The sequence below is a fragment of the Cognatundibacterium luofuense genome, from assembly GCF_018139685.1.
Taxonomy (GTDB): Bacteria; Pseudomonadota; Gammaproteobacteria; order Burkholderiales; family Burkholderiaceae_D; genus Undibacterium; species Undibacterium luofuense.
In genome coordinates, this window is sequence record NZ_JAGSPN010000004.1 from 115343 (window position 1) to 230685 (window position 115343).

The 115343-nt window shown below is 50.9% G+C and carries 100 protein-coding genes and 2 tRNA genes (2 of these 102 running past the window's edge); 63 read left to right on the forward strand and 39 right to left on the reverse strand.

Going from position 1 to position 115343, the window contains the following annotated elements; translation table 11 throughout:
* The 4 genes from KDM89_RS07305 to KDM89_RS07320 all read right to left on the reverse strand — a co-directional run.
* Nucleotides 1-682, reverse strand: partial view of a tetratricopeptide repeat-containing diguanylate cyclase gene (locus KDM89_RS07305; RefSeq protein ID WP_212687291.1) — the start only. Its footprint begins 1367 nt before the window's first position; only the first 682 of its 2049 coding nucleotides appear in the window; it begins with the start codon at nucleotides 680-682; its stop codon lies off the left edge, out of view.
* Nucleotides 683-808: 126 nt separating this feature from the next.
* Entirely contained in the window at nucleotides 809-2437 is a 1629-nt protein-coding gene (locus KDM89_RS07310) for a sensor domain-containing diguanylate cyclase (RefSeq protein WP_212687292.1), read from the reverse strand.
* On the reverse strand, nucleotides 2438-2875 hold the full coding sequence (locus tag KDM89_RS07315; protein ID WP_212687293.1) for a hypothetical protein: 438 nt from the start codon (nucleotides 2873-2875) through the stop codon (nucleotides 2438-2440). It lies immediately after the preceding gene.
* 6 nt (nucleotides 2876-2881) lie between these two features.
* Nucleotides 2882-4069 carry a porin family protein gene (locus KDM89_RS07320; protein WP_212687294.1) on the reverse strand — a complete coding sequence of 396 codons (1188 nt, stop codon included), beginning with the start codon at nucleotides 4067-4069 and terminating at the stop codon, nucleotides 2882-2884.
* Between the two features lie 423 nt (nucleotides 4070-4492).
* On the opposite strand from KDM89_RS07320, the gene KDM89_RS07325 reads away from it, so the two are divergent.
* From KDM89_RS07325 to KDM89_RS07350, 6 genes are all read left to right on the forward strand, one after another.
* Nucleotides 4493-4972 carry an FKBP-type peptidyl-prolyl cis-trans isomerase gene (locus KDM89_RS07325; protein WP_212687295.1) on the forward strand — a complete coding sequence of 160 codons (480 nt, stop codon included), beginning with the start codon at nucleotides 4493-4495 and terminating at the stop codon, nucleotides 4970-4972.
* A gap of 55 nt (nucleotides 4973-5027) precedes the next feature.
* Nucleotides 5028-5306, forward strand: coding sequence for a DnaJ domain-containing protein (locus tag KDM89_RS07330; protein WP_212687437.1), 279 nt, complete (start codon nucleotides 5028-5030; stop codon nucleotides 5304-5306).
* Complete coding sequence (locus tag KDM89_RS07335) at nucleotides 5303-5884, forward strand: hypothetical protein (protein WP_212687296.1); 582 nt, start codon at nucleotides 5303-5305, stop codon at nucleotides 5882-5884. The genes KDM89_RS07330 and KDM89_RS07335 overlap by 4 nt, the downstream gene beginning before the upstream one ends.
* A 7-nt stretch (nucleotides 5885-5891) precedes the next feature.
* Nucleotides 5892-6650, forward strand: coding sequence for a hypothetical protein (locus KDM89_RS07340; protein ID WP_212687297.1), 759 nt, complete (start codon nucleotides 5892-5894; stop codon nucleotides 6648-6650).
* 60 nt (nucleotides 6651-6710) lie between these two features.
* Nucleotides 6711-7928 (forward strand): hypothetical protein, encoded by a 1218-nt coding sequence (locus tag KDM89_RS07345; protein ID WP_212687298.1) that lies wholly within the window; start codon nucleotides 6711-6713, stop codon nucleotides 7926-7928.
* Between the two features lie 914 nt (nucleotides 7929-8842).
* Nucleotides 8843-9601 carry a substrate-binding periplasmic protein gene (locus KDM89_RS07350; RefSeq protein WP_212687299.1) on the forward strand — a complete coding sequence of 253 codons (759 nt, stop codon included), beginning with the start codon at nucleotides 8843-8845 and terminating at the stop codon, nucleotides 9599-9601.
* Here KDM89_RS07350 and KDM89_RS07355 read toward each other — a convergent pair whose 3' ends face one another.
* From KDM89_RS07355 to KDM89_RS07365, 3 genes are all read right to left on the reverse strand, one after another.
* Nucleotides 9602-10762 (reverse strand): iron-containing alcohol dehydrogenase, encoded by a 1161-nt coding sequence (locus tag KDM89_RS07355; RefSeq protein WP_212687300.1) that lies wholly within the window; start codon nucleotides 10760-10762, stop codon nucleotides 9602-9604.
* Between the two features lie 93 nt (nucleotides 10763-10855).
* On the reverse strand, nucleotides 10856-11611 hold the full coding sequence (locus KDM89_RS07360) for an SAM-dependent methyltransferase (protein ID WP_212687301.1): 756 nt from the start codon (nucleotides 11609-11611) through the stop codon (nucleotides 10856-10858).
* Between the two features lie 15 nt (nucleotides 11612-11626).
* Complete coding sequence (locus tag KDM89_RS07365) at nucleotides 11627-12265, reverse strand: Maf-like protein (RefSeq protein WP_212687302.1); 639 nt, start codon at nucleotides 12263-12265, stop codon at nucleotides 11627-11629.
* Nucleotides 12266-12387: 122 nt separating this feature from the next.
* Between KDM89_RS07365 and KDM89_RS07370 the strand changes: the two genes are divergently transcribed.
* The 17 genes from KDM89_RS07370 to KDM89_RS07445 all read left to right on the forward strand — a co-directional run bounded on the left by KDM89_RS07370 (nucleotide 12388) and on the right by KDM89_RS07445 (nucleotide 24893).
* A complete protein-coding gene (locus tag KDM89_RS07370; protein ID WP_329604630.1) occupies nucleotides 12388-12900 on the forward strand; it encodes a YceD family protein in 513 nt (170 codons plus the stop codon).
* 125 nt (nucleotides 12901-13025) lie between these two features.
* On the forward strand, nucleotides 13026-13208 hold the full coding sequence (gene rpmF / locus KDM89_RS07375) for a 50S ribosomal protein L32 (protein ID WP_189355218.1): 183 nt from the start codon (nucleotides 13026-13028) through the stop codon (nucleotides 13206-13208).
* Nucleotides 13209-13447: 239 nt separating this feature from the next.
* Nucleotides 13448-14524 carry a phosphate acyltransferase PlsX gene (gene plsX, locus KDM89_RS07380; protein ID WP_212687304.1) on the forward strand — a complete coding sequence of 359 codons (1077 nt, stop codon included), beginning with the start codon at nucleotides 13448-13450 and terminating at the stop codon, nucleotides 14522-14524.
* Nucleotides 14521-15507 carry a beta-ketoacyl-ACP synthase III gene (locus KDM89_RS07385; RefSeq protein ID WP_212687305.1) on the forward strand — a complete coding sequence of 329 codons (987 nt, stop codon included), beginning with the start codon at nucleotides 14521-14523 and terminating at the stop codon, nucleotides 15505-15507. Before plsX ends, KDM89_RS07385 begins: the two co-directional genes overlap by 4 nt.
* Before the next feature lie 30 nt (nucleotides 15508-15537).
* The gene (gene fabD / locus KDM89_RS07390; RefSeq protein ID WP_212687306.1) at nucleotides 15538-16470 is read left to right on the forward strand and encodes an ACP S-malonyltransferase; all 933 of its coding nucleotides are present in this window, start codon (nucleotides 15538-15540) and stop codon (nucleotides 16468-16470) included.
* A 2-nt stretch (nucleotides 16471-16472) separates the two neighbouring features.
* Nucleotides 16473-17216 carry a 3-oxoacyl-ACP reductase FabG gene (gene fabG, locus KDM89_RS07395; RefSeq protein ID WP_212687307.1) on the forward strand — a complete coding sequence of 248 codons (744 nt, stop codon included), beginning with the start codon at nucleotides 16473-16475 and terminating at the stop codon, nucleotides 17214-17216.
* A gap of 146 nt (nucleotides 17217-17362) precedes the next feature.
* Complete coding sequence (gene acpP / locus KDM89_RS07400) at nucleotides 17363-17602, forward strand: acyl carrier protein (protein WP_212687308.1); 240 nt, start codon at nucleotides 17363-17365, stop codon at nucleotides 17600-17602.
* A 32-nt stretch (nucleotides 17603-17634) separates the two neighbouring features.
* Nucleotides 17635-18876, forward strand: coding sequence for a beta-ketoacyl-ACP synthase II (gene fabF / locus KDM89_RS07405; protein WP_212687309.1), 1242 nt, complete (start codon nucleotides 17635-17637; stop codon nucleotides 18874-18876).
* 34 nt (nucleotides 18877-18910) lie between these two features.
* Entirely contained in the window at nucleotides 18911-19138 is a 228-nt protein-coding gene (locus tag KDM89_RS07410) for a hypothetical protein (protein WP_212687310.1), read from the forward strand.
* Nucleotides 19050-19361 carry a protein YgfX gene (locus tag KDM89_RS22960; RefSeq protein ID WP_369123589.1) on the forward strand — a complete coding sequence of 104 codons (312 nt, stop codon included), beginning with the start codon at nucleotides 19050-19052 and terminating at the stop codon, nucleotides 19359-19361. Before KDM89_RS07410 ends, KDM89_RS22960 begins: the two co-directional genes overlap by 89 nt.
* A gap of 111 nt (nucleotides 19362-19472) precedes the next feature.
* A complete protein-coding gene (gene rpoE, locus KDM89_RS07415; RefSeq protein WP_212687311.1) occupies nucleotides 19473-20075 on the forward strand; it encodes an RNA polymerase sigma factor RpoE in 603 nt (200 codons plus the stop codon).
* 30 nt (nucleotides 20076-20105) lie between these two features.
* A complete protein-coding gene (locus KDM89_RS07420; RefSeq protein ID WP_212687312.1) occupies nucleotides 20106-20717 on the forward strand; it encodes a sigma-E factor negative regulatory protein in 612 nt (203 codons plus the stop codon).
* Between the two features lie 11 nt (nucleotides 20718-20728).
* Nucleotides 20729-21706 carry a MucB/RseB C-terminal domain-containing protein gene (locus KDM89_RS07425; RefSeq protein WP_230427728.1) on the forward strand — a complete coding sequence of 326 codons (978 nt, stop codon included), beginning with the start codon at nucleotides 20729-20731 and terminating at the stop codon, nucleotides 21704-21706.
* Nucleotides 21707-21723: 17 nt separating this feature from the next.
* Nucleotides 21724-23184, forward strand: coding sequence for a DegQ family serine endoprotease (locus KDM89_RS07430; RefSeq protein ID WP_212687313.1), 1461 nt, complete (start codon nucleotides 21724-21726; stop codon nucleotides 23182-23184).
* Nucleotides 23185-23252: 68 nt separating this feature from the next.
* On the forward strand, nucleotides 23253-23510 hold the full coding sequence (locus tag KDM89_RS07435) for a glutaredoxin family protein (protein ID WP_212687314.1): 258 nt from the start codon (nucleotides 23253-23255) through the stop codon (nucleotides 23508-23510).
* The gene (gene rnhB / locus KDM89_RS07440; RefSeq protein WP_212687315.1) at nucleotides 23507-24106 is read left to right on the forward strand and encodes a ribonuclease HII; all 600 of its coding nucleotides are present in this window, start codon (nucleotides 23507-23509) and stop codon (nucleotides 24104-24106) included. Before KDM89_RS07435 ends, rnhB begins: the two co-directional genes overlap by 4 nt.
* 1 nt (nucleotide 24107) lies before the next feature.
* A complete protein-coding gene (locus KDM89_RS07445; RefSeq protein ID WP_212687316.1) occupies nucleotides 24108-24893 on the forward strand; it encodes a TrmH family RNA methyltransferase in 786 nt (261 codons plus the stop codon).
* A gap of 399 nt (nucleotides 24894-25292) precedes the next feature.
* Here KDM89_RS07445 and ppsR read toward each other — a convergent pair whose 3' ends face one another.
* A complete protein-coding gene (ppsR, locus tag KDM89_RS07450; RefSeq protein ID WP_212687317.1) occupies nucleotides 25293-26141 on the reverse strand; it encodes a posphoenolpyruvate synthetase regulatory kinase/phosphorylase PpsR in 849 nt (282 codons plus the stop codon).
* Nucleotides 26142-26351: 210 nt separating this feature from the next.
* Here ppsR and ppsA point away from each other — a divergent pair, with 210 nt between their 5' ends.
* The 3 genes from ppsA (at nucleotide 26352) to KDM89_RS07465 (ending at nucleotide 30289) form a co-directional block, all read left to right on the forward strand.
* A complete protein-coding gene (gene ppsA, locus KDM89_RS07455; RefSeq protein WP_212687318.1) occupies nucleotides 26352-28760 on the forward strand; it encodes a phosphoenolpyruvate synthase in 2409 nt (802 codons plus the stop codon).
* Between the two features lie 146 nt (nucleotides 28761-28906).
* On the forward strand, nucleotides 28907-29329 hold the full coding sequence (locus KDM89_RS07460; RefSeq protein ID WP_212687319.1) for an NfeD family protein: 423 nt from the start codon (nucleotides 28907-28909) through the stop codon (nucleotides 29327-29329).
* Between the two features lie 33 nt (nucleotides 29330-29362).
* Complete coding sequence (locus tag KDM89_RS07465) at nucleotides 29363-30289, forward strand: SPFH domain-containing protein (RefSeq protein ID WP_212687320.1); 927 nt, start codon at nucleotides 29363-29365, stop codon at nucleotides 30287-30289.
* Between the two features lie 370 nt (nucleotides 30290-30659).
* Here the strand turns inward: KDM89_RS07465 and KDM89_RS07470 are convergent, their stop codons facing one another.
* The 5 genes from KDM89_RS07470 to wrbA all read right to left on the reverse strand — a co-directional run bounded on the left by KDM89_RS07470 (nucleotide 30660) and on the right by wrbA (nucleotide 34795).
* Nucleotides 30660-31760, reverse strand: a complete 1101-nt coding sequence (locus KDM89_RS07470) for an NADH:flavin oxidoreductase/NADH oxidase (RefSeq protein WP_212687321.1) — start codon at nucleotides 31758-31760, stop codon at nucleotides 30660-30662.
* A 114-nt stretch (nucleotides 31761-31874) separates the two neighbouring features.
* Entirely contained in the window at nucleotides 31875-32342 is a 468-nt protein-coding gene (locus tag KDM89_RS07475; protein WP_212687322.1) for a DUF4124 domain-containing protein, read from the reverse strand.
* Nucleotides 32343-32357: 15 nt separating this feature from the next.
* Entirely contained in the window at nucleotides 32358-33791 is a 1434-nt protein-coding gene (locus KDM89_RS07480; protein WP_212687323.1) for an FAD-binding oxidoreductase, read from the reverse strand.
* 3 nt (nucleotides 33792-33794) lie between these two features.
* Nucleotides 33795-34190, reverse strand: coding sequence for a DUF2069 domain-containing protein (locus KDM89_RS07485; RefSeq protein ID WP_212687324.1), 396 nt, complete (start codon nucleotides 34188-34190; stop codon nucleotides 33795-33797).
* On the reverse strand, nucleotides 34187-34795 hold the full coding sequence (gene wrbA, locus KDM89_RS07490) for an NAD(P)H:quinone oxidoreductase (protein ID WP_212687325.1): 609 nt from the start codon (nucleotides 34793-34795) through the stop codon (nucleotides 34187-34189). Before wrbA ends, KDM89_RS07485 begins: the two co-directional genes overlap by 4 nt.
* Before the next feature lie 69 nt (nucleotides 34796-34864).
* Between wrbA and KDM89_RS07495 the strand changes: the two genes are divergently transcribed.
* Together KDM89_RS07495 and KDM89_RS07500 are read left to right on the forward strand one after the other, a co-directional pair.
* Complete coding sequence (locus KDM89_RS07495; RefSeq protein WP_230427730.1) at nucleotides 34865-36148, forward strand: YihY family inner membrane protein; 1284 nt, start codon at nucleotides 34865-34867, stop codon at nucleotides 36146-36148.
* The gene (locus KDM89_RS07500; protein WP_212687327.1) at nucleotides 36120-37172 is read left to right on the forward strand and encodes a GNAT family N-acetyltransferase; all 1053 of its coding nucleotides are present in this window, start codon (nucleotides 36120-36122) and stop codon (nucleotides 37170-37172) included. Before KDM89_RS07495 ends, KDM89_RS07500 begins: the two co-directional genes overlap by 29 nt.
* 62 nt (nucleotides 37173-37234) lie before the next feature.
* Here the strand turns inward: KDM89_RS07500 and KDM89_RS07505 are convergent, their stop codons facing one another.
* Together KDM89_RS07505 and KDM89_RS07510 are read right to left on the reverse strand one after the other, a co-directional pair.
* Complete coding sequence (locus KDM89_RS07505) at nucleotides 37235-38650, reverse strand: undecaprenyl-phosphate glucose phosphotransferase (RefSeq protein WP_212687328.1); 1416 nt, start codon at nucleotides 38648-38650, stop codon at nucleotides 37235-37237.
* A 30-nt stretch (nucleotides 38651-38680) separates the two neighbouring features.
* Nucleotides 38681-39571: a glycosyltransferase family 2 protein gene (locus KDM89_RS07510; RefSeq protein WP_230427731.1), complete on the reverse strand. Its 891-nt coding sequence runs from the start codon at nucleotides 39569-39571 to the stop codon at nucleotides 38681-38683.
* Between the two features lie 234 nt (nucleotides 39572-39805).
* Here KDM89_RS07510 and KDM89_RS07515 point away from each other — a divergent pair, with 234 nt between their 5' ends.
* From KDM89_RS07515 to KDM89_RS07535, 5 genes are read left to right on the forward strand one after another with little or no spacing between them, the layout of a single operon-like run.
* Nucleotides 39806-40783, forward strand: coding sequence for an SLBB domain-containing protein (locus KDM89_RS07515; RefSeq protein WP_212687330.1), 978 nt, complete (start codon nucleotides 39806-39808; stop codon nucleotides 40781-40783).
* Between the two features lie 8 nt (nucleotides 40784-40791).
* A complete protein-coding gene (locus KDM89_RS07520) occupies nucleotides 40792-42201 on the forward strand; it encodes a GumC family protein (protein WP_212687331.1) in 1410 nt (469 codons plus the stop codon).
* A 23-nt stretch (nucleotides 42202-42224) separates the two neighbouring features.
* The gene (locus tag KDM89_RS07525) at nucleotides 42225-43139 is read left to right on the forward strand and encodes a polysaccharide biosynthesis tyrosine autokinase (RefSeq protein ID WP_212687332.1); all 915 of its coding nucleotides are present in this window, start codon (nucleotides 42225-42227) and stop codon (nucleotides 43137-43139) included.
* A gap of 4 nt (nucleotides 43140-43143) precedes the next feature.
* On the forward strand, nucleotides 43144-44082 hold the full coding sequence (locus KDM89_RS07530; RefSeq protein WP_212687333.1) for a glycosyltransferase family 2 protein: 939 nt from the start codon (nucleotides 43144-43146) through the stop codon (nucleotides 44080-44082).
* A complete protein-coding gene (locus KDM89_RS07535; RefSeq protein ID WP_212687334.1) occupies nucleotides 44082-45131 on the forward strand; it encodes an acyltransferase family protein in 1050 nt (349 codons plus the stop codon). Before KDM89_RS07530 ends, KDM89_RS07535 begins: the two co-directional genes overlap by 1 nt.
* On the opposite strand, the gene KDM89_RS07540 is transcribed toward KDM89_RS07535, so the two are convergent.
* Nucleotides 45074-46435: an O-antigen ligase family protein gene (locus tag KDM89_RS07540; RefSeq protein WP_212687335.1), complete on the reverse strand. Its 1362-nt coding sequence runs from the start codon at nucleotides 46433-46435 to the stop codon at nucleotides 45074-45076. The genes KDM89_RS07535 and KDM89_RS07540 overlap by 58 nt on opposite strands.
* 90 nt (nucleotides 46436-46525) lie before the next feature.
* Here KDM89_RS07540 and KDM89_RS07545 point away from each other — a divergent pair, with 90 nt between their 5' ends.
* Nucleotides 46526-48853, forward strand: a complete 2328-nt coding sequence (locus KDM89_RS07545) for a glycoside hydrolase family 5 protein (protein ID WP_212687336.1) — start codon at nucleotides 46526-46528, stop codon at nucleotides 48851-48853.
* An 88-nt stretch (nucleotides 48854-48941) separates the two neighbouring features.
* Here the strand turns inward: KDM89_RS07545 and KDM89_RS07550 are convergent, their stop codons facing one another.
* From KDM89_RS07550 to KDM89_RS07580, 7 genes are all read right to left on the reverse strand, one after another.
* Nucleotides 48942-49790 (reverse strand): peptidylprolyl isomerase, encoded by an 849-nt coding sequence (locus tag KDM89_RS07550; protein ID WP_212687337.1) that lies wholly within the window; start codon nucleotides 49788-49790, stop codon nucleotides 48942-48944.
* 305 nt (nucleotides 49791-50095) lie between these two features.
* Nucleotides 50096-50716 carry a molybdenum cofactor guanylyltransferase MobA gene (mobA, locus tag KDM89_RS07555; protein WP_212687338.1) on the reverse strand — a complete coding sequence of 207 codons (621 nt, stop codon included), beginning with the start codon at nucleotides 50714-50716 and terminating at the stop codon, nucleotides 50096-50098.
* A gap of 2 nt (nucleotides 50717-50718) precedes the next feature.
* A complete protein-coding gene (gene moaA, locus KDM89_RS07560; RefSeq protein WP_212687339.1) occupies nucleotides 50719-51822 on the reverse strand; it encodes a GTP 3',8-cyclase MoaA in 1104 nt (367 codons plus the stop codon).
* Between the two features lie 35 nt (nucleotides 51823-51857).
* On the reverse strand, nucleotides 51858-54116 hold the full coding sequence (locus tag KDM89_RS07565) for a RelA/SpoT family protein (RefSeq protein WP_230427732.1): 2259 nt from the start codon (nucleotides 54114-54116) through the stop codon (nucleotides 51858-51860).
* Between the two features lie 59 nt (nucleotides 54117-54175).
* Entirely contained in the window at nucleotides 54176-54379 is a 204-nt protein-coding gene (rpoZ, locus tag KDM89_RS07570) for a DNA-directed RNA polymerase subunit omega (RefSeq protein WP_212687341.1), read from the reverse strand.
* An 18-nt stretch (nucleotides 54380-54397) separates the two neighbouring features.
* Nucleotides 54398-55042 carry a guanylate kinase gene (gene gmk / locus KDM89_RS07575; RefSeq protein WP_212687342.1) on the reverse strand — a complete coding sequence of 215 codons (645 nt, stop codon included), beginning with the start codon at nucleotides 55040-55042 and terminating at the stop codon, nucleotides 54398-54400.
* An 86-nt stretch (nucleotides 55043-55128) separates the two neighbouring features.
* Nucleotides 55129-56043 (reverse strand): YicC/YloC family endoribonuclease, encoded by a 915-nt coding sequence (locus tag KDM89_RS07580; RefSeq protein WP_230427733.1) that lies wholly within the window; start codon nucleotides 56041-56043, stop codon nucleotides 55129-55131.
* Nucleotides 56044-56165: 122 nt separating this feature from the next.
* Here KDM89_RS07580 and KDM89_RS07585 point away from each other — a divergent pair, with 122 nt between their 5' ends.
* The 9 genes from KDM89_RS07585 (at nucleotide 56166) to KDM89_RS07625 (ending at nucleotide 65315) form a co-directional block, all read left to right on the forward strand.
* Nucleotides 56166-57179: a serine/threonine protein kinase gene (locus tag KDM89_RS07585; protein WP_212687343.1), complete on the forward strand. Its 1014-nt coding sequence runs from the start codon at nucleotides 56166-56168 to the stop codon at nucleotides 57177-57179.
* A gap of 49 nt (nucleotides 57180-57228) precedes the next feature.
* The gene (locus KDM89_RS07590; RefSeq protein WP_212687344.1) at nucleotides 57229-58170 is read left to right on the forward strand and encodes a PP2C family protein-serine/threonine phosphatase; all 942 of its coding nucleotides are present in this window, start codon (nucleotides 57229-57231) and stop codon (nucleotides 58168-58170) included.
* A gap of 1 nt (nucleotide 58171) precedes the next feature.
* Entirely contained in the window at nucleotides 58172-58906 is a 735-nt protein-coding gene (gene rph, locus KDM89_RS07595; protein ID WP_212687345.1) for a ribonuclease PH, read from the forward strand.
* On the forward strand, nucleotides 58903-59487 hold the full coding sequence (gene rdgB, locus KDM89_RS07600; protein ID WP_212687346.1) for an RdgB/HAM1 family non-canonical purine NTP pyrophosphatase: 585 nt from the start codon (nucleotides 58903-58905) through the stop codon (nucleotides 59485-59487). The genes rph and rdgB overlap by 4 nt, the downstream gene beginning before the upstream one ends.
* Nucleotides 59487-60734, forward strand: a complete 1248-nt coding sequence (hemW, locus tag KDM89_RS07605; RefSeq protein ID WP_212687347.1) for a radical SAM family heme chaperone HemW — start codon at nucleotides 59487-59489, stop codon at nucleotides 60732-60734. Before rdgB ends, hemW begins: the two co-directional genes overlap by 1 nt.
* Before the next feature lie 310 nt (nucleotides 60735-61044).
* On the forward strand, nucleotides 61045-62229 hold the full coding sequence (locus KDM89_RS07610) for an EAL and HDOD domain-containing protein (RefSeq protein ID WP_212687348.1): 1185 nt from the start codon (nucleotides 61045-61047) through the stop codon (nucleotides 62227-62229).
* Between the two features lies 1 nt (nucleotide 62230).
* Nucleotides 62231-64231, forward strand: a complete 2001-nt coding sequence (locus KDM89_RS07615) for a putative bifunctional diguanylate cyclase/phosphodiesterase (protein ID WP_212687349.1) — start codon at nucleotides 62231-62233, stop codon at nucleotides 64229-64231.
* Between the two features lie 64 nt (nucleotides 64232-64295).
* A tRNA-Ser gene (locus KDM89_RS07620) sits at nucleotides 64296-64386 on the forward strand.
* A gap of 527 nt (nucleotides 64387-64913) precedes the next feature.
* Nucleotides 64914-65315: a hypothetical protein gene (locus KDM89_RS07625; RefSeq protein WP_212687350.1), complete on the forward strand. Its 402-nt coding sequence runs from the start codon at nucleotides 64914-64916 to the stop codon at nucleotides 65313-65315.
* Between the two features lie 231 nt (nucleotides 65316-65546).
* On the opposite strand, the gene KDM89_RS07630 is transcribed toward KDM89_RS07625, so the two are convergent.
* Together KDM89_RS07630 and KDM89_RS07635 are read right to left on the reverse strand one after the other, a co-directional pair.
* Nucleotides 65547-66281, reverse strand: coding sequence for a tetratricopeptide repeat protein (locus KDM89_RS07630; RefSeq protein WP_212687351.1), 735 nt, complete (start codon nucleotides 66279-66281; stop codon nucleotides 65547-65549).
* 67 nt (nucleotides 66282-66348) lie between these two features.
* Nucleotides 66349-68445, reverse strand: coding sequence for a bifunctional 2',3'-cyclic-nucleotide 2'-phosphodiesterase/3'-nucleotidase (locus tag KDM89_RS07635; protein ID WP_230427734.1), 2097 nt, complete (start codon nucleotides 68443-68445; stop codon nucleotides 66349-66351).
* A gap of 263 nt (nucleotides 68446-68708) precedes the next feature.
* On the opposite strand from KDM89_RS07635, the gene KDM89_RS07640 reads away from it, so the two are divergent.
* A complete protein-coding gene (locus KDM89_RS07640) occupies nucleotides 68709-69674 on the forward strand; it encodes a patatin-like phospholipase family protein (protein ID WP_438947507.1) in 966 nt (321 codons plus the stop codon).
* Between the two features lie 101 nt (nucleotides 69675-69775).
* Here the strand turns inward: KDM89_RS07640 and KDM89_RS07645 are convergent, their stop codons facing one another.
* The gene (locus tag KDM89_RS07645; protein ID WP_212687353.1) at nucleotides 69776-70321 is read right to left on the reverse strand and encodes a C40 family peptidase; all 546 of its coding nucleotides are present in this window, start codon (nucleotides 70319-70321) and stop codon (nucleotides 69776-69778) included.
* A 256-nt stretch (nucleotides 70322-70577) separates the two neighbouring features.
* Between KDM89_RS07645 and KDM89_RS07650 the strand changes: the two genes are divergently transcribed.
* The 4 genes from KDM89_RS07650 to greA all read left to right on the forward strand — a co-directional run bounded on the left by KDM89_RS07650 (nucleotide 70578) and on the right by greA (nucleotide 76249).
* Nucleotides 70578-70994, forward strand: coding sequence for a GlcG/HbpS family heme-binding protein (locus tag KDM89_RS07650; RefSeq protein WP_212687441.1), 417 nt, complete (start codon nucleotides 70578-70580; stop codon nucleotides 70992-70994).
* A 267-nt stretch (nucleotides 70995-71261) separates the two neighbouring features.
* Nucleotides 71262-72416 carry a glutamine-hydrolyzing carbamoyl-phosphate synthase small subunit gene (carA, locus tag KDM89_RS07655; RefSeq protein WP_212687442.1) on the forward strand — a complete coding sequence of 385 codons (1155 nt, stop codon included), beginning with the start codon at nucleotides 71262-71264 and terminating at the stop codon, nucleotides 72414-72416.
* A 16-nt stretch (nucleotides 72417-72432) separates the two neighbouring features.
* On the forward strand, nucleotides 72433-75651 hold the full coding sequence (gene carB / locus KDM89_RS07660; RefSeq protein WP_212687354.1) for a carbamoyl-phosphate synthase large subunit: 3219 nt from the start codon (nucleotides 72433-72435) through the stop codon (nucleotides 75649-75651).
* A gap of 121 nt (nucleotides 75652-75772) precedes the next feature.
* Nucleotides 75773-76249, forward strand: coding sequence for a transcription elongation factor GreA (gene greA / locus KDM89_RS07665; protein ID WP_189355169.1), 477 nt, complete (start codon nucleotides 75773-75775; stop codon nucleotides 76247-76249).
* Between the two features lie 46 nt (nucleotides 76250-76295).
* Here greA and yhbY read toward each other — a convergent pair whose 3' ends face one another.
* Nucleotides 76296-76766, reverse strand: a complete 471-nt coding sequence (gene yhbY / locus KDM89_RS07670) for a ribosome assembly RNA-binding protein YhbY (RefSeq protein WP_212687443.1) — start codon at nucleotides 76764-76766, stop codon at nucleotides 76296-76298.
* Between the two features lie 32 nt (nucleotides 76767-76798).
* Between yhbY and KDM89_RS07675 the strand changes: the two genes are divergently transcribed.
* The 7 genes from KDM89_RS07675 (at nucleotide 76799) to KDM89_RS07705 (ending at nucleotide 84236) form a co-directional block, all read left to right on the forward strand.
* Nucleotides 76799-77443: an RlmE family RNA methyltransferase gene (locus tag KDM89_RS07675; protein WP_212687355.1), complete on the forward strand. Its 645-nt coding sequence runs from the start codon at nucleotides 76799-76801 to the stop codon at nucleotides 77441-77443.
* Between the two features lie 112 nt (nucleotides 77444-77555).
* Nucleotides 77556-79433 carry an ATP-dependent zinc metalloprotease FtsH gene (gene ftsH, locus KDM89_RS07680; protein ID WP_212687356.1) on the forward strand — a complete coding sequence of 626 codons (1878 nt, stop codon included), beginning with the start codon at nucleotides 77556-77558 and terminating at the stop codon, nucleotides 79431-79433.
* A 48-nt stretch (nucleotides 79434-79481) separates the two neighbouring features.
* Nucleotides 79482-80321: a dihydropteroate synthase gene (gene folP / locus KDM89_RS07685; protein ID WP_212687357.1), complete on the forward strand. Its 840-nt coding sequence runs from the start codon at nucleotides 79482-79484 to the stop codon at nucleotides 80319-80321.
* Between the two features lie 16 nt (nucleotides 80322-80337).
* Nucleotides 80338-81678, forward strand: a complete 1341-nt coding sequence (glmM, locus tag KDM89_RS07690; protein WP_212687358.1) for a phosphoglucosamine mutase — start codon at nucleotides 80338-80340, stop codon at nucleotides 81676-81678.
* Nucleotides 81679-81761: 83 nt separating this feature from the next.
* Nucleotides 81762-81838 (forward strand) — tRNA-Arg (locus KDM89_RS07695).
* Between the two features lie 54 nt (nucleotides 81839-81892).
* Nucleotides 81893-82570 (forward strand): GAF domain-containing protein, encoded by a 678-nt coding sequence (locus KDM89_RS07700; RefSeq protein WP_212687359.1) that lies wholly within the window; start codon nucleotides 81893-81895, stop codon nucleotides 82568-82570.
* Nucleotides 82571-82634: 64 nt separating this feature from the next.
* On the forward strand, nucleotides 82635-84236 hold the full coding sequence (locus tag KDM89_RS07705) for an ABC-F family ATPase (RefSeq protein WP_212687360.1): 1602 nt from the start codon (nucleotides 82635-82637) through the stop codon (nucleotides 84234-84236).
* 391 nt (nucleotides 84237-84627) lie between these two features.
* On the opposite strand, the gene KDM89_RS07710 is transcribed toward KDM89_RS07705, so the two are convergent.
* From KDM89_RS07710 to KDM89_RS07725, 4 genes are all read right to left on the reverse strand, one after another.
* Nucleotides 84628-85215, reverse strand: coding sequence for a hypothetical protein (locus tag KDM89_RS07710; RefSeq protein ID WP_212687361.1), 588 nt, complete (start codon nucleotides 85213-85215; stop codon nucleotides 84628-84630).
* 390 nt (nucleotides 85216-85605) lie between these two features.
* Nucleotides 85606-87489 carry a ferrous iron transporter B gene (feoB, locus tag KDM89_RS07715; RefSeq protein ID WP_212687362.1) on the reverse strand — a complete coding sequence of 628 codons (1884 nt, stop codon included), beginning with the start codon at nucleotides 87487-87489 and terminating at the stop codon, nucleotides 85606-85608.
* A gap of 20 nt (nucleotides 87490-87509) precedes the next feature.
* Nucleotides 87510-87797, reverse strand: a complete 288-nt coding sequence (locus tag KDM89_RS07720; RefSeq protein ID WP_212687363.1) for a FeoA family protein — start codon at nucleotides 87795-87797, stop codon at nucleotides 87510-87512.
* A 236-nt stretch (nucleotides 87798-88033) separates the two neighbouring features.
* Nucleotides 88034-89122: a DNA-binding protein gene (locus tag KDM89_RS07725; RefSeq protein WP_212687364.1), complete on the reverse strand. Its 1089-nt coding sequence runs from the start codon at nucleotides 89120-89122 to the stop codon at nucleotides 88034-88036.
* Between the two features lie 139 nt (nucleotides 89123-89261).
* Here KDM89_RS07725 and KDM89_RS07730 point away from each other — a divergent pair, with 139 nt between their 5' ends.
* The gene (locus tag KDM89_RS07730) at nucleotides 89262-90275 is read left to right on the forward strand and encodes a site-specific integrase (RefSeq protein WP_212687365.1); all 1014 of its coding nucleotides are present in this window, start codon (nucleotides 89262-89264) and stop codon (nucleotides 90273-90275) included.
* 325 nt (nucleotides 90276-90600) lie between these two features.
* Here KDM89_RS07730 and KDM89_RS07735 read toward each other — a convergent pair whose 3' ends face one another.
* From KDM89_RS07735 to KDM89_RS07745, 3 genes are all read right to left on the reverse strand, one after another.
* The gene (locus KDM89_RS07735; protein ID WP_212687366.1) at nucleotides 90601-92634 is read right to left on the reverse strand and encodes a M13 family metallopeptidase; all 2034 of its coding nucleotides are present in this window, start codon (nucleotides 92632-92634) and stop codon (nucleotides 90601-90603) included.
* 112 nt (nucleotides 92635-92746) lie between these two features.
* Nucleotides 92747-94441: a single-stranded-DNA-specific exonuclease RecJ gene (recJ, locus tag KDM89_RS07740; protein WP_212687367.1), complete on the reverse strand. Its 1695-nt coding sequence runs from the start codon at nucleotides 94439-94441 to the stop codon at nucleotides 92747-92749.
* Nucleotides 94438-95412 carry a hypothetical protein gene (locus KDM89_RS07745; protein WP_212687368.1) on the reverse strand — a complete coding sequence of 325 codons (975 nt, stop codon included), beginning with the start codon at nucleotides 95410-95412 and terminating at the stop codon, nucleotides 94438-94440. The genes recJ and KDM89_RS07745 overlap by 4 nt, the downstream gene beginning before the upstream one ends.
* Nucleotides 95413-95452: 40 nt before the next feature.
* On the opposite strand from KDM89_RS07745, the gene KDM89_RS07750 reads away from it, so the two are divergent.
* The 7 genes from KDM89_RS07750 to pbpC all read left to right on the forward strand — a co-directional run bounded on the left by KDM89_RS07750 (nucleotide 95453) and on the right by pbpC (nucleotide 109481).
* Entirely contained in the window at nucleotides 95453-96724 is a 1272-nt protein-coding gene (locus tag KDM89_RS07750) for a lipoprotein-releasing ABC transporter permease subunit (RefSeq protein WP_329604633.1), read from the forward strand.
* On the forward strand, nucleotides 96717-97421 hold the full coding sequence (gene lolD, locus KDM89_RS07755) for a lipoprotein-releasing ABC transporter ATP-binding protein LolD (RefSeq protein ID WP_212687370.1): 705 nt from the start codon (nucleotides 96717-96719) through the stop codon (nucleotides 97419-97421). The genes KDM89_RS07750 and lolD overlap by 8 nt, the downstream gene beginning before the upstream one ends.
* Nucleotides 97418-98722: a hypothetical protein gene (locus KDM89_RS07760; protein WP_212687371.1), complete on the forward strand. Its 1305-nt coding sequence runs from the start codon at nucleotides 97418-97420 to the stop codon at nucleotides 98720-98722. Before lolD ends, KDM89_RS07760 begins: the two co-directional genes overlap by 4 nt.
* Nucleotide 98723: 1 nt before the next feature.
* Entirely contained in the window at nucleotides 98724-99470 is a 747-nt protein-coding gene (locus KDM89_RS07765; RefSeq protein WP_212687372.1) for a polysaccharide deacetylase family protein, read from the forward strand.
* 190 nt (nucleotides 99471-99660) lie between these two features.
* Nucleotides 99661-101547 carry an MFS transporter gene (locus tag KDM89_RS07770; protein WP_212687373.1) on the forward strand — a complete coding sequence of 629 codons (1887 nt, stop codon included), beginning with the start codon at nucleotides 99661-99663 and terminating at the stop codon, nucleotides 101545-101547.
* A gap of 3 nt (nucleotides 101548-101550) precedes the next feature.
* Nucleotides 101551-107271 (forward strand): alpha-2-macroglobulin family protein, encoded by a 5721-nt coding sequence (locus KDM89_RS07775; protein ID WP_212687374.1) that lies wholly within the window; start codon nucleotides 101551-101553, stop codon nucleotides 107269-107271.
* Nucleotides 107271-109481 carry a penicillin-binding protein 1C gene (gene pbpC, locus KDM89_RS07780; protein WP_212687375.1) on the forward strand — a complete coding sequence of 737 codons (2211 nt, stop codon included), beginning with the start codon at nucleotides 107271-107273 and terminating at the stop codon, nucleotides 109479-109481. The genes KDM89_RS07775 and pbpC overlap by 1 nt, the downstream gene beginning before the upstream one ends.
* 229 nt (nucleotides 109482-109710) lie before the next feature.
* Here the strand turns inward: pbpC and KDM89_RS07785 are convergent, their stop codons facing one another.
* From KDM89_RS07785 to KDM89_RS07805, 5 genes are all read right to left on the reverse strand, one after another.
* A complete protein-coding gene (locus KDM89_RS07785; protein WP_212687376.1) occupies nucleotides 109711-111264 on the reverse strand; it encodes a DHA2 family efflux MFS transporter permease subunit in 1554 nt (517 codons plus the stop codon).
* Complete coding sequence (locus KDM89_RS07790; RefSeq protein ID WP_212687377.1) at nucleotides 111261-112439, reverse strand: HlyD family secretion protein; 1179 nt, start codon at nucleotides 112437-112439, stop codon at nucleotides 111261-111263. Before KDM89_RS07790 ends, KDM89_RS07785 begins: the two co-directional genes overlap by 4 nt.
* Nucleotides 112440-112498: 59 nt before the next feature.
* Nucleotides 112499-113923 (reverse strand): efflux transporter outer membrane subunit, encoded by a 1425-nt coding sequence (locus KDM89_RS07795; protein ID WP_212687378.1) that lies wholly within the window; start codon nucleotides 113921-113923, stop codon nucleotides 112499-112501.
* A 7-nt stretch (nucleotides 113924-113930) separates the two neighbouring features.
* Nucleotides 113931-114440, reverse strand: a complete 510-nt coding sequence (locus KDM89_RS07800; protein ID WP_212687379.1) for a MarR family winged helix-turn-helix transcriptional regulator — start codon at nucleotides 114438-114440, stop codon at nucleotides 113931-113933.
* 644 nt (nucleotides 114441-115084) lie between these two features.
* On the reverse strand, nucleotides 115085-115343 hold the 3' end of the coding sequence (locus KDM89_RS07805; protein WP_212687380.1) for a PhoH family protein. 1481 nt of this gene lie beyond the right edge of the window; 259 of the gene's 1740 nt are visible here — the last part of the coding sequence; its start codon lies off the right edge, out of view; its stop codon occupies nucleotides 115085-115087.

Genomic DNA, 115343 nt, shown 5'->3' on the forward strand with positions numbered 1-115343 from the left:
GAGCAAGCCGGATTGCCTCGTTTATATGTGCGAGCGCATCTTCCTTATTGCCGAAATCGACTTCAATCAACGCGAGATCACGCAGAGCAGTACTCTGGCGTCGTGCATCATTATTGGATCTGGCGACATTTAAGGCGATCTTTGCAGCTTCCATTGCGTCACGTGCCCGGCCTTGCCTTGATGTCATTTCTACATACATGGTACTGATCCAGTACCTGAGTGTCGGTGCCTGAGTGGATTTAATGAAATGAAAAGCAGCAGCAACCAGACTATCGTATTTATTCCGTTCGTTATCGCCAAGTGCATACAGCTTACACAGCTCCATAGCCGCCAGCTTTACCTGACGCTGGCTGCCATCAGCGGCAAGCGCGTCAAGCTCGCTGAGAACACCAGCAATTTCCTTATTTTTGCGCATGCCGGACAGAAGACCGCAGCGATAGGCAAGGGCGGTTGATATTTCCGTGGGATTGGCTGTCTTTGCTTTTAAATCAGCCAGATGTTTCAGTGCAAGCTCTGGTTTGTCACCGTAACGATTCGCCAGTTGATCCATTTCAGTTTCGAATGGTGAAAACACTTCTATGCCGAGATGTTCGAGTTGGCGTGCCTGTGCAGTAAGCGGAGGAATCCATGAGAATGCCAGAGCAATGCAACAGAATTTTCTTAAATTCTCTGCGAGTCGCATTGGCAATCCTCCGGGGGAAAAGGAGTAATAATATATTTGATGTATTGTTCTTGTATACTACTGTGCGGCTTCAATTTCCAGGGGGACAGGATCAGCCTGATCACTGTCTTTAATATGCATCTTTCGTCATTTTGGAACGGATGCCACGGTTTTCAGAAACCGGATGTGGTACCCGTTTCGTCCGGATTGTTTGACGGCATACATCGCATCGTCCGCAGCATTCATCAATTCCTGAACGTCAAACCCTGTCTGATCTGCAAAGCAGATACCAATACTTGCTCCTATGCAGGCTTGACTTCCGTCTTCCAGCAGAACAGGTTCCGCAACCAGATTCAGGATTTTTTCGGCTACTTTCTGAGCGGTCATACTTTCTTTTACATCCCGGAGTAAAGCAACGAACTCATCTCCACCTAAACGTGCAGTGAAATCGGTTTTGCGCAGTACAGAACTGAGCAGGGTTGCAAAGTGACGCAGGACCTGATCCCCCGCATAATGTCCAAGCGTGTCATTCACTTGTTTGAAACGGTCAAGGTCAATCATCATGATGACAAATGACTGACCATTTCCGGCAAGATGTTCTTTATGCAGACGCTGAATTTCGCGCTCGAAACCCAGCCGGTTGTGTAAGCCGGTCAGGTGATCGGTGATCGCGAGGCGGTGAGCCTGTTCTTCCTGACGTTTTCGTTCCGTGACATCGTTAATCAGGCCTTGCAAAACACCTTCACTGGCGGAGTGGACAACGAGATGTATCCATTTTTTTTGTCCGCCACTATGTTCCGGTTCGATGCAGAAATCTTCTGCCATGGTCTGCTGTTGATGGATTGCCTGATAAATCATCAAATGCAGCCGCAGTTCCTGACCTTCGAGCAGACGTAACAAGGCGTCAGGAGCCTGAGAGAGTTGCTCCGGTAATCCAAGCATGCGCCGGAACGCAGGATTGGAGGCCAGCACTTCACCGGAATCATTTAACTGAAAAATGCCGGTTTCTGCTTTCTCAAAAATTGTCCGCAGTTTTAATTCACCTTTTTCGTGCTCTGTTTTCAGATCCCGCTCTTTACTGATCAGCGCAACGAGTTTGATAATTAATAAATTAATATCGTCAATGAGTGTTCCCAGCTCGTCCTGGCGATGGCGGGAAAGTGCCGGTAATTGCTGTCCCTGTTCTGCATTCAGTTTATGCAGGCCGCGTGAAATTTTCTGAATGGGTCTGATGACCTTCAACAGAATCATACTTCCGGCAACAACGGATAAAACAATCATTTCCAGTAACAGTAAGGCCGCAATAAATCCTGCATTCCGGTTGCTGTGGTTACGGATTTCGGGCTGACTCAGTTCGATAGTTGCCTGACACACAGGTTCGTGTAAATTAAACGGGGAATATATCGTCTTGTGAATCTGACCTGTGCCGGGCACCAGCCAGTCGGGTAATGCTGTGACAGTTGCATTACTTTTCCGGTTAAATTCTGCCAGAACAGCTTTGCTGTTACTGATACGGATAGTTTTAACTTCTCTGCGTTTCCCAATACCATCCACGACATCTTTTGCCAGATTTTTGTCTGACAAATAGCAGGCAATCTGCATCGTATCTTCTACCGTATCCAGTAAGCCTGCGGTATAGCTGACTGCGCGTTCCTGTTCAGCCTGCAAAAAATAAATATATGCCAGACCAGAAAACAGACTTCCCACCAGAAAACTGATGCCGAGTACCATCACTGTGGTGCGTGCAAGCAGACTGTTGGCGAAGATTTTTTTCATTCAGGGCGTGGCTTGGCTAAGGATATAAACGGGCTTCAACCGGCGATCCAGTTTTTTGCGCTCAATGTAGCCGATTGCACTTTTATTGTCAGCAATTAAGCGAATCAGCTCATCTGAATTTTCCGCTTGTATCGGCGGCATTCCCTGACCGGAAAAACGCAGGCGGGCCCAGTACGAGTTGACTTCTGCCAGTTCGCGTCCGATCAGTTGCTGATAGAACATCGCTTTTTCAGGATTAGCATTGGACAGGTCTACAGTAATTGCTAACGCGCCGTTCGGTAATTTACGGGTACGTCCCATAAACAAATCTACCACCTCGTCGCGACTCAGTTTTTCAATCCCGGAACCAGCACTGACGACCACGACGAGCTCAGCGCTGGCGGTCTGGAAAACCGTCAGTAAGCTTGCGAGCATCAGAAGCAGAAAGTAGCGGCGCATGGCTAATCAGAAAATGAAATTGTAAGTGGCACTTAGCAGCGTTGCATTTCTGTTCCAGTCCGGTTGTACCCGCCGGTGCAACAGGTTATTCCTGCTGCGCACGTAATCAATCTGAAACTTCAGATTTGATTGTGCGTTTAAGTCATAGCGAACTCCTGCAGTCAGTGATGTTTGCCACGCACGCTGATTCAGCATTTGGGTGTTCAGTGCATTTACACCTGTAACCAATTCTGGCGGTGCGCCCGGGTTGATCATCGCGGTTTCTGTTTCGGCGAGAGGGCGAATGGCGGAAACAACACCGTAGTGTGTCCATTTGCTCTTGCGGTAACTGACGCTGATAAATCCGGCTTTGTAATCCGGAATAAAGGTATTTCCCGTCAGCGTTGTTCCTATCATCGCTTCACTGAGCCATGGGCCACGCTCATAAGTTGCGCTGATTGCGCTGAAGCGGAATACTTTTCCGCGCATTTGTAATTTGTCTGCGACGGATGCTGCATTCTGAATCAGAAAGCTGATGCCGGGAGAACGTAACTGGTCAAGTGAACTTTGTAACGCCGGATTTTCATTTGCCATATGCAATTCTGCATACGATGCGCGGAATGACAATGGGTCGTGCCGGAATTCGATATGGCCGCCGTGCAGGCGTGAGTGATTCAGTAAAAAGAATGGGGTCGTTGGTGTGACTTCCACTTTTTCGTTGGTAATACCGGAATAAATTTTAAATCGCCACTCACCTGCGTTACTGCGATGACGGAATTGCAGATCAGCACCGTCAAAATGAGAAAAGATCAATGGTCCGAAAAATTCGACTGGCGGTCTTTGCCAGACATAGGAGTAGCCGATCAGACGAGAATCGGCGTTCGGATAGACATCAAAACCGACACGACCAGCGCGCATTGCCCAGTCGTCGCCTGCATACCGAATAAATGCCAGCGTCAGATCGGGCGTGATGCCGGCGTGATCTCTTTTGGCGACGACCTGTACTGCGCCACTGATAACACTGGACACAGACCGCATATCCAGTTGGAGACCAAGATTTGAATCGAGTCCGAAATCGATCTTGCGGCTGTACCCGACACCTTTAGTCTGCGACAAGTCTCGCAGCAGATCGACCTTGTCAGATGTGTTATATGCAGCACCAATCGTGCCAAATCCAGTCAGTTCAGCACCTGGTAACTCTTCGGCACTGACCACAAATGGTGCGGTAAGTGCAGAGAAAATCAGTGAGCTGCAAAGTCGCCGGAAGGGCTTACTTTTCCGGCTATCGCGACGTGCTCGTGGTATCGGAATCAAGGTTCGCATTGTTGGCGTATTGAAGGTGTCGGTATGGTTGCAGTATAGGCAGAAAGCTTGCTGCCGCTATAACAACTGAGGTTTTTTCAAGATTTTTGACTATCGGGTGTGGTTTTGACCTGACTGCTATTGAATTAAGCTGTTCGGCACCAATCTTTGTGGTGATTATTGCCTTTTATCGGGTAAGCTGAGACAGCATCCTCAGCAATCAGCCAGTCAGGATTTACAGGCTTTATCTGCTACAATACCGCCCCTTGTCCCGGTGGCACCAAATCATCTGCGCTGCCGGAAATCATTCTCCCGCTGTCAATTCAATTAAAAATCATGCAAATTCAACAAAACTCAGTTGTCACTCTGAACTACAAAATGTTTAACGCGGATGGTCAGCTGATCGATCAGAACGCAGCGCCGATCGTGTATTTGCATGGCGGCTATGACAATATCCTGCCAGCTGTGGAAGCTGCGCTGGAAAATAAAAAAGCCGGTGATCAGGTGGTCGTTGAACTGTCGCCGGAAGATGGCTTCGGTGAATACGATGCGGAATATATGCGTGAAGAAGAAGTCAGCGCATTCCCGCCGGATATCGAAATCGGTATGCAGTTTGAAACACTGGATGAAACCACTGGCGAACATCTGCTGTTCACCGTGCGTGCAATTGAAGACGGCAAAGTAACGCTGGATGGCAATCATCCGCTGGCGGGTATGCATATCCGCTTTGAAACGGAAGTACTGGAAGTACGCGCAGCGACCGACGAAGAAGTGTCGCATGGTCATGTGCATGGCGAAGGTGGTCATCACCACTGATGCCTGAACGGCGCCGGATCGGGACAGTTTGTCAGAAATCACGCTTAACAGACAGATGAAAGACTATTACATCATTCTTGGTCTCGCACCAACAGCGACGCTGGCGGATATCAAAAAAGCGTTCCGGGTAAAAGCGGCGGAATTTCATCCGGACCGTAACAGCTCGGAACTGGCACCTCAGAAGTTTCATGAGGTGAAAGTAGCCTATGACATTTTGTCAGATGATGAAAAACGGGCTGCTTATGATGATAACCGGCGTCGTAATTTGCTGGATTCGCCGCTGGAAACAGCCGGCGAAATCTGGCAGAACTATATTGCAGGAGTAACACAGTGAAGTTGTCACGCTTTTTTGATGACCTGATGGCGGTGTATCAGGCGGAAATTGAAGATCTGAAATCGGATTCCGAAGGTAAGAATGTGCTTAAAGCACGTCTGCGTGAAAAAGCGCAGCAATTACCTTTACTGTTACCGATGATGGACAGTAATCCTGAAATGCTGGCACCGGCATTCCATCAGGCATTTATTTTTATGAATCCGCTGGCTCTGGAAGGCGTTATCAGTAAAGAAGCACATCAGTTGCCGGCATGGTCTGCGCTGACGAAATCTGTGCGTCTGGAGCCCTGGGCGGAAGCACTGGCGAAGCTGGTGCTGAAAGAAGAGGGTGGAGATCGCTTTCTGGTGATCGCCGCTGCGCTGGAATATTTGCTGCGCGGTCATCGTGGTGCGCAGACTACGACGCCTCAGAGTGAGCAGGATGAGGACGATGAAAATTGCAGCGATGATGATTACGATGGCGATGATGGCAACGTAGGCCGTTACGGTCGTGATGATGGCGATGATGGTGATGACCGTGATCTTGATGAGGCCGGTGCTGACTGGCTGGTGGAACAAGGCTTTGACCGTAAGGAGTAAGCGATAAATGACTTTGCCTGCAATTATTGAAGCACAAAATCTGATTATGGCCGGTGATATTGCCGGTGCGGAACACGCGCTGGTGTCGATTGCGGACACACAGGGCGACCGTGCTCTGGTGCGCGCGCTCGACGATTTGCCATCCAAAGATTTGCTGGCAGTGATTCGTGAATACGATGCTTCGCGTGAATCGGTCATCAACCTGCTGGTGACACCGGAACAGTTTGCGCAAGCGGTGGTGCTGGAGCGTCGTTACGGCGATCAGACCCATGAGCAACTGCGCGGCATGATCAATTCTGTGATTTTCCGTGAAGGCGCTGATGCCGCGGAATTTTTGTATGAAATCGGTGAAGTTGACGGTGGTTACGATGCGCTGGCGGATTATCTGCTGGACCGTGCGCCGATGGTTGAGCATTTCTACAAGTACGCTACCTTTGATCTGCATGAGTATGGCGACAGCCGCACTGAAGCCCGTGAAGACGATCTGATGAATCTGGATCGGGATGCGGAAGGTCTGGCATCGCCGCTGGATATGGCGAATCTGGAAGATCACGACTGGATGCAGGTCACGCATATTCTGCGCAATGAATTGCCGGAAATTTTCCGCGAAGTGCTGATGAAGCTGCGTGCCCGTTATCGCGCGTATCTGGCGAAAATGCAGCAGGAAGAGCTGGAAGAGAGTGGCGGCGTTGCGGAAGATGATGGTCATGAGCCGCTGCGCAAAGAGGAAGATAAAGACGACGATGACGAAGAGTCCGCGCTCTGAGGCATTGCGCTGGCTGACATTTCGTTTTTTTCTTACTTCCCTTTTTGCTGAAGGTATTCCATGACAGGAACCGGATTACATATTGCAGTGGTCGATAACCGGCCATTTTTTGAAACCGCGCTGCGGCACGGTCTGCAGCGTGCCATTCTGACTTCTGCCCGTATGGAAACGCTGGGCACCGAAGCGGCGAAAGGTATTGTGCAGATTGCCGACGCTTTCGGCAGTAAATATTTGCGTCCTGAGCTGGAGCTGGCGCGCAAGCGTATCGTCAATCTGGTCAGTTTGTATTTGCGTGATGCGTCGGAGGGTGATGTTGATGCAGCTGCCCGGTTGATTCGCGACAATACCTTTCTGACCTTGTCCCGTGGTGGTTCGGGTTTGCTGAAAGCCTTATTCGCCATGCCGGAATTTCCTATGTTCGGTGAAGTGGCAAAAGGCAAGGTCGAAGATTTTCTCGACGCCTGGTCGTTGAAAGAAGATTACGACGCTTACCTGAAGGCGCTGGCTTACCGCAGGCAAAATCAGGAAGAGCTGGATGCGGCGGTCTGGTTTGCCGGTTATCTGGGGCTGGGGGCAGCGGATCTGAAAGAAGAGCATGTCGAAGCAGCCAGTGTGGTGCGGACAGCATTGTTGCTGATTGCATTTGGCGACAATGAAACTGAACTGCAGAATCAGGTGGATTTTGCACGGATGGCTGAATCGGTACGGAAGCTGACGGCTGCAAAGCGTTTGCAGGCGCTGGAACAGATCGATTTATCGGAAGTGCCGGAAAAATGGCTGCCCGTGGCTGAACGGGTGCGGGCAGAAATCATTGCGCAGGATGTACCGGTCTTTGCAGATAAAAAGCAGTCGCTCGACCGTCTTGTGTTCACTCTGAAAGACCGTTATTTCCTGCGCGATATCGAGATCGAAGATACTTCTGCCTACGATGCACTGGTATCGAAAGAGTGGACGCGGATCACACAGGGTAAAACCGATGTCGATTCACTCATGACCTTGTTCCTGTGTATTGCCGCCGGTGTCACGCCAAAAACTGAATTGCCGGTAAAAACCGCGAAGGCGCTGGTTAAACAGTTCCGTGAGCAAGGTTTTGCGCATGAAAAAGCTGTGACATGGATTCGTCAGCATGCACCGCATGAAAAGCAGGAAGGTTTGCTGGAAGACTGGCAAATCTTCGTGGAAGAAGCGGAGAATTACATGATGGATGAGTGGGACGATACCTTTACAGGCGCATTACGCTTTTTGGCGATGCACTGCCATATCCAGCAAAACCGCTGATTGCAGTACGTTATTGCTTCACCAGCAGCCCCGTTCGCGGGGCTGTTTGCTTTTCTGAGGTAGTTTGCGGGTGCCAGTATGCACCCCGTATCTGCTCCGCATCTCTATCGCACGCTGGCTTTTTGTGCCGCACTCCCGCCGCTCATTACTTGTTGTGTGCAGATATCGGCATTTTGAATTCCCGCAAGTCCGGACTTTCTGCCGACAACCGCGATATCAGTGAGCAGATTTCCGCATTTCGATCTTTTTTTGTCATTTTTTAGCCAATCTTTTCTGATTCCGGGAATCTCAGGCGCTTACTGACAGTGTTGTTGCACGATGTCCCGGAGGCTCGCATCAGGGAATGTCAGTGAAACCTTGCGGTGACTGTTGTCCCCTGGCCGGCTATACGGATTGTGCGGATATCAGCATTTGATAATGACGGAGAACCACTGTTTTCGCCGACGATAAGCAGATAGCTATGCAGGAATCCGCATTTTGGGCTTTGTAAAGGAATTTTGGGGCTTTTGCGGACATCTTTGACGGACGGTTTAGCGATTCAGTCACGATAGTCGAAAGTGGTCTTATCGAAAGTCTCCGATGTCGATCATCTGATATTTCCAAATTGAAAACGAAAATACGTGAATTGCCGTAAAATATGCGGCTTTGCTTGTGAAAAATCGTGAAATAAGCTGTTGTTTGTCGGTTTGGTATTGGTTAGCCGTGCTTTGTTCAGTAACACTGGTATCCGGAGTCAGGGGCATCGTTGAGCAAAATGGACGCGGTGGTCTGTATGGGGTCAGATAAAAACGAGAAAAGAGTGCTGTAAGGTGGTGAGTTTGATCGAGTTGATTAAAAGATGTTTTTCCGCAGCTTCTGAGCGGACAGGGCGCATTGCCATCGCATGCGTTTTTGCGTCGGCATGTGCGCCTGCAATGGCTTGCGGCCCGTATCAGGTTGCATTTTATGAATTCGGGGCGCTGTATTATCAAACTGAAAATGGTGGCGCCGGCATCGACAAAGATTTGATCGATGAGCTGGTGCGTCGCACCGGTTGCAAGCTGGAGAGCGGCGTGGACTCGCGCGTTCGCATATGGAATCGTATGGAAACAGGAGCGCTAGACATGACGGTGTCCGGGATTGCAACTCCGGAACGTGAAAAATTTGCCGTATTTCTGCCTTACATCACGACCAGGAATTATGTGCTGATGCAACCGGAAATTGCATCACTGGTGACAACGCAGGATGCGTTTATGAAAGATAGCACCTTACTGCTTGGCGTCGTGAAAAGCTTTCGTCATGGTAAATATTATGATGAAGTCGTTGAAACTTTACGCAAACAAGGCAGAGTTGTTGAGGCCGCAGACTATCCGTCACTGGTGCGTATATTTCAGGCGAAGCGGGTCAGCGCGATTCTTGGTTTGCCAACCAGCCTGGCACCCTTGCTGGGCGTGGTAAAAGGCATTTCTGTACAGCAGGTAGCCGATTGGGCGATGACTGATGATGTAACGGGTTCGCTGGTGCTTTCGCGTCAGCGGATGGCTGCAAAAGATATTGAAGCCTTCCGCCTGGCTTTGCAGGCTGCCAGAGAGGACGGAACGCTGGATCAGATTCTGCACCGGCATTTGCAACCGGAATTTGCCCGATTTGTACGTATGGGGCAGCATCCGGTTGCACGTGTGGCAATCCGTTGATCAGATGGCCAGTTCCAGCACCTGACGACTGATGTCAGGCGTGACGTCGCGGCGCTCGCCGAGTTTGGTCATCCGGTGCGCTTCCAGCGAAGCGATCAGCGCCGGAATATGTTCCGCGCCCAGTCCATAGTCCTGCAGACGTGTTTTAACGCCCATCGTTTCAAAGAATGCCTGCATCCGGCTGATGGCAGATTCAATGCGCGATGCTTCGTCACCGTCGCGCAAACCCCAGACCCGATCAGCAAACTGCAGCAGCTTTTCACGTTTCGCTTCTTTGCGCACGCGCAGCATGGCCGGCAGGATGATCGCCAGCGTCTGAGCATGGTCAAGGCCGTGCAGTGCGGTCAGTTCATGACCTATCATGTGGGTCGCCCAGTCTTGCGGCACGCCTGTTGAAATAACACCGTTCAGTGCCATCGTTGCCGCCCACATCAGATTGGCGCGTACTTCGTAGTTTTCGGGCGTTTCCAGTGCTTTCGGACCTTCTTCGATCAGCGTCAGCAATATGCCCTCTGCAAAACGATCCTGCACCGGCGCATTGACCGGGTAGGTCAGATATTGCTCCATCACGTGAACAAACGCGTCCACAACTCCGTTGCCGACCTGACGAACCGGCAGCGTATACGTTTTGACCGGATCAAGTACCGAAAATTGCGGGAAGCAGTGACGGCTGCCGAATGCCAGTTTTGCGTGAATCGAAGTCCGTGTAATGACCGCGCCGGAATTCATTTCTGAACCGGTGGCAGGTAATGTCAGAACGCTGCCGAAAGGCAGGGCGCTATTCACGTTATTGCCGCGTTTTTCCAGAATTTCCCACGGATCATCGCCTTCAAAAACGGCGGCAGCTGCGACGAATTTGGTGCCGTCGATGACGGAACCACCGCCAACGGCGAGCAGAAAATCAATCTGATGCGCCTTCACTTCAGCGACAGCCTTCATCAGTGTTTCATAGGTCGGGTTAGGCTCAATACCTGAAAACTCGGCAACTAAGCGACTTCCCAGTGCGAGCTTAACTTCGTCGTAGACGCCGTTTTTGTGGATGCTGCCGCCACCGTACAGCATCAGTACGCGCGCATTGTGCGGCACAAGTGTGTTCAGATCGGCTATTTTGCCTTCACCGAAGGCGATGTGGGTTGGATTGTAGAAATCGAAATTCAGCATAAAGACTCCGCTGTGCAAGAAAGTGGCTCATCTTAGCGGAAAAAAGAAAAGCCGGTCGGCGACCGGCTTTTTTGGGCGAACCCGGTATTTTGCTTACGCAGCCAGAAACAGAAAGACAGTTGGTTTTTTATGAAAATCCGGCTGGCCGGTGTTCGCAATATGCTTTTTCCATTCAGCTGCCGTGCGTGTTTGCAGTGATTCAGTGTCCAATGTCAGATCTGTCGCGATGCAAACGGACGTGGATGGATTGCAGTGCTGCAGCAGCGCTTCTAAAAAAGCGGCATTGCGGTATGGTGTCTCGATAAATAATTGTGTTTGCTTTTCTTTGCGGGAACGCTCTTCCAGTTCCTTGATGCGTTTTGCCCGCTGCGCAGCATCCGTTGGCAAATAACCGTGAAAAGCAAAGCTTTGTCCGTTCAGGCCGCTTCCCATCACTGCCAGCAGCAGCGAGGACGGCCCGACCAGCGGGCGTACCGTGATGCTGCGCTGATGTGCAAGCCGTACCAGCGCAGCACCCGGATCAGCAACGGCCGGAACACCTGCTTCGGAAATCAGACCAGCATCTTCACCATTCAGCAAGGGTTCCAGCAAAGCGTCCAGCGCATTGGCAGGCGTATTAATGTTTAACTCGCTGATCCGGATTTCCTGCAAAGTGGTTTGCAGCGGATGACGGTTTGCGACCAGTTTCAGATGAGCGCGGGCGGTTTTGGCATTTTCTGCGATCAGATAACGCAAACCGGTGGTGCGCTGTTGTACTTGCTCCGGAATAATATGTTGCAGAATATCTGAGGTATCACTGTGATTGCCGAGTGTATTCGGGAGTAAAAAAAGCGTGCCTTTTTGTGTCATGTCCTGATATCCGGTTTATAGGGATGGGGTTGCAGTTTGGAAAAACGGGATGCCGCATCGACGCAGCATGCCGGTCAGCGCAATCATCGGCAATCCGGTCAGTGCGGTCGGATCATTGCTGGTGACAGATTCCAGCAAAGCGATGCCAAGTCCTTCGTTCTTTGCGGAGCCGGCGCAATCGTATGGCTGTTCAATCCGCAGATAGGCATCCAGTTCGTGTTCTGGCAGGTTGCGCATAATAACGCGGGTTTGCACATTCACTGACTGAACGGGGTGGTTCGCGCCTGTGCGGCTGTCGATGACGCACAGTGCGGTATGAAAAATAACTTCGCGCCCGCGCATCAGCATTAGTTGCTCAAGCGCGCGCTGATGATTGCCGGGTTTGCCGATCTGCAACTGATCGAGAGTTGCAACCTGATCGGATCCGATCACGATACTGCCGGGATGCTGGCTGGCAATGTGCTGCGCTTTTTGCTGTGCCAGTCGTAACGCAGTTTCCTGTGGTAACTCGCCGGCTGCCGGTGTTTCGTCGATATCCGGGCTAATGCAGGAAAACGGTATTTGCAATCGCTGCAATAATTCCCGCCGGTAAACGGATCCTGAAGCAAGAATCAGGGGAGGTGAAGCAGAAAAGGGTGTATCTGATGAAGGCATATTGGTACAATTCGGGCTTTGCCGCACTCTGGTAAAAAAGTCAGCGAAGCCTTTGACTAGGCGGGCTGAATGCTGTTATTATCGCAGGTTTTCTGGGTTCAAATAATCCTATGCAAGATTTTGTGATTGATGCTTTCGCTTTCTGCCGTAACAATGAACAGTCAAGCGGAAGTCTGCAAGTCGCAGAGTTGCTGCGTTTGTCAGAAGACTGTGCCAATTCTGAGGGTGTGCTGGAATGGTCGCTGACAGGTGGCCAGAATCAGTACGGTCACCCCGAACTGAAGCTCACCGTCAACGGTGCAGTAAATCTGGTTTGTCAGCGTTGCCTGACGCCGTTTGCATATGAATTAGACTCGGAATCTGTATTGGTCCTCGCGAAGTCCGAAGAGGATGCGGATGAAATTGAAGCATTGCTTGAAGACGACGAGGTCGATGTTGTAGTGGGCAGCAAATCATTGAATGTCAGGGATCTGATTGAAGATGAAGCGTTGCTGGCAATACCCCAATCGCCCAGACATGCAGTATGCCCGGATACTTCCGGTAATTCAGTTCCGAAAGCGGAGACTGCTCTTGCTGACGGCAGCAAAAAAGAATCGCCGTTTGCTGTGCTGAAGAATTGGAACGGGCGTACCTAGTGGCATTATTCTGAAAAAGCACTTAGGTTGAAGTATTGTTTAAGTATTCTTGGTTGGCGATGTGTCTACTCTTCAACCAGGTGTGTAAATTTTTAGAAACCTTTCTTGAAGTATTAGGAGTTATCATGGCAGTTCAGCAAAATAAAAAATCCCCATCCAAACGTGGTATGCACCGTTCTCACGATTTTCTGACTGCACCACAGTTGGCAATCGAACCAACAACTGGTGAAACTCACCTGCGTCACCACATCAGCCCTAACGGCTTCTACCGTGGTCGTAAAGTATTGAAAACCAAAAACGACGAATAATTGTTTTCGGATCTGAAGAAGCGGCGGTTCAAGTCTCGCACTTGACGCCGCTTTTTTATTTGGTCTGTCTGGCGCGAATTCGGGGATGGATTCGCATTTTTTAACCCAGTCTGGTGCATCATGGCGGGCGGTTTTTGAAAAAAACTATGTTTTTGTTATCTTTGAGGTAATCAAAATAACTGAAATAGTCCTCTAATTTGATACACTAGCTGTTTCGCATTGAAGTTCTGTAACACTACATGACAATAAAAATTTCCATTGACTGCATGGGGGGAGACCATGGGCCAGCGGTAACAGTTGCAGCAGCAGTCGCTTTTGCAAACCGTGAACCTGATGTTGAATTCCTGCTGGTTGGACTGGAATCGGATATTCAGATGGAGCTGAAAAAGCTAAATGCTCAGCAACATCCGCGTCTGAAAATCGTTCATGCCTCCGAAGTGGTGGCAATGGACGATCCGGTGGAAGTGGCATTACGTCGCAAAAAAGATTCATCAATGCGTGTGGCGGTTACTCAGGTGAAAGACGGTCTGGCGCACGCATGTGTGTCGGCTGGTAACACCGGAGCACTGATGGCAGTTTCGCGTTACGTACTCAAAACAATGCAAGGTGTGGATCGTCCTGCGATCTGCAGCATGCTGCCAAATCAGACTAACCGTCCGACTTATATGCTCGATCTCGGCGCAAACGTCGACTGCGAACCACAACATCTGCACCAGTTTGCCATTATGGGCTCTGCACTGGTATCTGCTCTCGAAGGTAAAGAGCGTCCGACTATCGGCTTGCTGAATGTTGGTGAAGAAGATATCAAAGGTAACGATGTCGTCAAAAAGACGGCTCAGTTACTGCGTGCGGATCATGAGCGCGGATTGCTGAACTTTTACGGCAATGTAGAAGGTAATGACATTTTCAAAGGCACGACAGATATTGTTGTCTGCGATGGCTTTGTCGGAAATGTTACGCTGAAAGCCGTTGAAGGTTTAGGGCGATTTGTTAAAACCACGCTGACCAGCTCTTTCAAGAGCAGCATTCTGAATATGCTTGGCGCTGTAATTGCCCGTGGAGCGCTCAAGTCTATTTCCCGTACGATGAATCCGTCTAACTATAACGGCGGAAGCCTGCTTGGTTTGCGTGGACTGGTTTTTAAAAGCCATGGCAGCGCAGACAAATATAGCTACGAGTGGGCGATTCAGCGTGCGTTTGATGCGGCGAAAAATGATGTTCTGAGCCGGATTTCGAGTTCAATGGCAAAGCTGATGCCTGTGCAGGATCAGCCTTTAGCCGCAGATCAAGAACCACTTAACCAGAAAACCGCATGACATTTTTCAGCAAAATTGTTGGAACGGGAAGCTATTTGCCGCCCCGCAAAGTGACGAATCAGGAACTTGCCGAAGAGCTCGCTGCAAAGGGGATAGAAACATCCCATGACTGGATTGTCAGTCGCAGCGGTATTGAGGCGCGTCATTATGCAGAGAAGGGCGCGCTGGCCAGTGATATGGCTGTCGTTGCTGCGCAAAAAGCGCTGGAAGCTGCAAAAATGCAAGCCAGCGACATCGATCTGATTATTATGGCGACATCCACGCCTGATTTTCTCGGTGGTTTTCCATCGACTGCATGTGTGGTTCAGCGTAAGCTGGGTATTCAGAATGGTGCAGCAGCGATGGATGTGCAGGCGGTATGCACAGGTTTTGTTTATGCGCTGACACTGGCGGATAGTCTGATCAAAACCGGTGCTCATAAAAATGCGCTGATTATCGGTGCAGAAGTTTTTTCCCGTATCCTCAATTTTGAAGACCGCACGACTTGTGTTCTGTTTGGTGATGGTGCCGGCGCAGTTGTGCTTTCCCGCTCCGAAACACCCGGCGTGCTGGCGACAAAATTGCATGCCGATGGTAGTTATACCGATATTTTATGTGTTCCTGGCCAGGTTGGTCAGGGCGCAGTTGAGGGTAGCGCTTATCTCCATATGGATGGGCAGGCAGTGTTTAAGCTGGCCGTAACCGCACTCGATAAAGTCGCAAATGAAGTATTGGATATGGCTGGCTTGAAAGCAACTGATATCGACTGGCTGGTTCCGCATCAGGCCAACATCCGGATCATGCACGGAACTGCAAAGAAAATGCAGCTTCCACTCGAGAAGCTGATTGTGACTGTAGATCAGCACGGCAATACGTCGGCGGCTTCTATCCCACTGGCGCTGGATCTGGCGGTGCGGGATGGGCGCATTCAGGCTGGACATAAAGTGTTGCTGGAAGGCGTGGGTGGCGGATTTACCTGGGGTGCCGCCATCGTTCAGATCTGACGATATTTTTACACGAGGAAGAAAATTACTATGACGCAATTTGCATTCGTCTTTCCCGGTCAGGGATCGCAGGCAATTGGTATGCTTAACGGGTTTGGTGAAAACCCGGTTGTTGCAGAAACCATAGCTGAAGCCTCTGATGCAATTGGTATGGATCTTGCAAAACTGATTGCTGAAGGCCCGAAAGAAGAACTGGATCTGACGACGAATACGCAGCCTGTCATGCTGACGGCGGCTGTTGCCACGTATCGTGCATGGATTGCTGCTGGTGGAAAATTGCCGCGCCTGGTTGCCGGACATAGTCTCGGCGAATACTCTGCATTGGTTGCCGCAGGTGTTATTGCATTTAAAGATGCAGTTCCTCTGGTGCGCTTCCGTGCAAAAGTGATGCAGGAAGCAGTTCCGGTCGGACAGGGCGGTATGGCAGCAATCCTCGGTTTGTCCGATGAAGATGTGCGTGCCGCATGTAATGAGGCTGCGCAGGGTGATGTAGTTGAAGCGGTTAATTTCAATGCGCCAGCCCAGGTAGTCATTGCGGGCACTAAGGCTGCAGTGGAGCGTGCTTGCGAGATTGCAAAGGCAAAAGGTGCCAAACGTGCGCTGCCATTGCCGGTTTCAGCACCGTTTCATTCATCTTTGTTAAAGCCTGCATCTGACCGTTTGCGTGAATATCTTGCAGACGTTAGCTTTTCTGCTCCGTCAATTCCGCTAATTAATAACGTCGATGTTGCAATTATTACCGACCCTCAGTCTATTAAGGATGCATTGGTTCGACAGGCTGCGAGTCCAGTGCGCTGGGTTGAGAGTGTTCAGGCTATGCAGCAGAGTGGTATTACGCACATTATCGAGTGCGGACCCGGTAAAGTACTTGCAGGGCTGACGAAGCGAATTCATGCCGATTTGATCGGCGATGCGATTTACGATCAGGTAACACTCGAAAAAGTACTGGAAACACTGAAATGAACATGTCTTTAGAAAATGAAGTTGCACTGGTCACCGGCGCATCGCGTGGTATTGGTAAGGCAATTGCGCTTGCGCTGGCAAAATCCGGCGCTAAAGTTGTGGGAACTGCCACTTCAGAGTCCGGAGCTGCAGCAATTACGGCTTATTTTGCTGAGGCTGGCGTGAACGGGAAGGGCGTTGTATTCAATGTAAATGACATTGAGCGGACGTCGGTACTGGTAGATGAAATCCAGAAAGAATACGGCGCATTATCGGTTTTGATAAATAACGCCGGAATTACTCAGGATCAATTGGCGATGCGCATGAAAGAAGAAGAGTGGGATAACGTGATTTCCACAAATCTTTCGGCGGTAGCACGTTTATCGCGCGCTGTACTGCGTGGCATGATGAAAGCAAAGCATGGCCGTATCATTAATATTACTTCTGTTGTGGGTTCTTCCGGTAATCCCGGACAAATGAACTATGCTGCTGCAAAAGCAGGTGTTGCCGGCATGAGTCGTGCACTCGCACGGGAAATTGGCAGTCGCAATATTACTGTCAATTGCATCGCTCCCGGTTTTATTGATACCGACATGACGCAGGCGCTGACGGATGATCAGAAAGCTGCAATTTTGTCGCAAATCCCGATGGCTAAACTTGGTCGCCCTGAGGATATTGCTGCTGCGACAGTATTCCTTGCTTCGCGTGATGCAGGTTACATTACGGGTACAACGCTGCACGTAAATGGTGGTATGTATCTGGCTTAATTGCTGGATTTTAATGGTGATTTTGCTGAAAATAACAGCAAATGTCGCTAATTAACCCGGGGCTTGCTTTTTTGGCGTATAAACCTGATAAAATGCGCGCACCTTAAACGGGCCCCTTATTTTTGATTTTTTCACTGGAGATACACATGTCCGATATCGAACAACGCGTTAAGAAAATCGTCGCAGAACAACTGGGCGTCGCAGAAGCTGACATCAAAATTGAATCCTCTTTTGTTGACGATCTGGGTGCAGACTCTCTGGACACCGTTGAGCTGGTAATGGCGCTGGAAGATGAATTCGAAATGGAAATTCCTGACGAAGAAGCTGAAAAAATCACTACCGTACAACAAGCTATCGACTACGCGACAAAGCACGTTAGCGCGTAATCAGCACGATTATCAACATTCAGGAGAAGCGCTTGAGTCGTACGCATAAACGTCGTGTTGTCGTCACCGGCCTGGGTTGTATTTCCCCGATTGGTAACTCGGTTACCAGCGCATGGGATGCCGCGAAAGCGGGTCAGTCCGGTATCGCTACGATCACTAAATTTGATGCCACTCCTTTCTCTACGCATTTTGCCGGAGAAGTGAAGGGCTTCAACGTTGAAGAGTACATTCCTGCGAAAGAAGCACGTTCGATGGATACCTTTATTCATTTTGGTATCGCAGCGGGCGTGCAGGCGTTTCAGGATTCAGGTCTGGTCGTCACCGAAGAAAATGCCGAGCGTATCGGCGTTATCGTTGGTTCCGGTATCGGGGGCTTGCCGATGATTGAGGAGACAAAAGAAGTGCTGACTGAGCGCGGTCCGCGCCGTATCAGCCCGTTCTTTGTGCCTGCTTCGATCATCAATATGATTTCCGGCCATTTGTCGATCAGATATGGTCTCAAGGGGCCAAACCTGTCGCTGGTGACAGCATGTACAACGGGTTTGCACTGCATTGGTTCTGCAGCACGTATGATTGAATACGGTGATGCTGATGTGGTGGTTGCCGGTGGTGCTGAGTCGACCATTTCACCTCTGGGTGTTGGTGGCTTTGCGGCTGCTCGTGCTTTGTCATCCCGTAACGATGACCCAGCAACCGCTTCGCGTCCATGGGATAAAGACCGTGATGGTTTTGTTCTTGGCGAAGGTGCTGGTGTAATGGTGTTGGAAGAATACGAGCATGCAAAGGCACGTGGCGCCAAAATCTACGCAGAAGTGCTTGGATTCGGCATGAGCGGCGACGCCTACCATATCACTTCACCAAGTATGGATGGTCCTCGTCGCAGTATGATCAACGCATTGAAGGATGCGGATCTGAAAGCTTCTGATATTCAGTATCTGAATGCGCACGGCACATCTACGCCGCTGGGTGATAAGAACGAAACGGATGCGATCAAGGCAGCGTTTGGTGATCATGCAGCAAAGCTTGCAATTAGCTCGACGAAGTCGATGACTGGTCACTTGCTGGGTGGTGCCGGCGGTCTGGAATCTGTGTTTACAGTCCTCGCTGTACATCATCAGATTGCACCGCCAACGATCAATTTGCACAACCCTGATCCTGAGTGCGATTTGGACTACGTTCCGAATGTTGCTCGCGAGATGAAAATTGACTATGCAATGAAAAACTCTTTCGGTTTTGGCGGCACTAACGGTACGCTGATTTTCGGAAAAGTCTGATTTCTTTCAATTGAAATCTGAGCGCCTTGTTCATATGAATAAGGCGCTTTTTTTATGGGAAAATTATTTTGATCCCGTTAAAAAATTCGAGTCTGTTGTCGCTGATAGGTGGCTTTCAGATGATTTTATGTCTAGCAGGCATTTCTCTGATGGTTTCTTATTGGTCCAGGGGACTGGTTCTTCCGGTTGTGATAGTAGTGCTGATTTTTTGGTTGCACTACTGGCATACCAGAGTGGAATGCCGGAAGACAATTCTGCTTAAACCCGATGGAAGCTTGGGTCTTTTATTGTATGCCGGGAACGGATTGGCCGAGTTTAATTGCCTTGCATCCGACCTTAACTTGCCTTGGTTGATCTCGCTCAGGGCTGTCGATGAGCAGTCTCGGGATTATCAGTGCCTGATAACTATGGATATGATGACAAGTGAAGAATGGCGGAGACTCCGGGTCTTTGTGGCGGGTATGAAGACGGAAAAAACGCATTGAAACGAAATTTTACGATTTACGCGGGAACTTACCGGGAAGACTGTTGTTCTATATAACGTAAGCGATGAGATGCTTACCGGATTAGAGCCGGAAAATAATAAGGATAATTGAGTGACAACAGAACGCGAAATAGACCAGATACTGGTTGAACGCGTCCAGCGTGGTGATAAAAAGGCTTTCGAGCTTCTGGTTTCCAAATACCAGCGGAAACTGATGCGGCTCGTGTCGCGGCTCGTCTACGATCAGGCTGAGGCTGAAGATGTTGTGCAGGAGGCATTTATTAAGGCGTACCGCGCGTTGCCAAACTTTCGCGGGGAATCTGCGTTTTATACATGGCTTTACAGGATAGGTATTAATACAGCAAAGAACCACCTTGTGACTCAGGGACGAAAAGCGCCAACTTCGACCGACGCTGATGTTGATGAGGCCGAGGGATTTGCTGATGCAGATGGTTTGAAAGATATTAATACACCGGAATCTCTGTTGCTTAGTAAGCAAATTGCTCAGACGGTTAATGCAGCAATGCATGCATTGCCCGAAGAGCTGAGAAATGCAATTACGTTGCGCGAAATTGAAGGTTTAAGTTACGACGAAATCGCAGAAGTCATGCTTTGTCCGATTGGAACAGTTCGTAGCCGGATATTCAGAGCCCGTGAAGCGATTGCAGAAAAGTTGCGGCCCTTGCTTGGAACCAATATTGATCAGCGCTGGTAAGCGTTGTACGGAAAGAAGTGCAGGAAAATTATGAACCATATTGATCGCGAAAAAGAAGCTGTGTCAGCCCTGATGGATGGCGAAGCAGATCATGCAGAGTTAGATGCCTTGATTCGTCAGTTAGGACAGTCCGATCGTAAAGACGACTGGAACCTTTACCACCAGATTGGTGATGCACTGCGCTCAGATGATCTGAATGTGCCGATGAGTTCGTCCTTTAACGAGAAATTTGCTGAGCGGTTTGCATCAGAGCCTGTCATTCTTTCGGCTCCGTTACGCAACGCACAGGAAACGGGTGCGGTGCACAAGAACTATGCACCTTATAAATGGGGCTTTGCCGGTGCAATTGCTGCCGGTCTGATGGCCTTTGTTTTGCTGCCTCAGACAGGCGGAACGGGCAGAATGCCGGCACAGGGTGACAGCGAGATGGTTGCAGCGAAAAGAGGCTTTCAGTTGGCGTCCGCGAAACCGGAAGTACGGTCTGCACAAGCTTCTGCAAGTGAAGAGGTGGCGGTAGTCAAGTCGAATCAGCTTGAAATGCTGCGTGATCCGCGCATTGACAGTTATCTGGTCGCACATCAGCGGTTTTCTCCGACAATCAGTAAAGCAGCCGTGGTTACTCAGCCTGCTCAGGAAAAGTGAAGACGTAAACGATGCTGTATAAAAAAATTTACCTCGGAATGTTGTTGCTGGCCGGAAGTGCTTTTGCATTTGCGGCGGGCACCGGGGAAAAAAATGATCCTCAGAAAGTTCTGAAAAGTATCCAGCTTGCTGCACAAAAGCTTAACTATTCGGGCACGTTTGTTTATCAGCAAGCGAGCCAGATTCGCACGTCCCGCATCACACACGTGAACGACGGCGGTAACGAAATCGAGAAGCTGGAAATTCTGGACGGAAAGCCGCGTGAATATATCCGCCGTAACGATGAAGTTTCTTGCTATCTGCCGGAGCAAAAGCTGGTTCAGGTAGAAAAAGACGTCAACCCGGAATCTTTTCCGGCGCTGCTGACACAAAACGCGCAGGCACTTGCAGAGATTTATCATATCCGTAAAGGCGAGTCCGCCCGTGTTGCGGGTCTTGATTGCCAGACTTACCTGTTGGATCCAAAGGATGGATTCAGATACGGCTACAAATTATGCGCTGACAAAAACAGCAATTTGCTTTTGCGTGCACAGACCGTAAATACCCGTAATGAAGTAATTGAACAGATTGCATTTACCCAGTTGCAAGTCGGTGATATTGACCGTGCAAAGCTGAAGCCAGGATTTAACGGCGTCGCGAACTGGCGTATTGAAAATCTGACGGTGCAATCCAATATAAGTTCGGGATGGATCGTCAAGCAGTTACCAGCCGGCTATAAAAAGACAAAAGAAATTAAACGTCTGATTTCCGGTGGTGTTGGCGGTAAGACCCATCCGGTCATACAAATGACTTTCTCTGACGGTTTAGGTGCTTTTTCTGTGTTCGTTGAGCCGGATTCCGAGGGACGTACAGAGGGCAGTATTCAGCAGGGAGCAATGAATATCACTGCACGCAGGGTCGGCGATGCATGGATAACAGTAGTCGGTGAGGTGCCTGCCTCAGTAGTGCGCCAGGTTGTCAGCTCACTGGAATTCCGGCCAGTTAAATAATCATCGAGAACGAGTCTATGAAAGAGAATAAACTTTTTCCTTTGAAAAAAACGATCGTCGCATTTGCAGTGCTGAGCGGACTGGCGGGCGCCTTCCCGCTGGCCAGTCATCTGATGCCACAAACTCATGCAGCCAGCTCTGCCGTTGCAGGGCTGCCGGACTTTACTGAGCTCGTGGATAAAGTTGGGCCTGCAGTGGTAAATATCCGCACAACCGAAAAAATACAGGCCGGTAACGGCTTTGCAGAAGAAGATCCTGCGCTGGAGTTCTTCCGTCGTTTCTGGGGTATGCCGGTACCGAAGGCGGCGCCGAAAAAGCGCTCAACGCCGCAGCATGAAGAAGAAATCCCGCGCGGCGTGGGTTCTGGTTTTATCGTTTCTGCTGACGGCTACGTGCTGACTAATGCGCATGTGATTGAAGGCGCGTCGGAAGTGTATGTGAAGCTGACCGATAAGCGCGAATTCAAGGCTAAGGTAGTTGGCCGTGATGCGAAGACCGATGTTGCGGTGCTGAAAATTGAGGCAAAAAATCTGCCGAAAGTGAATGTCGGTGATTCGTCTAAAGTGCGTGCCGGCGAATGGGTGATTGCAATCGGTTCACCATTTGATCTGGAAAATACTGTGACCGCAGGGATTGTGTCAGCCAAAGCCCGTGACACCGGTGATTTTGTGCCTTTAATCCAGACTGACGTTGCAGTGAATCCGGGTAATTCGGGTGGGCCGCTGATCAATATGCGCGGTGAAGTCATTGGTATTAACTCGCAGATTTACAGCCGCTCCGGTGGTTATATGGGTATTTCGTTTGCGATCCCGATCGATGAAGCGATTCGCGTTTCTGAACAAATCAAAGCTGGCGGTAAGGTGTCGCGTGGCCGTCTGGGTGTACGGATCGCTGAGTTGTCGAAAGACATCGCTGAGCAAATTGGCTTGCCAAAAGTGCAGGGCGTGGTGATTGCGCAAGTTGAACCGGGTTCTCCGGCAGAAAAAGCAGGCTTGCGTGACGGTGATGTAGTCCTGAAATTCAACGGACAAGTCATCGAAAAACCGGTGGATCTGACCCGTGCAGTCGGCGCGCTGAAACCCGATACGAAAGCGAATATTTCCGTCTGGCGCAATGGCGCACAGCGTGAAGTGGCGCTGGTGATTGGTGAGGCAGAAACTGATAAAACTGCGCAAAAAGCTGATAAAAAGTCCAAGAAAGAAATCGCCAATTCGCTGGGTTTAACAGTAACGGACCTCAGCGATGCGCAAAAACGCGATTTGCAATCCGGCGGTGTCGTGGTGGAAGCGGTTGATGGCGCTGCAGCGGCGGCTGGCATTATGCCGGGCGACTATATCCTGTCGCTGAATCAGCTCGAAGTGAAAGATGCTAAACAGTTTGCTGCCATTGTGGCGAAGCTGGATCCGAAGAAGGCAGCAGTCGTGCTGGTACGTCGCGATCGTGTTTCTCAGTTCGTATTGCTTAAACCGCAGCAATAAGCATAAAATCACTCTGTTGGGAGCCAGCCCGTGCGGGCTGGCTCTTTTTTTATCCGGAAAAAACGCTCATGCTGAAATTTATCCTGTATTCCCGTAGTTACTGTCATTTATGCGAAGACATGGAAGTGGCGTTGCGCGCTTTGCTTGGTGATTTGCCGTATCAACTGGAAATCGCTGATGTGGACGCCGATCCGGCGCTGACTGAGCAATACGATGAACTGGTACCGGTGCTGACTGCTTATTCTGTAAAAGGCGACTGGCAGCAATTGTGTCACTATCATCTGGATACCCACGCGGTCAGCGCGTTTGTGCAGGAGTTCAAATGAGTACTACGCTGGATTTATTTGCGATAGAAGAAGATATTCTGCGCTGTGGTGTGGACGAGGCAGGGCGTGGTCCGTTGGCCGGTTCCGTAGTTGCCGCAGCGGTGATTCTGAATCCCGATAAACCAATCACCGGTTTGCGTGATTCCAAAAAGTTAAGTGAAGCCCAGCGTGATGCGCTGGCAGAAGAAATCAAGGCAAAAGCGCTGGCGTGGCATATCGCTGAAGCCAGTGTTGAAGAAATCGATGAACTGAATATTCTGCAGGCAACGATGCTGGCCATGCGCAGGGCGGTGGAGGGATTGGCAATTGTTCCCGAACTGGCGCTGATTGATGGCAATCGCTGTCCTGTGATGAAAATTCGTTCCGAGGCGATTGTGAAAGGCGACGATAAAGTTGCGGAAATTTCAGCCGCGTCGATTCTGGCCAAAACTGCGCGGGACGCGCAACTGATGGTGTTGCATCAGCAATATCCGGATTACGCTTTCGATCAGCACAAAGGTTACCCGACCGCACTGCATCTGGCGCGTCTGGCACAGCACGGCGTGACGCCGGTGCACCGGAAATCTTTCGGGCCGGTTAAAAAATTATTAGGTTGATATGAAACACATTACTTCTCGCGACAATCCACGCTACAAAGAGATGCGGCAACTGGCGTCGAGCGCACAAGCCCGCAAAAAAGCCGGAAAAACGATACTCGACGGCGTTCACCTGTGCGATGCCTACTTTGACCACATCAGCGCAAAAGCCATCATGATCGTCTCGGAAAGCGGCATGCGCATGTCCGAAGTGGTACCGCTGGTGGCACGTGCAGAAGACCGCGGTTCAGAAGTAATCTGTCTGCCGGATGCCTTATATGCGGCGCTGAGTCAGGTGGAAAACGGCGTGCCGGTGGCTTTGCTGATCGATACACCGGTTTGCGCTGTGCCTGACGGCCTGCACGACACCGTTGTGCTGCTGGACGGCGTACAGGATCCGGGTAATCTGGGTTCTATTTTGCGCAGCGCCGCAGCGGCAGAAATTCAGCATGTGATTTGTGGGCAAGGCACGGTGGCAGCATGGTCGCCAAAGGTATTACGTGCCGGCATGGGCGCGCATTTTGCACTGAATATTTACGAAGGACTGGAACTGTCTGCCATTACAGACAAGCTGCAGATGCCACTGTGTGCGACCAGTTCGCATACTGAAACCACGATTTATGCAGCTAATCTGGCGCGTCCGGTTGCCTGGCTGTTTGGTCACGAAGGCAGCGGTGTGTCTGCGGAGCTGATGCAGCGTGCCGATCTGACTGTGACGATTCCGCAATCCCCGAAAATTGAATCTATGAATGTGGCGGCGAGTGCTGCCGTATGTTTCTTTGAACAAAGGCGGCAATTGCTGGCCTGATCGCTCTGCAAAGCTGCTCGCTGTACTGTTATCGCAGTTCGGTGGAGCTGTTAGCGTCCGCGAACGCATAGAGTCAGCGGCGATTTGTTCCGAGTGCTGAATGACAGATTGTGCAAATATCGTCATTTGGCATTTTGTGAGAGCAGGACTTTCTGCCGACGACCGCCAGATTGCTGTGCCAGAATCCGCATTTGAGGCATTTTCAGGCCTTTGAAGCGCTGTTTCGGGCGGTTAAGCTGACTTATCCGGCAAGATCGTTTCATTCGCCGGAATTTTTATCTCAGGTAAGGCTGGCTGATGTTTTCCGGCAAAACAAAAAAGCACCGGTTCCTTTCTGGATACCGGTGCTTTTTTGTCTCTCAGATTTTGCTACAGGCAACACTTGCCTTTAGCAGCGCATCAGTAGATGCGGACGTCAGCTTTAATTTCCTGCAGGATAGTCGTTGAAATCTCTTCTATCGACTTTGCCGTCGATGACAGCCAGCGTATGCCTTCTTTACGCATCAGTGCTTCCGCTTCGTTGACTTCGTAACGGCAGTTTTCCAGTGACGCATATTTGCTGCCAGGGCGGCGTTCGTTACGGATTTCCGATAAGCGCTCCGGCAAAATACTCAGACCGAATAACTTGTGTTTATAAGCCGGAAGGCAGGATGGCAACTTGCCGCGTTCGAAATCTTCCGGAATCAGCGGGTAATTGGCGGCTTTAATGCCGTATTGCATCGCCAGATACAGGCTTGTTGGTGTTTTACCACTACGCGAAACGCCGACCAGAATCACATCGGCAGTCGACAGATTTTTGTCGGACTGACCATCATCATGCGCCAGCGAAAAATTGATTGCTTCGATACGGTTTTTATATTCTTCCGTGTCTGCAACATTGTGACTGCGACCGATGGTATGGGTGGATTTCACGCCCAGTTCCTGTTCCAGCGGGGAAACAAAAGTCTGGATCAAATCCATATGCATGCCTTTGGAGGCAAAAATCACTTTTGCCAGATCGGTTTTGACCAGTGTGGAAAAGACGATAGGGCGGGCGCCTTCTTTTTCAAAGGCTTCATTGATCTTGCGCACCGCTTCGTGTGCCTTATCCAGCGTATCGATGAAAGGCAGGCGCACTTGTTTGAATTTCATATCAAACTGGGTCAGTACTGAGTGGCCAAAAGTTTCCGCTGTGATACCGGTACCGTCAGAAACGAAAAACACGGTACGGTTGGCGATGGGCATTGTGCTGTTAGCGGATGAGTTCATACAGAATCAGGTCAAAAATAATGAAAGTGTTCGGTGAAAACAATTACTCGAATATATTTTCTAGGCTAGATCAATTTTGCAGTACAGCATGTAAAATGGAGCAACAGTAGTGCATTTTATCGTTCCCCGTGCAAAGAAGAATAAAAATATTCCGGGTGCATGATGTAAATCGCGCTGCGACAGATTTCTTATCATCAAAATGGGGTTGTTATGTCTGACGCAGTAAAAGAAGCCGTGTACGTTGCTTCGTTTGAAGAGTTAAGGATGACCGATGTGGAGTCGGTTGGCGGTAAAAATGCTTCGCTGGGTGAAATGATCAGCCAGCTGGCAACTGCCGGCGTCCGCGTCCCGGGTGGCTTTGCCACCACAGCGCAAGCTTTCCGTGACTTCTTGGAATACAGCAAAGACGGCGAAAGCTCTCTGGCAACAAAAATCGAACAACGTCTGGCATCGCTGGATATCGATGATGTCAAAGAACTGGCGAAAGCCGGTGCGGAAATCCGCGAATGGATCGTGGAAACGCCATTCCAGCCACGTTTGCTGGCGGAGATCGAAGCGTTTTATCACCGTCTGGTAGCTGACTCTGAAAGCGAAGTGTCGTTTGCGGTACGTTCTTCTGCGACTGCGGAAGACTTGCCGGACGCCTCCTTTGCAGGTCAGCAGGAAACTTTCCTGAACGTGGTCGGTATTGAAAACGTGCTGGAAGCTATCAAACACGTATTCGCTTCGCTGTATAACGATCGCGCGATTTCTTACCGTGTTCACAAAGGCTTTACGCACTCGGAAGTTGCGCTGTCCGCTGGTATTCAGCGCATGGTGCGTTCTGATACCGGCGCTGCCGGCGTGATGTTCACCATCGATACAGAATCCGGTTTCAAAGACGTGGTCTTCATCACTTCCAGTTATGGTCTGGGTGAAACCGTGGTGCAGGGGGCGGTTAATCCTGACGAATTCTATGTACACAAACCAATGCTGGAACTGGGCAAGCTGCCGGTGATCCGCAAAAATATCGGTTCCAAACTGATCAAAATGGAATTCACCGGCGAAGCCAAAGCTGGCCGTTCGGTGAAAACTGTGGATGTACCAATCGAACTGCGTAACCGCTATTCGCTGGAAGACCGTGAAATCGTTGAACTGGCGAAATATGCCGTGATCATCGAGAAGCACTACGGTCGTCCTATGGATATCGAGTGGGGTAAAGATGGCCGCGACGGCAAACTGTACATTCTGCAGGCTCGTCCTGAAACTGTGAAGTCGCAGGAAAAAGCGCATGATGCGCAGCAAAAATTCCGTCTGAAAGGCAGCGGTACAGTGCTGACTTCCGGTCGTGCGATTGGCCAGAAAATCGGCGCAGGCCCTGTCCGCGTGATTAATGACCCATCCGAAATGGAACGCGTACAACCGGGCGACGTACTGGTTGCCGATATGACAGACCCGAACTGGGAACCCGTCATGAAACGCGCTTCCGCGATTGTAACTAACCGTGGTGGCCGTACCTGCCATGCGGCGATTATTGCGCGTGAACTGGGTGTTCCGGCTGTGGTGGGTTGCGGTGATGCAACTGAAGCACTTAAAGACGGCACACTGGTGACTGTGTCCTGTGCAGAGGGCGACGAAGGTAAGATTTACGACGGTTTGCTGGAAACAGAAATCACCGAAGAAGTTCGCGGTGAACTGCCTGAACTGCCGGTCAAAATCATGCTGAACGTTGGCAATCCGCAACTGGCTTTTGACTTCCAGTCGGTACCGAATCAAGGTGTTGGTCTGGCACGTCTGGAATTCATCATCAATAACAATATTGGTGTTCATCCGAAAGCGATTCTGGAATACCCGAACATCGACCCTGCGCTGAAAAAAGCGGTTGAGTCGGTAGCGCGTGGTCATGCTTCGCCGAAAGCATTCTACGTCGACAAACTGGCAGAAGGCGTTGCAACGATTGCTGCTGCGTTCTGGCCGAAAAAAGTCATCGTGCGTTTGTCTGACTTCAAATCCAATGAGTACAAAAAACTCATCGGCGGTTCCCGTTATGAACCGGATGAAGAGAATCCGATGCTGGGCTTCCGTGGCGCAGCGCGTTACATCGCGCAAGACTTCGGCGCTGCATTTGAAATGGAATGCCAGGCAATGCGCCGCGTCCGTGACGAAATGGGCCTGACCAATGTTGAGCTGATGGTGCCGTTTGTACGTACACTGCCACAAGCAGCACGCGTCATCGATCTGCTGGCAAAAAATGGCCTGAAACGCGGCGAAAATGGTCTGCGCGTCATTATGATGTGCGAAGTACCATCGAATGCGATTCTGGCTGAACAGTTCCTCGAATACTTCGATGGTTTCTCTATCGGTTCTAACGATCTGACGCAACTGACGCTGGGTCTGGATCGTGATTCCGGTATGGAATTGCTGGCAGCTGACTTTGATGAGCGTGACCCTGCAGTACGCGCACTGTTATCGAAAGCGATTGCGGCCTGCCGTGCAGCGGGTAAATATGTCGGTATTTGCGGTCAGGGTCCTTCGGATCACCCAGATTTCGCAGAGTGGCTGATGCAGGAAGGCATAGAATCGATTTCTCTGAATCCGGATTCCGTTGTGGAAACATGGAAAAAACTGGCAGCGAAGTGATTTGTTGTAAAGTTGAACAGAAAAGAGGCTCGTAAGGGCCTCTTTTTTTATGCGCGTAAGCAATGCAGGTGAAATAGGATCAAAATTACCGGTGCAGAAATGTACACAATAACCAAGAATGGTAAGACTTCGACAAGGAGAAAATCATGGCTGACTGGATGTGGTGGGGCGTACTGACCGGCATTCTGCTGATTGCAGAAATACTGACCGGTACATTTTATTTACTGATGGTCGCAATCGGCTTTGTTGCGGGGGGTATTGCTGCGTATGCGGGTGCCGGACTGGCGCCGCAGATCATCGTATCCGCGTTTGTCGCTGCTTCTGCCGTCACCATGCTGAATAAAATCCGGCCGCAGAGCAAGGCAACATCGGCGGATAACGAAAACTCGCTGGATATCGGACAGGTAATCCGTGTCGATGAATGGCGCGATATCGGTAATGGTCGCTTTGTCACCCGTGCCAGCCATCGCGGATGCCAGTGGGATGTCGAACTTTTGGCCGGACATCCGGTGGCAGGCAATTTTCTGATTGAAGAAGTGCGTGGTAATACCCTGGTCGTCCGTTCGTAATCAGGGCCTAACAATCGTTATACGGAGGTTTTCATGGAAGGTTTTGGGATAGTTGCGCTGATCCTGTTGTTTGTTGTGATCGTGTTTGCAATGAAAACAGTGAATGTCGTTCCTCAGCAACATGCCTGGGTCGTAGAGCGGCTGGGTAAATACCATTCCACGCTGGGGCCGGGACTGAATATTGTCGTGCCGTTTATTGATCGTATCGCCTATAAACACGTGCTGAAGGAAATTCCGCTGGATGTGCCGCCGCAGGTCTGTATCACCAAAGACAATACCCAGCTGCAGGTTGACGGTATTCTGTATTTTCAGGTGACGGACCCGATGCGGGCGTCTTACGGTTCCTCCAACTATATCGCCGCGATCACGCAACTGGCGCAGACAACCCTGCGTTCTATCGTTGGCCGGATGGAGCTGGATAAAACCTTCGAGGAACGTGACCACATCAACACGACCGTGGTGAATGCAATTGATGAGTCGGCGGCGAACTGGGGTGTGAAGGTTTTGCGCTATGAAATCAAAGACTTAACACCACCGAAAGAAATTCTGCACGCAATGCAGGCGCAGATCACTGCCGAACGTGAAAAGCGCGCGCTGATTGCTGCTTCCGAAGGTCGTAAGCAGGAGCAGATCAATCTGGCGAGCGGTGAGCGCGAAGCAGCGATTGCCAAGTCTGAAGGTGATAAGCAGGCTGCAATTAACCGTGCAGAAGGTGAAGCGGCTGCGATTCTGGCGATTGCTCAGGCCAGTGCCGAAGCTTTGCGCGTCACAGCATCCGCGATTCAGCAACCAGGCGGCAGCGATGCGATGAATCTGAAAGTCGCGGAACAATATGTAGAAGCCTTCGGTAAACTGGCCAAAACCAATAACAGTCTGATCGTTCCCGGCAATTTTGGTGACATGAGCAGTCTGCTGGCAAGCGCAATGCAAGTGCTGAAGCAGAACGGTAAAGCGCAGTAATGCTAACCTCGATGCGCTGGACACATTGTTCCTTACCAGTCATCATCCCAAACAGCAAACAGCAAACAGCAAACAGCAAACAGCAAGCGGCCATCAGCAAAGATGGCCGTTTTTCTTTATGACAGTATTGCAAACGCAGGCGGGTAGGGACGTCGCGCCGGTTATCGCGGATGACGGTCAGGCATTGTGCGAAAATCCGCATTCGTGATTTCCGGAGAGCCGGACTTTCTGCCGACGACCGTCAGATCGCTATGCTGAACTGCGCATTTCAGGCAGTTTCGGGTGCTGCGGAGCACTTTCAGGTAGTTTCTGATGACGACGACGGTCCTGAGCCTGACCCTGTAGCCGGATCAGGCTCAGTGTTTTTTACTTACATGCCGATAAACAGGTTTTTGACTTCCCGTGGCTGCGAGCGCCAGTACTGGCGTGGCGCATGGATTCCTGCACCCAGTTCAGCCGCTGCGTGCCATGGCCAGTGTGGGTTGTATAACATCACACGGGCTACACCGATCAGATCGGCTTCCTGCTCCTGCAGAATTTGTTCCGCCTGCTTAGCTTCGGTAATCAGACCGACTGCAATCACCGGCATCGTCGTGATGGCTTTGATCGCTTTGGCAAACGGTACCTGATAACCCGGCTCCAGCGGGATGTTCTGATGCGCAGCCAGTCCGCCACTGGAGACGTGAATGAAAGCACATCCGCGTTTTTCCAGTTCACGGGTCAGCGCCAGACTACTGTCCAGATCCCAGCCGCCTTCGGCCCAGTCACTGGCGGAAATGCGAATACCCAGCGGGTAGTTTGCTGGCAGCACCTGCTTCATATCATCGAAAATTTCCAGTGTTAAGCGCAGACGGTTTTCCAGACTGCCGCCGTACTGATCTGTGCGCTGGTTCGATAACGGCGACATGAACTGATGCAGCAGGTAGCCGTGCGCCGCGTGCAGTTCTATGCTGTCGAAACCGGCTTCCAGTGCGCGGCGTGCACCTTGCGTAAATGCCTGGCGGACTTCCTGAATGTCGTCCAGCGTCAGTGCATCTGGAGCGGCATCGTGCGCGTAGTGCGGAATCGCCGAAGGTGCCACAGTTTGCCAGCCACCTTGTTCGGCGCTGAGTAACTGGCCACCATTCCACGGCGCCGCGCTTGAGGCTTTGCGGCCTGCATGGGCAAGCTGAATCGCCAGCGGCATGGAAGAGTACTGGCGCAGACGCTGCACCAGATCTTTTAGCGCATCACGGTGAGCATCCGACCAGATACCCAGATCAAGCGGAGAAATGCGGCCGCGGGCTTCGACGGCAGTGGCTTCGAGGATCAGCAGACCGGCGCCGGAATGCGACATCGCACCCAGATGCATCAGATGCCAGTCCGACGGCATGCCATCCTGCGCCGAGTACTGGCACATCGGGGCGATTACAATCCGGTTTGGCAGGGTTAATTGACCAATTTGAAAAGGCGAAAACAGCTGGCTTTGCATAAGAATTCCATTCTTGATAAAGACAGAATGATTATGCGCCAGCTGATAATATATTTCAGGGATACGAACGGCGGCTTGATGTGGATGCAGCCGGTGCACGCAAGTAAGTGGGAATCAGCGTGAATTTTTGCAGCTGAGCTCAGCTTTTTCTTTCTCGCGACGCAGTTTCTGGCGCGCCTTATTTTCCTGTTTCGGTCCTGCACCACGGGCATCTTCTTCAGCCCACTTTACGCGCAGCTTCGCTTTATCGCATAAAACGCGGGCTTTTTCGGAGCTGGCAATCGCACGTTTAGCTTCACGTTCACTTTTCTCTTCGCGTTTCAAACGCTGACCGCGCATCTGGTCAGCCTGTTTTTTGTCCTGATCTGCGTGCCGGCGCGCTTCTTTCTTTTGCTTTTCGGATGGTGCAGGCAAGGGCTTCAGCTGGCCCAGCGAATTCGTTCCTTTCGGGCAGGCATCGTGCTGATAGATCACTTGTCCGTTTTTTTCACAGCGCATGATATCGGCTTGTGCAGACAGGGGCGGCAGCGCAAACAATAAGCTGAGTGCCAGACTATGCGATAACAGGGAGTGTACTTTCATGGAAACTTTATTGAATTACAAGATTTTGCCCGGATTCATGATACCAGCGGGGTCTAAGGCTTGCTTGACTGCACGCATCATTGAAAGCTCAGTTTCAGACTTATAGCGCAGCATATCGTCACGCTTCATCGCGCCGACACCATGCTCGGCGGAGAATGATCCGCCAAACCGGTGAACCTGATCATGAATGAGCCGACTGACGGCAGTATCATCCAGTGCCTCCGGATTTACCTGACGGTCGACTTGCTGGGTATTGACGTTGAAGTGAAGATTGCCATCGCCCATATGCCCGAAGCACACGACTTGCGCTCCCGGACAGGCTGCAGCGAGTAGGGCGCCTGTTTCCGCAATAAATGCGGGGATGCGTCCCACAGGAACAGAAATATCATGCTTCAGATTGCGCCCAGCTTTTGCCTGCGCTTCGGAAATCGATTCGCGCAGCTTCCAGAAATCGTTGGCCTGCGCCACCGAACCGGCTAACGCACCGTCGAGTATCAGGTCAGCCTGCATTAATTCCTGCTCGAAGTTTTCCCATAATGCGAGCGTGTGACTGGCCGGATGAAAATCAGACACTTCCAGCAATATCTGGTAGGGATGCTGCTGCGGGAAAACTTGCCTGGTTCCCGGAATATGTTGCAGTACCAGTTCGGTACAAACGCCGGAAATCAGTTCAAACGTCGTGAGCGCAGGCCCGAAGCACGTGCCGGCGAGTCGCAAAATTTGCAGTGCATTTTCCGGCGAGCTGACAGCCAGTAATGCAGTGCAGCGTGTGCGCGGTTGCGGATGCAGCTTCAGCACCGCTGCAGTGATAATGCCCAGCGTCCCTTCCGCACCGATGAACCATTGTTTCAGGTCGTAGCCGGTGTTGTCTTTGCGCAGGCCGTGTAACTGCGAGATGACCTCACCGTCAGCCGTGACGACTTCCAGTCCCAGACAAAGATCGCGTGTATTGCCATAACGTAAAACAGCAGTGCCACCGGCATTGGTGGACAGATTGCCGCCTATCGTGCAACTGCCTTCCGATGCCAGCGACAGCGGAAATAATCGGTCAACATCCGTTGCAGCTTGTTGTACCGCTGCCAGCGTGCAGCCGGCTTCCGCAATCATGGTATTGCTGTCGGCATCAACTGCACGAATACGGTTCAGTCTGCGTGTCGATAAAATAATCGCAGTTTGTGGTGCGGTTGGAATGCTGCCAAGCACCAGTCCGGTGTTACCGCCTTGCGGAACAATCGCAATGTTTGCCTTGCGACATAATTTGACGATGGCGGCGACTTGCGCTGTATCGGAGGGTAAAACAACCGCCAGCGCATCGCCGCGCATACGGCCACGCCATTCAGACTCAAAGACTTGCTTGTCTTCGGCAGCCGACAAAACATATTGCTCACCGGTGATCGCTTTGCAGGCATGCAGAAAATCAGCAACAGACAGATGTGGTGCAGACAGCATTTCTTACTCCGCAGGCACGGAAGCCGCTTTTTTCGCACGTTTAGCAGCTTTTTTCATGGGATACAGATAGACCGCGATGCCGGTAAATAAACTCAGTGATAAGGCCAGTTCCGTGATTGCCAGCCACGCGGACAGCTGATTTGTATCACTGAAGCCGCGCACTATGCCTTCGGTAAAATACAACCACACCAGCATTGAGCCCCATTGCAGGGTGTAATTATCTTTTCTGAGCATGCCCTTCGCCAGAAACAGTAATGGCAGTGCCTTCAGTGCAAGCCAGGAGCCGCCCGTGCGTAACGGGGCAAGCCACATTTCCCAGACGATGCACAAAAGGATCAGCAGAATCCAGCTAACCAGCGCCAGCTGATGTCCGCGAATTTGCTTAGGCGACAGTATCATGTGCGACCCCGTTCGAGCGCAAGCGCAGTACTTGCCAGACGCTTACCGACGGCAATTGCCAGTTTGCGGGTTTCTTCGGTGATTTTTTGCTTGCCGTCCAGGCCAGACCAATGGGTTGCACCGTAAGGTGAGCCACCGCTGGACGTCAGCATCAGATCCGGTTCCGAATAAGGAATACCAAGGATCATCATGCCGTGATGCATCAGCGGCAGCATCATACTCAGTAAGGTGGATTCCTGACCGCCGTGCATGCTGCCGGTAGAGGTGAATACACAAGCCGGTTTGCCCGCCAGCGATCCTGACAGCCATTCGGCACTGGTCGAATCAAGAAAATATTTCAGCGGTGCTGCCATATTGCCAAAACGTGTCGGTGAACCAAGTGCCAGCGCAGCACATTCGCGTAAATCTTCCACTTCGACGTAAGGTGGCCCGTCATCCGGAATCGCAGGCGCAGTCGCTTCACAATTCGCAGATACGGGTGGAACGGTACGAAGACGTGCTTCACATCCGGCGACACTTTCCACGCCCTGCGCAATCAGTTCTGCCAGTGCATGTGTTGCGCCATGACGTGAATAATAGAGAATGAGGATAGAGATCGTATTCATGGCGCGTATTATATGAGCCTTTAGCTACGAAACTTATTAAAATAGCGCAGTGTATGAATGAAAAAGAATATGATGCGCTTGATTAGCTGGCGACAAACTCAAAACTTACTGAAGTTCGGATTACGCCGGCTGCGCGAAGGCAGGCTGACGCAGGTGGCAGGCAGTCTCACCATGACATCTGTGCTGGCAATCGTACCGATTATCACCGTTGCGCTGGCGATCTTCACTGCGTTTCCTCTGTTTAATACCTTCCGCACATCGCTGGAAGCGTATTTTGTACAAAACCTGATGCCAAAGGCATTTGCGAATACGATTCTCGGCTATTTAACGCAGTTCGCAACGAAGGCAACACGCTTGTCCGCGGTCAGTGGTGTGATGCTGATGTTCACCGCCATTGCCACCATGGCAATGATTGATAAAGCCTTTAACCAGATCTGGCAGGTGAAACGTCCTCGTCCTTTCTTTCAGAGTCTGCTGGTGTACTGGGCCATTGTGACGCTGGGGCCGTTGCTGATCGGCGCGTCGATCTCGGTAACTTCTTATTTGTTTACTGCAACAAGCGGCGTGGTCGGAACACTGCCGTTTATCGGCGGCGTCGCGTACACCGCCATTTCCATCCTGTTCACGATGGGCGCATACACCTTGCTGTACACCACCGTACCGAATCGCAGTGTGGACTGGCGTGATGCGGCCTGGGGTGGTTTTGTGGCATCGTGCGCATTTGAAATCGCTAAGCGCGGCTTTGCTTTATTCGTTACGCACTTTCCGACCTACACCATGGTGTACGGAGCGCTGGCGGCGATTCCGATTTTTCTGGTCTGGATTTACCTTTCGTGGATGATCACACTGATAGGCGCGGTGATCGCGGCGTCACTGCCGGTGGTACGCTTTGAACGCTGGTGGCATGTTCCTGCACCCGGCAGCGAATTCGATGACGCAATGCAATTGCTGGGCTTGCTGGTGCGTGCGCGAGAGCAGGATCAGCAAGCAATGATGAGTCTGATGCAGTTGAGGGCTGCTACCCGCTTTGGTCTGGATGAAATTGAAAATCTGCTGGAACGGATGGCTGAAAAGAAATGGGTGGCAAGGGTCGTGCCGGAAGTTTCTGCAGCCAGTGCTGCAGCGTGGCTGAAATTATCGGAAGGGCCACAGGAGTTCTGGATGCTGACGCGCAATCCGAAAGAACTCAATATGGCAGATGTGTACCGTTTATTTGTCTATGAACCTATGCACGGCAGTCATTTTTCCGCTTTCATCGAACAGCGTATCGAATCCGGTTTGCTGATCAATTTGCATGATTATTTTGTAAAGTCGCAGGACAGCAATGAAATACACACGAATCCACAGCAGTGAACTTGATCAGGCTGTGATCGCTCAATGGCTGGTCTTGCTGCAATCTGATCCGCTGTATCAAAGTCCTTATTACCATCCCGCCTATACGCAGGTGATGGCCAGCGTCCGTAAGGACGTGTACCTGCTGCTGGCGGAACAGAACGGCAGTATTACTGGCATTCTGCCTTTTCATCAGAACAATGGAAAAACCACTGTTGTTGGCGAGGGGCTGACTGATTATCAGGGCTGGATCAGAAATGGCGTTTGTGAGCCGGATTGCACGAAAGGATTACGCGCAGCAGAGAGTTCACGATTAGATTTTAATCACGTCCCGACGGCATTCAGTGAGTTCGCACCGTTCACATGGAAAACTTCGCGCAGTCTGACAATGAATCTGAGTGGTGGTTATGCTGCCTATCAGCAGAGGTTGCAGACGGGCAGGGAAGCTGGCTTATTTAAGAAAATTGAAACCAGTGTTCGCAAGCTGGGTAATAAGATCGGGCCCGTCAGGTTCGTCTGGCACAGTGCATCCGTCAGCGACTTGCAGGCGCTGCTTGCCGGAAAATCTGACCAGTTTGTCCGTACTCTCGGGCCGCAGGCCGATATTTTCCAAACCGCGTGGATTCGTCAGAGCATGGAAATGCTGCATTCAGCACAGGCCCCTCTGTTTGCCGGCGTATTGTCCGGGCTTTACGCCGGTGATGTGATGATCGCCGCACATTTCGGAATCCGTTCTGCGCACACTTTGCACTACTGGTTCCCATGGTATGACACTCGTTATTCAGAATACTCACCGGGGCTGATCTTGCTGGCACGCTGTGCTGAAGCTGCAGCACAGCAAGGCTTAGGCATGATTGATCTGGGCAGGGGAGAGCAGGCGTATAAGCAACGATTTTCAACGGGTCACATCTCACTCAGCGAAGGTGTGCTGACTGCGCCTGCGTGGCGTGGCGGGTTGCTGAGAGCATTCTGGAAAGGGCGTGAGCAATTCAAATCCTCCGCTTTCGGTGAACAACTGCGGTCCCTGAAAAAACGTCTGCGCTGATTTGCAATCAAAAAACGGCGGACATCGTAAGCTGTCCGCCGTTTTTATTCGTGTTGAATTTGTCAGTAAGCGTTTTTGTCGCCAAACAGCACTTTGATGGTACGCCAGATGATCACAATATCCAGCCAGAACGACCAGTGCTGTACATAGTACAAATCGTAATCAACGCGTTTCTGCATCTTTTCCAGTGTTTCGGTCTCACCGCGCAAACCGTTTACCTGAGCCCAGCCGGTAATGCCGGGTTTCACTTTATGGCGGAACATATAGCCACTCACTAGCTTACGATAGAGCTCATTGTGGGACACGGCATGCGGCCGTGGACCGACCAGACTCATATCGCCGGACAAAACATTGAATAATTGCGGCAACTCATCCAGAGAAGTGCGGCGAATGAAACTGCCGAATGCAGTAACGCGGGGATCGTTGACCGTCGCCTGAATTACCGGTGCATCGCGGCTCGCAACCCGCATCGAACGGAATTTATAGACGCCGATGGGTTTTCCGGCAATCCCATAGCGCACCTGACGGAACAGGACGGGACCCGGTGAACTCAGCTTCACGCCGATTGCTACAGCAGTCATGACTGGCGACAATAATAAAATGCCAACCAGAGAACCGAAAAAGTCCAGTAGGCGCTTTGGTAATGCAGCGAGGCCAAAAAATGGCGGTTCAACGGAGGCGAGTACAGGTCTTCCTGCCAGTTCGCGCAGCTGAATTCCTGGCATGCCGAAAATAAGTGCTTCCGGCACAAAATAAGTAGTGACTGTACTGTCGAACAGAATTTCAATGACTTCACCGAGTTCCGGTGGCTCATTGTTATTCAGCCCGACGAAAACAACGTCCACCCGCATTTTTCCGGTTTCAGGATCAATCAGCCATTCAATAGCATCTTCCAGTGTCCCCATCCATTTGAGGTCGGCATGCGGTCTTGTTTCTGTGCGATTGTCGAAAAAACCAATCAGATCAATGGCCGCAAGCGGAGAGCTGCGCAGTGCAGTGGTCAGGTCTGCTGTTGCCGAATTTGACCAGATCATCACTGCTTTGCGCCGGCTATCAGGGTTGGAGTAATAGACTTTAGCAGCGTAGCGGATTGCAAGTGCGCATAAAAACAGTGCGAAAGGTGTACTGCCCAGCCAGATCAGCATGACCTTACGCGATAACTGTTCGGCAGCTTTGTCAGCATAAGCAGTCAGCAATACCACCATGAAAACAGTCAGCCAGCGCCAGGTGAGGCGTGGAAAAAGTGTGATTGCACGACGGCTTTGCAGCGCGTTCAGTAAACTGTGACTGGAAAATACAATCAGACTGGTCAGACCTGCAATCAGAAAACTGGCTGCAAATATCCGGGTTTCAGTGTTATCCAGAAAGTGAATAATAAAAAACAGATTGCCGCAAACAACGCTGCTCAGGGAAATGCCGACCAGAACAGAAAATATCTGTCCGGCCAGAGATTGATGTGATTGGCTTGTACCTAGCATTATGAAATCAGCCCCGTGATTCGAAGCGGATTAGCGCCGCAACAGCAATTTTTTCAACTGGCCCAACTGCCAGTTTTGCAAATACTGACGAAAGCCCGGATAGTTATATCGCGGATCAGAACGGAATGCCGCACCCAGATATCCTGCAATAATCAGCAGGCCACCGATCACGAATGGTTTTTCACGCATGCGAAAACAGCCTGACGCAATGGCATACAATGGATGGTAGCCCATGAACCAGATTCCTCGTCCCCAGCGCAATCTTCCTTTGTAAACATTTTTATCGGAAGAACCCATTAGCCGGTGGTGGTGCAGAACAGCATCTTTGTCGTAAAAGCTTTTAGTCTCCCAACCCTTCATTCGCGACATGTGAACATCAATTCCGTCCCACATCACTTCCTCAACGAATCCGCCAATTTCTTCAAAGGCTTCGCGCCGGTAAAGTTTGAACTGACCAGCGACGTGCTCGTCAATGATCTGCTCTTCGATCAGTTCATCGCCTTCCGGGCGAAACACTTTGCCTGAAACACAGGCCAGCCGAGGGTTGCCGGAAAATTGCGCAAACATCTTTTCGAGATATTTCGGGCCGAACGACATATCGCCATCCAGCTTCGCGATATAGGCGTATTCCTGATGCTGAATCTGACTGACACCAAACTTAAAAGCTGCAACGACACCACCGCCAACTTTGCGGAAGCCACGGTCTCCCCGTTTTACAACGCGGATAAAAGGATATTGTGCAGAATACGACTGAATGATGTCATAGGTATCGTCCGTCGAACCGTCATCTACAAAAAGACACTCAACTGGTTGAACGGTTTGCCGGACAAGAGAGTCCAGCGTCAGGCGAATCAGCTTTGCTTCATCGCGTACCGGAGCCACAATCGCAAGCGGAACAACAGTTAAAGATGGATTTTGCATGGAAGTCTGATCAGACATAAATAGTGGCGGGGCTTAGGATTTTTCTTTTTTACAATGTTATCTCAGCTTAGGATATGTAACAATTGCAAACAGTTAATTATTGTTAGTCAGCTGCCGATATCGTCATCGAAATTTGCAGATTTACTTTGTTTTTATGACAAAATGCTGGCTCTGAACTAACCCGCCACGATAAAATATTTGTTCTACTTGCCTTCGCTTTCTTCAATGAATCCTGTGTTACTTAAGTCTGCATCTTCATGGCGACGCTTTCTCAGGTTGGGAATGGCTGCCGGCGCAGCATTCGGTCTGTCAGGTAACACGCTTGCACAAGAGACTGAACCGCTTCGATTGAAGCTGGATTATTGGCTGACTGCGCCAGTCCAGTCTGATTTACCCGTCATGCCTGCAGTAGTTGCTGAGGTGAATAGCCCGATGAAAGCTGCGCTGCAAAATCTCAGTAACGAAGAATCCACTGAAACTGTGACGGATTTTGCCGGAGAGGGTGACCAGATTCTGATTACCGTATTTGGTCAGCCTGACCTGAGTGCCGATGTGGTGGTTGGCAGCTCCGGACTGATTACGCTTCCTTTGATCGGTACCCTGGAAGTGAAAGGGAAGTCAGCAATCGAAATCGCACAAATGTACGCCCGAAAGCTTGAACAGGGGCAGTACTTACTGAATCCAAAAGTCGCCGCCCGTATCGGGCAGCAAGTCAGTCGGGCATTCTCCGTGATGGGGGAAGTCAGTCGTCCGGGTAAGTTCCCGATTCAGGGGCAGATATCTCTGCTTGACGCGATCAGTATTGCAGGTGGCTTTACTCAGCGAGCAGATAAGCAAATTCGTATTCTCCGTAAACATCACGATACAGACGCTGAAGGCAGCGTTGAAACGCTGAGTCTGAATTTTGATGACAGTAAAAATGCAGAACGCCTGATGCAGCGGATTCGTCCGAATGACGTGATTGTCGTTGGTCAGCAAAAGAACTTTTACGTTTATGGCGAAGTCCGGAAGCCTGGCATGTATCCGGTTGAAGAAGATCTGAATGTGATGCGTGTTCTTGCAATTGGCGGCGGTGTGAGTGAACGGGGATCATCTTCCCGGATACGTATTTTGCGGAAAAATGATAAGGGTGAAATTCAAGAGATTTCGGCCAGCATCCGGGATATTGTTTTGCCCGGAGACGTTGTATTCGTCAATGAACGTATTTTCTGAGGATCAGCATGCAAAGATCTCCAGCTGATTTTGTGCTGTCTTTCGTTCAGATAGGCGCAATGCTGAAAGCACGCCGCACATTAATGGCAACGGTAACCGCGGGCTCTGTGTTTCTGGCCGGTGGTGTCACTGTGATGCTGCCGAAAACGTATCAGGCGAGCGCGGACATTTTCATTGACTACCGCGTTAACGATCCGATTGCAGGAAAACAGTTTCATCCTATGCAGGATGAAAGCTATCTGCAGACGCAGTTTGATGTGATCAAGAGCGTTCAGGTTGCAAAGCGGGTTATTCGCGATCTTGGACTGATGGACACAATTGAAGCGCGTAAGCTGACTGAAAAATACGGCAGCCAGCGTGCTTTGCGTGATATGGCTGAAGCGGTAGCAAAGAATATCGATGTTGCGCCGAGGAAAAATAGTCGCGTAATTGAAATTTTATATTCATCAGGCAATCCGCAAACAGCGCGGGATGTTGTGAATGCAGCAATCAGGGCATATATCGATTTGTCACTCGAAATGATGAATGCGCCTGCCAGGGCACGTAAAGATCAGTACAACGCGCAGCTTGAGACATTGTCAAAACAAATCGACGATATTCAGAAAAAGCTGACGGCATATCAGGAAGAGTATCAGATTGTTGATGTTGATGAACGTGCAGATCTCGAGTCCAAGCAAATGGGCGCACTGAGCGCACGCTTAATCGAGTTGCAAATGGCCAGGGTTGAAGCGCAGTCAAAACGTCAGACGTTTGAACAGTTGATCCGACAGGGTAATCCAGGGTCTGACTTGCCGGAAGTGGCTGGTGTGGGACATATTTCCGGTATTAAAGCAGCATTGACAGCACTGGATGCGCAAATCGCAAATGCCAAAACTACGCTGGGCCCTAAGCACCCTAAATTTATTGCATTACAGGATGAGCGCCAGAATCTGGTAGATAAGCTTCAGCGTGAATCTTCCACGGCCATTGCATCCCTGAATTCTTCTGAAAGTCGTTTGCGTCAGCAGGAAAAAGAAATTGAGAATGAGCTTGCAGCTTATCAAAAGAAGACTTTTGATAATAAAAAACACAGGAATGTCATTAATTCCTATCAGCGCCAGCTTGATTCTGTACAAAAAGTGTACAACGCCGCAATTCAGAAATTCGATGAATTGCTAATGACAAGTAATGTCGCCATTGCAAATGCTTCGGTAATGCGCTGGGCAGAAATACCGGAGAAGGCGTCAAAGCCATTATTAAAAAACAATTTGATATTTGGGCTCATTGCCGGGCTGATGTTCAGTCTGAGTCTTTCATTCTTGCTCGAACTTCGCCGCCGGAAAGTACGTTGCGTGGAAGATCTTGAGAAAGAGTTTGATGTCCCTGTGATGGCACAGGTTGGTTTTAACGAGAAAGAGCGTTATTTCACGCAGTCATGAAGGCAGATCACAGGAGTTTTGAATTGAGTGCAGCCAAACAAAAAGTTGCCCGGCTTGGTGATTTGTTCCTTGAGCAGGGATTGCTCGACGCACATCAGATTGAGCAAATCGGACAAACGCAACGAGAACGAAAAATGCGGTTTGGCGATGCTGCGCTTCACCTCGGATTTTTGACGCAAAGTCAGATTGAAGCCGCACTGGGTGAGCAATTTGGTCACTCAAACCAACTGCAGTACTCCGGTCTGGCGGGTGAGAAACTGACGTTTCTGCGTCAGCCTTTTTCACGGGAATCTGAAGAAATAAGGCGCTTACGCAGTGAACTTCTGTTGAAATTCGCAAATCAGGATCAAATCCGAATCGCGGTTGTCAGTGCGGGAACTGCAGACGGAAAATCCTATATGGCAGCAAGTCTCGCCGTCGCACTTGCACAAGCCGGGCGACGTACGTTGCTGATCGATACTGACTTACGTAACGGTGACCTGCATCAGTTATTCGGTATCGAAAATCCTGACGGATTATCATCTGTTCTCGCTCAGAGGCGCACGCTGGATGAAGTAGCGTTGCCGCTAATGCCAAATCTGCACTTTTTACCAGCTGGTCCGCTACCACCAAATCCACTGGAATTAATTCGTCTGCCGGAAATTCGCCGTTTGCTGGATCAGCATGCGGAGCGCTTCGATGCGTTTATTCTCGATACTTTTCCCGCGTCGCTCGCATCTGATGCTCAGATGATTGCACATCAGACCGGGTACGCCTTACTGATTGCGCGTAAAGACCAGACAGAAATCGATGACTTACGAGCACTGAAAGAGTCGATGCAGATCGCTGGTGTGGAAGTGTTAGGTACGGTATTTAATCATGCGCCATCTACGCAAAAGAAAAACTTGACGATAAGCCGTTTCAAAACCTGGTTCAGACCAGGCCGTCGTAAGGGCTGACATCATGTTTCTCAGCGTTTGCATTTGCACTTTCAAGCGTCCGGCTTTGCTGAACGAGTTACTGCATGCTTTACGCGAACAACAATCCGAAGAGTCATTTGAAGTTGTTGTGGTAGATAATGATCCCGCTGGGTCGGCAACTGAAGTGCTTAAAGCACAACAGCAGTATTGGGGCGATCGTTTAATTTGCAGGCACATCAGTGCTGCGAATATTTCAGTTGCGCGGAATGAAGCGATATCGGTTGCGCGTGGCGACTGGCTGGCGATGATTGATGATGATGAATTGCCTGAAAATGACTGGTTGGCGCAACTCAGAAACGCGCAGCAACGTTACAGTGCGGCGGTTGTGTTTGCTCCGGTTGTTCCGCGCTATCTGCCGGACACACCGGACTGGCTGATAAAAGGCGGTTATTTCGACCGTCCGCGTCTGGCTTCAGGAACCCTCATCAATCATAAAAATGCACGCAGCGGAAATGTTTTTATAAAGAGAAACGTGCTATTGAAGTTGGGTTTACACCAAGGGTTTATCTTTGATCCCGAATTCGGACGCACAGGTGGCGAAGACTCGTTATTATTCCGCCAGCTCGAACTAGCTGGTGCAAAGATGGTCTGGTGCGATGATGCCCCCGTGACCGAAGTTGTGCCGGCAGATCGCGCTAATGCAAGGTGGCTGCTGAAACGATCTTTTCGTACCGGTGGATTATTCCTGAAGACGGAACTGATAATGGCCGCACCGGAAAAGCGCAGGCTGACTGGCTTAAAACTTGGTGTACGAGCCATTGTGCAGGCAGCGATAGCGTTTGTTCTGGCCGTAATACTCAGTCCGGTGAGGCCGCTAAAAGCGTTTCACTGGGCGCGTGTTGTCGCATCTCAAATTGGAAAGCTGGCAGCGTACTCGCACCCGCCTGCACAGGCTTACGGCACGGAAAGTGAAAAAAAATAATGTCGCATGGATCCTCAAGAATTGCCGCGCTTGACGGCTTACGCGCTGTTTCCATTTTACTTGTTCTGATCTCACACGCATGGCTCGGGCACATTGTGCCCGGCGGTCTCGGTGTAACCATCTTCTTTTTTATCAGCGGTTTCATCATTACCCGGTTGATGATCAGTGAGTGGGACGAGGCTGGAACCATGCGCATTTCGCAGTTTTACATCAGGCGCTTTTTCCGGCTAATGCCTGCTCTGACAGTATTCCTTGTGGTTTCAGTCATAACACTGAGCCTTGCAGGTCAGGAAGTGGTTTGGAAAGAAATACTGGCGGTGTTCTTATATACGGCGAACTACTATGGCATTTTCATCGGATTTTCCGGGGATACCTTTCCACCGCCACTGGCGATTACCTGGTCACTCGCAGTGGAAGAACATTTCTATCTGATTTTTCCCAGCTTGTTCGTGGCGCTTATTGCGCGCTGGAAGCAGTTTGCCACATTGATTATCGCAGCGCTGATCATCGCGCTCGGATGGCGCTGTTGGCTGGCGTATGGAGTTGGACTTGAGCAGTTGCCACATTACCGCATCTACAAAGCCACTGATACACGTGTTGATTCCATTTTGTATGGCACGCTTCTGGCGATTATTCTTGCGCGAAAACCAGCTGCATGGGAAAGGTTAAATCATATCGCCTGTTTTTTCGCCGGGATATTCCTTATTCTGGCGACCTTGCTAATACGTTCTGAAGAATTCCGTGAGTCATTGCGCTACAGTTTGCAAGGAGTGGCGTTATTTATATTGTTTCCGTACGCAGTTCTCAGTAATTCCCGTATCAGCAGCGTGCTGGCAAATCGCTTTTTCTTATACGTCGGCAAAGTCAGCTATTCGCTGTATTTGTATCACTGGCTGGCATTCGGCATTGTCGTATTCTGGATGGGTGATGCATCACTGCCATTGCGTATTTTTGTCATGCTGGTGTTGTCATTTGCTATGGCAGATGCATCTTATCGCTGGGTAGAAAATCCTGGTTTGCGTGCCGGACGAAAATTACTGAAGTCTTGAATCGTCTTATCCCGCTGAGCGCGGTTATGCGAAGTAACCGTGCACATCGCAATAAAAAAGAATACGTTCAGAAACCCGAAGCCACGGAATAAACTGCTTTCTGTAAAATTCGTCACCACGATAATCAGTAGCATCGCGGTCCAGAATGCCGCCTGAGTCTGATCAGTTCTGCGCATTTTGATCAGGCTATATGCATGAAACAGGATGACAAGAACAGTCAGCGTCAGACCAACTAATCCCTGCTCATTCAGAATATCAAGATAGCCATTATGTGATTGCAACGGAATCCAGTGCAGTGCGTCAATCACATACTGAGACAGACTGTCCGGTCCAAGCCAGAAGGAGCCATAGCCGAGCCCTATCACCCAATGCCGACGAATTTCCAGCCACACCAGCTCCCAGATATCAGTCCGTCCGGTCAGGTCTGACGCTTTCCCGAACAGGCCGGCAATCGGAGCAGTCACCTCCGCAGATGTCGGAAGACGCGACTCTTGCATGAAAAATACAAACAAGGCGATCAGCGTCACGCAAAGAATGCCCAGCAGTACGCGAGTAATGGCATATTCTGAGTCAATACGTGGTTTGCGGAGTAAATGAAAGATACTGCTCGTCGTAATTGTCACAATCATACTGGTTGAACTTTTACTTAAGACGAGCATCAGGAAAGCGAAGATCAGCGAGAATGCCATCACTCTTACATTGACCTTTGTAATGCACGCAAGTACTTGCCAGAGCAGAATCGCCATTGCCGCAACTTGTCCGAGTTCGTTTTTTTGTGAAAGAATGCCACGCCAGGCTCCACCGAGTTCGTAGTCGATTCCGATCGTGGGATTTACGACCCCCATCACAAATGACGCTGCCAGCATCACCATTAATGTATACAGCATACTGGAGATAATAAGTCTGACAGGGTGAGGCGATATCTGAAGTGCCAGCCCGATCGCAACGAAGCCATATAACTGAATTGCGCGTTTGAGGGTAACGCCGGGCATGGGTGACCAGAGAAATGATCCCAGACACCACAATAAAATCAGAATCAGAAAAGGATTAAGTGCTTTCAGATTGCGGATCGTCTGCGCCGGATACTGATACAGCAAGAACCCTGAGACTGCGAACAGGCTGCCCCACTCAAGCTTGACTGCGAGAGATCCTTCCATTGTCAAAGACGATGCACCTGTGTAATCCCACGAAATGCCGTATGGCAGCAAAGCAAATACCACAAATAAAATAACGATCAGACGCAGCAGCCAGGCTTCCGCGATGGGGCTGAGTACAGATGTGGAAGATTTCAACGGCAGTTGCATGAGAATCAGTGTGCTTTGCGTCAGGATGCGCTATTTTAACGGCTAGCAAGCTATTCAATTTCGGCAACAATGAAAAAAACGCACAATTATTTGCAACTTCTCACTGGCGCAGCGCTGAGTCTCGTCTCTGGTCTTCATTCAGTACATGCTGAAAATCTGAACTGGTATGCATTTCGCCCTGACGCCGAGCATCTGTCACCAGTGGTCGACTTCTCAGGATTGAATCGCCGAATCGGTGATGAAGACAGAATCGTTGCGCACGATGGACATTTCTTTAAAGTGGGGCGTGACCGGCGAGCCGGAACTCCGGACGATCAGCGTATCCGGATTTTCGGGGTGAATCTTTCCGGATCAGCTTGCTTTCCCGATGAAGTGCAGGCGCGGTCATTAGTGCAGCGTCTGAAAAAGCTCGGAGTCAATGCAGTCAGGTTGCATCAGATGGATGCAATGCTAACAGAGGATGGTGCCAGGCCTGACGGTTTGTTAACCAACAGTGCATTTCCGAGCTTCCATCCGGAAGCAATTGCACGCCTGCGCAATCTGATCAGTGTGCTCAGAGAGCAGGGGATCTATGTCAATCTGAACCTGCATGTTAACTACCGGTTCAGACCTGCTGTTGATCAGGTCAATCCTCTGCTGGATGGTGCGCAAATGCCGCCAAACAGCCATCCGTTGCATTTGATTGATCCGCGTATGATTGCCCTGCAATCTGAGTTTGCTCGACAGTTACTGCGGCAACTGGAGCTGAAAAATGACCCGTCTCTGGCGATGGTGGAAATCAACAATGAATCGTCTTTAGTCGGTGCCTGGCAGCGCGGAGAGCTGGATAAGCTGAATGGCGAATATGAGCGCACCTGGACAGCACTCTGGCGTAAGTGGGTGACCCGTGAGTACGGCAGCCTCGACACTGCCTGCCAGCGATGGAAGACCTGTGAATTACCTGCGCAGGGCGGTAATTATCTGAAAAAAGAAGAAGCGATCGCTCCCGAGTCTGGCAGTAGCTGGATTGAACGTATTCGTCGTTTTGGCCGGAAAATCTTTCAGAAACTCGGCGTGCCACTGCCGGGATTTCTCGAAATTCGATATCAGCCTGCAACGGAGGGACTGGGTTTACGTGCTGCGGACTTTGCCCGCTTTCTGACCGAAACAGATCAGCAGTATTTTGACAATTTGCGTCAGGTGGTAAAGCAGGAAGCAGGTGAGCAGGTTCCGGTGACCGGTACGCAACGGTATTTTGGCGGACTGGCGAACCAGTTGAGTCAGAGGAACATGGATTATGCGGACGAGCATTTTTATACTGACCACTATGATTTCCCCGGCGGTGACTGGTCTGACCAGGACTGGCGTATCCGAAACAGCTCCAGTTTGCGTGATGCAACGGGTGCATTGCTGAAACGGGCTTTTTACCGCGACCGGCAAAAACCATTTGTAATCAGCGAGTTTAATCAGGCGTATCCGAACCGGCAATCAGCCGAGATGCTGCCTGCAATGGTAACGCTGGCCAGCTTGCAGGACTGGGATGGCTTATTCTTTTTTCAGTACGGGCAATTACCGGAAGATGACGAATGGCTTAGCGCATTTAATCTGAATAATCACAGTAGTCAGCTGGTGGGTTTTGGAACGCTGGCTGCGGTATTCAGGCAATTCCAAATGGCGGCACTACCTGAGCAGCAAGTGTTGCCCGTCACAGAATCAGAAATTACGACATTAACTCTCAGCGGTGAAAGCATAGATCCTTTTGTGCTCGACGACTTTGTTCGCCGGCGTTTTGGTTTGTCCGCCACAGATAGTCTTCAGTATCGTGTTGGCTTGCAGACAGCAAATGCTGAGCAGCCGGTACTGCGTCAGAAAGCAATTGCAGCCGCGAGTCAGCCAGCGTTGCCTCTGTGGAATTTGCAGTCAGGGCATATTCTGTGGGCGGATCGTTTTGCAGCTCTGTATGCGGGTTACGGTGATGCTGTTTCGGCGTCAGGGTGGTCGGTTCAGCATGCTGCCGGTAGCAGGGGATTTGCAGTGGTCACACTGACCAGTCGGGACGGATTGTCGCTGGATAAATCCCGCCGATTGCTTCTCAGTGTCGCTGGTGCGACAACCGGTTCACAGAGAGCCGGAACGGGTTACCGGCCCAAGCATTTGCTGCCATATAAAGGGGATGGAATGTGGCAAACACTGGAGTCTGATCAGGCGGGAAATTCACAACCATCTGGCTCTCGCAGCGCTCAGGGGCCAGTCTGGATGGAAAAACTGGACATCAGTGTCGGATTGCCGGTGTCGGGCCAGCAGGTGCTTGCCTATCGTCTGGATGAGCGCGGGCAAAGAGCAGAAGTGATGCCAGCCGGTAATCTGATCCGGCAAAATGGAGGATTTATTTTGAGAGTGAATGCCGAGAGTCCGTGGTACGAAATTGTTGTGAAATAAAAAACGCGCTGTCCTTACAGAGCAGCGCGTTTTTGTTCGTAGTATGTTACCGGAAGCGCAGAAAATTCCTGCGCATTTCTGGAAACGATTACTGAGTTTGTTTGACAGACTGAATCAGTAATGGTGTTACAGGAACATTCGACATGCCGTTTTGTGTAGATACCGGAACAGCAGCGATTGCATCCATCACATCAAGACCAGAAACGATCTGACCGAACACAGCGTAGCCGGGTGCAATTGCACTCTGATAATCAAAAGCAGCGCTGTTGTCCTTCAGATTGAAGTAAAACTGAGAAGTGCCGGAATTGAAATCAGAAGTACGGGCAAGGCCAATCGTACCGCGGGTATTGCTCAGGCCAACGGCTGTTTCCAGTGAAACCGGTGAGTTAGTCGCACCTGCCACCAAATCTTTAGTATATCCGCCGCCCTGAATCACCAGTCCTGCTTCGACACGGTGGAAGATTTTGCTCGGATAAAATCCGCTTTCGACGTAATTGAGGAAGTTGTCAACCGTGATCGGCGCTTTGTACGGGTTCAGCTCGATAACGATCGTACCTTTATCAGTCACCATCGTCACTTGCGGAGCTGCAGCCAGCGCAGAGGTCAGCGTTGCCTGATACAAAACTTTGGATACAGTATCGGTAATGGTCGTTGTGACATTGCCGACGCGGAATACTTTGCAGGTGAAAGTACGTTTTGTTGCAGTGCCGCCAGCGACTTCCGTCAGGTTGTTACAGCCGAAATTCAGGACGTTAACGCCTTTATCCAGATTCTGACCATTGATGGTAATGGTGGTCAGTTTACGATAGCTCAGAGGGTCAATACTGACGCTGCTGACCGTTGCGGTGACGGTCGGTGTATCACTTTTGTTGCCACCGCAGGCGCTGAGCAAAGCTGCCGCTGCGAGTCCGCTCAGAATCCAAACTGATGCTTTCAATCTGATCTCCAGTCAAATAAATAAATATTTTACTGTGCCACAGCTGGTTTGCGTGCGCTTTTCTGTATCAAATTGCGCAACGGCATGAAAGAGCGCTTGATGATACCCGCAGTTCTGGCTGGCCGAACTTTGAACGGAACTTGAAAAGTAACGCAGATCTGGCTGTCGGAGGTCTCCAAAAGCGCAAAATATACCCAAATGCGGAGTTTGGCATAGCAATCTGGCGGTCGTCGGCAGAAAGTCTGGCTGTCCGAAAATTGTAAATGCTGATTTCTGCACAATATCGGTATTACGGATCCGCTCAATCATCCTTTACGAAAGGCTTCAACGGCTTCCGGAGTGTTCAGATTGTGAAAGCTGATATGGTCTGGAACACAGCAAACGGCCGCATTTTGTTCACGGAACCATTGCAGAACACGGCGCTGGCCATTGGCCAGGTAAGTTTCCAGTGAATCAGCCAGCTCACGGTCCAATAATGCAAAACCGGGATGATCGCGTGATTCGTCAGTTTTACTGATCGCTCGGATATAACTCAGTTGCCGGTTACTTTGCTGAAGACTATCCAGCAGCATGGTTGCCAGTTCCGGATGTACTTCGGGGGTATCGCAAGGTGTTATCAGCAACAGCGGTGTCGGGCAGCATTTCAGCGCAGCCAGAATGCCAGCCAGCGGTCCGGCAAACGCATCGTCTGCATCCTGAACAACTGGAAATCCGAACGACTGATAGGTCAGAATATGCCGGTTGGCACTGATCATCACGCCAGCGGTTTGTCGTTGTAATTGCTGCGCAAGCCACTGTGCTTGTGGAAGAGCGTGCAATTGCATTAAGCCTTTATCCAGTCCGCCCATGCGGCTGCCACGGCCGCCGGCCAGTATCAGACCGGTGATGTCATTGCGAGTCAGGGATGATAATTGAGGGGCGGGCATGTTCAGCCGCCAATGTAAGACATTTCAATGCGTTCGCGACGCGTACCCGCGCCAGCCTCGGTTCGCACAGCAGAATAGCGGTCGTCGCGCTGCTGCCAGATACCCGTCAGGGCTTCCTGTAACGCTTGTTTATCTGCACCGGACTGCAATAGCGGACGTAAATCGTAGCCCTCGCTGGCGAACAGGCAGGTGTAAATCTTGCCGTCAGTGGAGAGGCGCAAGCGGCTACAACTGTTGCAGAATGGCTGACTGATACTGGAAATGAAACCGATTTCTCCGGGCGCATTCTGATGTTGCCAGCGGATTGCGGTATCGGAGTCTGATTCGGCGGGGAGTGCCAGCAGCGTGTTTCCTGCCTCACGGATTTTTTCGAGTAAGGTGTTGCTGGAAACCACTTCCTGCATATTCCAGCCATTACTGGCACCAACATCCATATATTCAATAAACCGCAGTGCTACAGGCAACTGACGGAAGTACGACACCATGTCGACGACTTCATCTTCGTTCCAGCCCTTACGCACTACCATATTGACTTTGACGCGCCGAAAACCGGCATCCAGCGCATGGTGAATGCCGTCGAGAACATCCTGAACGGAAAAGTCTGAATCACTCATGCGACGAAAGTTTGCGTCCGACATCGCATCCAGTGAAACGGTAACGCGGTCCAGGCCAGCAGCACGTAATTCCCGTGCCTTGCGGGTCAGCAGGACACCATTGGTTGTCAGCGTTATATCCGGCTTTTGATTCTCTGTCGTACGTAATGACGACAGCATGCGTATCAGCGATTCGATATCTTTGCGCAGCAGCGGCTCGCCGCCGGTCAGCCGGAATTTTCTGACGCCCATTGCGGCGGCAGCGGCTGCGACCCGTGTAATCTCTTCGAAACTCAGAATGCTGCTGCGTGGCAGGTAAGGATAATCCGCCGTGAAAACTTCTCTGGGCATGCAGTAGCCACAGCGGAAGTTGCAACGGTCGGTAACAGAAATGCGCAGATCGGTAAAACGTCGTCCGAACTGATCCAGCGCCTCACCCTCAATTCCACGCGTCTGCGGAATCGCCTTCGCAGCAGGTCGGGCAGGCACAACGGGAATCATTTTCAGGTTCATGGAGGCGACGGATGCAATTTGCCGGGCTGATTTACTCAGCCACGCTCACGAGTGACACGTGACACACCATTCAGATGGCGAATGCTTCGCATCAATTTGGCTAAATGGTTGCGGCTCTCGACCTGAATCGTAAAGTGGATGTGCGTCATGTCATTTGAGTCGCCATCTTCCATATTCACATGGGAGATATTGATGTCAGCCTCGCCGATTTCCGCTGCAATCCGCGCCAGTGCGCCGCGCTCATTGGTGATAATCACAGAAATCCGTGTATCAAATCGCCGGTTAAGATCTTCACCCCAGGTAACATCAATCCAGCGGTCAGGTTCTTTAATCAGTAATCGTTTTGCGTGCTTGCAATCATCGGTGTGAACGACCAGCCCCTGATCCCGTTTTAACTGCCCGATAATACCGTCGCCGGGAATCGGCATGCAGCATGCAGCCAGTTGAACCGAAACACCTTCGCTGCCGTAAATAATGACCGGAGCAGGGCGGTGCGCCTGACGTTCGCCTAACTGCTGGAAAGGAATAGACGGTGAATCATCTTGTACCAAATCCAGAATATGTCGCGCAACCAGAGCAGCCATACGCTTACCGACACCGATATCGGTGTACAGCTCATCCATTGATTTTGCCGTGGATTCGTTGAGTAATTTATCCACGAGAAAATCGGGTAATTCCGGATTTAACTGAAGCGCAACGAGCGCCTGTGCCAGCAATTGCTTACCGAGTTCCGTTGATTCATTCAGGTTCGCCGTGCGCAGGAAGTGGCGTATTGCAGAACGTGCTTTACCAGTCCGCACATAAGACAGCCAGTTTGCGGTCGGACGCGAATTCGGTGACGTAATAATCTCGACTATATCGCCGTTTTTTAGTTCTGAACGTAAAGGAACCGGTTCGTTATTGATGCGGGTGGCAATGGCCTGATCACCGATGTCAGTATGAATACTGTACGCAAAATCCAGTGCAGTTGCACCACGTGGCAGTGCCACAATTTTGGATTTCGGTGTAAATACGTAAACCGACCCGGGGAACAAATCGACTTTGACGTGTTCGAGAAACTCAGCGGAATCGCCGGTCTGCTTTTGAATATCAAGCAGTGATTGCAGCCATGCATGCGTGCGCTGCTGCAAATCAGTCAGATTGGAGCCTTCATTTTTGTACAGCCAGTGCGCAGCAACGCCGGATTCCGCGACGCGATGCATTTCGCGGGTACGTATCTGAAATTCGACCGGTGTGCCATAAGGCCCGATCAGCGTGGTATGCAGGGACTGGTATCCGTTTGTTTTCGGAATCGCAATGTAGTCTTTGAATTTACCCGGCATTGGTTTAAACAAAGCATGCAGGGTTCCCAGTGCGTAATAACTTTCACGGAAGTTTTCAACGACGACACGGAATCCGTAGACGTCCAGTACCTGTGAGAATGACAAGTGCTTATCCAGCATTTTTCGATAAATGCCGTAAAGCGTCTTCTCGCGTCCGTATACCTCAGCTTCAATGCCGGCATCGTTCAGTGCATCCTTGACTGAACTCAATATTTTGTTAACAACTTCACGTCGGTTTCCGCGAGCCGCCCGAACCGCTTTCGATAAGGTGCGGTAGCGCATCGGGAATAAATGCGAGAACGCCAGATCCTGAAGTTCACGGAAAAGATTGTTTAAACCAAGGCGATGTGCAATCGGCACATAAACGTCCATAGTTTCCCGTGAAATCCGTCGTTTTTTAGCCGGCAACATCACGCCCAGTGTACGCATGTTATGCAGGCGATCCGCCAGTTTTACCAGAATGACACGTACGTCTCTTGCCATGGCAAGCAGCATTTTGCGGAAGTTTTCCGCCTGCGCTTCAATCTGACTTTGAAATTCGATTTTTTCGAGTTTCGAAAGACCATCAACCATCGCTGCTACCGGAGCGCCAAAACGTTCGATCAGTTCTTCTTTCTTTACGCCCTGATCTTCCATTACGTCATGCAGCAGCGCTGCCATAATGGCTTGTACATCCAGCTTCCATTCAGCGCAGATTTCGGCAACTGCAATCGGGTGGGAAATGTATGGCTCCCCTGATTTTCTGACCTGACCAAGGTGCATCTCATCGGAAAAGCGATATGCCTCGCGGACCAGTTTTAAATCCTGTGCCGACAGATAGGTGGAAAGTTTTTCAGTCAGTGTGGTAATTGAAGCAACGCCAACCTGAAGATTTCCAGAGGGTGCTGAAGAGTCGCGCAGATCCAAGATGCCTGTTTTATCCTGATAAGAGCCAGAAAAACGACCGGCCGGGTTAGTTGACAGAGATGACATATCTTCCGATATATGCATTCTGGAACTCCCGGCCGTTCAGTGAGGAAAGTACGGTGCTATCAGACCGGTACTTTTTTCAGCATTTCTGTTCCGACTTTGCCTGCTGCGATTTCACGCAGAGCCATTACCGCTGGTTTGTTTTTCGCTTCGACCTTTGGTGTATGGCCTTGCAGTAACTGACGTGCACGATAAGTAGCACACAGAGTCAGTTCAAAACGGTTAGGAATAGTTTTCAGAGAATCTTCAACAGTAATACGTGCCATATTTAATCCTGGATAAGTTCAGTTCGGGCTGGCGTGAATGCCAAGTTGCGCAAATAAGTCCGCATTGCGGGCTGCTTGCTGCTGGAAGCGGCATCGTGCTGATTTGACAATTGCAGACAATTCAGACAACGCGGTTCCAAAGTCTTCATTAATAATAACATACTCAAACTCCGGCGAGTGGGCGATTTCACCACCTGCTGCCAGCAGTCTGCGTGTAATAACGTGAGGTTCATCCGTGCCGCGTTTGTTCAGACGCTCTTCCAGTGCCTGAATGGATGGAGGCAGAATAAAGATGCCAACCGCTCCCGGAAATTGTTTTCGCACCTGCTGCGCACCTTGCCAGTCGATTTCAAGCAAAACATCGGTTCCCTGGCGCATTGCGTTTTCAATCAGAATGCGGGAAGTTCCGTAGTAATTGCCGTGCACTTCAGCTGACTCAAGAAATTCGCCTTTTGCGCGACGTTCCAGAAAGTCTTCGGCAGAAGTGAAATGGTACTCACGACCATTTTCTTCGCCGGGGCGTGGCTGACGCGTGGTGAATGAAATTGACAGGCGAATGTTTGGCTCTTGTGCCAGCAATGCATTCACCAGTGTCGATTTTCCGGCACCCGACGGGGCTGCCACGATAAACAGGCTGCCTGCCAGTTCAGCGCTAGAGATCATATTTTCTATTCCGGATAAGACCAACAAATAAATGAGGGCGGGAAAACCCGCCCTTAATGACCGAGAGTATAAGCAAACGGACGTGCTTATTCAAGATTCTGTACTTGCTCGCGCATTTGTTCGATTAGCAGTTTTAATTCCATAGAGGCATCTGCCAGATCTTTAATTGCTGCTTTGGAACCCAGGGTGTTTGCTTCGCGGTTGAGTTCCTGCATCATGAAATCGAGACGCTTTCCAACCGGGCCGCCTTTTTTCAGGATGTGACGTGTTTCTTTTAAGTGAGCGCCAAGGCGTGCGAGCTCTTCCGCAACATCAATTTTCACGCCATACAGTGTGACTTCCTGACGTATGCGGTCAAGTGCTTCGTCACGGGTTATGGTGGTCGTGGTTTGTGTGCTTTCAGTTCCTGCGAAACCGAGTGCTTCTTCGAGGCGGCTTGTCGCTTTTTGCTGGAACTGCTGCAGCACTTGTGGCATTAATGGCGTGATTCGCTCAACGATTTCGTCCATTGCCGCAATTTTGCTCAGCAGCACTGCAGTGAGTGCCTCACCTTCGCGTTCGCGTGATACTTTAAACAGTGCAAGGGCTTGCTGAATGGTTTGCAGAATTGCCGGTTGCAATGCTTCTCCGGAAATTTCCTGCTCTTCCATGACGCCAGGCCAGCGCAAAATGTCATGTGCCGTCAATGGTTGTGCATGAGGGAAAAGCGCAGCAATCTGCTGTTCCAGTGAGCGCAATTGCTGCAAAGCTTCCTGATTCAGATTTTTTTGTTGTCCGGATGCAGCTTTTTTGCCGAAACTAAAACGGCACTCGACTTTGCCACGGGAAATCTGACCTGAAATCAGTTCACGGAATACACTTTCGACCGCACGGAAATCATCGTTAATGCGGAATTGGAGATCAAGGAAGCGGGAGTTGACGCTTTTGAGTTCGACGGTAATCGTACCTGCTTCGGTTTCGAGGGAGCTGGTCGCAAACCCAGTCATACTTTGAATGCTCAAATTTGTTCCTTTTTGGTAACATTGCACACAAATATGCGCAATATTGGTTGTTGGTAAGGCAGATGTTTACAAATCCCTGCGGAGTCCACACAATCGCTGCTGTCAACAGGATTGGATAAGCAATGGCTGCACAAAATAATGCCCCTTTGCCAGACGGGCTTGAAATTGCCGGATATCGCATTGTAAAGAAAATCGCGTCCGGTGGCTTTAGTATTGTATACCTCGCTTCGGATGAGGATGGTAACGCAGTTGCTATTAAAGAGTACCTGCCCAGCTCGCTCGCGCTGCGTCAGCAAGGTGAACTCGTGCCGGCAATTTCTGCCGAGAATTTGCCCGTTTACCGTATTGGTTTGAAATGCTTCTTCGAAGAGGGGCGGGCACTGGCAAGGATTTCGCATCCAAACGTCGTCAGTGTTGTGAATTTCTTTCGCGCTAATGAAACCGTGTATATGGTCATGGCGTATGAATCTGGTCGTTCCTTGCAGGAGCATATTCTGCGCCGGCGCGATAAAGGCGAAAAGCCGTTGGTATCTGAGCGGTTTATCCGGCGGATGTTCAATCAGGTCATGAATGGTTTGCGTGAAGTGCATACCAATAAGCTGCTGCATCTGGATCTGAAACCGGCAAATATCTACCTGCGGCTCGATGGAACACCGATTCTGCTGGACTTCGGTGCGGCACGTCAGACACTGAAAACCGATATTCCAAAGCTATATCCGATGTATACCCCCGGATTCGCAGCGCCCGAGCTGTATCAGAAAAATGGCAATCTCGGCCCGTGGACAGATATTTACAGTATCGGTGCGTCAATATTTGCCTGCATGATCGGCGCACCACCACAGCCAGCGGATCAGCGCAAAACCAACGACAAAATGGAATCGCATTATCGCAAGCTCGAAGGTATCTATTCTGAAGAGTTGATTGAGGTTGTGCGCTGGTGCCTGAAACTGGATCCCCTTGAGCGTCCGCAAAGTGTATTCGCATTGCAAAAAGCACTCGCAGCCAAAGTGGAGCCGCAAGCGGAGCCAACTATGCTGGAGAAAATGAAGCACAAGATATCGACATTATTTGAGCGGAAAAAACGGTCCGATAAGGATGCAGATAACACCACTATTCAGGAAAGTACGCTTAATTAATATTTGAATTTAATATTTAATGGCGATGCATTAACGATCGAAATCATTCATGCGATTTTCAGTTTATCAAGAAAGCCATATCGGCGGACGTAAAGTCAATCAGGACCGAATGGGCTACAGCTTCACACGTGACGCAATTCTGCTGTTGCTGGCTGATGGTATGGGCGGCCATATCATGGGTGAAATGGCCGCGGCGATTGCGATGCAAACCGTCGGTAGTTTGTTTCAGCAACAAGCACAGCCGACAATTGCAAGGCCAGAGCGGTTTCTGGAGGACAGCTTCCTTGCGGCGCATCAGGAAATCCACCGCTACCGGACAATGAACAATTTGCCGGAAACGCCGCGTACCACAATTGTTGCATGCATTATTCAGCATGGACACGCTTATTGGGCGCACTGCGGCGATTCTCGCCTTTACTGGATCCGGCAAGGGCAGATTCTGCTGCGCACCAAAGATCACTCCCGCCTTGAAACGCTGATTGCTCAGGGTAAAGTTGATCCGTCCGCGAGACATACGCATCCGGACAGAAACAAATTGTTTAATTGCCTTGGCGCGCCAAATTCTCCGATTGTCGAATTGTCACGTCGTGCAGCCTTGCAGCCTGGCGACCTGATTTTGCTGTGTTCAGATGGCTTGTGGTCAACATTGCCTGATCATCTCGTTGCACAGCGTTTGCAGGAGCACACCATTGTCCGCGCGATTCCTGAGCTGATACGCACGGCGGTTAGCATTGCTGGTAAAAACGGTGACAACACGACAGCACTGGCAATGATGTGGGAAGGTGATGACAGGCTGGATGAGTCCTCTGTGATTACGACAAATACCTTGCCAATCGGCTCGATCACCACCACAATTCAGGCCCCTATTGATCCTGAAGTTATGGGAGAGCAAGGGGAGCAGGATGTGTTTAACGATGCTGAAATCGAAAAAGCCATTGCGGAGATCCGCAATGCGATTCACAAGTCATCGAAACTGACAGGTAAATTTTGATATGACAATTAGTTCGCGACCAAGCGGGCGTTCTGCAGATGCATTGCGCCCTGTGACGATCAGCCGCCATTTTACAAAACATGCAGAAGGTTCCGTTCTGATCGAATTTGGTGGTACACGGGTTATTTGCACCGCAAGCGTTGAAGAAAAAGTTCCTTCGTTTTTGAAGGGTAAAGGACAAGGCTGGTTGACTGCGGAATACGGCATGTTGCCACGCTCCACCCATTCCCGTATGGATCGTGAAGCTGCGAAAGGCAAACAAAGCGGCCGCACACAGGAAATTCAGCGCCTCATCGGACGCTCTTTGCGGGCAGCTTTTGATCTGAGTTTGCTCGGCGAACGCACGATTCATCTGGACTGTGATGTGATTCAGGCGGACGGGGGGACCCGTACCGCGTCGATCACCGGTGCAATGGTTGCTGCCTACGACGCAATTCAGGGATTGCTGGACAAAGGGCTTATTAAACAAACACCGGTACGTCAGTTTGTGGCGGCGATTTCCGTCGGCGTATACGAAGGTTTACCTGTTCTGGATCTGGATTATGACGAAGATTCGCAGTGTGATACTGATATGAATGTCGTTATGACCGAGGGCGGCGAATTCATTGAAGTGCAGGGCACTGCGGAAGGTGTTGCGTTCAGTCGTTCAACAATGAATCGTCTGCTGGATCTTGCGGAAGATGGCATTGCGGATTTGATCGCTCTGCAAAAGCAAGCATTGGGGTTGGGTGCATGAGTCAGCAGTTAGTACTGGCCTCCGGTAATGCGGGTAAGTTGAAAGAGTTCGGCGAAATTCTCGCTCCTTTAAAGTTCGAGCTACTTTCGCAAAAACAACTGGGCGTCAGTGATACCGACGAGCCATTTGACACTTTTGTTGAAAATGCGCTGCGCAAGGCGCGCCATGCGGCAGCATGTACTGGTTTGCCTGCGCTTGCAGATGACTCCGGTATTTGCGTCAACGCCCTTGGCGGAGCGCCGGGTGTCCTGTCTGCTCGATTCGCAGGCGAGCCAAAGTCCGATGTACGGAACAATGCAAAGCTGATTGCGGATTTGCAGTCGCATAATGACTGGTCGGCTTATTACTACTGCGTTCTGGTTTTTGTCAGACATGCAAATGACCCGCAGCCTGTTATTGCCGACGGTATTTTGCCGGGACGGATTGTTGCTGATCCGCGCGGCGAAAACGGATTCGGATATGACCCGCATTTTTGGCTGCCTGAATTCGGCTGTACTGTGGCGGAACTGGATCCGGCACAGAAAAACCGTATATCCCATCGCGGCAAGGCACTGCAAATTCTGCTTGAAAAACTGAAGTAATGATTCCGATTAAGACCGCAGCGCAGGCTGCAAAAACGGTGCGTCAGGACTTATCTGCCGTACCGCAAACCGTGCTGGTGCAATATCTATCGCCGGGAGCACTGAATCTCAGTGCTTTGCCTCCGTTGTCTCTGTATGTGCACTTTCCATGGTGTGTCAGAAAGTGTCCATATTGCGACTTTAATTCCCACGAGCATAAACCTGACAGTGATGAAGCAGCATATCTGGATGCCCTGCGTGGCGATCTGGAAGCTGCTTTGCCGCTGATCTGGGGGCGTCGTGTCCAGACAGTATTCATCGGCGGGGGTACGCCCAGCCTGCTGAGTGCGCAAGGCATGGATCGCTTATTGTCAGATATCCGCACCTTACTTCCGCTGGAGCTGGATGCGGAAATTACAATGGAAGCGAATCCGGGAACTTTTGAGGTTGAAAAATTCCGTGCGTATCGGGACAGCGGTATTAATCGCTTGTCGATAGGTGTGCAAAGTTTCAACAATGAATTTCTGCAAAAGCTCGGGCGGATTCATCATGGTGATGAAGCGCGGCGTGCGGCAGAGTTTGCAGCAAAGCATTTTGACAACATTAATCTTGATCTGATGTTCGCTTTGCCGGGGCAGACGCTGGAGCAGTGTGAGCAGGATGTGCAGACTGCCTTGTCATTTGGTACGTCGCATTTGTCCCTGTATCATTTGACGATAGAGCCGAATACGTATTTTGCAAAATTTCCGCCAGCCATTCCTGATGATGATCTGAGTGCAGATATGCATCAGATGCTGCGCGATCAGCTTTCCAGTGCGGGTTACATAAATTATGAAGTGTCTGCTTATGCCAAACCTGGACGAATGTCTCGCCATAATCTGAATTACTGGCAGTTTGGCGATTACTTAGGGATTGGTGCAGGCGCACATTCGAAGCTATCGTTTCCGCACCGTATTGTGCGGCAGATGCGTCACAAGCAACCCAAAGCCTATATGCAGGCTGTCGCTGAAGGAAATGCAGCCCAGGAATCCTCTGAGGTGGCGACTGAAGATCTGCCTTTTGAATTCATGCTGAATGCCTTACGTTTGCGCGATGGTTTTCCGGTTGCTTTGTTTCAGGAGCGCACCGGATTGGCATTGAATACGATAGAAAGAGAGTTGCAACTCGCAGAGCAAAAAGGCTTGTTGTACCGTGACTATCAAACCATCGCTCCGACAGAAACAGGCCGGAACTACCTGAATAATTTGCAGGAAATGTTTTTGAAGTAACGAGTGCTTCGGCGTTTGCAATAATGCATCAGCAAAAGAAAGGCCGCAATTCTGCGGCCTTTTCTATTTTGTACATGAAAAAAATCTATATGGGGCTTGGGTCTTTTTTGTTGCTGTCAATAATGATGGTCGGAATTCGTATAACGAAATGTACGCTTTGCTTTCAAAACGTTTTCGGAAATATTTTCCGGATTCACTGTGGTTTATCGTGCGAAGATACCTGTAAGCGATTGCTTTCGCGGTGCGCATCATTTACAGTCTGAAACATAAAAATAATGCCCGTAACAATGGGTAAATGCATTTGCCAGTTATGACTTTTCAATTTCCGATTGCCACATTCAGGCCTGTATCTAATGCACGGCAACAGATTGTTGCGCTGTTTCCTGATTTCGGAAATGCAGCGCAATATCAGATTATTCAGACTCTGCAAAAAATGCAGGAGTCAGGCTGGTTTGATCAGCTCACCGGATTAAAACTCATCGTTCCTGTTGCTGACATCGCAGATATTCCGACGGACTTCAGTCAGCGTTTACCTTCTTCCAAATTACATTTGTTGCTAGGCGAGCAGCAATGCCTGAATGCAGAACATCATACACGCTTGCGTCATTTGCGCAGCGAAGGCGTGACCTGGATCGTTGCGCCCGACGACGTTCATGCGGAATGGGATGGCGCTCAGAGTTTATGTTATTCCATACAAGATGCTTTGCCTGCGAATGCGCGGCTTCGCATCAGTAGTATGCATCGCGGCACGCATCTTGCGACCGATATTCCGGATGCGGTATCGCTGGAACAAATGAAAGCTTGCGGCTTTCAATGGTTTGAAGGCAGTTATCCTTATGTGCCTGCTCCGGTACAACATCAGGCAGATCAGTCTGCGCGTACACGTTTGCTGAAGTTGCTCGGGCTGGTTGCCCGGGACGCCGACACTCGGGAGTTAGAAGAGCTGTTCAGGCAAGACCCGAATTTATCATTTTTATTATTTAAACTTGTCAGCTCCGCTGCGTTTGCGCAGATGACGAAAGTCAGTTCGCTGACGCAGGCGATTGCACTGATTGGCAGACGTCAATTGCAGCGTTGGCTGCAGTTATTGCTGTACGCCAGTCAGGCAAATCAGGCAGGGTGCCTGCATCCGCTGATGCCACGTGCAGCTTTCCGTGCTTCGCTGATGGAATCGCTGGTCTTACGTTCCGGTGCAGGAAGAGATGCCGGCGACAGCGCATTTATGACCGGCATGTTTTCTCTGTTAGATGTGTTGTTCGGTACAGGACTGGAAAAAGTGCTGTCGCCGTTGCATCTGGAAGATGATGTCATGGAAGCGCTGCTACACAGGAAGGGGTTGCTGGGCGAATGCCTGCAAATTGCGGTGTATGCTGACCGGCGCTGGAATCCGGAAATTACGCAACTGCTGCAACGGCGTGATCTGGATAGCACTGCATACTACGAAGCAGTGCAAAGCGCGTTCCAGTGGGTCAATCAGGTTTGTAAGGAGCTCTGATTTGGCTGGCAAATCTTCGTGGCGTTTCTTCGAGCATGGATTGCGCTTCGCCAAAGCGATGGTGTCCGATTCTGACTCGCAGTTTCTGGTAAAGCTTAATCAGGAACTGAACGATGCGGGATTTGGTGAATTTCAGCTGGATATGTCCGCGCAGCATGCTTCTGCTGCCGCAGATATTTCATCGCAAGCGATCACATCAGAACATTTTTTGCGCATGCATTTGCAGGGTCGTTTGCCGGATGCGGAAGACTGGCAACACCTGCAGGCCTTGTCTGAGATCTGCTCGCAGCTGATGGCAGTACGCGCCTCTGTGCGACGTTTTTCTGATCCTGAACGGGATCGCTATATTCAGCAATTACAGATTCTTGATCAGATCCATGAGTCTGTCATTACGATGGATCTGGCCGGTTTTATTCTGAGCTGGAATGCCGGTGCAGAGCGATTATTTGGCTACAGCGCTGAAGAAGCCATCGGGCAGAATGTGATTTTCCTGTATGAAAATGAGGAAGATGATCCGCAGGCTGACTATTTCCTGACGCATGGCGGTCGCACGATGGAGGTGCGGCGTAAGCGGAAAAATGGTGAAGTATTCTGGGCGAGCCTGACCTTATCGATTCTGAAAAATGAAGCTGGACAGCCAGTGGCAATGGCGGGATACCTGACGGATATCAGCGATAGAAAGCAGTTTGAAGCAAAGCTGGATTATTTGTCTTACTTTGACGCGTTAACCAGCCTTCCGAATCGCCAGCTTTTCTTGAAACTGGCGGATCAGCAATTGCAGGCAGGTGCGCGCAAACAGCAACGTTGTGCAGTGCTGTATGTGGATCTGAATCGTTTTAAACTGATTAATGATACGCTCGGGCATCAGTACGGCAATTCTCTGCTGATCGAAGTTGGCAAACGTCTTAAAGCGACGCTGCGTGAAGAGGATATCGTCGCGCATCTGAATGGTGATGAATTTGCAGTCATGCTGACTGACATTGCTGAGGAATATCACGCCAGCGTCGTTGCAAACAAGATTCTGGAAGCCTTATTTGTGCCATTACAGATTGGCGAATTCCCTTTGCAGGTTGGTGCCAGTATCGGTATCAGTATCGCACCGGCTGACGGCGAACATGCTGATGTATTGCTGCACCGGGCAGATATTGCGATGGGCAAAGCAAAACTGAACCGTCAGGGTGCCAGCGGTGCCTACGCCTACTACAGCCAAAGTCTGGATGCTCAGGTCAGCAGTCAGCTGGCTATGGAATCTGCCTTACGCCGCGCCTTGCAGTGTAACGAGTTTTATCTGGTATTCCAGCCTAAATACCATGCACAAACCAGCCAGCTGGCCGGGTCTGAAGCGCTTGTCAGATGGCGCGATCCTGAGCGCGGCATACAATCGCCGGCGGCATTTATTCCCGCCGCAGAGAAAAGTGATCTGATCCAGGAGCTGGATGCGTGGGTGTTAGATAAGGCTTGCCAGCAAGCTGCGCAGTGGAGTGCGCTTGGAATTCATCCGACCCGCATCGCTGTCAATTTATCCGCCAAAAGTTTTACTACGCAGTTGCCGCAGCATATTGCCGGTTTATTGCAGCGCTATCGGATTGCGCCGGACTGGCTGGAGCTGGAAATCACCGAAAGCACGCTGATGCACAGCGAGGAAGAAGTGATTGCCATTATGAAAGGTCTGGTGGCGCTGGGGTTAACGCTGACACTGGATGATTTCGGAACTGGGTATTCCAGCCTGACGTATCTGAAGCGTTTCCCGATTGCATGTATCAAAATCGATCAGTCTTTTGTGCGCGGCATTCCTGCAGATGTCAGTGACTGTGCAATCGCCAGCGCGATTATCAGCATGGCGAAGCGCCTCCAGCTGAACGTGGTGGCCGAGGGAGTGGAAACCGAACAGCAGCTGGCTTTTCTGCGCGAAGCAGAATGTGAGGAAGTGCAGGGTTATTTGCTGGCAAAGCCAATGTCCAGCGACGATTATCTGGCAATTCTGCGCCGGCAAGCATCGTAAGACTGCGGAAAATGGCTTCGCACTCTTGCGCAGCTATCAACGATGCTCTATACTTTATGGCTTCGGAAGGTTGGCAGAGCTGGTTTAATGCACCGGTCTTGAAAACCGACGAGGGCGAAAGCTCTCCGTGAGTTCGAATCTCACACCTTCCGCCAGTTTCATCAAAAACGCCCTTGATTCTCAAGGGCGTTTTTGTTTTTACGGGCTTAGTTTTGCAGTGTTAAGTTTGATGGTGGGTTAGGCGCTACTGACATCGGACTTGCTCATTGTGCCTATGGTCTACTGAACATCGGCAATTCAGCTGCATAGCATTCGTAAAGCATCGCGCGAACGGCGCCAACTGTGCAAACTTCGTCATCGGGCATTTTCGGAGGCCCGGACTTTCTGCCGACGACCGCCATATCGTTATGCAGAACACCGCATTTGAGGCTGTTTATGTCGAAAATCCTGTATTTCTGAGCTTCTGATGAAGTTCTGCCAAAATTCCTGTTAAAACGGATCAAACGCCAAGATACTGCTGGTCATGGTTCCGGAAAATTTCTAAAAAGCGTTAATGAGAAGATCAATACTTTTCATTTTTATTGCTTCCACATTAATGCTCGAATAATATGCAATATAGATAATTTATTGCAATTTCAGTAAATTTTCGTCGTGCATCGGCATTTTTTAATGAGGAAATAGAATGAAGCGTTTTGTAGTTTTATCTGCAGGAATATTGATGTCATTCACTGCCTATGCAACTGATTCCTGTGCTGTACAGTCGGCCAGATTATTGTCGCAAGGAAAGCTGGGTGAGCTTACATTGAAGTTTGCGAAGCAGAGTGATTCAGTATCCCGTTCGCTTGAGCAATTGGCTGCGGGTATCGGTCCGGTGAAAAAGGTGTCACCGTTGAAGCACCAGTCATCTGGCGAATCTGTCCGTCAAACAGTTGCGGTTGATGGTCTTGCAGCAAGCTATCCGTTTGACGGCAGTTGGGCTGAGATCGTCACCAAATCAGGTGAGCGATTTCAGTTGCAGGCCTCATCCGAGCCTGGGTCGTCATGCAAATTACTGGCATTGCACCTCGATAAATTCAGTAAATAAGCACGGTGGTTTGCAGGGTTTACTTTCAAAATCCTGCAGTTTTCCTTCTAAAAGCCATTTTTGCGCATTGCTGCACAGGAAAACAGCCAGTTTTTGCGAACGTCCGCATGGATACTGGCGCTCCGGGGCGGTCTGAAAAGCCGGAAATGCGGAAATTTGCATCCCCCCGGTCGCCGATAGCGCGCTGACTCACCTGTAACCATCTACCGACGAAGGGCAGGGGTATTACTCCTATTGATAATTTTTCCAGCGCAAATGGCGCTCGTCGGTGGCTTCCTTGCGCAGTAAGCGGGCGCGTTCACGCTCTTCCGGCTTCTGGTCGGTTTCCAGCAACAGGGCGAGCTGATGTACAGCGGGCGGATATTCACCATCCGCCGCTTTTTCCAGCCATTCACGGGCGAGGACAGGATCGGCATTCACACCTTCGCCGTGCTCATACGCATTCGATAACAAAAACATGGCTTGTGCATTGCCAAGTTCAGCGGCGCGCTGCAGCCATTTCAGCGAAGTGACGGTGCTGGCGACCGTGCCATCTCCGTATTTCGCCATTCGGGCCAGCATCAGCGCTGCTTTGTGATCATTCTGGGCGGCAGCAGCCTGATACCAGCGGTAGGCCTGTGCGCTTTGTTTCTGCAAGCCGAGGCGTGCATGAAAGTACGTTTCTGCAATCTGAAACTGGGCTTCAGCGTCACCCTGTCGTGCGGCTTCAAGCAGCCAGAAAACGGCGTCAGGATATTTGTCTTCCGTGCGCGCCAGCGACAAGCCCAGCTCACGCTGCGCAGTCACCAGATGCTGTTGAGACCAGCGCTGCAGTTCGCTGATCGCGGCGAGATCGCTGGCCTGACGGGCGCGGATACCCAGTGATTCCAGATAGGCATTGTCAGGAAGCGGCGTTCTGCCAAGTGAACATGCCGACAGTGCGCAAGCCGTCGCCAGCACCAGCAGGAATTGGTGTCGTTTCAACATTTCAATAAGCTCTGTGTCCGAAAATACCTGCCCCGGCAATCGGAGCAGGTATTTGATTTACAAGGATTTATTTAGAAAGGTCGATCTGGTACTTGGCATAACCGCTGGCATCAACGGCACCTTCTGCACGTACCCGTGCGAGACCCAGTGCTTGTGCTACCGCCAGTTTGCCCGGCGTGGAGCGCAGAACGACCGGGCCTTGCGTTGCCACTTTGACGAAAGACCAGCTCTGGCCGCTGCCATTGTTCGCGAGCGTCAGCTTACCGGCTTTTTTCAGATAGGCAGCAACAACAGCCTGATTGGCATCCGGTGATTTAATGATCGTTTTACTGCCATCAATCCCCGGTACGCTGCCACCGCCACCGGCACGATAATCGTTGGTTGCGACGATGAAGTCATCTGTATCAGCAATCGCTTTGCCCTGATAGCTCAGATTTGCGATGCGGCTACCGGCAGGTTTGGTTACGTCGATCTGATACTGCAGTGCATTGTTGTCCGCGTAAAACACATCGTAGTTGTAGATGGTGCCGTAGGAAGGAACCAGGTCCTGTTCTGTTGTCAGTGCAGGGTTGATCTGTGCAAATTGCTTCGCTGCTGTTTCCAGCCATGCTTTCAGATCGCTGCCTTTGATTTTGACGGCTTGCAGATTGTTATTGCCGTACAAATACAAGTCTCCCGGATTACGTACCTGCAGCGCAAATGGTGCTGCGGCGTTCGCACCCGGCGCAACATCAGTAAAGTCGGTAGGGCCGTTGCGACCCGCTTTGAATGGCGCACTGCAGGAAATCACCGGAATCGACTTGTAAGTGCTGAGTACAGGATCTGTAGTCGTTGCCAGCAGATTTTTGACATAATCAATTTGCGCCTGATTCACGATCTGAATAGCAGTGACATCACCGGCCAGTGCGAAATAGGCTGACATTTCAAAGTCAGTAGTGGTGCCGATAGGCTGGCTGGCGTAGGCAACTGCAGCTTTGTGCTCGGTATCTACCAGCGGTGCTACGGATGCGTCTGCATCGATATTTGTCGCGCCATCCTTATATTTGAAGCCGCGCGCTTCAACGTTGGTCTGATCTTTTTGTACCACCCATTTGCCCCCCTGATATTTCAGTGTCATCTGAATGATACCCAGACGACGTCCCCAGCTTTGCGCCATCACTGCCGGCACACCATTGACCAGGCCTTTGACAACATCGACTTTATCGGCTGGCAGTGCGGCCAGCGATGAGTCAATTTTCGGGCTGCCGGCTTCTTTGGCTTGCGGGAAAATCAGGTGAGAGTGACCCAGCATCAGCGCATCAATGCCTGTGGTCGTCAGGTGGTAACTGCCGTTTTCCATTTTCGGGCTGTACGCGGAGGTATCCAGACCACCGTGGGACAGCGCTACCACCAGATCAGCACCTTTGGTACGCATTTCAGGCACATACTGCGTTGCTGACTCCACAAGGCCATTCACCATGACCTTGCCATCCAGATGTTTCTGATCCCATTCCATAATTTGTGGCGGAGCAAAACCAATAATGCCGACATTCACATTGACGTCCATGCTGGTGCCGTCCGGACGGGTTGCAGTGAAACGTTTTGGCAGAATCGAGTACGGGCTGAAGATTGGTTTTTTGGAGCTGGCATTCACCACGTTCGCCAGAACAACCGGAAACTTCGGTGCGCCGCAATTATTCGGCGCTGCAATGCCGCTGACACTGAAATCGGTATTGGTAATCTGGCTCAGGAAATTCAGGCCATAGTTGAATTCATGGTTGCCGACGCCAGCGCCATCGTAACGCAGGGCGTTCATTACTTTGTGGATTGCCAGCGTATTGCCGCAGGTTACAGGCGAGGCAACAGCCTGAAAGTCGCCGAGCAGTGTGCCCTGAATTGTGTCGCCATCGTCCAGCAATACGTTGTTCGGATTTTCTGCGCGCGCAGATGCAATCAGCGCAGCGGTACGCTCGAGTCCGAGACTGGTATCGGCTTTCAGACCGTAGTAGTCATAGCTCAGAATATTCTGATGCAGGTCGGTGGTTTCCAGTAAAGCGAGTTTGACGATCGTGCCTTCCGGAATAGCGTTCGCGGGTGGTGTGGCAGACGTATCGGACGAGTTGTTTGCACAGGCGGTAAGTATCAGAGCCAGAACAGGCGTTAAACGAAACGGCGCTTTCATCATATTCCCTTATCATGTAGTGCAAACGATTGCGTATCGTAGCAATCGTTTGCGTCTTATTGGATTTCTTGCTAACAACATGCATCAGCAAGGCGGGCGAATTATCGGATGCAAATATGTCATTGGCATGACGACAATCCATCCATGAATAAAATTCACTAAAAGCCCAACGGCATAACATTCACCCCATTGGTCGTTCTGCTGCATTTGCACAGCATTCGTCTTATATAATGCGGGGTTTTCTGAAGCAGAATAAAAGGATCAGCATGCTGCAAGGCAAATTAACAATGAGTGCGGATGTTTCCGGCAAAAGAAAGAGCGTCAGACGCCTGTTCGGTTTGGCGATGCTGAGCACAGGCTTGTCAGCTTGTGTGACAGGTAGTGCGCCGCCACCTGCGCCTATCGTCGCTCCTGCACCGGTTGCTGCACCAAAAACATTGAAACCCGTACGTATTGGCCTGGCACTTGGCGGTGGTGCAGCGCGCGGCTTTGCCCATATCGGGGTGATTAAAGCATTAGAATCGCAAGGCATCGTACCGGATATCGTGGTCGGTACTAGCGCGGGCAGCGTGGTTGGTGCGATGTATGCAGCAGGGAATAATGGCTTTGCACTGCAGAAGATGGCTCTTGAAATGGACGAAGCGACGATTTCAGACTGGTCTTTGCCTTTATTCGCCAAGTCCAGTGGCGTTCTGAAAGGGGATGCTTTGCAGGCTTACGTTAATCGTATGGTTGGCAATGTACCGATTGAGCGTCTGAAGAAGCCGTTCGGCGCAGTGGCAACAGATCTGGCAACTGGTCAGCCTATCCTGTTCCAGCGCGGCAATACGGGCGCTGCGGTGCGTGCGTCGTCAGCAGTACCGGCAGTCTTCCAGCCAGTGAAGATCAATGACAGACAGTATGTTGACGGTGGACTGGTATCGCCGGTGCCGGTACGTTTTGCACGCGAGATGGGTGCGGATCTGGTCATCGCGGTCAATATTTCGCAAGCTGTAGAAGGTCAAAGTAGTGCAGGCACGATTGATATTTTGATGCAGACGGTTTCTATCATGGGGCAGAGCATCAATCAGTTTGAGCTGAAGCAGGCGGATATCGTGATTCGTCCGGACTTACCGAATATGAAAAGCAGCGATTTCACCAGTCGTAATCATGCAATTCTGGCGGGTGAAAAGGCGGCAATGGCATTGATGCCTGAACTGAAGCATAAAATCAGACAATTGCAGGAGCGGTGACCTGACGTCACGTGCTCAGTATCAGATTGGTCGAAATAAAAAACGGAGGCAATGCCTCCGTTTTTCTTTATGCTTTATTTTTATGTGGCCTGTAGCCCGGATTACTTTCCGGCTTCCTGCTCGTTAATGCGTCGCGCACCATTGAAACGCTGCTTCCAGTAGCTCAGATCCATACTCTCAATGCGAACCTGACCGCCAGCCGAAGGCGAATGAATGAATTTATTGTCACCCATGTAAATGCCAACGTGAGAGAAACCACGGCGCAGAGTGTTGTAAAACACCAGATCGCCCGGTTGCAAATCTTTTACATCAATTTTCTCACCAACCTTGCTGATCTCAGCAGAAGTGCGGGGCAATTCAGCACCAACTGCATCTTTGAACACGAGGCGAACGAAACCGCTGCAATCAAGGCCGTTTTCGGGTGTTGAACCGCCGCGCTTGTAATGAATGCCAACAAAATCCATGGCTTTCAGCGTCAGATCCGATGCGCGCTGGCGCAATTCCTGCAATTTGGTATAGGCGGTGGAGGATTCAGGGAAGGGATTTTTTTCATCAGCACTGGCGTTAATCGCAAGACCTGCTTGCAGGCTGAGTGCAACGACGGCGTACGCGACATTTCTTTTTAATCTGGAAACGTTTGTTAGCATCTTAGCACCTGAAAACAAAAACCGTTCTACTCTAAGCGAAGTTTGAAACAATGTAAACGGTTTGGCGATGCAAATGAAAACTCGTTTTCATTTGTTTGCGACGCAGCAAAATGAATTGACCCCGTTTGGCACGCGCAATGATGAAAGATATCGGATCGTCGTTCTGGCTGGAGTAAATCCTCTACAATTTCAGTCCCTTGCAGCGGGTTTGTATCCCTCACTGCAAGATACATACGAAAATTATTATGGAGTAAAGATGTTCTCGAAACCTGTGCTGAGTCTGGAAGATGTAAAAAAGATGGCGGCAGCTGCCGAAGCTGAAGCGATAGCGAATCAATGGCCGGTTGTCATTGCCATCGTCGACGATGGTGGGCATTTGTTATATCTCGAACGCATGGACGGCGTGGCGCCGGTTTCCGCGCAAATTGCACCAGCAAAAGCAATGACCGCAGCACTTGGAAAACGTGAATCGCGCATTTATGAAGAAATGATTAATAACGGCCGCTTTTCTTTTTTGAGCGCACCTCAACTTGAAGGAATGCTGGAGGGAGGTGTTCCAGTGTTCGTCGAAGGTATGTGTGTCGGTGCTATCGGGGTTTCCGGCGTGAAATCAAGCCAGGATGCACAAATTGCGAAAGCCGGTATCGCGGCGCTCGGCCTTGATCCGAACTGAGAAAAAAGCATCCATATAATGCAATCCTGAATCGCATGACTTTCCGCTAAGTTCTTGTTTTTTCAGTATTCAGGATTGCCAAAATGACGCTGTCGGGCTATAATCTGAGGGTTTATCTAATTCAAAAATTCGCCGTAGCGCCTACCCAAATTAACATTTGCTCCAGTTATATTTCACATTCAGGCTGCTTCGGATTGGAAGAGGCTGAACAAAGTCAAATTGGGGTGCGCAGCGGCGGTAACAATACAGGAGTTGCCCTTGCTGCCCATTCCGCAGTCCCTTCTCAATTCTGGCCGTGAAACTGCAATACTTGCTCTCGCAGATGGTACCGTGTTCACTGGCTATTCGATTGGTGCTTCCGGACATACCGTTGGTGAAGTCGTTTTTAATACTTCTATGACGGGTTATCAGGAAATTCTGACTGATCCGAGTTACAGTTCCCAAATCGTTACACTGACTTATCCGCATATTGGTAATACCGGCGTCAATTCTGAAGACGTCGAATCTGAAAAGATTCATGCAGCTGGTTTAATTATTCGTGACCTTCCTCTGCTGCATTCGAATTTCCGCTCTGAATCCTCCCTTTCCGACTATCTCAAATCCCAGAACATTGTTGCTATTGCAGGTATTGATACCCGCAAGCTGACACGTATCCTGCGTGAAAAAGGTGCGCAGGCAGGTACGATTTTCGTGGGTACAGATGCAGAAAAAGCGGTTGCGCTGGCACAGGCTTTCCCTGGTCTGGCAGGTATGGATCTGGCCAAAGTGGTTTCGTCAAAATCGTCTTATGTCTGGACTGAATCTGAATGGAAACTGGGTGAGGGCTATGGTCAGCAAACGGAGCCTAAGTTTCATGTCGTTGCATTTGATTTTGGCGTAAAACGCAATATCCTGCGCATGCTGGCTGAGCGTGGCTGTAAAGTTACCGTGTTGCCGGCGCAATCCAGCGCTGCCGATGTACTGGCACTGAATCCTGACGGTGTTTTCTTATCGAATGGTCCCGGCGATCCTGAGCCTTGCGATTACGCGATCAGTGCAGCGCGTGAACTGATCGAAAAGGGTATCCCGACCTTTGGTATCTGTCTTGGCCATCAGATTATGGCTCTGGCATCAGGTGCAAAAACACTGAAAATGAAATTCGGCCACCATGGCGGTAACCATCCTGTACAGGATCTGGATACACGCCAGGTGCTGATTACTTCTCAGAATCACGGCTTCGCTGTGGATGCTGAATCTCTCCCTGCAAATTGCCGCGTGACGCATGTTTCGTTGTTTGACGGCTCTCTGCAAGGTTTTGCCCGTACGGACAAGCCAGCTTTCTGCTTCCAGGGACATCCTGAAGCATCGCCGGGTCCGCACGATATTGCTTATCTGTTTGACCGCTTTATCGGTCTGATGACAGAAGCGAAAGCCAAGGCCTAAACGAGGGAGTGAGAAGATGCCAAAACGTAATGATATAAAAAGTATTCTGATTATTGGCGCTGGTCCGATCATCATCGGCCAGGCCTGTGAGTTCGATTATTCCGGCGCACAAGCTTGTAAAGCACTGCGCGAAGAGGGTTACCGCGTTATTCTGGTCAACAGCAATCCTGCGACCATCATGACCGACCCGGAAATGGCTGATGTGACATACATTGAGCCAATCACATGGCAGGTTGTTGAACGCATCATTGATAAAGAGCGTCCTGACGCGATTCTGCCAACGATGGGTGGACAGACTGCGCTGAACTGCGCTCTGGATTTGTGGCGCAACGGCGTACTGCATAAGTACAAAGTAGAACTGATCGGCGCGACACCGGAAGCAATTGATAAGGCTGAAGATCGTCAGAAATTCAAAGAAGCGATGACACGCATCGGTCTGGGCTCCGCTCGTTCCGGTATTGCGCACTCCATGGATGAAGCGTGGGCTGTGCAGAAAGACGTCGGCTTTCCTGTCATTATTCGCCCGTCTTTCACGATGGGTGGTACTGGCGGTGGTATTGCTTACAATCCGGAAGAGTTCGAAACAATCTGTAAGCGCGGTCTGGAAGCATCCCCGACCAATGAATTGCTGATCGAAGAATCGCTGATTGGCTGGAAAGAATACGAGATGGAAGTTGTGCGCGATAAAGCGGATAACTGCATCATCGTATGTTCCATTGAAAACCTGGATCCAATGGGTGTTCATACTGGTGACTCGATCACTGTGGCACCTGCACAGACACTGACTGATAAAGAATATCAGATCATGCGTAACGCCTCGCTGGCAGTGCTGCGTGAAATCGGTGTTGATACCGGTGGTTCCAACGTGCAGTTCTCGGTCAATCCGGCTGATGGCCGCATGATCGTGATTGAAATGAATCCGCGTGTTTCCCGCTCCTCAGCACTGGCATCTAAAGCAACCGGTTTCCCGATCGCGAAAATTGCAGCGAAGCTGGCTGTTGGTTTCACGCTGGATGAGTTGCGTAATGAGATTACCGGCGGCGCGACACCAGCATCATTTGAGCCTTCAATCGACTACGTTGTCACCAAAATTCCGCGTTTTGCGTTTGAGAAATTCCCGCAAGCAGATAATCGCCTGACAACACAAATGAAGTCGGTCGGTGAAGTCATGGCAATTGGCCGCACCTTCCAGGAGTCTTTCCAGAAAGCGCTGCGTGGCCTGGAAGTCGGCGTCGACGGCATGAATGAAAAAACCCAGGATCGTGAAATTCTGGAAAAAGAACTGGGTGAGCCTGGTCCGGACCGTATCTGGTATGTTGGCGATGCATTCGCTCAGGGCTTCAGCCTTGAAGAAGTTCATCAGCTGACTCATATTGACCCGTGGTTCCTCGTTCAAATCAAAGATATTGTCGATATCGAGTTATGGCTGGATGAACAGCAACTGGAGAATATCGACCGTGATCTGATGCTGACGCTGAAGAAAAAAGGCTTCTCTGATCGTCGCCTTGCGAAACTGTTGAAAACAACAGATGCCGCGGTACGCGAAAAACGCCGTGCGCTGAGCGTTCGTCCGGTTTACAAGCGCGTGGATACCTGTGCAGGTGAATTCGCTACAAACACCGCGTACATGTACTCGACGTATGAAGAGGAGTGCGAATCTCAGCCAACTGATAAGAAAAAAATCATGGTTCTGGGTGGTGGTCCTAACCGTATTGGTCAGGGTATCGAGTTTGACTATTGCTGCGTTCATGCAGCGTTCGCAATGCGCGAAGATGGCTACGAAACCATCATGGTGAACTGTAATCCTGAAACAGTTTCCACTGATTACGATACATCTGATCGCCTGTACTTTGAGCCACTGACACTGGAAGACGTGCTGGAAATTGTCGATAAAGAAAAACCAGTTGGTGTGATTGTTCAATACGGTGGTCAGACTCCGCTGAAGCTTGCTTTGGATCTGGAAGCGAATGGTGTGCCGATCGTTGGTACTTCGCCTGATATGATCGATGCAGCGGAAGACCGTGAACGCTTCCAGAAATTGTTGCAGGACCTCGGTCTGCGCCAACCGCCAAACCGTACTGCACGTACAGAATCCGAAGCGCTGACTTTAGCGCAGGAAATTGGTTACCCGTTAGTCGTTCGTCCATCCTATGTTCTGGGTGGCCGTGCAATGGAAATCGTTCATGAGCAACGCGATCTCGAACGCTATATGCGTGAAGCGGTCAAAGTTTCGAATGATTCACCTGTGTTGCTGGACCGTTTCCTGAATGATGCAATCGAAGTTGACGTTGACTGCCTGTCTGATGGCGAACGTACGTTTATCGGCGGCGTCATGGAGCATATCGAACAGGCTGGCGTTCACTCTGGTGACTCCGCTTGCTCGTTGCCACCATATTCTCTGAAACAGGAGACGATCAACGAGTTGAAACGCCAGACGGCATTGATGGCTAAAGGCCTGAATGTGGTAGGCCTGATGAATGTACAGTTTGCGATTCAGCAATCTGAAGGTCAGGATGTTGTCTACGTTCTGGAAGTGAATCCGCGCGCATCACGTACAGTGCCTTACGTTTCCAAAGCTACCGGTCTGCAACTGGCAAAAATTGCGGCACGTTGCATGGTTGGGCAGTCGCTGGACTCACAGGGTATCGGTGAGGAAGTTGTTCCGCCGTATTACAGCGTGAAGGAAGCTGTTTTCCCGTTCGTTAAATTCCCTGGCGTAGATACCATTCTCGGCCCGGAAATGAAATCGACCGGCGAAGTGATGGGTGTGGGCAAAACATTCGGCGAAGCATTTGTTAAATCTCAGCTTGGTGCTGGTGTGAAACTGCCGACAGGCGGCAAGGTATTCCTGAGTATTAAAAACAGTGACAAGCCGCGTGCTGTGAAAGTAGCAAAAGATCTGGTAGAGCTCGGCTTTTCAATCGTTGCAACCCGCGGTACAGCAGCAGCGATCGCAGCTGAAGGTATTCCTGTTTCTGTCGTTAATAAGGTTGTTGAAGGGCGTCCACATGTTGTAGACATGATCAAAAACAACGACATTGCGATGGTAATCAATACCGTAGAAGAGCGTCGTAACGCGATTCTGGATTCCCGCGCAATTCGTACTTCCGCTTTGGCGGCACGTGCTACGACGTTCACTACAATTGCCGGTGCAGAAGCTGCGGTTGAAGGTATGCGTCACCTGTATCAGTTGCATGTTTATGATTTACAAGGCTTACATAAGTCTTTAAACTGACGTCCAATTAAGTGACGGATTCCTTCCGTCGCATTCTCCGATACAGAGGCCACACTAAACATCTTCAAGGATGTTGGCTGTGGCCTCTGTATTTTTTCTTTTTCATTTTTCTGGTAAGTAAATGAGTACAGTACCTATCACCAAATTTGGCGCGGAATTGCTGAAGCAAGAATTGCACACGCTGAAAACAAAAGAGCGTCCTGCTGTGATTAATGCAATTGCAGAGGCGCGTGCTCAGGGTGACCTTTCGGAAAATGCGGAATATGATGCTGCAAAAGAGCGTCAGGCTTTTATCGAAGGTCGTATCGCAGAACTGGAGGGGAAATTAAGCTCCGCACAGGTAATCGATCCATCTGAACTCGATGCTGAAGGGCGCGTGGTTTTTGGTGCAACGGTCGCTCTGGAAGATCTGGAAAACGGACAAAAAGTCAGTTACCAGATTGTTGGTGAGGACGAGGCAGATATTAAAGTAAGTAAGGTTTCAATTACTTCTCCGATCGCAAGAGCCTTAATCGGTAAATACGCAGGTGATGTAGTTGGTGTTCAGGCACCGGCAGGTGTCCGTGAGTACGAGATACTGGATGTTAAGTACCTCTAATCGTTATAAAAACAAACCGGCGCACGGCGCCGGTTTGTTTTTGTGATCAGCGAAGTAATGATTTCTTAGCGCTGGACTGGCGTTGCTTGGCGCGCTTAATGTTGCCGCCTTGCGTTACACGCTCATTGCCTTTAACTAATACTTTTTTCACTGTTGGCTTTTTTGTGCCGCTGGCGCTTGGTTTGACGATTGTTACTTCTCGCAAACCTTTCCCTTTCGGTGCAGAGTTGCCTGACTTTGCATCATCTTTCTGCGGACGGTATAGTACTAACAGTTTACCAATGTGCTGAACCGGTGCAGCATTCAGATTTGCACAGATCGTGTCATACATTTCGATGCGTGCTTCACGATCGTCACCAAAAACACGAACCTTAATTAAGCCGTGCGCATTCAGTGCTGCATTGATTTCCTTAATGACTGTCTCACTGAGGCCAGCTTCGCCAATCAGAACAACAGGTTTTAATCCATGTGCTTGTGAGCGCAAATCACTGCGCTCAGCAGGTGTAAGTTTCAACATAAAATTTCCTTTCAAGGCTGTATTTTACGCGAATGGCAAAGAATAAATTCAATCAAAATTGGATTCACGATCATATTAACGATCCTTACGTGAAACTGGCGCAAAAAGAAGGCTATCGCGCTCGTGCGGTATATAAATTAAAAGAGATCGATGAATCAGAAAAGCTCATTCGCCCAGGACAACTCATTGTTGATCTGGGTGCGGCACCAGGCAGTTGGTCTCAGTATGTGCGCAATAAACTTTCCGGAAAAGAGGGGGGTGGAATACACGGTGAAATTTTTGCGCTCGACTTGCTTCCTATGTCACCTGTTGCAGATGTGGATTTCATACAAGGTGATTTCACAGAAGATGCTGTGTTAAATCAACTGGAAGACCGTTTGAAGGGGCGAAAGCTGGATTTAGTATTATCTGATATGGCGCCGAATTTATCAGGCCACCCAACGGTTGATGGTGCCCGAATTGAATACATTATGGAGCTTGCTGTTGATTTTGCTAAGGCACATCTGAAGCCGGGCGGAGCATTGCTGGTAAAATGCTTTCATGGACCAGCTTACAATAACATTATGTCAATGTTTAAGAGCGAATTTAAACAGGTCTCAAACAAAAAACCTAAAGCGAGTCGTGATAAGTCCTCTGAGATTTTCTTGTTAGGAAAAGGTTTGAAAAATTCTCAATGATTTCGGGCTTGATAATTCGCAAGCAGGCCTGCATATGGCACATAGCAGGCTTTTTGTAATGAAGGTAGAATCGCCTGATTGAAAAGCCTCGTCCTGTTTTTAAGGAGTCTTCGTGAATAATATGTTCTCAAAAGCAGCAATCTGGGTCGTTGTGGCTCTGGTGCTGTTTACTTTATTTAAACAATTCGAGAGCAAGAGTGCCAATACCGGCGCATCTGTCCCGTACTCGGAATTTCTGGAGCGGGTGAAAAATAACCGTATCAAAGAAGCTACTATCGATGAGGCGGCCAGAACTGTAACTGCCGTTACTACAGAAGGAACAAAAATTAAATCGCAAATCACGATTCTTGATCGTGGCCTTGTCAGCGATTTGGTCAGCAATAACGTCAAATTTGATGTGAAAGCTCCTGAGGAACAGTCCTTTCTTTCGCAGATATTTATCTCGTGGTTCCCAATGCTGTTGCTAATTGGCGTTTGGGTGTTTTTCATGCGCCAGATGCAGGGTGGCGGCAAAGGTGGAGCGTTTTCGTTTGGTAAATCAAAGGCAAGAATGCTGGATGACACCAACAATAATGTGACTTTTGCCGACGTAGCCGGTTGTGACGAGGCGAAAGAGGAGGTGACAGAGGTCGTTGATTTTCTGCGTGACCCAAGCAAGTTTCAAAAGCTTGGCGGTCGTATTCCGCGTGGTATTTTAATGGTTGGTCCTCCTGGTACCGGCAAAACCTTGCTGGCCCGGGCAATCGCCGGTGAAGCCAAGGTTCCTTTCTTTACGATTTCGGGTTCTGATTTTGTTGAGATGTTCGTCGGCGTCGGCGCTTCCCGTGTCCGCGATATGTTTGAAACTGCCAAGAAACATTCCCCTTGCATTATTTTTATTGATGAGATCGATGCGGTTGGTCGACATCGTGGTGCTGGCATGGGTGGGGGCAATGATGAGCGCGAGCAAACACTGAATCAGATGTTGGTTGAAATGGATGGTTTCGAACCGAATTCCGGGGTCATTGTTATTGCTGCGACCAACCGTGCTGATGTGCTTGATAAAGCACTTTTACGCCCCGGACGCTTCGATCGTCAGGTGAATGTTGGCCTGCCGGATATTCGTGGTCGTGAGCAAATTCTGAATGTTCACATGCGTAAGGTGCCTGTGAGCTCTGATGTAAAAGCGGATATTCTCGCGCGGGGTACGCCTGGTTTTTCTGGTGCTGAACTGGCCAATCTCGTCAATGAAGCCGCTTTGTTTGCCGCTCGTCGCAACAAGCGTTTTGTTGAGATGCAGGATTTTGAAGATGCAAAAGATAAAATCTTCATGGGCCCTGAGCGCAAATCAATGGTAATGCGTGAGGAAGAACGCAGAAATACCGCATATCACGAGTCAGGTCATGCTGTAGTCGCAAAGCTTCTGCCGAAAGCGGATCCAGTGCACAAAGTAACAATTATGCCTCGCGGATATGCCCTGGGCCTTACATGGCAGTTACCTGAGCATGATCAGATCAGTGGCTATAAGGACAAAATGCTGGAGGAAATCGCGATTTTGTTTGGAGGCCGTATCGCTGAAGAAGTCTTTGTTAATCAGATGTCTACCGGCGCGTCCAATGACTTTGCCCGTGCAACCAAGCTCGCCAGAGCGATGGTCACAAAGTTCGGTATGTCTGGAATGGGTGTGATGGTCTACGAAGATAGTCAGGACGGTTATTTTGGCGGCTCATCAAAAACCATTTCTGAGGCGACACAACAGAAAGTTGACTCTGAAATTAAGCGCATTCTTGACGAACAATACGCGCTGGCACGTCGCCTTCTCGAAGAGAATCGGGACAAAGTCGAAGCAATGACTAAGGCATTGCTGGATTGGGAAACAATTGATGCTGACCAGATCAACGATATTATGGCTGGCATGGATCCGCGTCCGCCGAAGGTGAGTAGCGCAACTGTGAAGCCTGCCGGTGGCAATGACAGCGGATTAACCCCGGGCGCCGCCGCTCACGCTTAAGCCTGATCAACTCTTTTACAAGGTGAGTCTGACTCACCTTTTTTTATTATGACCGCTGTATTTCAGTGCGGGCGATTTGAATTTTCTCTTCCGTCCGAACCTTTTCGCCCAATTGTGATGGGAATCTTAAACGTTACCCCGGATTCTTTTTCCGATGGGGGTAAATTTCGCCAGCTCGAACTTGCACTCGATCACGCGCAAATGATGATTGATGCTGGCGTCGATATCATAGATATCGGCGGAGAATCCAGTCGGCCCGGAGCGCAGCCATTATCTCTTCAGCAAGAACTTGATCGGGTGATGCCTGTCGTTTACGCATTGAAAGACTGTGGTGTTGCCATTTCCGTGGATACTTATAAGCCAGAAGTCATGCGAGAAGTGATTGCTGCTGGTGCGGACATGATTAACGATATCAGGGGCTTTCAAAGCCACGAATCTGTTGCAGCGGTGGCGGATAGTGACGTTGGATTATGCGTGATGCACATGCAAAACACACCGGAGATAATGCAGAAAACCCCTGTGTATGAAGATGTGGTATCAGAGGTAAATGCATTTTTTACGGAAAGAGTTCAGACGTTTGTCGAAAGTGGTATCGCACTGAACAGAATTGCTCTTGATCCGGGGTTTGGATTTGGTAAGACGCTGCAGCATAATGTCGAGTTATTTAAAAAAATACCGTACTTCATAAAGCAATTTGATTTACCGCTATTGATTGGTGTTTCGCGCAAGTCTATGATTGGCGGTTTGACGGGGCGATCAACAGATCAGAGACTGGCAGGCAGTCTTGCCGGTGCGATTGCGGGCGCGCAGCTTGGTGCAGCAATCGTGCGGGTGCATGATGTCCCCGAAACGATAGATGCGCTGAAAGTAATGCAAAATTTAATCTGAGATTGAGAACATTAAAATGACAAGAAAATTCTTTGGCACAGATGGTATTCGCGGCAAAGTTGGTGTAAGCCCGATTACCCCTGACTTTGTATTGCGTCTGGGATACGCGGCCGGAAAGGTGCTTGCACAGGGTAATGTTGCACCAGGAGTGAAGCCAGCCGTGCTGATCGGTAAAGATACCCGGATTTCCGGCTATATGCTTGAAGCCAGTCTGGAAGCGGGATTTTCAGCTGCTGGTGTCGATGTGATGCTTGCGGGCCCGATGCCAACGCCAGCAGTTGCGTATCTGACCCGGGCATTGCGTCTGCAGGCAGGTGTCGTCATTTCAGCTTCGCATAATCCGTTTGACGATAACGGAATTAAGTTTTTCTCGGCTTCCGGCAACAAACTTCCCGATGAAATCGAACTCGCCATTGAGGCAGAACTCGAAAAAGGAATGGAATGTGTTTCCTCTGATGTGCTTGGCAAAGCGCATCGTTTGCGCGATGCAAATGGCCGGTATATTGAGTTTTGTAAAAGCACATTCCCTTCGGAGCTGGATTTGCGCGGCTTGAAAATCGTGGTCGATTGCGCTCACGGTGCCGCGTATGATATCGCGCCAAACGTATTCCATGAGCTTGGCGCCGAAGTTATTGCCATTGGTAACACGCCAAATGGCTTGAATATTAACGAAAAGGTTGGTGCAACGCATCCGGAGGCCCTGGCCGTTGCGGTCAGAGCAAATCATGCTGATATCGGTATCGCACTGGATGGCGATGCGGACAGACTGATTATGGTGGATAAAAATGGTCAGATCTACAACGGTGATCAGTTGTTGTATCTGATGACTATGGATCGCCTGTCGTCCGGCCCGGTTTCAGGTGTTGTTGGCACATTGATGACCAATATGGCGGTCGAAGTTGCGCTCAAGCAAAAAGGAATCGGGTTTGTGCGTGCGAAAGTCGGCGACCGTTACGTGCTGGAGCAATTAGCAGAACATGGCTGGGTGCTTGGTGGTGAAGGTTCGGGACATTTGCTTTGTCTGGATAAGCACTCTACCGGTGACGGTATTGTTTCCGCATTGCAGGTCTTGTCGGCGCTGCAGCGTATGAAAGTATCGCTGGACGAGTCATTAAAAGATCTCACTCTGTATCCTCAGTCGCTGGTGAACGTTCGTGTAGCTGCCGGAACCGACTGGAAAGAGAATGTTACTTTGGTTGAGGATAAAGCGGCGGTTGAGCAAGAACTCGGAGATCGTGGCCGCGTGCTGATTCGTGCGTCGGGAACCGAGCCATTGATTCGTGTGATGGTAGAAGCTGATAATGCAGATCTTGCGCATGCCTGTGCACATCGCCTTGCGGCTCATTTGCGCGGGTAAGTAATTTTTGGTGTCCTTATTGAAAGTGGGGATGTCATCATGTACTATTCTGCCTTCAGAAATTTTTCTGATGGAAAAATTTGCTGTCCATAGCTCAGTTGGATAGAGCACGGGCCTTCTAAGCCCGGGGTCGTAGGTTCGATTCCTACTGGGCAGGCCAGATTTCAAAGCCCGGATTTTCCGGGCTTTTTTCATTTCAAGGAGTAACTCAGGAATGGATGTTTCCGCATATATCGAAAAAGCTGCTTTGCAGAATGTTGGCGCTGATGTTGTTGAAAAAGCCGGTTCGTTTCTCATTCAGATACATCAGGCATTGAGCGCATCAACAGCCGATGCCGATATTGTTTGGCAATACAATGTTCCGGAACTGGGTGAGGGCGGCTCATGTTCTCTGTTCGGACAATTGGCTGCTGAACCTTATGATTTATTGCAGACGATGGGTGGCAACAAAGCCGAAGTGCTTTCATTGATGAGTGCAGTTACACGCATTACCGCGTTTTATCGTCAGAACAGTCAGTCTGACTGGTTTGGCATCTATCAGGCGCGGCAAGTGAATGAAGGTCGTGCGCTGGTCAAGCTTGCATACTTTGGCGCACCGTCGCGGGCTGAATTTCCTTTGACTCCCGAATTCGCCGCGATGAGCAATAACAGCTCGGTTGGTTTGTCCGGGCTTGGTCGCATCATTCACGATGTGCAGGCTTATGTTGCCGGCGGTGGCGAATACTATACTTGTGATCCTAAGGTCAATGCAGAAGCTTGCCTGCCGGTGTTGGCGAGCGACGGCCGTGTGCTCGGAATTATTGATGCAGAAACTTTCCGCCAGAATCTTTACCAGAATGATGAGCTGGCTTTGATGCTCGCAGTTTGCATCGCCTTGAGCAGCATTCTGTAAATTCCTTGCAGTCGCGAATGGTATAATTGCGGGTTGTTTCAGATTTCTATAAAAGGATAAAGCAGTGCTTTCTACCGCCAATATTACAATGCAGTTCGGGCCAAAGCCCCTGTTCGAAAATATCTCCGTCAAATTCGGTGAAGGTAACCGTTATGGTCTGATCGGGGCGAACGGTTGTGGTAAATCGACCTTCATGAAAATTCTTGGCGGCGATCTGGAACCTAGTGCCGGCTCCGTGATTCTGGACCAGAATATCCGTCTCGGTAAGCTGAAACAGGATCAGTTTGCCTACGAAGACATGCGCGTTCTGGACGTTGTGATGATGGGCCATACTGAAATGTGGGCTGCGATGTCTGAACGTGACGCTATTTACGCCAATCCGGAAGCAACTGACGAAGACTACATGCGTGCTGCGGATCTGGAAGCGCGCTTCGCTGAATTCGATGGCTATACTGCGGAATCCCGTGCCGGCGAACTGTTACTGGGCGTTGGTATTGCGATCGACCTGCATCAGGGGCCGATGAGTGCGATTGCACCGGGCTGGAAACTGCGTGTCTTGCTGGCTCAGGCACTGTTCTCGAATCCGGACGTATTGCTGCTCGACGAACCGACCAATAACCTGGATATCAACACCATTCGCTGGCTGGAAGATGTGCTGAACGAGCGCAATTCCACCATGATTATCATTTCCCATGATCGCCACTTCCTGAATCAGGTTTGTACGCACATGGCGGATATGGATTACGGCACGCTGAAAGTCTATCCGGGTAACTACGATGACTACATGCTGGCTGCATCGCAGGCACGTGCACAGGCACTGGCGAATAATGCGAAGGCAAAAGAGAAAATCGCTGAACTTCAGGACTTCGTTCGCCGCTTCTCTGCAAACAAATCCAAAGCACGTCAGGCGACATCGCGTGCGAAACAGATCGACAAGATCAAAGTTGAAGAGTTCAAGCCTTCCAGTCGTCAGAATCCGTTTGTGCGTTTTGAAGGTGAGAAAAAGCTGCATCGTCTGGCTGTGGAAGTGCAGGGTCTGGCAAAGAAATACGACCGTCAGATCTTTACCAACTTCGACATCATGGTGGAAGCCGGTGAAAAAATCGCGATTATCGGTGCCAACGGTGCGGGTAAAACCACATTGCTGCGCTGTATCGGCGGCACTGACATTACACAGCTGTCCGGCGATCATGGCATGGTGAAATGGGCAGAGAATGCATCGGTAGGCTATATGCCGCAAGATCCGGCAGAAGAATTTGCGCGCGATCTGAATCTGACTGACTGGATCGGTCAGTGGACAAAAGAAGGCGATGATGATCAGGCTGTTCGTTCGATTCTCGGTCGTTTGCTGTTCGGTGGCGATGATGTCCGTAAATCGGTCAAAGTCTTATCCGGTGGTGAAAAAGGCCGCATGCTCTACGGTAAGCTGATGCTGGGTCGTCATAACGTGTTGCTGCTGGACGAGCCAACCAACCATATGGACATGGAATCGATCGAATCGCTGAATATCGCGCTGGAAAAATACGCCGGTACGCTGATTTTCGTTTCGCATGACCGTGAATTTGTTTCGTCGCTGGCAAACCGTATTCTGGAAATCAAAGATGGCCAGGTTATCGATTTCAAAGGTACTTACGAAGAGTATCTGACCAGTCAGGGTATCCAGTAATCATTACTGTACTGATGATCTTAAAAAGGCTGAGATTTTCTCAGCCTTTTTTGTTTCTACGAACCAGAAAATACGGCTTGTGTTTCATGAAGATATGGCAGGCATTACGCTGAAATCGTCATCATGTATGGAAGCCCGGACTTTCTGCCGACGACCGCCAGATCGCTATGCAGAAAGCCGCATTTGACATCATAAACGGCTGAGTCTGCCGGATACCAGGTGTATGACGCGGTAACGCTTGACGACATGCGTATCTGCTGCCAGCCGCAGATACGCAAGAATACAAATTAGCTGAAGAACGCCTGTCTTTGCCTGATGCAGGATGCAAAAGAAAAAGCACCTGATCAACATGAATCAGGTGCTTTTTCTCACAGATTGAGATACGCAAGGCTTACTCGGCAGCGTTCTTTTTGACTTCGATAAAGCTGTCGAGGTGAATGTCGCCGAGGTAGAGCAGCGGATCTAACCTGTCGCGCAGTTTGCGAGCGGTATCGCGGTCACAGACTTTCATGACTGCTTTCAGAAACGGAATGCGCAATTGCTCAAAATCCGACATGTCAGCGGCTTTTTCCACTTTCAGTTGCAGCGTGAAGCCTCGGAAGCCAAGATTGGCTTTAATTGACTCATTGTAAAAACGATAGACAGCCTGAAACCGGTCCGCGTCACTCATACCTTCGCGGAACGCGCTGGCTGACTCAGTGGTAGCAGAATTGCTTTCGGCTTGGGGTGTGCTGGTTGCTAAGGCAGGCTGGGCTTCCGGCTCCGGAACAGCTTTCGGGCCGATAAAGTCACCTTCGATTAATTCATCGAAACGACTGATATCCAGCCCGACAGAGGAAAGCTTCGCAAGTAAATCATTGGCCGGCGTTTTGCCGTCGATCAGCAGTAGCAACGATCGGGTTTTGACAGATAAGCCAAATTTGCGCGAAGCGATTTCTTCGCGGCCTTTGTCGGTTTTATCGTAAATGGTATCCAGCATACACTGATTTCTTTGCCGTGCTTGTGACACTATCGGGGGAAATCAGCATATCTGACCTGACGGCTTTGCGCTATTGTACTTGTGGGCAATGTTGTATTTGGGTACGAACTTTGCCTCTGAATGTAGCAAAAATACCGTCAGTCAGATTTTTGTACGCGGACAGGGATGGACTTGAATTGCTGCTGATGCTGCGTGCTTTCAGTAGGACAGTCGCCGCAGGAGTCGCAGCCGCTGCCGCAGGATGCGGGTGCTGCCTTGGGAAGAAGTCGCCGGAAAATGGTATTTCCGGCCTTTTTTCGCAGCGCCGCCAGCGTTTTAGCCGGCATCCAGCGTAAAGCCAGATGCCATGCGCACAGCAAAACAATTAACGCTGTCAGAACAGTTTGCATATCAGGCTAACAAAATACGGGACAGCTGATAAACGATGAAAGAAGCGGCATACGCCAGTCCGAACAGATAGCCAGCCATCATCAGCGGATAGCGCAACGAGTTGGTTTCGCGGCGAACGATACTCAGCGTCGCAATACATTGTGGCGCGAAGACATACCATGCCAGCAATGACAGTGCAGTTGGCAAAGACCAGGATTGCGCAATCAGCGGCTCCAGTGCCTGATTTAATTGCTCACCGCTCTGTGATAACGCATAGACCGTACCGAGCGCAGCCACAGCGACTTCGCGTGCTGCCAATCCCGGCACCAAAGCAATACAAATCTGCCAGTTAAAGCCGATCGGTGCAAACACAACTTCCAGCGCGCGACCAAGATAACCGGCGATACTGTAGTAAATCTCCGGCTTGTCTGCGCCTTCCGGCGCCCCCGGGAAGCTGCTGAGGAACCACAAAATCACCATCAGCGACAGAATAATCGTACCGACACGGGTGACGAAGACTTTCGCGCGTTCCCATAATCCCAGCGCCAGATTGCGGCCATTCGGCAAACGATAATCCGGCAGTTCCAGCATTAACGGATTCGGTGCGGCATTGCCCCAGCGGTGTTTAAAGAACAGTGCAACCAGCATGGCTGATACGATACCGCCGATATACAAACCGAACAGCACCAGACCTTGCAGATTCATGATGCCAAGCACTTCGCGATCGGGAATAAAGGCCGCAATGATCAGGGCGTACACCGGCAGGCGGGCAGAGCAGGTCATCAGCGGTGCGATCATGATGGTAATCAGCCGGTCGCGCGGATTCTGAATTGTGCGGGTTGCCATAATGCCGGGTACGGCGCAGGCAAAACTCGATAACAGAGGAATGAATGCGCGGCCGGACAAACCGACTTTACCCATTAAGCGATCCAGCAGGAAGGCAGCGCGTGGCAGGTAGCCCGAGTCTTCCATGACCAGAATAAAGAAGAACAGAATCAGAATCTGTGGCAGGAACACCAGCACACTACCCGCACCGCCGATAACACCCTTGACAAGCAAGCCCTGCAAAACGCCCGGCGCCATATGGGTTTCAACCAGCGTACCGAGATCTTCCATGCTGCCTTTGATGAATTCCATCGGAATTTGCGCCCACGCAAAAACCGCCTGAAATACCAGAAACATCAGTATTGCGAAAATCAAAGGACCGGTAACCGGATTCAAAACCCAGCGATCTGCTTTGTAGCTCAGGCTGCGGAAGTGATCGAATCTGTCACTGGCAGCGTGCATCACTTCTTTCAGAATCCGGTTAACTTCTGCGTGATTCACTTCAGGGTCAGTCGCTTTTAACTCAAGCGCAGACGGTGGCTGATCCGGCAGGCTGCCAGCGAAATTTTCCAGTTCAGCGCACAGTGCGCGGATACCTTGCGGGGATACCGCTACGGTTTCAACGACAGGCATTTCCAGCAGGGCTGACAAACGCGGCACATCAACTTCCAGGCCTTTTTTAGCCGCGATATCCATCATGTTCAGCGCCAGCATCATCGGATGACCGAGTGCTTTCAGCTCCAGTGCCAGTCGCAGGCCGCGCTGCAGATTCGATGCATCAACTACGCACAGAATCAGATCAGGAACAGATTCATCTTTCTGATGACCTGTCAGAACCTGTTCTGTGATTTTTTCATCCGGCGTGACGGCACGCAGACTGTAAGTGCCGGGCAGATCGAGAATGCGCCATTCTTTGCCATCAGGGGCGAGGAAGCGACCTTCTTTACGTTCGATAGTAACGCCTGCGTAGTTGGCGACTTTTTGACGGGCGCCGGTCAGGCGGTTGAAGAGAGCAGTTTTGCCGCAGTTAGGATTGCCAACCAGCGCAATCCGGGGTGTTGCCTTCGGAAGTGTTGCCATGCATGAATACCACGTGAACTTTATTTAGTGATGCCGATCAGGGCTGCTTCGAAATTGCGCAGGGCAAAAGTGGACTGACCAACCCGTACCGCAACCGGTTCGCCGCCAAAATAGCCGCGATGCAAAACGCGAATCGATTCGCCGGCGACAAAGCCGAGTTCCTTCAGACGACGGGAGATTTCGGTGAGCTGCGCTTCCGGTGCATGAGGAGCAGCGTGGCTGCAAATGCCGGAAACAATGGCGGATTCTCCAACTTTCAATTGATCCAGTGTGGACTGGACGCCATCAGTGCGGGTGGAATTTCTCATGGCAGCGGCGGGAAAGGTTAATTCGAAATGATAATGAGAATATATCTCAATAACTCTTGTGCTGCAATCATTCTAGATTGAATCCATGAGGGCAGGGCGGGTATCCGGAAGATTCTTGTGGTGACGCAAGAAAAGGCGGGCGAAATGCCTGCCTTTTCAGAGAAAAAGCATGTTGATGTGCCTTGATCGCAGACTGAATCAGAATCAAGTGCGCACTGCCTCGGCAACCGCGGCGATCAGTCTGCTGCCGGTTTGCGGCGCTTGCGGGATGCGACGGCTGGCTTTTCTTTAGCTTCCGCTTCGGGGTGCACCAACGCGGCACTGAGATCGGCGACGGTACTCAGCAAAGTCTGATGCTCCTGCTCCCGCGTCCCCAGACTTTCCTGCATGCGCTGCATTTCCAGTTCCAGCATATGCAGGCGTTCTTCCAGTCGCGCTTTTTCGGTTGCCAGCGTCAGTTGACGCTGTTCATGCTCTTCTGCCTGCGCGCGCACCAGCTTTTGCTGTTCTTCGCTGCTTTGTAACTGCAGTTTCAGTGTTAGTGATTGGGATTTTTCCGATTCCAGCTGCTGCTTCAGTTGTGCCTGCGAGGTTAGCGCTGCTTCATACAGACGACTCAGGTTATGCAAGTCGGTTTCATGGGATTTGGACTGCGCTTGTACATCACTGAGCTGCGCCTGTGTTTTGCGCAATTGTTGTTCTGCCAGTTGCAGACGGCCTTCGTGCATCGCCGTTTCTTCCTGACGCTGACGCATGGTCGCAGCCTGAAAATGCTCAAACTGCTGGTGTGCCTGCTGTAATTGTTCTTCCTGTGTTTGCAGATGCTGCAACTTGTCGGACAGGCGCTGATTCAGCAGGGTGATTTGCTGTTGCTGCGCGAGACTTTGCAGGCGTTCGCGCTCCAGCGTTTCCAGTGTTTTACGATGTTCTTTCTGACTCAGGCGCAATTCCATCAACGCTTCCTGATGTGCCTGCGCACTTTCCTCAAGTCGCTTCTTTAGCGTCTGCAGCTCAGCCTGCATGCTTGCAAGCGTTTCTTCGTGCAGTTTTTCTGCTTCCGTGAAACGGATTTCCGCCTCCTGTTGCATGCCTTCATACAAAGACTGAACCGCAGACAGCAGGGAAGGGGGTAATTTCAGGCGGGAAGATTCGCTCTCCAGTGCATGATTTTCCCGCCACTGGCGCAGATACGGCGCAATCGTACTTTTGCTGCCGGTATCGCCCAGCATTTTGCGCACATTATCGACCGTGACCGGATGCCCGAGTTCGGTTAACTGGCTGGCGGCTTTTGCAACGTCTGAATAAAGGATTCCGGATCTGGCCATATCTGCAAATAAAGTAATGAATAACGTAATACGTAATAGTGTAGCAAATTACGATAATAATTTCAGAAAAAAATGACGTTATAACTTACGCTAATGTATATTATCGGAAGTAAGTAAAGCTCAACAACGCTGATTACCTATGTCGTTACGCAAAATTCAAAATAGTGCATTTGCCGGTATTTCCTCAGAAAAAAACAAAATCGCCTCAAAAAACGATGCGAGCGCACTGGCAAATACCGGGGAATACACCAGGCTGCACCAGCAATTTCTGGCGGCTGCCACCAGCCCGAATACACGGCGTGCGTATCAGACCGCGATCCGGCAGTTTCTGAGGGCAGGGTTTGTCTTACCTGCGACGGAACAAATGCTGCGCGACTATCTGCTCACACATGCGGCCAGCCTGAAAAGCAGCACGCTCAGCCTGCGTATTGCTGCGCTGTCGAGCTGGCATACCCTTCAAGGTTTCGATGACCCGACAGCAAAACCGGATATCCGCAAATTGCTGACCGGCATTCGCCGCACCCACGGCAGTCCGCCGAAGAAGGCAGCGCCAATTGACAGCGCCATGCTGAACTCGGTTTGCGAGCGCCTGAATAAGCAGGGTGATCTGGCCACACAACGCGATATGGCTTTATTGTGTTTAGGGTTTTCCGGCGGTTTTCGCCGTTCTGAGCTGGCAGCGTTAACAGCGGAAGATTTTCAGTGGGAGAGGCGCGGCGTCGTCATACTGCTGCCGCGCTCAAAAACGGATCAGACCGGTGAAGGTTTGCAGAAAGCCATTCCTTACACCAATGAAGCCAGTTGTGCTGCCACGCTGCTGAAGCGCTGGCTTGCGGCAGCAGACATTACGCAAGGGCCGGTTTTCCGTGCCATTAATCAGTGGGGGCAACTCAGCGCAAACGCTATGACCGGACATGGCATCAATCTCGTGATCAAAAAGCATTTGCAGGATGCGGCCGGTCCCGCGCAAGCCATTTCCAGCCACAGCCTGCGCCGCGGCATGGCGACGGAGGCTTACCATGCCGGAGCAAGTTTCCGCGCCATTAAACGTCAGGGCGGCTGGCGTTCAGATACTACCGTCCATCGCTACATTGCTGACGCGGACTTGTTCGAGGAAAGCGTGGTCACGCAGATTGCTAAACGAAAGCCGTAGGCACGCACAGATTTACGGTCGGCGATTATGCAAATATCGTCATATGGCCATTTCGTACAGCCAGACTTTCTGCCGACGACCGCCAGATCGCTGTGCCAAAGTCCGCATTTAGGGTACTTTTTAGTGTTTTCAGGCTCTTTCGGAGTTCTCCGAACACTGGCGGGCATCTGCGCCTCAAAATGAGCTGGCATTGTCGCTGGCATGACGATTGAGCATTTGAAATGAAATGGGCAATAAAAAACCGTCTGTCATCACAACAGACGGTTTTTTTGTTTCTGCGCTGTTAGCTGCATTTGCCTGAACAAACGCAGCTGAGCGCAAACAATTACCAGATCGATACGCGCTCGGTTGGTGCCAGGTAGAGTTTGTCGCCTGGTTTTACACCGAATGCATCGTAGAACGATGGCATGTTACGCAGGGTGCCGTTGGCGCGGAATTCGCCAGGGGAGTGCGGATCGGTTTTGATACGGATGATCGCTTCCTGTTCACGGATTTTGCCGCGCCATACTTGTGCAAAGCCCATGAAGAAGCGTTGTTCGCCGGTCATACCGTTGATGACTGGTGCCGGTTTGCCTTTCAGCGACAGTTTGTACGCTTTGTACGCTATGGCCAGACCGGAGTTATCCGCAATGTTTTCGCCCAGAGTCAGTTCGCCATTGACGTTGTAACCCGGAATCGGGCTGTAGCCGTTGTACTGTTTGACCAGTGCAGCAGTTTTGGCCGCGAATTTTTCGTGGTCTTCTTTCGTCCACCAGTCACGCAGGTTACCCTGACCATCGTACTGTGCGCCCTGATCATCGAAACCGTGGCTGATTTCATGACCGATGACCGCGCCGATTGCACCGTAGTTCACCGCGTCGTCCGCTTTCGGATTGAAGAATGGTGCCTGCAGAATTGCTGCCGGGAACACGATTTCATTCATTTCCGGGTTGTAGTAAGCATTGACGGTTTGCGGTGTCATGCCCCATTCATCACGGTCTACCGGTTTGCCCAGTTTGGACAGCTCAGTATCCGCTGCGAATTTGCGAATGGCGCGCAGATTACCCAGTGCATCACCTTTTTTGATTTGCAGGGCAGAGTAATCTTTCCACTTGTTCGGATAACCGATTTTCGGCATGAAGGTAGCCAGCTTGCCCAGCGCTTCTTTTTTGGTCGCATCGCTCATCCAGTCCAGCGTACCAACGCTGTCTTTATAGGCTTGCAGCAGATTACCAACCAGTTCTTCCATGCGTGCTTTGCTGCTGGCAGGGAAGAATTTTTCTACGTACAGTTTGCCGAGGCTTTCACCCATACCGGAATCGACCAGACGCACGCCGCGTTTCCAGCGTACTTCCTGTTGTGGCACACCGCGCAGGGTTTGCGCGAAGAAAGCAAAACTTTCATCTGCGTATTGCTGTGGCAATTGAGATGCAGCAGATGCCAGCAGGTTCCATTTCAGATAAACCTTGATGGTTTCCAGCGGTGTTTTCGCCAGAATATCGCTCATACCTTTCAGGTAGCTAGGCTGCGCCAGAATCAGGTAATCCACTTTGCCGGCAACGCCCAGCGCTGTCAGGTAAGCATTCCAGTCGAAACCGGTGGTCACTTCGCCCAGTTTCGCCAGTTCCACTTTGTTGTAGGCTTTTACCGGATCGCGCAGTTCAACTTTGGTCCATTGTGCGCGGGCAAATTCGGTTTCCAGTGCCAGAATCGCAGCTGCATGGGCGTCGGCTTCTTTATCGCCGGACATTTTCAGCATTTTGGCGATATGTGCCTGATACTTTTCACGTGTGCCTTTCAGTTTGGCATCATCGTCCTTCAGGTAGTAATCGCGGTCTGGCAGTGCAGTGCCGGACTGGCCAACGTCGAGTACGTATTTGGTGGAATCTTTATTGTCCTGATGCACAGAAATATCCAGCGGCGCCAGCACGGCGATGCGGTTCAGCCATGCGAACAGCGCAGGCAGTTCCGCTTTGTCTTTGATTGCATCGACTTTGGCAAATTCTGACTGCAGTGGCTGCAGGCCGGCCGCTTCAATCTGGCGGGTATCCATGAAACTGGCGTACAAATCGCCGATTTTCTGCGCATCGCTGCCGGTTGCGCCCGGTTTCTTTTGCAGATTTTCGATCAGTGTATGCAGGCGCGGAACAACCGCTTCGCGCAGATCCATAAAAGCACCGGCGCTGGAACGGTCAGCAGGAATTTCTGCTGTTTTCAGCCATTTACCGTTCACGTGACGGTAAAAATCATCCTGCGGACGCACTGTAGTGTCGCGGAAGCTGGTTTCGATACCGGCTTTGTCCATGCCTGCTTGTGCCAGACCGGAACTTGCCAGACCTGCCAGCAGGATTGCTGCGGCCTGTGCGATTTTGGTTTTCATACTGAATTCCCCTCGTAGTGAGTTTTTTGAATGCCGGACAATATAACTTTGCCCGTGCAGCAGGTCTGTGACCACGGACCGGAAACTTGGTTCCCGCAGTCACATAAAAACGCTATTCCTCGATATGTTCTACCAGTAACTGCAACCTTGTTGTCCCGTTGTATTCATTAATATCCAGACGGAAAGCAACATGCGCAACATCCGGCACATAAGTGTTATGACCGAACCAGATGGCGTCGTAACGGGTGCCGTCTTCACGCTCCAGCACCAGTTTCAGATGTCGTTCTTTCAGTACGCGCTGCTGTATCACGCGGAATTCGCCGCTGAATGTTGGTGGCGGGAAAGATTGCCCCCAGACGTACTGATCCATCAGATACACAAAATCCAGGCTGAAAGCATCGGCGGTCAGCGAACCATCCGTCGCAACAACTTTTTGTAAATCTTCTTTTTGCAGCCATTCCTGCGCAACGGTTTCAAACGCTTTGGCGAAGCGCGGCAAATCGTTCTGCACAATTGTCAGACCAGCAGCCATCGCATGCCCCCCGAATTTGCAGATCAGATCCGGATAACGTTTAGAGACCAGATCCAGCGCATCGCGTAAATGAAAACCGGCAATTGAACGGCCAGAGCCTTTCAGCAATCCGGTATCGCCCGGTGCAAATGCAATCACGGGACGGTAAAACTTATCTTTCAGGCGGGAAGCCAGAATACCTATCACGCCCTGATGCCAGTTTTCATCGAAGGCCACAATCGCATGCTGTGAGTCTGAGCCATATAACTCCAGTTGTATCAGCGCGACTTCCTGCATGTCCTGCTCGATTTGTTTGCGCTCCGCATTCATTGCGTTCAGCATCTGCGCAATTTCCCACGCACGCTCCATGCTGTCGGTCAGCAGGCACTCAATGCCCAGCGACATATCGGCCAGACGTCCGGCGGCGTTCAGACGCGGGCCGAGCGCAAATCCCATATCAAACGGCGTGGCCTGATGAAAATCGCGGCCAGCGACACGAAACAGTGCAGCAACTCCCGGACAGAATTGTCCCTGACGAATACGCTTTAAGCCTTGTGACACAAGTACACGATTGTTGCTGTCCAGACTGACTACGTCCGCCACCGTGCCCAGCGCTACTAAGTCCAGTAAAGTATCAAGACGTGGCTGGCTGCGCTGATCAAATACACCGCGCTGACGCAGTTCGGCGCGCAATGCCAGTAACACGTAAAACATGACCCCGACACCGGCCAGCGATTTACTGTCAAAACCACATTCAGGCTGGTTTGGGTTCACAATGACATTAGCGTCGGGCAGGGTGTCGCCGGGCAAATGGTGATCGGTAATCAGTACGGACAATCCTTTGTCACGCGCTGTTTTCACACCATCGACGCTGGCAATACCGTTATCCACCGTAATCAGTACATCGGGCGCATGGGTTGCAACCGCCAGCTCTACGATTTCCGGCGTCAGTCCGTAACCGTACTCAAAACGGTTCGGCACGATATACGTCATTTGCGCACCGAACATGCGCAAGCCACGTATAGCAACAGCACAGGCGGTGGCGCCATCGCAGTCGTAATCCGCAATCACGGTCATGCGTTTGCCTGTGGCAATACAATCCGCCAGAAATACCGCAGCATCCTGCACCGCTTTTAATCCGGAAGGCGGCAGCAATGCGCCGAGTTCCATATTCAGTTCAGCGCTGCTGCATATGCCACGTGCTGCGAAAATCCGCGCCAGCACCGGATGGATACCTTCGCTTTTGAGTCTCTGAGCGATCTCTTCAGGATATGGACGGGTGGCGATCGTTGTCATGCTGCCGCTCCGAACAAGGGTTCCAGCGAACCGCGCTGCCAGAATTTCCAGCCAGGCACTTTCCGGCAACGTAATTCACACAATCTGCGCGAATCCGAAATCAGGATGGTGACGGTTTGCCATTTTCCTTCGCGTATGTCCGCCAGCAACGGTGCAAACAATTGCTGATCAATCGTCTGCATTTGCTCCAGCCACATTCCCCAGTCGCTATTCAGTGCGTGAGAGCTGAGCGTGTCGATCAGTAGCGTGCTCGGATTATCAGAGGCAGCCTTGCCGTTCCAGATTGCAGATGTACGGAACGACGGCAGTAAACGATCTGCGCCGCATGAGATCCAGACCGAATTCACTGTCCGCAAGCCGCGCATTTCGCGCTCCTGATTCAGCGGATGATCATGCCAGCGCATTTGTACTTCATTCTGGAACTGGCGCCACTGACGTTCACCATCACCGCGCGGCATCCAGATATCGATGTTGTGGCCGGACGCAGCTGCGCTGGTACAAGTCCGTAATTCGCGCCACCGATCAGCACGCACAAACCATTGCTGCGCATTGCCGTATTGCAGCGTCAGTCCGTATTCTTGCGCGACTTCGGTGGCAATCGCAAAAAAAGCCTCACTTTCTTCAGGACGAATATCCAGCCTTTCAGTATCCGTCAGCACCAGATGGTCGCGTGCGACGTGAATATGGACTGGCTGCAGCAAAAACCAGAAGCCCTCGCTGACCGGAAGGCGTGCTTCCTGCATAAAATGCCACGCCAGTGGCGGACTGTTCGCTGGCGTCTCCGCTTGTAAGCCAGCCTGCCAGTATTCATGCGGCAATGCAGGCGAAAAGTCGTCAAATTCCTGTTGAGTGGATAACTCCAGACCGGCCAGCAGGCCGGAGAGGGCAGGCATATTCAGTGATTTGCGGAAATCTGCGAGGAATTCCGCAGGCGGAATCGCAAACGGCAAAATGAGTGTCAGATTTTTCATAGACGTGATTGTATGGCAAACTCTCGCCTACCTGAATTTTGTGGTTCAACACATAGTGAAAAATTTGCCTTATGAGTGGCTGGTCGGTCTGCGTTATACCCGTGCAGGCAAACGCAGTGGCCGAAACCGTTTCATTTCTTTTATCTCGACGATTTCGATGGCTGGTATCGCGCTGGGTGTAGCGGCGCTGATCATCGTACTTTCCGTCATGAACGGATTCCAGAAAGAAGTGCGTGACCGTATGTTATCGGTGGTCGCGCATATCGAAGTATTTGATCCAAGCGGCTCTGCGCCGACATGGAAAACGACGGCAACAGAAGCATTGCGAAATCCCGCAGTCAAAGGTGCTGCACCTTATGTCGACGGGCAAGCGATGATTCTGCACGATGAAACCATGCGTGGTGTCATTTTGCGCGGTGTACTGCCGGAAGAAGAGCGAAAGGTGTCGGAAGTTGCCGACAAAATTAAAGTCGGCAGCTGGGCGGATTTGCGTGCAGGTGAATTCAACATCATTCTCGGTTCCGCGCTGGCTGAAGGTTTGCATGTCGGCGTTGGCGATAAAGTGACGCTGGCGTCGCCAGAGATGCAAATGACGCCAGCTGGCGTTGTGCCAAGTCTCAAAGCTTTCCGCGTCGTTGGCATTTTTGAAGCAGGCCATTACGAATACGATTCCGGCATGGCATTTATGCAGCTGGATGATGCGCAGAAATTTTTCAGGTTGTCAGCGCCGACCGGCATTCGTTTAAAAGTCAGTGACATGCTGAGAGCGCCGCAGATAGCGCAGGAACTTTCGCGCAGCCTCAGTGGTGATTTGCTGATCCGCGACTGGTCTCAGCAAAACCGCAATTATTTTGCAGCGGTCAAAACCGAAAAAACCATGATGTTCATTATCCTGACGCTGATTGTGGCAGTGGCGGCGTTTAATCTGGTGTCAACGCTGGTGATGACGGTGACGGATAAGCAAGCCGACATTGCAATCATGCGTACACTTGGTGCATCGCAATGGTCGATCATGAAGATTTTTATGATTCAGGGCGGCATTACCGGTATCGTCGGTACGCTCAGCGGTGTGTTGCTCGGTGTTGAAGTTGCACTCCACATTGATGTGATTGTTCCTGCCATCGAACGTTTGCTTGGCGTGGCCTTCCTGCCGCGTGAACTGTATTTCGTCTCCAGCCTGCCATCTGATCTGCGTTGGGCCGATGTCTGGCAAATCAGTGCAATTGCTGTGTCGCTCGCATTTGTCGCAACTTTATATCCAAGCTGGAAAGCTTCCAGAGTCAAACCGGCGGAGGCTTTACGCTATGAGTAATTTACGTATTCAACACGGCGATCTGGTGCTTGCGGGCCAGAATCTCAGCAAAACCTTTGCCGAAGGCAATGCCATTGTGCGCGTGCTGGATAAGGTCAGCATTAATGTCCATGCCGGTGAACGACTCGCGATTGTCGGCGCTTCCGGTTCAGGCAAATCCACCTTACTGCATTTGCTCGGAGGTTTAGACACGCCGAGCGCCGGTGAAGTGCATTTACTTGGTCAGTGCCTCAACGATATCAGCGAAAAGAAGCGCGGAGAAATGCGTAATCAGGCATTGGGTTTTGTCTATCAGTTCCATCACTTGCTGGCTGAATTCAGCGCACTGGATAATGTGGCTATGCCATTGCTGATACGCCGTTGTCATCGTGATGAAGCACAGCGGCAAGCGAAAGAAATGCTGGAAAAAGTCGGCCTTGGCGATCGCATTACACATGTACCCGGCGAATTATCCGGCGGTGAGCGGCAGCGGGTTGCACTGGCGCGTGCGCTGGTGACCAAACCAGCCTGCGTACTGGCCGACGAACCTACCGGCAATCTGGATACGGATACAGCGCAGCAGGTGTTTGATCTGATGCTGGAGTTATCGCAAACGCTGGCAACCGCGTTTGTTATCGTGACTCACGATCAGCAACTGGCAGCGCGTTGTGACCGCAGACTGCGCCTGACATCTGAGGGATTAAAGGAACTGGTATGAAATGTGATGCGCTGAAAATGAGCTTTATCGCTTTCGTGCTTTCAAGTGTATTCGCTGCTCCCGTCAGCGCTGCTGAACTTGCATTGCAACTGGAAACCTCTCTGCGCACCGACAGTAATCCGTTCAAATTTTACGATAATCCGCCACCGGGCAATCCCAATCCCGGGCCTGTTCAGCAGGATCTGCGGGCGGGTGATTCGGTCACTGCAGCCAGTCTGCGTGCAGGTGTACTGATACCGCTGACATCTGATCAGACCAGACTCATTCTGACCGGCTCACTGGGATCTGTGCACTACAAAGATTACAGCCAGTTAAACCACCGCGAAGGTGCCGCCGACGCGACGCTGGATGTCAGCGTCGTCAATAACATGTTGTTGCAAGCGCATACAGGTACCGGAAAAAAACTGTTTCAGTACATCAATGGCAGCCTGACAGATCGCGATCTGGTCACGTCACGGCAGGCTGATCTGAACGCCTACTGGAAACTGATGAATGACTTTCAGTTTAACGCGGGCTTGTACCGGAATCAGACAAACTATGAATTAGCTGTTAATCAGCTTTATAACAACCGCGAAAAAGGCGGGCAGTTCTTTCTGCGCTATACATCGCCGACAGGCTCCAGCGTTCAGGCTGGCATACGTCAAGGGGAAGCCCAGTATACCGACCGCGACGTGCGGCAAATCGCCGACCTGGATCAGGGCTACAAAGAGCGCGAACTGGCAGCGGATATTGAGTGGCTGTACAGTACAAAAACCATATTCAGCGGGCATCTGGGTAAAATTCGCCGTGAGTATCATTTTGATGACAGCCGGGACACTTATCTGACGAATGTTGTACTGCGTGGCACTTACCATTTCTCGCCATCGCTGCGTTTTGACTTGCAAGTATTCAATCGGCCATATTCGCTGATTGATCCCGCGATTCAGTATGTGACTGCAACCGGACAACGACTCGATCTGAGCTGGACATATTCACCGAAATGGAAAATGAATCTGTCTTACCTGCATCAGAACAGTGAGCAGCAGCTCATTGACCGAATTATCCGTGCGAGAGGCTATTCGACGCGTAATGAAAAATTACAGCGCTTCGGTGCAGGCGCAGTATGGCAGTTTGATCCTCGCTGGCGTGTCATGCTGGACGGCATTGCCGAGCGTTCTAACCGCGATGAAGACGGATTGCGCCAATCTCAGAGAACTATCAGTCTCGCACTGGAATACACGTTTGAAAATCAGATCGGCAGTGCGGACAAATTGCGTCTGCGCCGGTATCAGCAGCATTACAGCACTGCAGAAGGGCAATAATATGCAATCTCTGATACGCCGAATCAGTCGTTTTGCTGCCCGCCATTTTGCAAAAAGCTGGTTGCCATTTCATGCACCGCGCGGTGTGGTGAGCTTCAGCTTTGATGATGTTCCGCTGAGCGCGTGCGAGCAAGGCGCCGCATTACTGGAAAAGCACGGTGTTCGCGGAACGTTTTTTGTTTGCGGTGGTTTGACGGATCATACTGAGCAAGGGCAGCAATGTCATTCAGAAGATATTTTGCAGCAATTGCATCTGGCTGGACATGAACTCGGTTGCCATACCTTTTCACACACGCATTGCGAGCGCGCTGACAGGGATCAGATTCAGACAGACTTGCTGCGCAATCAGGATTTTTTTAAACGCCTGCAGTTGCCTTTATCCGGATTTGCATTTCCGTTCGGTGCATACAGCTTTGCCTCAAAATTGCTGGCGAGATCGCATTTTGGCTATGCCCGTATTACCGGAAACCGCACCATGTTCAATGGTGCCGATGTCTACGCTTTGCCTGCAATGGCGTTGTATGAAGGCAAAATGACGCAACAGGCATTGCAGGCATTGATTCAGGATGTAGCCCATCGTAAAGGCTGGCTGGTCTTTTACACGCATGAAGTAACTCATCAACCCGGACAATGGGGAGCAACACCTGAGTTGCTGCGTTTTTGTATTGCAGAAGCAATCAGTGCTGGCTGCGAAGTAAAAACAATCCGTGACGCCATTTTGTATTTCGAACAGGCGCGACGCAGCTAAAACCGCGCTGGCAAGCTTTCCTCCTCCCACTCTGAGCACGTGCTGATTGTCATCACCGGCGCTTTGCATTTCCGTAAGGAAATGCAATTGCAGCTTGTGTATTTAATGCTGGTTTCATGATGTAAATTTTTGCCGGATTCATGCAGAGCTTCGTTAGAATAAACAGGTTTTTGCAAAAATTGAATCTACCATGAGCTCAAATAGCCAGTTTTCCCTGATGCGGCAACGGCGCTTCGCCCCGTTTTTCTGGACCCAGTTTCTGGGAGCGTTCAACGACAACGTGTTTAAGACTGCGTTGTTAACCGTGCTGACCTTTGATGCTTTGCACTGGACAAACTTGCCGGTCAGCCTGCTGAATCAGTTGATTCCGGGCTTGTTTATCCTGCCTTTCGTTGTGTTATCCGCATCCGCCGGACAACTGGCCGATAAAAAAGAAAAAGGCTGGCTGGCACGCAGAGTGAAGCTGCTGGAAATCGTCATTATGCTGGTCTGCGCCTATGGCTGGCTCCAGCATAATGTATGGGTGCTGATTGCCGGTGTTGCAGGAATGGGGATTCATTCAACCTTATTTGGCCCGGTGAAATACGCTTATCTGCCGCAACACTTGCATACTGATGAACTGATCGGTGGTAACGGCCTGATCGAAATGGGCACCTTCGTCGGCATTCTGCTCGGTGAAATACTCGGTGCAATGCTGGTTTCACATGGCGATGGCGGCGTGATGCTGGTCGCAGGCATAACGATCGGGATTGCTATTCTCGGTTACATCGCCAGTCTTGGCATTCCGGAATCTCCGGCAGCGGATCCTGGTCTGAAAATGAACTGGAATCCGGTCACGGAAACCATACGCAATATCGCGTTCAGCAAACAGAACCGGCCAGTCTTTTTATCCTTACTCGGCAATTCGTGGTTCTGGTTCTACGGCGCGATTATCCTTGCGCAATTCCCGTTATTTGCGAAAGATTTTCTGCGCGGTGATCACTCCGTTTTCGTATTGCTGCTGACGGTATTTTCTTTCGGTATTGGTGCAGGTTCTTTGCTGTGTGAAAAGCTTTCCGGTCATAAAGTGGAAATCGGCCTGGTGCCATTCGGTTCGATTGGTCTGAGTGTATTTGGTATCGATCTGGCGCTGGCCAGTCAGGCATATATCGCAGCGCAGGATGTCACCGCAATGCAGTTTATTACGCAACCGGGCGCAATCCGTTTGCTGGCCGACATCGTATTGCTTGGTGTGTTCGGTGGCTTTTACATCGTGCCTTTATTTGCCCTGATTCAAACCCGCTGCGAACCCGGTCATTTGTCACGCACAATTGCGGGCATGAATATCCTGAATGCGCTGTTCATGGTCGTAGCATCACTGGCAGCAAGCGCCATGCTGGTAAAGGGTTTCACGATTCCGCAGATTTTTCTGGCAACCGCCATTCTGAATGTATTCGTTGCTGCTTATATTTTCAGTCTGGTGCCGGAGTTCCTGATGCGCTTCCTGGCCTGGATACTGATTCATACCATACACAAAGTGCGCGGCATTGGTACAGAACATATACCTGAGCAAGGTCCTGCAGTGCTGGTCTGTAATCACGTCAGTTATCTGGATGCGGTTGTGCTGATGGCTTGCAGTCCGCGTCCGGTACGTTTTGTGATGGACCATAATATTTTCAAAATTCCGCTGATCTCCTGGATTTTCCGCACAGCCAAAACTATTCCGATCGCGCCGGCGAAAGAGGATAAATGGCTGATGGAAAAATCATTTATCGATATCGCACAGGCGCTGGAAGAGGGTGAACTGGTTTGTATTTTCCCGGAAGGTCGTCTGACCGGTAACGGTGACATTAATCAGTTCAAAGGCGGCATCATGAAAATTATTGAGCGCACGCCGGTTCCGGTGATTCCGATGGCATTGCGGGGCTTGTGGGGCAGCATCTTTTCGCGCGATAAAACGAATCCGTTTGAACGTGCATTCCGGCGCGGCCCGTTCTCCCGTCTGGAACTGGTCGTTGGTGAACCAATGTTGCCGACCGCAGTAACACCGGAAATTTTGCAAGAGCGCGTGACGGCATTGCGTGGAAACTGGAGATAAATAATGACAATTTACTGGCGTCCGGCGCTGGCACTGATTGCTGCCACTTCTTTTGTAACGGTTTCTGAGGCGGCAAATGTCGCCAGTTTCTCGCCACAGGGTGAAGTGACGCAGATCAGTCAGGTCAGGGTACAGTTCTCTGAACCGATGATTGCATTCGGTGATCCGAAAATAAAAGATCCGTTCACTGTGCAGTGCAAGCTGAAAGGCAACGGACGCTGGATTAATGAAAAAAACTGGGTATATGACTTTTCTGAACCAGCCAGTTCTGGGCTGAATTGCCAGTTCAGACTATTACCGGGCTTGAACACTTTGGCCGGCAACCCTGTTCAGGGGCAAACCTCATACAGTTTTACCACCGGCGGGCCTTTTGTAAGCCGTATTCAACCGTATTCCGGTGCCAATATTGAAGAGGATCAGGCCTTCATCCTGCAGCATTCGGCGCCAGTCGCTGAATCTGTTATTCGCGAAAAAGTGTATTGTGAGCGCAAAGGAGTACAGGAGCGCATTCCGGTCAAACTGCTGACAGGTAAAGACAGAAAAGCGATTCTTGATACGCTGAATCTGAAGATCAGTGATGACAGAGTCACGGCAATTCAGTGTCAGCAAAGTTTTCCGAGCAAGACTGAAGTCAGGGTTGTATGGGAAAAAGGGATTATCAGTACAGAAGGCGGTCCTGCAAACTCCAAACAACAGCAATTTCAATACAAAGTCCGCTCCGCATTTTCAGCGGAGATGGATTGTATCCGTGAGAACGCCCGCGCTGGCTGTACACCGGTACTGCCTGTAACTTTGACGTTCAACACACCGGTGAAGCGTGAACTGATTGAGAAAATCACCCTGAAAACACCGAAAGCAACACTGAAGCCGGTGTTGTCTGCAGAGGATAAAAAAGCGCAAACCCTTAGCTACATCAGTTTTCCTCCGCCTTATACAGAAAATGCGGAGCTGCTGCTGGATTTACCCTCATCACTGACAGATGAAAGCGGCAGAAAGCTTTCCAATGCTGCAGAGTTTCCTATGAAAATACGTACCGCAGATTTTTCGCCACTGGCGAAATTTGCGACTGCTCCGTTCGGTATTGTTGAATGGGGGCCAGATGCGGCAATGCCGCTGACCTTACGTCAGGTTGAACAGGAAATTGGCCTGAAACAGGCTGACGGCAAAAAACCGGCAGGTCAGCTGACACAGTTGCGAGCAACTGAAGATGCCGCCATTATCGACTGGATTGCGCAACTGAATAAGTATCATGAATCCACGCTGCGTATTGGCAAGGAAGATGTGCAGTCCCGCACCTTGTCTTTGCTGAACCAGCAAAAAGGCAGCGAAAAAATCAATCTGCCGGTTTCCAGTCCTGACAATAAACGCCCGTTTGAAGTTGTCGGCATTCCGATGCGTCAACCCGGCTTTTATATTTTTGAAGTGGAGTCGCGTTTACTCGGACGAGCCTTGCTGGATCGCGATGCCCCTATGTATGTACGTACCAGTGCACTGACGACCAATCTCGCTGTGCATCTGAAAACCGGACGTGAAAACAGCCTGGTCTGGGTTACCCGCCTCGATAACGGCAAAGCAGTTGCCGGTGCTGAAATCCGTATTTCAGATTGCCACGGCAAACAAATCTGGAACGGAAAAACCGGAGCACAGGGAACGGTGCTCGCTGCTGTGACTTCAGATCAGGCTTGCCCTGCCATCGCCGGAACCGAAGCAAAAATTCAGGGTTTCTTTGCCAGCGCACGTATAAGCGATAGCAAAGGCGTTGAAGACATGTCCTTTGTATTATCGAGCTGGAATCAGGGGATAGAAAGTTTCCGTTTTAATTTCCCGACCGATTTCAATCCTGTCACCACCAAACGTGCGCATACGATTTTTGACCGCACGCTGTTCCGTGCCGGTCAGACGGTTTCGATGAAACACGTTTTCCGTTCTGAATCCCGTAACGGATTCGGAAATGTGAATCCGAAAGACCTGCCGGTGAAAGCACGCATCGTGCATCAGGGCAGCGGACAGGAGTATGTGTTCCCGTTGCAGTGGCGCGGTAATCAATCCGCGCTGACGCAGTTTGTGATTCCGCAGCAAGCGAAACTCGGTACGTATGAAGTGTATCTTGAAAGCACACCGCCAACGGAGAAGCGCCCGGAATATGAAGAATGGGGTATGCCGAGTGGCACGTATCTGACTGGCAGTTTCCGTGTCGAAGAATTTGTGCTGCCGACGATGACAGGACAGATTTCCCAGCCAAACGGTTTACTGGTAACGCCGAAACAAATTCCGTTGCAGGTTCAGCTGAACTATCTGAACGGTGGTGCCGCTGCCGGACGTCCCGTCGAAGTCAGCGCGATACTGGCCGGACGAACGCTGCAATATCCGCAATTTGCGGACTTCCAGTTTGGCCAGTGGAGCGATGCGGAAGACCGGATCATCGTCGCGAATAAACAGGCGATCAGTCTGGATAAGGCAGGCTCGGGGAAAACTGTTGTGAATCAGTTGCCGGAAATCAGCAGCCCGAAAACGATGCTGGCAGAAATGAATTACACCGATCCGAATGGAGAAATCCAGACCATCAGCCAGCAATTTTCAGTCTGGCCAAGCGCTGTTGTGCTTGGTGTGAAAACCGAAGGCTGGATTTCACTGCGTGACAAAGCCAGAATCAAACTGATTGCGCTGACTACGGACGGCAAACCTGCTCCGGGCACCAGAGTGAGCGTCAAAGGCCGTCAGGAACTGACGATTTCACATCGTAAGAAAATCGTCGGTGGTTTTTATGCCTATGAAAATCTCGATGAATCGAAAGATCTCGGTGAGCTTTGCAGTGGTAAAGCCGATGAACGCGGCTACTTCCTGTGCGAAGTGGATCTCAAAATCTCAGGCAATATTAATCTGGAAGCAAAGGCGCTCGATAAAGATGGCAAAGCGTTTCTGACGCAATCCAGCATCTGGGTTTCCGGTGCAGAAAGCTGGTTCGATGGTGAAAATCAGGATCGCATTGATATTCTGCCGGAGCGCAAACATTACCAGCCGGGTGAAACTGCCAAATTCCAGGTACGTATGCCATTCCGCGCTGCGACAGCGTTGGTGGCGGTGGAGCGAGAAGGCATTATCGAAACCTTTACTGTTGATATCAGCGGCAAAGACCCGAGTATTTCTGTACCGATCAAAGCGGAGTACGGGCCGAATGTGTATGTGTCGGTACTGGCGGTGCGCGGACGTATGCGTGAAGTGCCGTGGTATTCCTTCTTCACATGGGGCTGGAAAGAACCGGTTAACTGGTGGCACGAATTCCGCGAATATCAGGCACCAACCACGACTGTGGATCTGGCAAAACCTGCCTTTAAATACGGTGTGGCAGAAATTTTTGTCAGCCATCAGGGCAATGAAATGAAGATTGGCGTGCAAACTGACCAGTCATCTTATGCTGTGCGCGGAAAAGCACGGGTGAAAATTGATGCGAAACTGGCGGATGGAAAACCAGCAGCAGGCGCAGAGCTGGCCATTGCTGTTGTTGACGAAGCATTGCTGGAGTTGCAACCAAATGATAGCTGGAAGTTGCTGAGCGCCATGTATCAGCGCCGCAGTTATGGCGTTGAGACCGCAACAGCACAAATGCAGGTGATTGGTAAGCGCCACTACGGACGTAAAGCGGTGGCGGCAGGCGGAGGCGGCGGTAAATCACCAACGCGGGAACTGATTGATACGCTGTTGCTGTGGAAACCGGATCTCGTGCTGGATGCCAATGGACATGCAGAAATTGAAGTGCCGATAAATGATGCGCTGACCAGTTTCCGTGTGGTTGCGGTTGGTACTTATGCCAGCAATGTCTTCGGTACCGGTTCTACGGCATTCACGGTAAAGCAGGATTTGCAAATCATTACGGGTCTGCCACCGATGGTGCGTGAAGGTGATAACTACACCGCACAGCTCACATTGCGCAATACAACTGCACGCGATATGCAACTGAGCGTAACAGCGAAAAATGATCAGGAAACTTTGCCTGAGCAACGCGTGAAAATCGCTGCCGGCTCATCGCTGGAAGTCAGCTGGCCTGTGACCGTACCATTACTCAAAGGCAATGCAGAAACGGACTCTTTGCAATGGGAATTTGCTGCAAAAGAAACCGGCGCGGCAACGCACGCTTCTGACAGTCTGAAATTCACGCAAAAGCGTGTGACCGCCGTGCCAGTGACGGTACAGCAGGCAACACTGGTTCAGATCGATAAAACCCTCAGTATGAATCTGATCCGTCCTCAAGAAGCATTGCCTGACCGCGGTGGTATTGCGCTGAATTACAGTGCAAGCCTGCTCAATGGCTCTGAAGGTTTGCGCCGCTACTTTGAGCGTTATCCTTACAGTTGTCTGGAGCAGCGTACCTCGAAAGCGATTGGTTTACGGGATAAACAGATGTGGCAAAAAGTGGTGAACGATTTGCCATCCTATCTGGATGAAAATGGTCTGGCATCTTACTTCCCGCTGCAAAACAGTGGTCAGCAGGGCAGTGATGCACTGACTGCGTATTTGCTGGCGATCACGCAGGAAGGCGGCTATCCGGTTCCTGATGAATTCCGCAAAAAGATGCTGCAGGGTCTGAGTGACTTTGTTGAAGGGAAAATCACCCGTAAATACTGGGCACCACTGACTGATCTGGATTTCCGTAAACTGGCTGCGCTGGAAGCATTGTCCCGTTATCAGGCGGTGCAACCACGTATGCTGGGTTCGATTTCTGTTACGCCGAATCTGTGGCCAACCAGCGCCGTACTGGACTGGTACGCCATTTTGAGTCGCAGTACATCCATTCCGAAGCGTGATCAGTTACTCAAAGAAGCTGACCAGATTCTGCGTGCCCGTCTCAGTTATCAGGGTACGCGCATGGTCTTTAATACCGAGCAAAACGATAACCTGTGGTGGCTGATGAGTAACAGCAACAGCAATGCGGTGCGTTTGTTACTGACGATGGCGGATAAACCGGAGTGGAAAGAAGATATGCCGCGTTTGCTGAACGGAGCGCTGCAACGTCAGAATTCCGGTCACTGGGGAACCACCACAGCCAATGCATGGGGTACGCTGGCTCTGGAAAAATTTGCCCGTACGTTTGAAACCGAGAAAGTCAGCGGTGTGACTACAGCGGCATTGCCTGCAATGGACAAGCCACTGGCATTCAGCTGGACGACGAATGAAGGCAAAGTTCTGGTGCCGGCCGCACAACTGCGTGGTGGTGAGCAGGCATTGCAAATGAACCATGAAGGAAAAGGTAAACCGTGGGTGACATTGCAAAGCCTTGCTGCTATTCCGCTGAAAAACCCTAACTTCAGCGGCTTACGTCTGACCCGCAAAATCACTGCGCTGGAACAGAAAACGCCGGGGCAATACAGTAAAGGCGATGTGCTGCGCATTGATGTTCAGATCGAAACCAATGCAGAACTGGTCTGGGTGGTACTGAATGATCCTGTACCGGCTGGCGCCAGTATCATGGGTTCCGGCCTCGGTCGCGATTCGGAAATTGCAGGCGCTCAGGTATCTGACAACAAAGATGCGCCGGTATATGAAGAGCGCAGCTTTGATGCCTACCGTGCGTATTACCAATGGCTGCCGAAAGGCAAAATCAACGCCAGCTATGTGATTCGCCTGAATCAGCCGGGTGTGTTCCGCTTGCCGTCTACCCGGGCTGAAGTGATGTACTCACCGGATATTTTTGCTGAAACACCCAACGCCAGTCTGACTGTGAAGTGATGCAGCGTTCTTGTGTTGTTCTGAGTTGCCTGCTGCTGACCGCAATGCCGGTCAGCAGCTGTGCGATGGATAATTTTCAGCAGGTTAAAAACCGGTATATCTCTTCGGATGCGCAGTTGCTGGATCGTCAGGGTGTTTTACTGCAAACGCTGCGTGTCGATTTTAAAGAGCGTAAGGGCGAGTGGATAAAACTGGCTGACATTTCACCCGCCATGCAAACGGCGCTGATTCTGACAGAAGATAAGCGTTTCTATGAGCACAGCGGCGTGGACTGGAGTGCAGTTGCGGCCGCTGCGTGGGGTAATTTGTGGAATAGCAAAACCCGTGGCGCCTCCACCTTAACCATGCAACTGGCGGGATTGCTGGAAGCGGACCTGAAGCGCGACGGCGCACGCCGCAATCTGTGGCAAAAGCTGAACCAGACCGTGATTGCACAGGCACTGGAACGGGAATGGCGCAAAGACCAGATTCTCGAAGCGTATCTGAATATGGTGCCGTTTCGCGGCGAACTCAGCGGCATCTATGCGATGTCGCGCACACTGTTTGAAAAACATCCGAGCGGACTTGATCAGGTCGAAGCAGCGATTGCGGTTTCGCTGATACGTGCACCGAATGCTGCGCCTGCCGTTGTGGCGGAACGTGCATGCCGTTTGCTGCAGGAGCAGAAATTACCGCAATACTGCCTGAATCTGGAAGGGCAGATTCGTATCGCATTTTCCCGCAACAGCGCGTCTTACCAATCCGGCTTATCCCGCTCAGACCGCCAGCCCGGCGCGGCGCTGCATCTTGCGCGGCAATTGCTGTCGGACAAAGAACGCAGCGTGCGCAGTACTTTATCGGCAGCATTGCAACGGTATGCGCGCGATACGCTGGTGCACCAGCTGGCGGCGTTAAAAGACCGTAATGTGGAAGATGGTGCAGTTGTCGTGCTGGACAATGCCAGCGGCGATGTGCTGGCGTGGATTGGTTCCAGCGGCGCGTTATCCGATGCGCGTGAAGTGGATGGCGTTACTGCTTTGCGTCAGGCGGGTTCCACGCTGAAACCGTTTTTGTATGAAATGGCGATCGAGAAAAAATACATCACCGCCGCTTCGCTGATCGATGACAGTCCGCTCAGTATCAATACCGGTTACGGTTTATACATCCCGCAGAATTACGATAAACATTTCAAAGGTGTGGTCAGCGCGCGTACCGCACTGGCATCATCGCTGAATATTCCGGCCGTAAAAATGCTGGTGGATCTGCAGCCTGAATCATTTTTCCAGCGCTTGCAGGCACTCGGCCTCGGGCTGAAAGAATCCGGAGGATTTTATGGCTATAGCCTTGCGCTGGGCGGCGCTGATGTCAGTCTGCTCAGTCTGACCAATGCTTACCGTACGCTGGCGAATCTTGGCAATTACAGCAATGTCCGCACCCGTATGGATAAACCGCTGGCTCCGGTCAGCAAAGTATTGCAGGCACCTGCCGCGTTTATCGTAGGTGATATGCTGAGCGACCGGCAAGCGCGGGCGATTACCTTCGGTATGGAAAATGCGCTGTCTGCCAAAGTCTGGGCTGCCGTCAAAACCGGCACGTCCAAAGATATGCGCGATAACTGGTGTATCGGTTACACCAGCCGTTACACGGTTGGCGTGTGGGTAGGCAATGCATCCGGTGCCCCGATGTGGGATGTATCCGGCGTCACTGGTGCGGCGCCAGTCTGGCAAGATATCGTCCGCTATCTGCATCGTAACGATACGCCTGTGCAAAAACGCTACCGTCCAGCACCGCCGCCCGGTGTCGAGCAAACCCAGATCAGTTACAGCAATCAGCAGGAAGCCTCGCGTAAAGAATGGTTTCTGACCGGCACGGCGCAAAGCCGGATGACGGTAGGTAATCAGAGCTGGGGAACACCGAAAATTCTGTATCCGTTTGCCGGGGAAGTGATGGCACTGGACCCGGATATCCCGCCCCCCAATCAGCGAGTGAAGTTGCGGGCATCGGTTGATACCGGCTTTCTGATCATGGATGGAGAGATCATCAGTGCGCCTGCCAAAACCAAAGGCAAACCCGAAGCGGAACAAAGTGCCTTATGGTTTCCTGTACCGGGTAAACACAAACTGTCTTTACTGAATGAAAAAGGCGAATTACTGGATCAGGTTGCGTTTGAAGTGCGTGGCGCTGTACTCGCACCAAAGAAAGGGCCCCAACGCCCGCACGCGGTGAAATAAGTCCAGCGAAAAGCACGCGGCATTGTGCAAACTTCGTCATTTTACTTTTTCGGAGGCCCGGACTTTCTGCCGACGACAGTCAGATCACTGTGCTGAACACCGCATTTGGGGCATTTTCGGACAATTTACACGGTGGCAGGTGGTTCATCGCCGCAGAGGGGGCAAAAACAAAAAAGCCAGCCAACCGGATTCCGGCTCGCTGGCTTTTTCGTTTTGTTGTCACAGCAGATCAGTGCGCGCCACCTGCATCGACCGGAGCACCGCTGCGTTTCGGCTTGGTCATCCAGACAAAGAAGATCAGACCGAGGAACATCCAGGCCGCCATCCAGAAGATATCAGTGGCTGCCATGGTGCTGGCTTGTACCGAGATAGTGCGGTCCATCATGCCGTAGGCCGCTTGCTCACCGATACCGGCACGGTGCAGGTTATCGGCCTGCAATACAAACTGGCTGGACGCATAGCCGGTGGATTCAGTCAGCCTTGAGTGGTGCAGGGTAGAGCGGTTATCCCACAGCGTGGTCATGATCGATGCACCCATACCGCCGCACATAATCCGGACGAAGTTAGATAAACCCGAAGCTGCCGGAATTTTTTCCGGACGCTGGCCGGACAAAATAATCGAGGTCAGTGGGATAAAGAACATCGACATCGCCGCGCCCTGAATCAGCGTCGGCACCATCAGGTTATAGGTATCCACTTCGGTATTGAAGCGGGCCCGCAGGAAAAACACCAGTGCGAAACCGAGAAAGGCGGTGGTGGCAACCCAGCGGGCATCAACTTTCGGCAGCAATTTACCAATCACTGGCGACAGCAGAATCGCAAAAATCCCGACTGGCGCCATCACTTTACCGGCTTCAGTTGCGGTGTAACCGAGCTGGGTTTGCAGCCACAGCGGCATAATCACCAGACTACCGAAGAACAAGCCGTAAGCGACGGAAATCGCCAGAACGCCGGATGCAAAATTGCGTCCTTTGAACAGACTCAGATCGACGACAGGATGGTCTTGCCCGTTTTCCCAGATGATGAAATACACCAGCCCGACCACAGCAATCACTGTCAGCAGCACGATTTCACCGGAGTTGAACCAGTCCAGTTCTTTGCCCTTATCCAGCATCAGCTGCAATGCACCGACCCAGATGACCAGCAGCGCGAGTCCGATTTTATCGACCGGAATTTTACGCACTACAGATTCCCGTTTGTGATAAATCGACCAGGTTGCCCACGCAGTGAACAGACCCACAGGAATATTGATATAGAAAATCCACGGCCAGCTGTAATTGTCGGAAATCCAGCCGCCGAGCAAAGGCCCGACAATCGGTGCGACCAGTGTGGTCATCCCCCATAGTGCAAGTGCCATCGAGCTTTTCGCGGGCGGATAACTGGATAACAGCAAGGATTGCGACAGCGGAATCATCGGTCCGGCCACGGCGCCCTGAATAATCCGCGCCACGATCAGGGTTTCAATATTCGGTGCCATACCGCACAGCCATGACGACAAGACGAACAGCAATACTGAGGTCATGAATAATCTGACCTGACCGAATTGCATGGTCAGCCAGCCAGTCAGCGGCACTGAAATCGCATTCGCGACGGCGAACGAGGTAATCACCCAGGTGCCTTGTTGCGGAGAAACACCGAGATTACCGGAGATCGCCGGAATCGACACGTTGGCAATCGACGAATCCAGCACGTTCATAAATACCGCCAGCGACAAGGCCAGCGTTCCCATCGCCAGCTCGCCCCCTTTCAGGGGCGGGTGATGGATATGCGCCTGCTGACTCATGATTTGCCTGCGCCGGAATGTTCGCGAATAATTTTCTGAATACGGCTGTCAGCATCAGCCACTGCATGATCAAATACGGCAGTCTGATACACCGTTGTCTTATTATCCGCAGCAGTCACAGCGACTGGTTTGCCGGACTGGTCAGAAATATCAACCTGCACATGCATGGACAAGCCAACGCGCAGCGGGTTTTTCTCCAGTTCTTTCGGATCTAAGGCGATACGCACCGGAATACGCTGCACAACTTTAATCCAGTTACCGGTGGCGTTTTGCGCTGGCAACAGAGAAAACGCGGAACCGGTACCGGCCGACATACCGGCAATTTTGCCATGGTAAGTAATGTCGTCACCATACAGATCTGCATGCAGCGTGACCGGCTGACCGATACGCATTTTGGTGATCTGACCTTCTTTAAAGTTCGCATCCACCCACAGCGAATTCAGCGGCACAACAGACAGCAGCGGCGTACCCGGTGCCACGCGCTGACCAACCTGTACCGCGCGTTTAGCGATATAACCGGAAACCGGCGCCGGAATTACAGTGCGGCTTTCCTGCACCAGCAGTTCGCGCAAACGCGCCGCAGCACGCAATACGTTCGGATGCTGGGCTACGCTGGTGTTATCGGTCATTACTTTATTGGAAGCGAGCTGATCTTTCGCTGCTGTCAGCGCTGCTTCCGCTGCTTTCAGACCGGTTTTTGCATGTTCGATTTCTTCCGCAGAAATCGCACCGGTATTCGCCAGACCCTGACGGCGGGATAAATCCGCTTTGGCACGTTCCACATCCACGGCGCGGGCATCTGCCATCGCCTGCAAACCGGCATTATTGGCAAACAGCACGCGCACTTCGCGCACCGCCTGTGCCAGTTGTGCTTCGGCTTGCTCAATCGCGACTTTGCTGTCGGTCTTGTCCAGCGCGATCAGCGGTTTGCCTGCTTCGATGTATTCAGTATCGTCGCCATTGACCGCCAGCACGGTACCGGCGATTTGCGGTGTGACTTGCACCACATTGCCTGCCGCATATGCATCTTCGGTTTGCTCATATTTGCTGAGCACGGTTTTCCAGTAAGCGCCGTAACCGATACCGGCAACTGCCAGCACGGCAGTCACGAAAATCAGGCGGGTTTTGCGACCGTTGGATGGAATTGGCTGTTCATTTTCTTGCATGGTATTCATCTGTATCCCTGTATTTTTCTGAATTTTTCTAAATTGATCTTAGTGTTCTTGCAGCTTGCTCAGTTTGTGGCCGGTAAATCACCGCCGATAGCGCGGATCAGGGCGATCTGAGAAAGCGTCATCTTGCTTTGAATGTCATTCAGGTTTTTCTTTTGGCCGACTTCATTGATTTCAGCTTGCAGGACAGGCAGGTCAGTGCCTGTACCGGCGCGCTGACGCAGCGTTGCCAGTTGCTGCAGCTGATTCGCTGATTGCCGTGCAGATTCTGCAATCTTGCGCTGCTCATTCAGCTTTTGCAGACTTTGCACTTGCTCCGCAGCATCTTTGAAGGCGCTTTGTAAGGACTGGTTATAGCTGTAGACCGCCGTGTCGTACTCCGCCACATTGCGGCTCAGACTGGCGCGCAGACGACCACCATCAAAAACCGGTAAAGAAAGCACCGGGCCGGCACCGGCAATCGCACTGCCGGATTTCAGCAAATGATCCAGTCCCAGACTGGATAAGCCGGCAAATGCATTGATATTGATATCCGGATAGAAATTTGCCTTTGCCTGCGCAATACCTGCATCGGCTGCTTCAACACGCCAGCGCGCAGCAACGATTTCCGGTTTGCGGGCAATCAGATGCAGTGGCAGGTTTTCCGGTGGCAGCGTCAGACCCTGTACAGGTGCAGCCGGCACTGCAATGCTTGCAGCGTAATCCGGTGTTTTACCCAGCAATAAAGCCAGTTGCAGCTTTGCGCTGTCGATACCGTCTTTCCATTGCTGTATTTCTTGCAGCAGTGCGGATTCGCTCAGTTCGTTCTGGCGGATTTCCGTCTGATTTTCCAGACCGGCTTTGGCGCGTGCTTTCGATAATTCGCTGATACGCTGACGCAGTTTCAGCTGAGTGATGGTCAGTTCCAGCGCCTGCGCATGGTGATTCAGCTGTACCCATTGCGATGCAATCGCTGCCGCCAGACTCATACGGGCAGCGGCTAATTCGGCTTCGGTGGCTGCTTTCTGGCTGATCGCAGATTTCAACGCTGCCTGATGCTTGCCCCAGAAATCCAGATCGTATTTAACACCAACCGTCACCTGATTATTGGTATCCCAGGTGCCGCCCAGTGGCGGCGGAATCATGCCGGTTTCCGTGAATCGCTGATAAGTGCTTTCTGCCTGCAATCCAGCGGAAGGCAGTGTGCTGGCGCGTGCCAGTGCTTCTGATGTTGCAGCGGCGCTGATGCGGGTGCGGGCCATATCGATACCCGGATTGTCTTTCAGGCCGGTTGCAATCAGTTGCGCGAGATTTTCGCCGCCGATGCGCTGCGGCCATTGCACTGCATCCCATGCAGCATCGTTCTGCGCTGCGGTTTCAGGAGCCTGCATCAGCTTCGCCTGCGGGGAAATTCCCTGAAAGTTTGCACAGCCGTTCAGCAGCAGTACGCTGGCCATGGCCATAACGCTCAGCGCGGGTTTTAATTTGCCTGGTTTGTTCTGATTCATAAATCACTCATTCATTGCTTGGGTTTTCATTGCCTTGGCAACTAAAATCTTTGGCGTCCAGTAAAGGGCGGTTTGCCAGCAGCTTGCGTAACAGGCATTTCAGGAAACCCAGTTCCTCCTGCGTAAAGCCATCCAGCGCCACATCCAGTACTTCGCGGTACAGCGGCGGCAGACTGATCGCCACTTCGCGACCGGCTTCGGTCAGCTCCAGTTTCAGCGTGCGGCGGTCAGCAGGATCGGCCACGCGACGCACCAGACCTTTTTCTTCCAGCTTATCGAGCGAACGCTTCAGCGCTGCCGGATCGATAAACAAATCACGCGCCATCGTCGCGGCGGTGACGTTCTCATGCATAGACAGCGTAATCATGATGCTGCCCTGTGCATGGGTAATGCCCGCGCGGCTGAGCGCCTGATCCACCGAGCGCGACAGCATGGTGCGGGAGCGTGCCAGCAGATAGCCGACGCTGTTCTCTACCTGCGTGACATCAAACTCCAGCGGCTTGGGTGCTTGCTGCATATCATTCCCTCCGGAAATTCATTGACTAGGCAATAGTCTACATCAGTTTTATTTTTTGTGCAGAGTACGGCGATTTTTTGTATTAGGCAGCACATAAGCCTCATCACCATCAGAAAGTGAACTGCTTTTGTGCTGAATTTCTCTGATTTTTCGCTTACTTCGTTTATTTCGCTGATTTTTGGAGTTTTGATGCGGGAAGGCAGGGGGATTTGCCTATCACTGGCACAGCTGCATTTAGAAAAACGCTTCAAATGTGAGAAGTGCAGGTCAGAGGCGCATACAGTTCAGACCAACGCGGACAATGAATACGAATCGCAGCCTGACGTCACATGCCAAACTACTGCTGCCGGTCACTTCGATTGTGCAAATATCGTCATCAGGCATTTGCGGAAGCCCGGACTTTCTGCCGACGACAGGCGGGGTGCTGTGCCGGAGTCCGCATTTAAGGCATTTTGGGCTCAAAAATCGCCATGAACTGGCTTTCAGGAAATGACGGACGATGCAGCACTACACTCGGAAAGAAGGAGGGAAGGAGATAAGACCAACAGCGGACGACCTTTTTGGGCACAATGACAGTACCTCACAAACCGCAAGGCGAAAAAAACGCTGCCGAAGCAGCGTTTTTAAACAGGCATCTGCAATGCTTACAGAATCTCGCTGGCGTGATCTGCCAGACGCGAACGTTCGCCGCGTGCCAGTGTAACGTGACCGCTGTGCGCCCAGCCTTTGAAGCGATCCACCACGTAAGTCAGACCGCTGGAACCTTCGGTCAGATATGGCGTATCGATCTGCGCGATGTTACCCAGACACACGATTTTGGTGCCCGGACCTGCACGGGTGACCAGCGTTTTCATTTGCTTCGGCGTTAAGTTCTGCGCTTCGTCGATGATGAGGAATTTATTC

What these genes read in the sequence shown, in the direction of transcription:
- fabD (WP_212687306.1), top strand. Translation starts at nt 15,538, where the DNA reads ATGACGCAATTTGCATTCGTCTTTCCCGGTCAGGGATCGCAGGCAATT.
- KDM89_RS07735 (WP_212687366.1), bottom strand. Translation starts at nt 92,634, where the DNA reads ATGAAAACCAAAATCGCACAGGCCGCAGCAATCCTGCTGGCAGGTCTG.
- KDM89_RS07530 (WP_212687333.1), top strand. Translation starts at nt 43,144, where the DNA reads ATGTTTCTCAGCGTTTGCATTTGCACTTTCAAGCGTCCGGCTTTGCTG.
- KDM89_RS07630 (WP_212687351.1), bottom strand. Translation starts at nt 66,281, where the DNA reads ATGTTGAAACGACACCAATTCCTGCTGGTGCTGGCGACGGCTTGCGCA.
- KDM89_RS07795 (WP_212687378.1), bottom strand. Translation starts at nt 113,923, where the DNA reads ATGAATCAGAACAAACCAGGCAAATTAAAACCCGCGCTGAGCGTTATG.
- KDM89_RS07365 (WP_212687302.1), bottom strand. Translation starts at nt 12,265, where the DNA reads ATGCCTTCATCAGATACACCCTTTTCTGCTTCACCTCCCCTGATTCTT.
- KDM89_RS07800 (WP_212687379.1), bottom strand. Translation starts at nt 114,440, where the DNA reads ATGCAGCAAGCACCCAAGCCGCTGGAGTTTGATGTCACGCAGGTAGAG.
- KDM89_RS07355 (WP_212687300.1), bottom strand. Translation starts at nt 10,762, where the DNA reads ATGCTGAATTTCGATTTCTACAATCCAACCCACATCGCCTTCGGTGAA.
- KDM89_RS07770 (WP_212687373.1), top strand. Translation starts at nt 99,661, where the DNA reads ATGAGCTCAAATAGCCAGTTTTCCCTGATGCGGCAACGGCGCTTCGCC.
- folP (WP_212687357.1), top strand. Translation starts at nt 79,482, where the DNA reads ATGACCGCTGTATTTCAGTGCGGGCGATTTGAATTTTCTCTTCCGTCC.
- KDM89_RS07745 (WP_212687368.1), bottom strand. Translation starts at nt 95,412, where the DNA reads ATGAAAAATCTGACACTCATTTTGCCGTTTGCGATTCCGCCTGCGGAA.
- KDM89_RS07495 (WP_230427730.1), top strand. Translation starts at nt 34,865, where the DNA reads ATGATGCGCTTGATTAGCTGGCGACAAACTCAAAACTTACTGAAGTTC.
- KDM89_RS07590 (WP_212687344.1), top strand. Translation starts at nt 57,229, where the DNA reads ATGCGATTTTCAGTTTATCAAGAAAGCCATATCGGCGGACGTAAAGTC.
- KDM89_RS07460 (WP_212687319.1), top strand. Translation starts at nt 28,907, where the DNA reads ATGGCTGACTGGATGTGGTGGGGCGTACTGACCGGCATTCTGCTGATT.
- lolD (WP_212687370.1), top strand. Translation starts at nt 96,717, where the DNA reads ATGAGTAATTTACGTATTCAACACGGCGATCTGGTGCTTGCGGGCCAG.
- KDM89_RS07540 (WP_212687335.1), bottom strand. Translation starts at nt 46,435, where the DNA reads ATGCAACTGCCGTTGAAATCTTCCACATCTGTACTCAGCCCCATCGCG.
- plsX (WP_212687304.1), top strand. Translation starts at nt 13,448, where the DNA reads ATGACAATAAAAATTTCCATTGACTGCATGGGGGGAGACCATGGGCCA.
- KDM89_RS07435 (WP_212687314.1), top strand. Translation starts at nt 23,253, where the DNA reads ATGCTGAAATTTATCCTGTATTCCCGTAGTTACTGTCATTTATGCGAA.
- rph (WP_212687345.1), top strand. Translation starts at nt 58,172, where the DNA reads ATGACAATTAGTTCGCGACCAAGCGGGCGTTCTGCAGATGCATTGCGC.
- KDM89_RS07610 (WP_212687348.1), top strand. Translation starts at nt 61,045, where the DNA reads ATGACTTTTCAATTTCCGATTGCCACATTCAGGCCTGTATCTAATGCA.
- KDM89_RS07310 (WP_212687292.1), bottom strand. Translation starts at nt 2,437, where the DNA reads ATGAAAAAAATCTTCGCCAACAGTCTGCTTGCACGCACCACAGTGATG.
- KDM89_RS07485 (WP_212687324.1), bottom strand. Translation starts at nt 34,190, where the DNA reads ATGATACTGTCGCCTAAGCAAATTCGCGGACATCAGCTGGCGCTGGTT.
- greA (WP_189355169.1), top strand. Translation starts at nt 75,773, where the DNA reads ATGAGTACAGTACCTATCACCAAATTTGGCGCGGAATTGCTGAAGCAA.
- KDM89_RS07500 (WP_212687327.1), top strand. Translation starts at nt 36,120, where the DNA reads ATGAAATACACACGAATCCACAGCAGTGAACTTGATCAGGCTGTGATC.
- KDM89_RS07340 (WP_212687297.1), top strand. Translation starts at nt 5,892, where the DNA reads ATGACTTTGCCTGCAATTATTGAAGCACAAAATCTGATTATGGCCGGT.
- pbpC (WP_212687375.1), top strand. Translation starts at nt 107,271, where the DNA reads ATGCAGCGTTCTTGTGTTGTTCTGAGTTGCCTGCTGCTGACCGCAATG.
- KDM89_RS07725 (WP_212687364.1), bottom strand. Translation starts at nt 89,122, where the DNA reads ATGGCCAGATCCGGAATCCTTTATTCAGACGTTGCAAAAGCCGCCAGC.
- KDM89_RS07565 (WP_230427732.1), bottom strand. Translation starts at nt 54,116, where the DNA reads ATGTCATCTCTGTCAACTAACCCGGCCGGTCGTTTTTCTGGCTCTTAT.
- KDM89_RS07510 (WP_230427731.1), bottom strand. Translation starts at nt 39,571, where the DNA reads ATGCAAAATCCATCTTTAACTGTTGTTCCGCTTGCGATTGTGGCTCCG.
- KDM89_RS07445 (WP_212687316.1), top strand. Translation starts at nt 24,108, where the DNA reads ATGAAACACATTACTTCTCGCGACAATCCACGCTACAAAGAGATGCGG.
- KDM89_RS07345 (WP_212687298.1), top strand. Translation starts at nt 6,711, where the DNA reads ATGACAGGAACCGGATTACATATTGCAGTGGTCGATAACCGGCCATTT.
- hemW (WP_212687347.1), top strand. Translation starts at nt 59,487, where the DNA reads ATGATTCCGATTAAGACCGCAGCGCAGGCTGCAAAAACGGTGCGTCAG.
- KDM89_RS07775 (WP_212687374.1), top strand. Translation starts at nt 101,551, where the DNA reads ATGACAATTTACTGGCGTCCGGCGCTGGCACTGATTGCTGCCACTTCT.
- KDM89_RS07505 (WP_212687328.1), bottom strand. Translation starts at nt 38,650, where the DNA reads ATGCTAGGTACAAGCCAATCACATCAATCTCTGGCCGGACAGATATTT.
- ppsR (WP_212687317.1), bottom strand. Translation starts at nt 26,141, where the DNA reads ATGAACTCATCCGCTAACAGCACAATGCCCATCGCCAACCGTACCGTG.
- KDM89_RS07790 (WP_212687377.1), bottom strand. Translation starts at nt 112,439, where the DNA reads ATGAATACCATGCAAGAAAATGAACAGCCAATTCCATCCAACGGTCGC.
- KDM89_RS07330 (WP_212687437.1), top strand. Translation starts at nt 5,028, where the DNA reads ATGAAAGACTATTACATCATTCTTGGTCTCGCACCAACAGCGACGCTG.
- ppsA (WP_212687318.1), top strand. Translation starts at nt 26,352, where the DNA reads ATGTCTGACGCAGTAAAAGAAGCCGTGTACGTTGCTTCGTTTGAAGAG.
- gmk (WP_212687342.1), bottom strand. Translation starts at nt 55,042, where the DNA reads ATGATCTCTAGCGCTGAACTGGCAGGCAGCCTGTTTATCGTGGCAGCC.
- moaA (WP_212687339.1), bottom strand. Translation starts at nt 51,822, where the DNA reads ATGAACCTGAAAATGATTCCCGTTGTGCCTGCCCGACCTGCTGCGAAG.
- KDM89_RS07585 (WP_212687343.1), top strand. Translation starts at nt 56,166, where the DNA reads ATGGCTGCACAAAATAATGCCCCTTTGCCAGACGGGCTTGAAATTGCC.
- KDM89_RS07675 (WP_212687355.1), top strand. Translation starts at nt 76,799, where the DNA reads ATGGCAAAGAATAAATTCAATCAAAATTGGATTCACGATCATATTAAC.
- KDM89_RS07625 (WP_212687350.1), top strand. Translation starts at nt 64,914, where the DNA reads ATGAAGCGTTTTGTAGTTTTATCTGCAGGAATATTGATGTCATTCACT.
- glmM (WP_212687358.1), top strand. Translation starts at nt 80,338, where the DNA reads ATGACAAGAAAATTCTTTGGCACAGATGGTATTCGCGGCAAAGTTGGT.
- rpoZ (WP_212687341.1), bottom strand. Translation starts at nt 54,379, where the DNA reads ATGGCACGTATTACTGTTGAAGATTCTCTGAAAACTATTCCTAACCGT.
- wrbA (WP_212687325.1), bottom strand. Translation starts at nt 34,795, where the DNA reads ATGAATACGATCTCTATCCTCATTCTCTATTATTCACGTCATGGCGCA.
- KDM89_RS07700 (WP_212687359.1), top strand. Translation starts at nt 81,893, where the DNA reads ATGGATGTTTCCGCATATATCGAAAAAGCTGCTTTGCAGAATGTTGGC.
- KDM89_RS07480 (WP_212687323.1), bottom strand. Translation starts at nt 33,791, where the DNA reads ATGCTGTCTGCACCACATCTGTCTGTTGCTGATTTTCTGCATGCCTGC.
- rdgB (WP_212687346.1), top strand. Translation starts at nt 58,903, where the DNA reads ATGAGTCAGCAGTTAGTACTGGCCTCCGGTAATGCGGGTAAGTTGAAA.
- KDM89_RS07430 (WP_212687313.1), top strand. Translation starts at nt 21,724, where the DNA reads ATGAAAGAGAATAAACTTTTTCCTTTGAAAAAAACGATCGTCGCATTT.
- KDM89_RS07425 (WP_230427728.1), top strand. Translation starts at nt 20,729, where the DNA reads ATGCTGTATAAAAAAATTTACCTCGGAATGTTGTTGCTGGCCGGAAGT.
- KDM89_RS07475 (WP_212687322.1), bottom strand. Translation starts at nt 32,342, where the DNA reads ATGAAAGTACACTCCCTGTTATCGCATAGTCTGGCACTCAGCTTATTG.
- KDM89_RS07765 (WP_212687372.1), top strand. Translation starts at nt 98,724, where the DNA reads ATGCAATCTCTGATACGCCGAATCAGTCGTTTTGCTGCCCGCCATTTT.
- KDM89_RS07730 (WP_212687365.1), top strand. Translation starts at nt 89,262, where the DNA reads ATGTCGTTACGCAAAATTCAAAATAGTGCATTTGCCGGTATTTCCTCA.
- feoB (WP_212687362.1), bottom strand. Translation starts at nt 87,489, where the DNA reads ATGGCAACACTTCCGAAGGCAACACCCCGGATTGCGCTGGTTGGCAAT.
- KDM89_RS07315 (WP_212687293.1), bottom strand. Translation starts at nt 2,875, where the DNA reads ATGCGCCGCTACTTTCTGCTTCTGATGCTCGCAAGCTTACTGACGGTT.
- recJ (WP_212687367.1), bottom strand. Translation starts at nt 94,441, where the DNA reads ATGACAACGATCGCCACCCGTCCATATCCTGAAGAGATCGCTCAGAGA.
- KDM89_RS07535 (WP_212687334.1), top strand. Translation starts at nt 44,082, where the DNA reads ATGTCGCATGGATCCTCAAGAATTGCCGCGCTTGACGGCTTACGCGCT.
- fabG (WP_212687307.1), top strand. Translation starts at nt 16,473, where the DNA reads ATGTCTTTAGAAAATGAAGTTGCACTGGTCACCGGCGCATCGCGTGGT.
- KDM89_RS07360 (WP_212687301.1), bottom strand. Translation starts at nt 11,611, where the DNA reads ATGACACAAAAAGGCACGCTTTTTTTACTCCCGAATACACTCGGCAAT.
- KDM89_RS07645 (WP_212687353.1), bottom strand. Translation starts at nt 70,321, where the DNA reads ATGCTAACAAACGTTTCCAGATTAAAAAGAAATGTCGCGTACGCCGTC.
- yhbY (WP_212687443.1), bottom strand. Translation starts at nt 76,766, where the DNA reads ATGTTGAAACTTACACCTGCTGAGCGCAGTGATTTGCGCTCACAAGCA.
- rnhB (WP_212687315.1), top strand. Translation starts at nt 23,507, where the DNA reads ATGAGTACTACGCTGGATTTATTTGCGATAGAAGAAGATATTCTGCGC.
- mobA (WP_212687338.1), bottom strand. Translation starts at nt 50,716, where the DNA reads ATGCCCGCCCCTCAATTATCATCCCTGACTCGCAATGACATCACCGGT.
- KDM89_RS07325 (WP_212687295.1), top strand. Translation starts at nt 4,493, where the DNA reads ATGCAAATTCAACAAAACTCAGTTGTCACTCTGAACTACAAAATGTTT.
- rpmF (WP_189355218.1), top strand. Translation starts at nt 13,026, where the DNA reads ATGGCAGTTCAGCAAAATAAAAAATCCCCATCCAAACGTGGTATGCAC.
- acpP (WP_212687308.1), top strand. Translation starts at nt 17,363, where the DNA reads ATGTCCGATATCGAACAACGCGTTAAGAAAATCGTCGCAGAACAACTG.
- KDM89_RS07785 (WP_212687376.1), bottom strand. Translation starts at nt 111,264, where the DNA reads ATGAGTCAGCAGGCGCATATCCATCACCCGCCCCTGAAAGGGGGCGAG.
- KDM89_RS07520 (WP_212687331.1), top strand. Translation starts at nt 40,792, where the DNA reads ATGCAAAGATCTCCAGCTGATTTTGTGCTGTCTTTCGTTCAGATAGGC.
- KDM89_RS07420 (WP_212687312.1), top strand. Translation starts at nt 20,106, where the DNA reads ATGAACCATATTGATCGCGAAAAAGAAGCTGTGTCAGCCCTGATGGAT.
- KDM89_RS07385 (WP_212687305.1), top strand. Translation starts at nt 14,521, where the DNA reads ATGACATTTTTCAGCAAAATTGTTGGAACGGGAAGCTATTTGCCGCCC.
- KDM89_RS07640 (WP_438947507.1), top strand. Translation starts at nt 68,709, where the DNA reads ATGCTGCAAGGCAAATTAACAATGAGTGCGGATGTTTCCGGCAAAAGA.
- KDM89_RS07470 (WP_212687321.1), bottom strand. Translation starts at nt 31,760, where the DNA reads ATGCAAAGCCAGCTGTTTTCGCCTTTTCAAATTGGTCAATTAACCCTG.
- KDM89_RS07465 (WP_212687320.1), top strand. Translation starts at nt 29,363, where the DNA reads ATGGAAGGTTTTGGGATAGTTGCGCTGATCCTGTTGTTTGTTGTGATC.
- KDM89_RS07720 (WP_212687363.1), bottom strand. Translation starts at nt 87,797, where the DNA reads ATGAGAAATTCCACCCGCACTGATGGCGTCCAGTCCACACTGGATCAA.
- KDM89_RS07650 (WP_212687441.1), top strand. Translation starts at nt 70,578, where the DNA reads ATGTTCTCGAAACCTGTGCTGAGTCTGGAAGATGTAAAAAAGATGGCG.
- KDM89_RS07635 (WP_230427734.1), bottom strand. Translation starts at nt 68,445, where the DNA reads ATGATGAAAGCGCCGTTTCGTTTAACGCCTGTTCTGGCTCTGATACTT.
- KDM89_RS07410 (WP_212687310.1), top strand. Translation starts at nt 18,911, where the DNA reads ATGAATAAGGCGCTTTTTTTATGGGAAAATTATTTTGATCCCGTTAAA.
- carB (WP_212687354.1), top strand. Translation starts at nt 72,433, where the DNA reads ATGCCAAAACGTAATGATATAAAAAGTATTCTGATTATTGGCGCTGGT.
- KDM89_RS07350 (WP_212687299.1), top strand. Translation starts at nt 8,843, where the DNA reads ATGGCTTGCGGCCCGTATCAGGTTGCATTTTATGAATTCGGGGCGCTG.
- KDM89_RS07710 (WP_212687361.1), bottom strand. Translation starts at nt 85,215, where the DNA reads ATGCTGGATACCATTTACGATAAAACCGACAAAGGCCGCGAAGAAATC.
- KDM89_RS07760 (WP_212687371.1), top strand. Translation starts at nt 97,418, where the DNA reads ATGAAATGTGATGCGCTGAAAATGAGCTTTATCGCTTTCGTGCTTTCA.